This is a genomic window from Streptomyces aculeolatus (assembly GCF_020400605.1).
In the GTDB taxonomy this organism is placed as follows: Bacteria; Actinomycetota; Actinomycetes; order Streptomycetales; family Streptomycetaceae; genus Streptomyces; species Streptomyces aculeolatus.
On record NZ_JAINRD010000026.1, the window covers coordinates 1 to 115,343 of the forward strand.

At 74.2% G+C, this 115,343-nt stretch carries 89 protein-coding genes and 1 pseudogene; 40 read left to right on the forward strand and 50 right to left on the reverse strand.

Annotated features, from left to right (window positions below; genetic code table 11):
* Positions 1 to 128: 128 nt before the first annotated feature.
* Positions 129 to 923 (reverse strand): metal-dependent hydrolase, encoded by a 795-nt coding sequence (locus tag LG396_RS32240; protein WP_037741789.1) that lies wholly within the window; start codon positions 921 to 923, stop codon positions 129 to 131.
* Between the two features lie 147 nt (positions 924 to 1,070).
* On the opposite strand from LG396_RS32240, the gene LG396_RS32245 reads away from it, so the two are divergent.
* Positions 1,071 to 3,596 (forward strand): DEAD/DEAH box helicase, encoded by a 2,526-nt coding sequence (locus LG396_RS32245; protein WP_225797474.1) that lies wholly within the window; start codon positions 1,071 to 1,073, stop codon positions 3,594 to 3,596.
* A gap of 74 nt (positions 3,597 to 3,670) precedes the next feature.
* On the opposite strand, the gene LG396_RS32250 is transcribed toward LG396_RS32245, so the two are convergent.
* Positions 3,671 to 4,666: a DUF6397 family protein gene (locus tag LG396_RS32250; protein ID WP_225797475.1), complete on the reverse strand. Its 996-nt coding sequence runs from the start codon at positions 4,664 to 4,666 to the stop codon at positions 3,671 to 3,673.
* Between the two features lie 107 nt (positions 4,667 to 4,773).
* Between LG396_RS32250 and LG396_RS32255 the strand changes: the two genes are divergently transcribed.
* Positions 4,774 to 5,202, forward strand: coding sequence for a PPOX class F420-dependent oxidoreductase (locus tag LG396_RS32255; protein ID WP_018836251.1), 429 nt, complete (start codon positions 4,774 to 4,776; stop codon positions 5,200 to 5,202).
* 37 nt (positions 5,203 to 5,239) lie between these two features.
* Here the strand turns inward: LG396_RS32255 and LG396_RS32260 are convergent, their stop codons facing one another.
* The 7 genes from LG396_RS32260 to LG396_RS32290 all read right to left on the reverse strand — a co-directional run bounded on the left by LG396_RS32260 (position 5,240) and on the right by LG396_RS32290 (position 12,278).
* On the reverse strand, positions 5,240 to 5,854 hold the full coding sequence (locus LG396_RS32260) for a GTP-binding protein (protein WP_018836250.1): 615 nt from the start codon (positions 5,852 to 5,854) through the stop codon (positions 5,240 to 5,242).
* A complete protein-coding gene (locus tag LG396_RS32265) occupies positions 5,835 to 6,254 on the reverse strand; it encodes a DUF742 domain-containing protein (RefSeq protein WP_026276229.1) in 420 nt (139 codons plus the stop codon). The genes LG396_RS32260 and LG396_RS32265 overlap by 20 nt, the downstream gene beginning before the upstream one ends.
* An 18-nt stretch (positions 6,255 to 6,272) precedes the next feature.
* Positions 6,273 to 6,710 (reverse strand): roadblock/LC7 domain-containing protein, encoded by a 438-nt coding sequence (locus LG396_RS32270; RefSeq protein WP_018836248.1) that lies wholly within the window; start codon positions 6,708 to 6,710, stop codon positions 6,273 to 6,275.
* Positions 6,707 to 9,793, reverse strand: coding sequence for a sensor histidine kinase (locus tag LG396_RS32275; protein ID WP_372483604.1), 3,087 nt, complete (start codon positions 9,791 to 9,793; stop codon positions 6,707 to 6,709). The genes LG396_RS32270 and LG396_RS32275 overlap by 4 nt, the downstream gene beginning before the upstream one ends.
* A 79-nt stretch (positions 9,794 to 9,872) precedes the next feature.
* Positions 9,873 to 10,652, reverse strand: a complete 780-nt coding sequence (locus tag LG396_RS32280; RefSeq protein WP_225797477.1) for an MHYT domain-containing protein — start codon at positions 10,650 to 10,652, stop codon at positions 9,873 to 9,875.
* 176 nt (positions 10,653 to 10,828) lie between these two features.
* Positions 10,829 to 11,011 (reverse strand): tail-anchor membrane protein, encoded by a 183-nt coding sequence (locus tag LG396_RS32285; protein ID WP_027746601.1) that lies wholly within the window; start codon positions 11,009 to 11,011, stop codon positions 10,829 to 10,831.
* A 214-nt stretch (positions 11,012 to 11,225) separates the two neighbouring features.
* A complete protein-coding gene (locus tag LG396_RS32290) occupies positions 11,226 to 12,278 on the reverse strand; it encodes a fatty acid desaturase family protein (protein ID WP_100298222.1) in 1,053 nt (350 codons plus the stop codon).
* A gap of 241 nt (positions 12,279 to 12,519) precedes the next feature.
* Between LG396_RS32290 and LG396_RS32295 the strand changes: the two genes are divergently transcribed.
* Entirely contained in the window at positions 12,520 to 15,405 is a 2,886-nt protein-coding gene (locus tag LG396_RS32295; RefSeq protein ID WP_225797478.1) for an SCO1167/SCO6262 family helicase, read from the forward strand.
* Positions 15,402 to 16,715, forward strand: a complete 1,314-nt coding sequence (locus LG396_RS32300; RefSeq protein ID WP_225797479.1) for an SWIM zinc finger family protein — start codon at positions 15,402 to 15,404, stop codon at positions 16,713 to 16,715. The genes LG396_RS32295 and LG396_RS32300 overlap by 4 nt, the downstream gene beginning before the upstream one ends.
* 87 nt (positions 16,716 to 16,802) lie before the next feature.
* On the opposite strand, the gene LG396_RS32305 is transcribed toward LG396_RS32300, so the two are convergent.
* A complete protein-coding gene (locus LG396_RS32305; RefSeq protein ID WP_225797480.1) occupies positions 16,803 to 17,966 on the reverse strand; it encodes a citrate synthase/methylcitrate synthase in 1,164 nt (387 codons plus the stop codon).
* 95 nt (positions 17,967 to 18,061) lie between these two features.
* On the opposite strand from LG396_RS32305, the gene LG396_RS32310 reads away from it, so the two are divergent.
* From LG396_RS32310 to LG396_RS32325, 4 genes are all read left to right on the forward strand, one after another.
* Complete coding sequence (locus tag LG396_RS32310) at positions 18,062 to 19,297, forward strand: citrate/2-methylcitrate synthase (RefSeq protein ID WP_225797481.1); 1,236 nt, start codon at positions 18,062 to 18,064, stop codon at positions 19,295 to 19,297.
* Between the two features lie 133 nt (positions 19,298 to 19,430).
* Complete coding sequence (locus tag LG396_RS32315) at positions 19,431 to 20,225, forward strand: basic amino acid ABC transporter substrate-binding protein (RefSeq protein WP_037741824.1); 795 nt, start codon at positions 19,431 to 19,433, stop codon at positions 20,223 to 20,225.
* Complete coding sequence (locus tag LG396_RS32320) at positions 20,222 to 21,049, forward strand: amino acid ABC transporter permease (protein WP_051642431.1); 828 nt, start codon at positions 20,222 to 20,224, stop codon at positions 21,047 to 21,049. Before LG396_RS32315 ends, LG396_RS32320 begins: the two co-directional genes overlap by 4 nt.
* Before the next feature lie 5 nt (positions 21,050 to 21,054).
* Positions 21,055 to 21,846, forward strand: coding sequence for an amino acid ABC transporter ATP-binding protein (locus tag LG396_RS32325; protein WP_130456712.1), 792 nt, complete (start codon positions 21,055 to 21,057; stop codon positions 21,844 to 21,846).
* Between the two features lie 132 nt (positions 21,847 to 21,978).
* Here LG396_RS32325 and LG396_RS32330 read toward each other — a convergent pair whose 3' ends face one another.
* From LG396_RS32330 to xylA, 3 genes are all read right to left on the reverse strand, one after another.
* Complete coding sequence (locus tag LG396_RS32330; RefSeq protein ID WP_225797482.1) at positions 21,979 to 22,851, reverse strand: CE1 family esterase; 873 nt, start codon at positions 22,849 to 22,851, stop codon at positions 21,979 to 21,981.
* A 45-nt stretch (positions 22,852 to 22,896) separates the two neighbouring features.
* On the reverse strand, positions 22,897 to 23,352 hold the full coding sequence (locus LG396_RS32335) for a hypothetical protein (RefSeq protein ID WP_225797483.1): 456 nt from the start codon (positions 23,350 to 23,352) through the stop codon (positions 22,897 to 22,899).
* A 260-nt stretch (positions 23,353 to 23,612) separates the two neighbouring features.
* Positions 23,613 to 24,776: a xylose isomerase gene (xylA, locus tag LG396_RS32340; protein ID WP_100298229.1), complete on the reverse strand. Its 1,164-nt coding sequence runs from the start codon at positions 24,774 to 24,776 to the stop codon at positions 23,613 to 23,615.
* 102 nt (positions 24,777 to 24,878) lie between these two features.
* Here xylA and xylB point away from each other — a divergent pair, with 102 nt between their 5' ends.
* On the forward strand, positions 24,879 to 26,300 hold the full coding sequence (gene xylB / locus LG396_RS32345; RefSeq protein ID WP_037741837.1) for a xylulokinase: 1,422 nt from the start codon (positions 24,879 to 24,881) through the stop codon (positions 26,298 to 26,300).
* Positions 26,301 to 26,433: 133 nt separating this feature from the next.
* On the opposite strand, the gene LG396_RS32350 is transcribed toward xylB, so the two are convergent.
* The 4 genes from LG396_RS32350 to LG396_RS32365 form a co-directional block, all read right to left on the reverse strand.
* Positions 26,434 to 27,225, reverse strand: coding sequence for a DeoR/GlpR family DNA-binding transcription regulator (locus LG396_RS32350; protein WP_018842991.1), 792 nt, complete (start codon positions 27,223 to 27,225; stop codon positions 26,434 to 26,436).
* A gap of 59 nt (positions 27,226 to 27,284) precedes the next feature.
* Entirely contained in the window at positions 27,285 to 28,322 is a 1,038-nt protein-coding gene (pdxA, locus tag LG396_RS32355; protein ID WP_018836230.1) for a 4-hydroxythreonine-4-phosphate dehydrogenase PdxA, read from the reverse strand.
* A gap of 167 nt (positions 28,323 to 28,489) precedes the next feature.
* Positions 28,490 to 29,839 (reverse strand): four-carbon acid sugar kinase family protein, encoded by a 1,350-nt coding sequence (locus LG396_RS32360; protein WP_225797484.1) that lies wholly within the window; start codon positions 29,837 to 29,839, stop codon positions 28,490 to 28,492.
* Positions 29,836 to 31,329: a GntP family permease gene (locus LG396_RS32365; protein ID WP_225797485.1), complete on the reverse strand. Its 1,494-nt coding sequence runs from the start codon at positions 31,327 to 31,329 to the stop codon at positions 29,836 to 29,838. The genes LG396_RS32360 and LG396_RS32365 overlap by 4 nt, the downstream gene beginning before the upstream one ends.
* A 240-nt stretch (positions 31,330 to 31,569) precedes the next feature.
* Between LG396_RS32365 and LG396_RS32370 the strand changes: the two genes are divergently transcribed.
* The 5 genes from LG396_RS32370 to LG396_RS32390 all read left to right on the forward strand — a co-directional run bounded on the left by LG396_RS32370 (position 31,570) and on the right by LG396_RS32390 (position 36,836).
* The gene (locus LG396_RS32370; protein ID WP_225797486.1) at positions 31,570 to 32,868 is read left to right on the forward strand and encodes an ROK family protein; all 1,299 of its coding nucleotides are present in this window, start codon (positions 31,570 to 31,572) and stop codon (positions 32,866 to 32,868) included.
* A 164-nt stretch (positions 32,869 to 33,032) separates the two neighbouring features.
* Positions 33,033 to 33,620, forward strand: coding sequence for an N-acetylmuramoyl-L-alanine amidase (locus LG396_RS32375; protein ID WP_018836226.1), 588 nt, complete (start codon positions 33,033 to 33,035; stop codon positions 33,618 to 33,620).
* 161 nt (positions 33,621 to 33,781) lie between these two features.
* Positions 33,782 to 34,963: a mandelate racemase/muconate lactonizing enzyme family protein gene (locus tag LG396_RS32380; protein ID WP_130455386.1), complete on the forward strand. Its 1,182-nt coding sequence runs from the start codon at positions 33,782 to 33,784 to the stop codon at positions 34,961 to 34,963.
* 134 nt (positions 34,964 to 35,097) lie between these two features.
* Complete coding sequence (locus tag LG396_RS32385; protein ID WP_225797487.1) at positions 35,098 to 36,012, forward strand: dihydrodipicolinate synthase family protein; 915 nt, start codon at positions 35,098 to 35,100, stop codon at positions 36,010 to 36,012.
* Positions 36,009 to 36,836 (forward strand): SDR family NAD(P)-dependent oxidoreductase, encoded by an 828-nt coding sequence (locus LG396_RS32390; protein ID WP_225797488.1) that lies wholly within the window; start codon positions 36,009 to 36,011, stop codon positions 36,834 to 36,836. The genes LG396_RS32385 and LG396_RS32390 overlap by 4 nt, the downstream gene beginning before the upstream one ends.
* Positions 36,837 to 37,055: 219 nt before the next feature.
* Here the strand turns inward: LG396_RS32390 and LG396_RS32395 are convergent, their stop codons facing one another.
* The 4 genes from LG396_RS32395 to LG396_RS32410 all read right to left on the reverse strand — a co-directional run bounded on the left by LG396_RS32395 (position 37,056) and on the right by LG396_RS32410 (position 46,577).
* A complete protein-coding gene (locus LG396_RS32395; protein WP_225797489.1) occupies positions 37,056 to 39,665 on the reverse strand; it encodes a glycoside hydrolase family 2 TIM barrel-domain containing protein in 2,610 nt (869 codons plus the stop codon).
* Between the two features lie 158 nt (positions 39,666 to 39,823).
* Positions 39,824 to 42,718 carry a glycoside hydrolase family 97 N-terminal domain-containing protein gene (locus tag LG396_RS32400; protein WP_225797490.1) on the reverse strand — a complete coding sequence of 965 codons (2,895 nt, stop codon included), beginning with the start codon at positions 42,716 to 42,718 and terminating at the stop codon, positions 39,824 to 39,826.
* Positions 42,715 to 43,947: a glycoside hydrolase family 16 protein gene (locus tag LG396_RS32405; RefSeq protein ID WP_225797491.1), complete on the reverse strand. Its 1,233-nt coding sequence runs from the start codon at positions 43,945 to 43,947 to the stop codon at positions 42,715 to 42,717. Before LG396_RS32405 ends, LG396_RS32400 begins: the two co-directional genes overlap by 4 nt.
* Positions 43,948 to 43,979: 32 nt before the next feature.
* The gene (locus LG396_RS32410; protein WP_225797492.1) at positions 43,980 to 46,577 is read right to left on the reverse strand and encodes a glycoside hydrolase family protein; all 2,598 of its coding nucleotides are present in this window, start codon (positions 46,575 to 46,577) and stop codon (positions 43,980 to 43,982) included.
* A 216-nt stretch (positions 46,578 to 46,793) separates the two neighbouring features.
* Here LG396_RS32410 and LG396_RS32415 point away from each other — a divergent pair, with 216 nt between their 5' ends.
* From LG396_RS32415 to LG396_RS32435, 5 genes are read left to right on the forward strand one after another with little or no spacing between them, the layout of a single operon-like run.
* Entirely contained in the window at positions 46,794 to 47,690 is an 897-nt protein-coding gene (locus tag LG396_RS32415) for an IclR family transcriptional regulator (RefSeq protein ID WP_225797493.1), read from the forward strand.
* Positions 47,687 to 48,640: a carbohydrate ABC transporter permease gene (locus tag LG396_RS32420; protein WP_225797494.1), complete on the forward strand. Its 954-nt coding sequence runs from the start codon at positions 47,687 to 47,689 to the stop codon at positions 48,638 to 48,640. The genes LG396_RS32415 and LG396_RS32420 overlap by 4 nt, the downstream gene beginning before the upstream one ends.
* The gene (locus LG396_RS32425) at positions 48,637 to 49,572 is read left to right on the forward strand and encodes a carbohydrate ABC transporter permease (RefSeq protein WP_225797495.1); all 936 of its coding nucleotides are present in this window, start codon (positions 48,637 to 48,639) and stop codon (positions 49,570 to 49,572) included. Before LG396_RS32420 ends, LG396_RS32425 begins: the two co-directional genes overlap by 4 nt.
* Before the next feature lie 60 nt (positions 49,573 to 49,632).
* Positions 49,633 to 50,946, forward strand: coding sequence for an extracellular solute-binding protein (locus LG396_RS32430; protein ID WP_225797496.1), 1,314 nt, complete (start codon positions 49,633 to 49,635; stop codon positions 50,944 to 50,946).
* Positions 50,947 to 50,948: 2 nt separating this feature from the next.
* On the forward strand, positions 50,949 to 53,417 hold the full coding sequence (locus LG396_RS32435) for a glycoside hydrolase family 31 family protein (protein ID WP_225797497.1): 2,469 nt from the start codon (positions 50,949 to 50,951) through the stop codon (positions 53,415 to 53,417).
* Positions 53,418 to 53,561: 144 nt separating this feature from the next.
* Here the strand turns inward: LG396_RS32435 and LG396_RS32440 are convergent, their stop codons facing one another.
* The 8 genes from LG396_RS32440 to LG396_RS32475 form a co-directional block, all read right to left on the reverse strand.
* The gene (locus LG396_RS32440; protein ID WP_018836212.1) at positions 53,562 to 54,362 is read right to left on the reverse strand and encodes an IclR family transcriptional regulator; all 801 of its coding nucleotides are present in this window, start codon (positions 54,360 to 54,362) and stop codon (positions 53,562 to 53,564) included.
* 105 nt (positions 54,363 to 54,467) lie between these two features.
* Complete coding sequence (locus LG396_RS32445) at positions 54,468 to 55,529, reverse strand: LacI family DNA-binding transcriptional regulator (RefSeq protein WP_037741879.1); 1,062 nt, start codon at positions 55,527 to 55,529, stop codon at positions 54,468 to 54,470.
* Positions 55,526 to 56,551: an ROK family protein gene (locus tag LG396_RS32450; RefSeq protein ID WP_225797498.1), complete on the reverse strand. Its 1,026-nt coding sequence runs from the start codon at positions 56,549 to 56,551 to the stop codon at positions 55,526 to 55,528. The genes LG396_RS32445 and LG396_RS32450 overlap by 4 nt, the downstream gene beginning before the upstream one ends.
* Positions 56,548 to 58,260, reverse strand: a complete 1,713-nt coding sequence (locus LG396_RS32455) for a class I mannose-6-phosphate isomerase (RefSeq protein ID WP_225797499.1) — start codon at positions 58,258 to 58,260, stop codon at positions 56,548 to 56,550. The genes LG396_RS32450 and LG396_RS32455 overlap by 4 nt, the downstream gene beginning before the upstream one ends.
* Positions 58,261 to 58,281: 21 nt before the next feature.
* The gene (locus tag LG396_RS32460; protein ID WP_225797500.1) at positions 58,282 to 61,536 is read right to left on the reverse strand and encodes a glycoside hydrolase family 38 N-terminal domain-containing protein; all 3,255 of its coding nucleotides are present in this window, start codon (positions 61,534 to 61,536) and stop codon (positions 58,282 to 58,284) included.
* 103 nt (positions 61,537 to 61,639) lie between these two features.
* Positions 61,640 to 62,452 carry a carbohydrate ABC transporter permease gene (locus tag LG396_RS32465; RefSeq protein WP_018836207.1) on the reverse strand — a complete coding sequence of 271 codons (813 nt, stop codon included), beginning with the start codon at positions 62,450 to 62,452 and terminating at the stop codon, positions 61,640 to 61,642.
* A gap of 14 nt (positions 62,453 to 62,466) precedes the next feature.
* On the reverse strand, positions 62,467 to 63,435 hold the full coding sequence (locus tag LG396_RS32470; protein WP_037741890.1) for a carbohydrate ABC transporter permease: 969 nt from the start codon (positions 63,433 to 63,435) through the stop codon (positions 62,467 to 62,469).
* The gene (locus tag LG396_RS32475; RefSeq protein WP_037741892.1) at positions 63,432 to 64,781 is read right to left on the reverse strand and encodes an ABC transporter substrate-binding protein; all 1,350 of its coding nucleotides are present in this window, start codon (positions 64,779 to 64,781) and stop codon (positions 63,432 to 63,434) included. The genes LG396_RS32470 and LG396_RS32475 overlap by 4 nt, the downstream gene beginning before the upstream one ends.
* 299 nt (positions 64,782 to 65,080) lie before the next feature.
* Between LG396_RS32475 and LG396_RS32480 the strand changes: the two genes are divergently transcribed.
* Positions 65,081 to 66,283: an anhydro-N-acetylmuramic acid kinase gene (locus LG396_RS32480; RefSeq protein ID WP_225797501.1), complete on the forward strand. Its 1,203-nt coding sequence runs from the start codon at positions 65,081 to 65,083 to the stop codon at positions 66,281 to 66,283.
* 174 nt (positions 66,284 to 66,457) lie between these two features.
* Here the strand turns inward: LG396_RS32480 and LG396_RS32485 are convergent, their stop codons facing one another.
* Together LG396_RS32485 and LG396_RS32490 are read right to left on the reverse strand one after the other, a co-directional pair.
* Positions 66,458 to 67,129 carry an ABC transporter gene (locus LG396_RS32485; RefSeq protein ID WP_225797502.1) on the reverse strand — a complete coding sequence of 224 codons (672 nt, stop codon included), beginning with the start codon at positions 67,127 to 67,129 and terminating at the stop codon, positions 66,458 to 66,460.
* Complete coding sequence (locus LG396_RS32490; RefSeq protein WP_225797503.1) at positions 67,126 to 67,974, reverse strand: ATP-binding cassette domain-containing protein; 849 nt, start codon at positions 67,972 to 67,974, stop codon at positions 67,126 to 67,128. The genes LG396_RS32485 and LG396_RS32490 overlap by 4 nt, the downstream gene beginning before the upstream one ends.
* A 135-nt stretch (positions 67,975 to 68,109) precedes the next feature.
* On the opposite strand from LG396_RS32490, the gene LG396_RS32495 reads away from it, so the two are divergent.
* Together LG396_RS32495 and LG396_RS32500 are read left to right on the forward strand one after the other, a co-directional pair.
* Positions 68,110 to 68,913 carry an SAM-dependent methyltransferase gene (locus LG396_RS32495; protein ID WP_037741904.1) on the forward strand — a complete coding sequence of 268 codons (804 nt, stop codon included), beginning with the start codon at positions 68,110 to 68,112 and terminating at the stop codon, positions 68,911 to 68,913.
* Positions 68,914 to 68,918: 5 nt separating this feature from the next.
* The gene (locus LG396_RS32500) at positions 68,919 to 69,653 is read left to right on the forward strand and encodes a haloacid dehalogenase type II (RefSeq protein ID WP_225797504.1); all 735 of its coding nucleotides are present in this window, start codon (positions 68,919 to 68,921) and stop codon (positions 69,651 to 69,653) included.
* Between the two features lie 37 nt (positions 69,654 to 69,690).
* On the opposite strand, the gene LG396_RS32505 is transcribed toward LG396_RS32500, so the two are convergent.
* Genes LG396_RS32505 through LG396_RS32525 form a run of 5 tightly spaced genes read right to left on the reverse strand, consistent with a single transcriptional unit; the run spans position 69,691 to position 75,003 of the window.
* A complete protein-coding gene (locus LG396_RS32505; RefSeq protein WP_225797505.1) occupies positions 69,691 to 70,392 on the reverse strand; it encodes an ABC transporter ATP-binding protein in 702 nt (233 codons plus the stop codon).
* The gene (locus LG396_RS32510) at positions 70,382 to 71,506 is read right to left on the reverse strand and encodes an ABC transporter ATP-binding protein (protein ID WP_225797506.1); all 1,125 of its coding nucleotides are present in this window, start codon (positions 71,504 to 71,506) and stop codon (positions 70,382 to 70,384) included. Before LG396_RS32510 ends, LG396_RS32505 begins: the two co-directional genes overlap by 11 nt.
* Positions 71,503 to 72,420, reverse strand: coding sequence for an ABC transporter permease (locus tag LG396_RS32515; RefSeq protein WP_037741914.1), 918 nt, complete (start codon positions 72,418 to 72,420; stop codon positions 71,503 to 71,505). Before LG396_RS32515 ends, LG396_RS32510 begins: the two co-directional genes overlap by 4 nt.
* On the reverse strand, positions 72,413 to 73,378 hold the full coding sequence (locus LG396_RS32520) for an ABC transporter permease (RefSeq protein WP_186543187.1): 966 nt from the start codon (positions 73,376 to 73,378) through the stop codon (positions 72,413 to 72,415). The genes LG396_RS32515 and LG396_RS32520 overlap by 8 nt, the downstream gene beginning before the upstream one ends.
* A gap of 20 nt (positions 73,379 to 73,398) precedes the next feature.
* Positions 73,399 to 75,003: an ABC transporter substrate-binding protein gene (locus LG396_RS32525; RefSeq protein WP_225797507.1), complete on the reverse strand. Its 1,605-nt coding sequence runs from the start codon at positions 75,001 to 75,003 to the stop codon at positions 73,399 to 73,401.
* A gap of 259 nt (positions 75,004 to 75,262) precedes the next feature.
* Between LG396_RS32525 and LG396_RS32530 the strand changes: the two genes are divergently transcribed.
* Complete coding sequence (locus LG396_RS32530; RefSeq protein ID WP_225797508.1) at positions 75,263 to 76,276, forward strand: LCP family protein; 1,014 nt, start codon at positions 75,263 to 75,265, stop codon at positions 76,274 to 76,276.
* An 89-nt stretch (positions 76,277 to 76,365) separates the two neighbouring features.
* On the opposite strand, the gene LG396_RS32535 is transcribed toward LG396_RS32530, so the two are convergent.
* From LG396_RS32535 to LG396_RS32560, 6 genes are all read right to left on the reverse strand, one after another.
* Positions 76,366 to 78,357, reverse strand: a complete 1,992-nt coding sequence (locus tag LG396_RS32535; RefSeq protein ID WP_225797509.1) for an N-acetylmuramoyl-L-alanine amidase — start codon at positions 78,355 to 78,357, stop codon at positions 76,366 to 76,368.
* Positions 78,358 to 78,596: 239 nt separating this feature from the next.
* Positions 78,597 to 79,625, reverse strand: a complete 1,029-nt coding sequence (locus LG396_RS32540; protein ID WP_225797510.1) for an ABC transporter permease — start codon at positions 79,623 to 79,625, stop codon at positions 78,597 to 78,599.
* Between the two features lie 115 nt (positions 79,626 to 79,740).
* Positions 79,741 to 80,706, reverse strand: coding sequence for an ABC transporter permease (locus tag LG396_RS32545; RefSeq protein WP_018836190.1), 966 nt, complete (start codon positions 80,704 to 80,706; stop codon positions 79,741 to 79,743).
* Positions 80,699 to 82,510 (reverse strand): sugar ABC transporter ATP-binding protein, encoded by a 1,812-nt coding sequence (locus LG396_RS32550; RefSeq protein ID WP_225797511.1) that lies wholly within the window; start codon positions 82,508 to 82,510, stop codon positions 80,699 to 80,701. Before LG396_RS32550 ends, LG396_RS32545 begins: the two co-directional genes overlap by 8 nt.
* Before the next feature lie 5 nt (positions 82,511 to 82,515).
* Positions 82,516 to 83,607 (reverse strand): ABC transporter substrate-binding protein, encoded by a 1,092-nt coding sequence (locus tag LG396_RS32555; RefSeq protein ID WP_018836188.1) that lies wholly within the window; start codon positions 83,605 to 83,607, stop codon positions 82,516 to 82,518.
* A gap of 249 nt (positions 83,608 to 83,856) precedes the next feature.
* Positions 83,857 to 84,888, reverse strand: a complete 1,032-nt coding sequence (locus LG396_RS32560; protein ID WP_225797512.1) for a LacI family DNA-binding transcriptional regulator — start codon at positions 84,886 to 84,888, stop codon at positions 83,857 to 83,859.
* 231 nt (positions 84,889 to 85,119) lie between these two features.
* Between LG396_RS32560 and LG396_RS32565 the strand changes: the two genes are divergently transcribed.
* The 5 genes and pseudogenes from LG396_RS32565 (at position 85,120) to LG396_RS32585 (ending at position 93,764) form a co-directional block, all read left to right on the forward strand.
* On the forward strand, positions 85,120 to 87,702 hold the full coding sequence (locus tag LG396_RS32565) for a PA14 domain-containing protein (protein WP_225797513.1): 2,583 nt from the start codon (positions 85,120 to 85,122) through the stop codon (positions 87,700 to 87,702).
* Positions 87,703 to 87,876: 174 nt separating this feature from the next.
* Positions 87,877 to 90,306, forward strand: a complete 2,430-nt coding sequence (locus LG396_RS32570; protein WP_225797514.1) for an RICIN domain-containing protein — start codon at positions 87,877 to 87,879, stop codon at positions 90,304 to 90,306.
* Between the two features lie 94 nt (positions 90,307 to 90,400).
* A complete protein-coding gene (locus LG396_RS32575) occupies positions 90,401 to 91,357 on the forward strand; it encodes a pirin family protein (RefSeq protein WP_225797515.1) in 957 nt (318 codons plus the stop codon).
* Positions 91,358 to 91,664: 307 nt separating this feature from the next.
* A pseudogene (locus tag LG396_RS32580) lies at positions 91,665 to 92,802 on the forward strand (molybdopterin-dependent oxidoreductase); the annotation flags it as partial.
* A 221-nt stretch (positions 92,803 to 93,023) separates the two neighbouring features.
* Positions 93,024 to 93,764 (forward strand): class I SAM-dependent methyltransferase, encoded by a 741-nt coding sequence (locus LG396_RS32585; protein WP_225797516.1) that lies wholly within the window; start codon positions 93,024 to 93,026, stop codon positions 93,762 to 93,764.
* A gap of 115 nt (positions 93,765 to 93,879) precedes the next feature.
* Here the strand turns inward: LG396_RS32585 and LG396_RS32590 are convergent, their stop codons facing one another.
* The 3 genes from LG396_RS32590 to LG396_RS32600 form a co-directional block, all read right to left on the reverse strand.
* A complete protein-coding gene (locus LG396_RS32590; protein ID WP_225797517.1) occupies positions 93,880 to 97,947 on the reverse strand; it encodes a discoidin domain-containing protein in 4,068 nt (1,355 codons plus the stop codon).
* Between the two features lie 341 nt (positions 97,948 to 98,288).
* Positions 98,289 to 99,059 (reverse strand): hypothetical protein, encoded by a 771-nt coding sequence (locus LG396_RS32595; protein ID WP_225797518.1) that lies wholly within the window; start codon positions 99,057 to 99,059, stop codon positions 98,289 to 98,291.
* A gap of 117 nt (positions 99,060 to 99,176) precedes the next feature.
* Entirely contained in the window at positions 99,177 to 100,115 is a 939-nt protein-coding gene (locus LG396_RS32600; protein WP_100298270.1) for an ADP-ribosylglycohydrolase family protein, read from the reverse strand.
* 142 nt (positions 100,116 to 100,257) lie between these two features.
* On the opposite strand from LG396_RS32600, the gene LG396_RS32605 reads away from it, so the two are divergent.
* Together LG396_RS32605 and LG396_RS32610 are read left to right on the forward strand one after the other, a co-directional pair.
* Positions 100,258 to 100,962 carry a helix-turn-helix domain-containing protein gene (locus LG396_RS32605; RefSeq protein WP_225797519.1) on the forward strand — a complete coding sequence of 235 codons (705 nt, stop codon included), beginning with the start codon at positions 100,258 to 100,260 and terminating at the stop codon, positions 100,960 to 100,962.
* A gap of 69 nt (positions 100,963 to 101,031) precedes the next feature.
* A complete protein-coding gene (locus LG396_RS32610) occupies positions 101,032 to 101,583 on the forward strand; it encodes a dihydrofolate reductase family protein (protein WP_225797520.1) in 552 nt (183 codons plus the stop codon).
* A 22-nt stretch (positions 101,584 to 101,605) separates the two neighbouring features.
* On the opposite strand, the gene LG396_RS32615 is transcribed toward LG396_RS32610, so the two are convergent.
* Positions 101,606 to 103,153: an MFS transporter gene (locus tag LG396_RS32615; RefSeq protein WP_225797521.1), complete on the reverse strand. Its 1,548-nt coding sequence runs from the start codon at positions 103,151 to 103,153 to the stop codon at positions 101,606 to 101,608.
* 191 nt (positions 103,154 to 103,344) lie between these two features.
* On the opposite strand from LG396_RS32615, the gene LG396_RS32620 reads away from it, so the two are divergent.
* On the forward strand, positions 103,345 to 103,803 hold the full coding sequence (locus tag LG396_RS32620; protein ID WP_225797532.1) for a universal stress protein: 459 nt from the start codon (positions 103,345 to 103,347) through the stop codon (positions 103,801 to 103,803).
* A gap of 73 nt (positions 103,804 to 103,876) precedes the next feature.
* Positions 103,877 to 104,098, forward strand: a complete 222-nt coding sequence (locus LG396_RS32625; protein ID WP_018843029.1) for a dodecin — start codon at positions 103,877 to 103,879, stop codon at positions 104,096 to 104,098.
* Positions 104,099 to 104,116: 18 nt separating this feature from the next.
* Here LG396_RS32625 and LG396_RS32630 read toward each other — a convergent pair whose 3' ends face one another.
* Positions 104,117 to 104,986: an Fpg/Nei family DNA glycosylase gene (locus tag LG396_RS32630; protein ID WP_037741969.1), complete on the reverse strand. Its 870-nt coding sequence runs from the start codon at positions 104,984 to 104,986 to the stop codon at positions 104,117 to 104,119.
* Positions 104,987 to 105,014: 28 nt separating this feature from the next.
* Between LG396_RS32630 and LG396_RS32635 the strand changes: the two genes are divergently transcribed.
* Complete coding sequence (locus LG396_RS32635) at positions 105,015 to 105,695, forward strand: helix-turn-helix transcriptional regulator (protein ID WP_037741971.1); 681 nt, start codon at positions 105,015 to 105,017, stop codon at positions 105,693 to 105,695.
* Positions 105,696 to 105,758: 63 nt separating this feature from the next.
* On the opposite strand, the gene LG396_RS32640 is transcribed toward LG396_RS32635, so the two are convergent.
* Both LG396_RS32640 and LG396_RS32645 read right to left on the reverse strand, forming a co-directional pair.
* Complete coding sequence (locus tag LG396_RS32640) at positions 105,759 to 106,151, reverse strand: VOC family protein (protein ID WP_186543166.1); 393 nt, start codon at positions 106,149 to 106,151, stop codon at positions 105,759 to 105,761.
* A gap of 54 nt (positions 106,152 to 106,205) precedes the next feature.
* The gene (locus LG396_RS32645; RefSeq protein ID WP_225797522.1) at positions 106,206 to 107,171 is read right to left on the reverse strand and encodes an NAD(P)/FAD-dependent oxidoreductase; all 966 of its coding nucleotides are present in this window, start codon (positions 107,169 to 107,171) and stop codon (positions 106,206 to 106,208) included.
* A gap of 47 nt (positions 107,172 to 107,218) precedes the next feature.
* Between LG396_RS32645 and LG396_RS32650 the strand changes: the two genes are divergently transcribed.
* The 4 genes from LG396_RS32650 (at position 107,219) to LG396_RS32665 (ending at position 110,768) form a co-directional block, all read left to right on the forward strand.
* Entirely contained in the window at positions 107,219 to 107,716 is a 498-nt protein-coding gene (locus LG396_RS32650) for a MerR family transcriptional regulator (RefSeq protein ID WP_225797523.1), read from the forward strand.
* A gap of 171 nt (positions 107,717 to 107,887) precedes the next feature.
* Positions 107,888 to 109,045, forward strand: coding sequence for an NAD(P) transhydrogenase subunit alpha (locus LG396_RS32655; protein ID WP_037741975.1), 1,158 nt, complete (start codon positions 107,888 to 107,890; stop codon positions 109,043 to 109,045).
* Entirely contained in the window at positions 109,042 to 109,359 is a 318-nt protein-coding gene (locus tag LG396_RS32660; protein ID WP_018836167.1) for an NAD(P) transhydrogenase subunit alpha part 2, read from the forward strand. Before LG396_RS32655 ends, LG396_RS32660 begins: the two co-directional genes overlap by 4 nt.
* On the forward strand, positions 109,356 to 110,768 hold the full coding sequence (locus LG396_RS32665; RefSeq protein WP_225797524.1) for an NAD(P)(+) transhydrogenase (Re/Si-specific) subunit beta: 1,413 nt from the start codon (positions 109,356 to 109,358) through the stop codon (positions 110,766 to 110,768). The genes LG396_RS32660 and LG396_RS32665 overlap by 4 nt, the downstream gene beginning before the upstream one ends.
* 31 nt (positions 110,769 to 110,799) lie before the next feature.
* Here LG396_RS32665 and LG396_RS32670 read toward each other — a convergent pair whose 3' ends face one another.
* A complete protein-coding gene (locus LG396_RS32670) occupies positions 110,800 to 110,988 on the reverse strand; it encodes a hypothetical protein (protein ID WP_018836165.1) in 189 nt (62 codons plus the stop codon).
* 283 nt (positions 110,989 to 111,271) lie between these two features.
* On the opposite strand from LG396_RS32670, the gene LG396_RS32675 reads away from it, so the two are divergent.
* The 3 genes from LG396_RS32675 to LG396_RS32685 all read left to right on the forward strand — a co-directional run bounded on the left by LG396_RS32675 (position 111,272) and on the right by LG396_RS32685 (position 115,298).
* A complete protein-coding gene (locus tag LG396_RS32675; RefSeq protein WP_225797525.1) occupies positions 111,272 to 112,249 on the forward strand; it encodes a DUF3048 domain-containing protein in 978 nt (325 codons plus the stop codon).
* A 98-nt stretch (positions 112,250 to 112,347) separates the two neighbouring features.
* Positions 112,348 to 112,947, forward strand: coding sequence for a TetR/AcrR family transcriptional regulator (locus LG396_RS32680; protein ID WP_018836163.1), 600 nt, complete (start codon positions 112,348 to 112,350; stop codon positions 112,945 to 112,947).
* A 107-nt stretch (positions 112,948 to 113,054) separates the two neighbouring features.
* Positions 113,055 to 115,298, forward strand: coding sequence for an MMPL family transporter (locus LG396_RS32685; RefSeq protein WP_037741979.1), 2,244 nt, complete (start codon positions 113,055 to 113,057; stop codon positions 115,296 to 115,298).
* The last annotated feature ends 45 nt before the right edge of the window (positions 115,299 to 115,343 follow it).

The window sequence follows — 115,343 nt, forward strand, 5'->3', positions numbered from 1 at the left end:
GGCGCCCCCCCGGGGGGGGGGGGCGGGGCCCGGGGGGGGGGGGCGGGGGCGCCCGGCCCGGGGCCGGGCCCCCCGCCCCTCGTTCGCGCCCCGGCCGGGACCCTTCCGTGACCCCGGCCGGGGCGTCGTCAGCCGATGATGCCCATCGCGGTGAGCCCGCCGGCGGTGCCGGCCAGCATGAAGACCGGCATCAGTATTTTCAGCTCGATCCAGCTGCCGGCGCGAAAGCGCATGAAGCCGGGCGGGCCGATCGGGTACCAGCGCCGGCGACCCACCGGGATCGGCCACAGGACGGGGCAGCCGGAGACGGTGAGGGCGTCGCCGAGGTCGTGGACGAGGGCGCCGAGGACGATGGGCAGGCCCAGCCACAGGTACTCCTGGCCGGGGTCGGTGAAGAGCCAGTCGGAGCCGTTGCCCGGCTTGTCGAGAACGGCGGCGAGGATCCAGGCGCTGGTGGCGCCGAGCAGCCACACCAGCACGTCGCTGGAGACCCGGGCGGCCCGCCACAGCAGTCCCTCGATGGCCAGCACCATGTGGACGAAGAGGATCCCGAGGACCGCCCACCGGCCGCCGAGCACCGCGAGCGCGGAGAACCCGGCGCCGACCAGCACCGCCCACAGCCAGGTGTGCGTCAGGGTGCGGTGGCCGCCGGAGCGGCGGGGGTCGCCGCGCTTCTTCGTCGCCTTGTAGACACTGGCGGAGAGCTTGTCGATGACCTCGCACAGCATGCGGGACAGCGGGCCGAAGGCGCGGGAGATGGTCGCGGACTTGTGGTCGAGGTCGGGTGCGAGGGCCGCGCCCGCGCAGATGAGGGCGCCGACGACGAGCACCGGCCAGGGCATCTCGTGGCCCGCGGCGGTGGCCGCGGCGCCCACCCCCAGCCACGCCGCCGCCCCCGAAAGCGAGTGCGCTGGACCCATCATGAACGCTCCCCCACCCCTCGTCCGCCCGTGTGGTGAACGGCCGTTGGCCCCACCCGTTCCGTCCGTCGGCGGCACAGCCTAGCGCGGGTGATCTTCACACGTGCCGGGGGTTCACACTTCGGGGGCGGCGGAGGGCAGTATGGACGGGTGACCCTCATCGATCAGATTCCGCCCACCGCCGACCCCGACGACCTCTTCGAGGCGTTCTCCTCCTGGACCGAGGAGCGGGGCATCTCCCTCTATCCGGCGCAGGAAGAAGCTCTGATCGAGGTCGTCTCCGGCTCGAACGTCATCCTGTCCACCCCCACCGGCTCCGGGAAGTCGCTGGTCGCGGCAGGCGCGCACTTCGCGGCCCTGGCCCGGGACGAGGTCTCGTTCTACACCGCGCCCATCAAGGCCCTGGTGTCGGAGAAGTTCTTCGACCTGTGCAAGATCTTCGGCACGGAGAACGTCGGCATGCTCACCGGCGACGCCTCCGTCAACGCCGACGCACCCGTCATCTGCTGCACCGCCGAGGTGCTGGCGTCCATCGCGCTGCGCGACGGGAAGGACGCCGACATCGGCCAGGTGGTGATGGACGAGTTCCACTTCTACGCCGAGCCGGACCGCGGCTGGGCCTGGCAGATCCCGCTGCTGGAGCTGCCGCAGGCGCAGTTCGTGCTGATGTCCGCGACGCTCGGCGACGTCTCCCGCTTCGAGGAGGACCTGACCCGGCGCACCGGCAAGTCCACCGCGGTGGTCCGCTCGGCGACCAGGCCGGTCCCGCTGTCGTACGCGTACCGCACCACACCGCTCACCGAGACGCTGACGGAGCTGCTGGAGAACCGGCAGGCGCCGGTGTACATCGTGCACTTCACCCAGGCGCAGGCGGTGGAGCGGGCGCAGGCGCTGATGAGCATCAACATGTCCACCCGCGCCGAGAAGGACGAGATCGCCGCCCTCATCGGCAACTTCCGCTTCACCACCCGGTTCGGCCAGCAGCTCTCCCGCTACGTGCGGCACGGCATCGGCGTCCACCACGCCGGGATGCTGCCCAAGTACCGGCGGCTGGTGGAGAAGCTGGCGCAGGCGGGGCTGCTGAAGGTCATCTGCGGAACCGACACCCTCGGCGTCGGCGTCAACGTCCCGATCCGCACGGTGCTGTTCACCGCGCTGACCAAGTACGACGGCAGCCGCGTGCGCACCCTGCGGGCCCGCGAGTTCCACCAGATCGCCGGGCGCGCCGGCCGGGCCGGCTTCGACACCTCCGGGCTGGTGGTGGCGCAGGCGCCGGAGCACGTGGTGGAGAACGAGAAGGCGCTCGCCAAGGCCGGCGACGATCCGAAGAAGCGCCGCAAGGTCGTCCGCAAGAAGCCGCCCGAGGGCTTCGTCAACTGGTCGCAGAACACCTTCGAGAAGCTCATCGCCGCCGATCCGGAACCGCTCACCTCCCGCTTCCGCGTCACCCACGCCATGCTGCTGTCGGTCATCGCCCGTCCGGGCAACGCTTTCACCGCCATGCGCCGGCTGCTGGAGGACAACCACGAGTCGCGCAGGAAGCAGCTCCGGCACATCCGCCGCGCCATCGCGATCTACCGCTCCCTCCTCGACGGCGGCGTGGTGGAGCAGCTCGACGAGCCGGACGCGCAGGGCCGCATCGTGCGTCTGACCGTCGACCTGCAGCAGGACTTCGCCCTCCAGCAGCCGCTGTCCACCTTCGCGCTGGCCGCCTTCGACCTCCTCGACCCCGAGTCCCCGTCCTACGCGCTCGACATGGTCTCCGTGGTGGAGTCCACCCTCGACGACCCCCGGCAGATCCTCGCCGCCCAGCAGAACAAGGCGCGCGGCGAGGCGGTCGCGGAGATGAAGGCGGACGGCGTCGAGTACGAGGAGCGGATGGAGCGGCTGATGGACGTCGGCTACCCCAAGCCGCTGGAGGAGCTGCTGTCCCACGCCTACGGCCTGTACCGCAAGAGCCACCCGTGGGTCGGCGACCACCCCCTCTCCCCCAAGTCGGTCATCCGGGACATGTACGAACGGGCGATGACCTTCAGCGAGTTCGTCTCCCTCTACGAACTGGCCCGCACCGAGGGCATCGTGCTGCGCTACCTCGCCAGCGCGTACAAGGCGCTGGACCACACCGTGCCGGACGAGCGGAAGTCCGAGGACTTCGAGGACATCGTCGCCTGGCTCGGCGAGATGGTCCGCCAGGTCGACTCCAGCCTGCTGGACGAGTGGGAGCAGCTGGCCAATCCGGCGGAGGAGACCGCCGAGCAGGCCATGGAGCACGCCGACCAGGTCCGCCCGGTGACGGCCAACGCCCGCGCCTTCCGGGTCCTCGTGCGCAACGCGCTCTTCCGCCGGGTGGAGCTGGCGGCGCTCGACGACGCGGACGGACTGGGCGCGCTGGACGAGGAGTCCGGCTGGGACGCGGAGCGCTGGGGCGAGGCCCTGGACGCGTACTGGGAGGAGTACGAGGACATCGGCACCGGTCCCGACGCCCGCGGGCCGCGGCTGCTGCGGATCGAGGAGGACCCGCAGCACGCGCTCTGGCGCGTCCGCCAGACCTTCGCCGACCCGGAGGGCGACCACGACTGGGGCATCTCCGCCGAGGTGGACCTGACGGCCTCCGATGCCGAGGGCCGCGCCGTCCTCCGCGTCACCGGCGTCGGCCCCCTGAGCGCGTCCGGCTGAGCGGGCAGCCGGGCTGGGCGGGCAAACCGGCCGGCGGGCGGTGCGGCTGAGCCGGTCGTCGGGCCATGCCGCCGTCAGCGCGGCAGGCCCGTACGCCGACGGCGGCCCCGGCGCAGCCAGTTGAGGCTGCCGCGCCGCGATCGGGTCCCTCCCGCCGGGCGCGCCGGCGGAGCGCCGCCGGGCGGCGGCGCCGGAGCCGTGAGCAGGGCCGCAGGAACCGGGAGCGGGGTCGCGTACTCGGAGCGCGCCGCCTGGAGCTCCACGGCCAGGCCCAGCCGGAAGCCCAGTGCTTCCGCGTCGGACTCCGCCAGCAGCACGCCCTCCACCACCCGGCGGGCCGACTCGCTGCCCCCGAGGGCCGGCGCGACCAGCTCCGCCCGGTGCTCCACGACGCGCGCCCGCTCACCGGCGTCGGGCACCTCCTCCGCCAGCGCCGCGTCGCTCAGCACCGCCGCATACGCGCCCGCCCGCTCCCACGGGTCCACCCGCTCCGCGAGAAGCTGCTCCACCCGCCGCTGCCGCCAGCCGCGGGCCCGCACGTCCGTCCCCTCGGCCAGCTCCACCCGCATCGCGGGCGGCAGCGGGCCGCGCAGCAGCCCCGGCTCGCGGTCCCCGAACTGCTCCACCTCCGTGGCGAGATAGAGCCATACCACGACGCGATACCGGTTCACATAGAACCGGGCAGGCGCGAAGCACCCCGCGCGCGCCAGCCGGGTGAAGCGGACGGGCGAGACGCCCAGCTCCTCCGCCCCCGCGACCGTCCCCACCAGCCGCAGCCGCTCACGCAGCGCAGCCGACGCGCCCGCCCCGGCGCTCCCGGCACCGGCCTCCGCGTCCTCCGCGCGCAGCCGCGCCACCTCGGCCCGCGCCACCCTGCGCCGCCCGCCGGCCCGCTGCGGCGGCTCCGTCAGCACCAGCCCGAGCTGCACAGCCAGCTCCAACTCCCGCGGCAGCAGCCCCAGCTCCGCCGCCGCCCGGCCGAACGGCAGCGGCTCCGCCCGCTCGCCGGCCGCGCCCGCCGTCCGCGCACCTGTCCGCGCACCCGTGCCCGCATCGGTCCGTACCACCATGGCCGTCTCCCCCGTCGTCGCTCGAAGAGCCCCATCTCGATTACTCTCAGTGACGACCTTAGCGCGTCGCTCCCCGCCCCGCCTCCCCCTGTGGATAACGTGCTCCCATGGGCGAGAAGATGACCGACGAAGAGTGGCGCACCTTCGTCTCCGCAGGCACCCGCACCGGCAAGCTGGCCACCGTCCGCGCCGACGGCAGCCCCCACCTGGCTCCCATCTGGTTCGTGCTCGACGGCGACGAGTTCGTCTTCAACACCGGCGAGAACACCGTCAAGGGCCGCAACCTCGCACGCGACGGCCGCGCCACCCTGTGCGTCGACGACGAGCGCATGCCCTACTCGTTCGCCGTGCTGTCGGGCCGCGCCCGGCTCAGCGACGACCTGGACGCGATGCGCCACTGGGCCACGGTCATCGCCTCCCGCTACGTCGGGAAGGACCTCGCCGAGACCTACGGCGCGCGCAACGCCGTCCGGGGCGAACTCCTCGTCCGCGTCGCCATCGAGAAGGTGGTCTCCGAGGCCCGCGTCGCCGAGTGACGCCCGCCGCCCGGCCGGGCCCGCGGCGGTGCCGCGCTCACCCCACCGGCTCGGTGCCGACCGGGTCGAGCAGCCGGGCCGTATGCACCCGACCCGCGTACTCGACCAGCCTGATCAGCACCTCCTTCCCCGAGTCGCGGTCGCGGGCGTCGCACAGCACGACGGGGGTGCCCTGGTCGAGGTCGAGCGCGCGGGCGACCTCGTGGGCGCCGTAACTGCGCGACTCGGGAAAGCAGTTCACGGCGACGATGAACGGGATGCTGCGGTGCTCGAAGTAGTCCACCGCGGGGAAGCAGTCCTGCAGCCTGCGCGTGTCGGCCAGCACCACCGCGCCCAGCGCGCCGGTGGCCAGCTCGTCCCAGAGGAACCAGAAGCGGTCCTGACCGGGCGTGCCGAACAGGTAGACCGCGAGCCCGGCGCGGATCGTGATCCTGCCGAAGTCCATCGCCACGGTGGTCGTGGTCTTCTCGTCCACACCGCCCGTGTCGTCGACGGCGGTGCCGACCTCGCTCAACTGCTCCTCGGTGCGCAGCGGACGGATCTCGCTGACGGAGCCGACCAGAGTGGTCTTGCCCACCCCGAAGCCGCCGGCGATGAGGATCTTCAGCGCCAGCGCGTCGTCGACCCTGCGGTCAGAGGGCGCGGAGTCCATCGATCACTTCTCTCAGGATCTTCTCGTCGGGAAGCTGCGCCGGCGGTACGGGCCTGCTGACCCGTACGCAGCCGAGTTCGACCAGGTCGCCGAGGAGTACCCGTACCACCCCTACCGGCAGATCGGTCTCCGCCGCCAGTTCCGCGACGGACTGGGTCTCGATCCGGCAGAGGTCGACGAGCGCCCGGTGCTCGGGTCCGAACGCCTCGGCCTCCTTCCCCGCCGCCTCGAGCGCCTCTTCCTCCAGGTCGATGAGCGCGATGAGGTCGAACCGTACCGTGGTCGTCACCGGCCGGGTCCGGCCGCCGGTCATCGCGTAAGGGCGGACCAGCGGGCCGGCCTCGGCGTCGTACCAGTGACTGCCGTGGTGCGGAGGGGTGCCACTCATATCTTCAGTCATAACGTGTCACCGCCTTGCTCAGCCCGGATTCCGCGGCTTCGCTGCGGCCGTTCGCGGAGCGGTGTATAGGTGTTCGCCCACCCGTGTGACCAGGCGGGCCATCTCGTACGCGACGAGGCCCATGTCCGCGGTCGCGGCGCTGAGGACGGCAAGACAGGAGCCGTCCCCGGCCGCGGCCACGAAGAGGAAGCCGTCGTCCATCTCGACCATGGTCTGCCGTACGCCGCCGGCGCGGAAGTGCCGCCCGGCGCCCTTGGCGAGACTGTGGAAGCCGGACGCGACCGCCGCCAGGTGCTCGGCGTCCTCGCGCGAGAGGGTCCTGGAGTGGCCGACCGCGAGGCCGTCACCGGAGAGCACCACGGCGTGGTGCACGTCGGCGACGCGCCTGACGAGGTCGTCCAGCAGCCAGTCGAGTCCTCCGGATCTCTTCGTGTGCACGGTGTCCGGCTCGATCATGAGCGGTCTCCTTCCCTCGGCGTGTGCGCGGTCTCGTCCGGCTCCCGGCGCTCGCCACCGGGTTCACCGCCGTGCGGGCGGCCCGCGGGGAGGCCGCCCCCGCGTAACCAGCCGCTGCGGTACGCGGCCATGCGTGCGCGCGCCTCCTCCGGCGTGCGCTCCCGCGGTGCGGGGATGCCCGCGGCACCGGGGCGGCGCGCTGCGGTGTCCCCGCTGCCGGTGTCCGCGCCGCCGTCCGCGCGGCCCGGGGCGTCCGTGCCGCCGTCGGCGGAATCCGGCTCCAGCCTCAACTGCGGTGCCATGCTCGCCTGCCGTACGCGCCTGGGCAGCTCCGTGACGTCCCCGGGCGACTGGACGGCAGCCGCCTCCTGCCCGGCGCGCCCGGCGTACGCCCCGGTCCGGCCGCCGGCCCCGCCGCCGCCCGCCTCCTCGTCCGGGACCGCCGCGCGGCCGTCCGGGCCGTCGGCCCCGTCCAGTCCTTCAGCGCCTTCCAGCCCGTCCGCGCCGTCCGCCGGGTCCGCGCCGAGCCGGGCCCGCAGCAGGACCACGTCCTCCCGCGACGCCAGCACCGGCCGCTCCCCCACCGGCCCGACGGCCGGTCGCCCCGGCCCGGGCCCGGTGCTCCACGGCCCCGGCAGCGCCCGCCCGGCCCGCCGCTCCGGCAGCCCGTTCTCCGTGACCCGCGCCCCCTTCAGTGCGCCGTGGGCGCCGCGCGCACCGGAGCCGCCCCCGTCCGCGCCGGTGCGCGCCGGCGCCCCGGCCCGGCCCGGCGGCAGCCCCGGAACCTTCGCCCCGCCCGGCAGCCCGGCAACCGGCCCGCCGGGGAACGGCCGCGCCGCCCCGCCCCGCGTCCCGGCCCCCGGGTCCAACGCCCCCTCCACCGCCGCCTCCAGCAGCGCGGTGGGCAGCAGCACCACCACCGTCGTCCCCCCGTACGCCGAATCCCGCAGGCTGACCTGGATCCCGTGCCGCGCCGCCAGCCGGCTCACGACGAAGAGCCCCAGCCGGTCGCTGTCGAAGAGGTCCAGCGCCTCCGACTGCCGGATCCGCAGGTTCGCGGCCGCCAGCGCCTCCTTGCCCATGCCGAGGCCGCGGTCCTCGACCTCGATCGCATAGCCGTTGCCGACCTGCTCGCCGTACACCCGCACCTTGGTGTGCGGCGGCGAGAACTGCGCGGCGTTCTCGACCAGTTCCGCCAGCAGATGCGTCAGGTCGGCCACGGCCGCGCCCACCACGGCCACGTCCGACAGCGCCCGCACCTCCACGCGCGCGTAGTCCTCCACCTCCGAGACGGCGGCCCGCACCACGCTCTGCAGCGGCACCGGCATCCGCCAGGCCCGGCCGGGAGCCGCGCCGGAGAGGATGATCAGGCTCTCGGCGTGCCGCCGCATGCGGGTGGTGAGGTGGTCGAGCCGGAAGAGGTCGTCCAGTTCCTCGGGGTCCTCGGCGCGCCGCTCCATGCTGTCCAGCAGGGCGAGTTGGCGGTGGACGAGGACCTGGCTGCGGCGGGCGAGGTTGACGAACACCCCGGAGATGCCGCTGGCCAGCTCGGCCCGTTCGACGGCGGCGCGCAGCGCCGCCCGGTGCACGGTGGTCAGTGCCTCGCCGACCTGCGCCATCTCGTCGTCGCCGGGGTCGCCCCTGGGCGCCTCGCCGGCGATGTCGATCTCCTGTCCGGCGCGCAGCCTGCGCATGGCGTGCGGCAGCTTGCGGCGGGCGAGTTCGAGCGCGGAGTTGCGCAGACCGACGAGTTCGACGATCAGCCCGCGGCCTATCCGTACGGAGATGAGGAGCGCCGCGGCCACGGCCGCCAGGCCCAGGATCGCCGCCGCGCCGGAGGGGGTGAGCACGCCGTCGGCGAAGGGGTCGGTGGCCGCGGCGGCCGCGGCGTGCTCCCGGCCGACCTCGCGGATGGCTCCGGCCACGTCCTCGTACGGGCCGTCCCACGCCTGCGCGGGGGCGGCGGCGACGGCGGCGGTGCCGGAGTCCGCGGCGGCCACGGCCTCCTCCAGCTCGCCGAGTTCGCGGTACGCCTCGCTCGTGCTCGCCTGCCGCCAGACCTCCGCCTCGCCGCCACCGAGGTCGGCGGCGGAGCCCTGCTCCAGGATCGCGCGGGCGGACGCCGCGTCGGCGAAGGCGCGGTGGTGCGCGGCGCTGAGGGAGCCGCGGAGCTGCCCCGCGGCCAGCAGGGCGTCCTCGCGGGCGAGCATCTCGCCGGCCCGGCCGAACTCCAGCAGCACCCGGGCCTCGGACGCCGCCTCGGCGCCCTGGATCCCCGTCAGCGCGCCGGAGACGTCGAAGGCGCGGCCGACGGCCGCGGTGTACTCCTCGTACGTCCGCGACCATCCCGTCGTACGCGCCTCGACCTCGGTGCGCAGCCGGCGCAGCGACTCCGTGCCCGAGACGAACCCGTCGAGCCGCCGGGTGACGTCCCGGGGCAGGTCGGCGCCCTCGGCGACGGTGTGGCCGCCGTCGAGCCGCAGCCGGTCGACGGCCCGGTCGGTGCGGACGGTCGCCGCGCCGTAGGCGCCGCGGCGGTCGTCGCCGGGCCCTGCGAGATATCCGGCGGCGGCGCGCCGTTCGTCCTGGAGGGCCGCGACGGCGGCGGCGAGCGGCTGCCGCACCTCGGTCTCGACCTGTTCGATCTGGCGGAGCCGGGAGACGTCCTGCGCGGTGCCGACGGTGGCGTGGCCCCACAGCGCGATCAGGGAGACGACCGGCACGGTCAGCAGGCAGATGACCCTCGCGCGCACGGTACGGGGCCCGAACCTCCGGCGCCGCCCGCGATGGCCGGACGCCGGCGTGCTCTGTGCCTCCCCCGTGCCCGAACCGCCGGATCTCCCCTGCTCCCCGGCGCTCTCCGCACCCGGCGCGCCCGATCCGTCAGGCCCGTCCGGCCCGTCCGGCAGGTGCGTGCGCTCCCAGGCGCTCGGCCCCGGTGGCGGCGCGGGCTCGTCGGCGGGCGGCCCCGCGTGCGCCCGTCTGCCGCGTAACGGCGCGGGCACGGGTCCTGGCACCGGCGGCACCGCCCCGCCCGCCGTACCGGACGGGCCGCTCGGCGGGTTGCTGTCCGGGGTTCGCATGGCCACCTCATATCGGTTTGCGGGGACCGGCCCGCCCCGCGGGGTCCGTCCGGCCGGTGTGCGGGCGCGGCGCGGCCTGCTAGGCCGCGCCGGGCGCTCGGGTCAGGCTCTGGGCGGAGACGGTGGCGGCGCGTTCCGCGGCGCTCGGCGTGAGCGCGATGAACGCCGAGGTGAGGAAGAGGTACGAGCCGAGTCCCACGGTCAGTGGGAAGATGAACTGCGTGGCGGTGGCCCCGGCCAGGGCCTCGGGCGAGGGTGTGACGGTCACGGACACGGCCGCCATCCCGGTGTAGTGCATGCTCGTGATCGCCGCCCCCATGCAGAGGGAGGCGAGGCCCACGGCGAGCGGGGAGCGGATGTTGAGCGCGGCCCACAGCGCGGCGGTGGCCGTGGCCACCGCGATCAGGATGGAGAGTGCGACTGCCGGGAGGTCGTAGGCGATCGACCCGTGCAGGCGTACGGCGGTCATCCCGATGTAGTGCATCGCGGCCACGCCGAGACCGGTGGCGAGGCCGGCGATCAGCATCGAGACGCCGCGGGCGCGTTCGGAGCCGAGCGCGAAGGCGCCGGCTCCGGCGACGGCCATGGCGACCACGAGGCTGAGGACGGTGCGGGGGATGTCGTAGCGGATCTCGGTGCCGCTGACGCTGAAGCCCAGCATGGCGATGAAGTGCATCGTCCAGATGCCGGTCCCGATGGCGGACGCGCCGGTGAGGAGCCAGTTGCGCCGGGAGCGGGCGGTGGGGGCCGCCAGCGCCTGGTCGGTGCAGCGCAGCCCGAGCGCGGCGCCGAAGCACGCCATCGCGTACGAGAGGACGGGTGTCAGCCACCCGTAGGCTGCGTGGTCGAGGTGTCCCATGTCTCAGGGACGCTAGTCCGGTTGGGGGCGCACGACCGGGGCGCATGCCAAACCTGACTGAATTTGACAGAGTCATGCCCTCGACCGATCAGGCAGCACCTAAAGAGGCACATCCCTGTCACATTGGTGGTGACATGTGCCTCGCGGTCGCGTGCCTCCGCAAAGGGGGCGCACGCTCAGCGGCCGAGTTCCTTGCGGGTCACCCTCTTGAGCCTGCGGCGCTGCCCGGGGTCGAGCGCCAGGTACGCGGCCACCGGCACACCGACTATCACCAGCACGGCGATCCAGAACGAGGTCAACCACCACAGCAGCAAGCCGACCGCCACCCCGCCGGCCGCGACTTTCCCTCGATTCGACATCTTCCTGCCTCCTACAGCGGCGGCACACCGCCCTCGACTGGGGAACGGCTGCGCCGCTCCCCCGGTTCCTTTATCCCATGACCGGAGCCGGAGGGCGTCATACATGTGGATGAGGGACCCATTACGGGACGGGCGTCCTTTACGGGACGCGAGGGGCGCACCCGCTCACGGGACGGCGGGGGTGCGCCCGGCCGCGGGCGGCGGCAGCGCGCCCCTACGGGGCGGCAGGGGTGCGCAGCGGCTCGCCGACCTCGTGCATGTGCTCCAGCGCCAGCCGGTACGACTCGACGGCGCTGGTCTGCGCGTACGGCAGCCCGAGCGAAGCGCAGTGCGCGCGCACCAGCGGCTGGACACGGCGCAGGTGGGGGCGGGGCATGTTGGGGAAGAGGTGGTGCTCGATCTGGTAGTTCAGGCCGCCCATCAGCCAGTCGGTGACGGCGCCGCCGCGCACGTTGCGGGAGGTGAGCACCTGGCGGCGCAGGTGGCCCCAGTCGTCGTCGCCGGCCTCGGGCATCTCCATGCCCTTGTGGTTGGGCGCGAAGCACATCCCCAGGTGCAGGCCGAAGACCGCGTGCTGCACCAGCGCGAAGACCACCGCCTTGCCGGGCGACATGGCGGTCAGCAGCAGGGTCGCGTAGCCGATCACGTGGGCGCCGAGGAGGACCGCTTCGAGGCGGCGCTCGCCCGGGTCCTGCCGGCGCAGGTCCTGCCAGCTGGAGACCTTCAGCGCAATGCCCTCCAGGAGCAGCATCGGGAAGAACAGGGCGGCCTGGTGGCGGGTGAGCCAGCGGGCGAAGCCCTCGCGCTGCGCGGCCTGGCGCTGGGTCCACACCAGCGCGCCGACGCCGACGTCCGGGTCCTTGTCCACGTGGTTGGGGTTGGCGTGGTGGCGGTTGTGCTTGTCGGTCCACCAGTGGTAGCTCATGCCGATCAGCAGGTTGCCGTGGAAGAGCCCGAGCGCCCGGTTGGCCTTGCGGGTCCCGGCTATCTGCGCGTGACCGGAGTCGTGCCCGATGAAGGCGGTACGGGTGGTGAAGACCGCGGCCGGCACCGCGAGGAAGAGGGTCCACCAGGTGTTGCCCAGGAGGTGGATGCCGACGCCGGTGGCGGCCAGCGCCAGCAGCGTGATCGCGATGCTGAACCCGTACCAGCCGCGCCGCCGGCGCAGCAGCCCGGCGGCCTTCACCTCCCGCAGCAGCGGCGTGAACTCCGAACTCCTGGCGGTGGCCGACCCCTTGGCGGTCGGCGTGACAGCGGCCTGCGGCATGGCGCCTCCGGTCTCTCGGTGCGAGGACCTCGACGCTACGGAACCGGACAGCTCGGCGCGGTGACGTCAGCACCCGGACCACCCGGGTGCAATCCACCCGGCACAAGGTAGTGCCAGATACACCCCCCGCCACCCCGCACGCGGAAAAGTGAAGTTGATCACTCCCCCTCGGCGTCCGGTTCGGCACCGTCTGAGGTACCCTCGACCGCCCGGTAGTCAAACTTGAGGAGTGCGTCCGTACGTGACCGCCCTTCCCCCGCTCTCCCACTGCGCCGCCCTGTTCCTCCCCGCCGAACCCGCCCGTGCGGGCCGGATGGCCTTCTGGCTCCCGACCTCGGACGACGCCCCCGCCGCCGGGCCGCCCGACCACTCCCGCGGCACCCCCGCGGAACTGACCGTCGCCGACCCCGGCGGCGGCGTCCGGGACGTGCCGGCGCTGCTGCTGCCCGCCGCGGACGCCGTGCCCGTGCTCACCCGCGCGCGAGCGGCGCACGCCGCCGGCGCGCACGGCGTGCACCCCGCCGCCGTCTTCTGGGGCACCGCCGCGCTGCTGGCGCTGCGCCTCGCCGCGCGCGGCAAGCTGCTGCCCGGGCTGAGCACGGGCGCCTACGACGCCTGGCGCTGCGGCCCGCTGGGCGAGGACGACGTACGGCAGCTGCGCGAGCTGGCCGCGGCGATGCCGCCGGCGGCCCATGCCGCGCCGCAGCCGGCGGACGGCGGCCCGGAGGAGCCGGCCCGCGCCGGCGCCCCGGACGGCCGCCGCCCCGGCGTGCTCCTCCCCGACCCCGAGCACCTGCTGCGCACCTTCCTCGACGCCGTCGCCGACGGCCTGCCCCGCTCCCCCGCCGCCGTCCTCGCCACCGGCGGCCGGGCCTTCGCCGCACCCGAGCCGGAGCACGTCCCGGAGCAGCGCGCCTGGGCCGACGACGTCGCCGCCGGGCACGACGCGGGCGTACGCGTCTCGCTGCGCGTCGACATGGACACCACCGGCGACCGCCCGGCCTTCCGCGCCGTCGTCCAGCTGCACGGCACCGCGGACCCCACCCTCCTCGCCGACGCCGCCGACGTCTGGGCCGGCACGGCGGCGCACTTCGGCCCCGGCGCCCGGATGCAGGCCCTGCTCACCCTGCGCCGCGCCGCCCACGCCTGGGACGCGCTCTCCCCGCTGCTGTCGGCCGCCGTGCCCGACGCCGTCGACCTGGGCGACGACGACCTCGCCGCGCTCCTCGGCCCCGGCGCCCGCGACCTGGCCGCGGCCGGCGTCGAGATCCACTGGCCCCGTGACCTGACCCGCCACCTCACCGCCCGCGCCGTCGTCGGCCCCGCCGACGACCCGGACGGCCGCCGCCCCGGCCCGTCCTACCTGTCGGCCGACGCCCTCGTCGCGTTCGGCTGGCGCTACGCGGTCGGCGACGTGGAGCTGACCCGCGCCGAGCTGGACCGGCTGGCCGAGGCCGCCCGCCCGGTGGTGCGGCTGCGCGACCGCTGGGTGCTGGTCGACCCCGAGTCCGTACGCCGCGCGCTGGACCGCAAGGACGCCGACCTGACCCCCGTCGACGCCCTCGGCGCCGCGCTCACCGGCGAGATCGACGACCCGGCCGTGCCGGGCGGGCGCGTCGAGGTCGCGGCGAGCGGCTGGCTCGACACGCTGCGCAAGCGCATCGCGGACCCCGAGGAGCAGAGCGAGCCGACCGCCCCTCCCGCGGCCCTCGCCGCGACCCTGCGCGACTACCAGCTGCGCGGACTCGGGTGGCTGCGCCGCATGACCTCCCTCGGCCTCGGCGGCTGCCTCGCGGACGACATGGGCCTGGGCAAGACCATCACGCTCATCTCGCTGCACCTCGACCGGCAGGAGTACGACGAGACCGCGGGCCCGACGCTGGTGGTCTGCCCCGCCTCGCTGCTGGGCAACTGGCAGCGGGAGATCGAGCGCTTCGCGCCCGGCACGCCGGTGCGCCGCTTCCACGGCGGCGGCCGGTCGCTGGAAGCGCTGGCGGACGGCGAGTTCGTGCTCACGACGTACGGGACGATGCGGCTCGACGCCGAGCGGCTGGCGGCGGCGGGCTGGTCGCTCGTCGTCGCCGACGAGGCGCAGCACGTCAAGAACCCCTTCTCCGCGACCGCCAGGGCGCTGCGCACCATCCCCTCCAAGGCGCGCGTCGCACTGACCGGCACGCCGGTGGAGAACAACCTCTCCGAGCTGTGGGCGATCCTCGACTGGACCACCCCCGGACTGCTGGGCCCGCTGCGGCGGTTCCGTACGCGCTACGCGGACGCCGCCGAATCCGGCGCGCACACCGACGCCGAGCGGCTGGCCCGCCTCGTCCGCCCCTTCCTGCTGCGCCGCCGCAAGTCCGACCCGGGCATCGCGCCGGAGCTGCCCCGCAAGACCGAGACGGACCGGGCGGTGGCGCTGACCGCGGAACAGGCCGGGCTGTACGAGGCGGTGGTGCGCGAGACGCTCGCGGCGATCGCCGAGGCGGACGCCATGGCCAGGCGCGGGCTGATCCTCAAGCTGATGACCGCGCTGAAGCAGATCTGCAACCACCCCGCGCAGTATCTGAAGGAGGACAGTCCGCGCATCCCCGGCCGCTCGGGGAAGCTCGAACTCCTCGACGAGCTGCTCGAGGTGATCCTCGCCGAGGACGGCAGCGCGCTGGTCTTCACGCAGTACGTGCAGATGGCCCGGCTGCTCCAGGCGCACCTCGCGGCGCGCGGCGTCCCGGCCCAACTGCTGCACGGCGGCACGCCGGTGCCGGAGCGCGAGGAGCTGGTACGGCGCTTCCAGGACGGCGAGGTGCCGGTCTTCCTGCTCTCGCTGAAGGCCGCCGGCACCGGCCTGAACCTCACCCGCGCCGGCCACGTCGTGCACTACGACCGCTGGTGGAACCCCGCCGTCGAGGCGCAGGCCACCGACCGCGCGTACCGCATCGGGCAGACGCAGCCCGTGCAGGTCCACAGGCTGATCGCCGAGGGCACGATCGAGGACCGCATCGCGCGGATGCTCCAGCACAAGCAGGGCCTCGCGGACGCCGTCCTCGGCGGCGGCGAGGCGGCGATCACCGAACTGTCCGACGAGCAACTGGCGGAGCTGGTCCGGCTGGCCGGGCCGCGAGGGGGCGAGTGATGACCGAGCAGGAGGAGATGACCTTCGAGGCGCTGCCGCCGAGCCAGGGCCGCGGGTTCGCGCACACGTGGTGGGGGCGGGCCTGGCAGAAGGCGCTGGAGGACACCGTGCTGGACGCCACGCTGCTGCGCCGCGGACGCAAGCACGCGCGCGCGGGCGCGGTGGGCGCGGTCGCGGTGCGGCCGGGGCGGCTCACGGCGCGGGTGCTGGGCGCGGACCGCACGCCGTACCGCACGGACGTGCTCGTGCAGCAGCTCGACGACGCCGACTGGGAGCGGCTGCTCGACACGATCGCCGACCGCGCGGGGCACATCGCGGCGCTGCTGGACCGGGACATGCCGCCGGAGCTGGACGAGGACGCGGCGGCGGCGGGGGTGTCGCTGCTGCCCGGGATCGGTGACCTGCAGCCGGAGTGCGGCTGCGGGGAGTGGGACCACTGCGAGCACACGGCGGCGCTGAGCTACCTGGTGGCGCGGCTGCTGGACGCGGATCCGTTCGTACTGCTGCTGATGCGCGGGCGGGGCGAGTCGAGGCTGCTGGCGGACCTCCAGGAGCGGAGCGCGTCACGGGGTTCCGCGGCGGACGCGGACTCCGCGGAGAGGCCGGGCGTACGCGCCGAGGAGGCGTACGCGAGGGCGGCGTCGCTGCCGCCGCTGCCCCCTCCGCCGGGCCCCGTCTCCGAGCCGGGTACGCCCCCGGTGCTCACCGGCGGCGCGGATCCGGCACCGGGGCTGGACGTGGCGGCGCTGGAGTACCTGGTGGCGGACACGGCGGTACGGGCCCGCAGGCTGCTGGCCGACGCCCTGGCGCCGGACCACGCGCGGGCGCCGCTGCCGCGGGAGCTGACGGTGTCGCAGGACGCGGTGCGGATGGCGGCGTCGGCGTCGGCGGTGGGGCCGCCGGGGCCGGGCGGCGGTCCGTATGCGGACGGGGGCGGCGTGGCGGCGCGGATCGCCGTGCGGCTGGCCCGGGGCAGCGGACGGGACCGGGGCGGGATGGAGCGTGCGGTACGGGCCTGGCGCGACGGCGGCGCCGCGGGCCTCGCGGTGCTGGAGGAGGACTGGACCCCGGACCCGGCGGCGCTGGCCCGCGCCACCGACCAGCTGGCCGCCGCCTGGGAGCCGGGTACCCGGCCCGACCTCCGCGCGACGGGCACCCGCTGGACGGCGGTGGGCAAGGGCGCCCAGCTCCGCTACGGCCCCGACGGCCGCTGGTGGCCGTACCGCAAGGAGGGCACCACCTGGACCCCGGCGGGCCCTTCGGCCCCGGACCCGGCGTCGGCGCTGGCCACGGTCCTGGAGGACGCCTGACCCGGGATTCCGGGGTGCCGCCCTCGCCGCAGGCGGGCCCCGCCGCCGCCTGCGGCGTGCGGCCCGCACGGGCGCGGGGCCCGGTGTTCAGGCCGCCCGCGGGATCGGCTGCGGTGGGGGCGGGCCCACGTAGCGCGCCGCGGGGCGGATGATCTTCGAGTCCTCCGCCTGCTCCAGGACGTTCGCGCTCCAGCCCACCACCCGCGCCGACGCGAACGTCGGCGTGAACATCTCCCGCGGCAGCCCGCACTGCTCCATCACCACGCCCGCGTAGAACTCCACGTTCGTGTGCAGCTCCCGCCCCGGCTTCAGCTCCGCGAGTATCTCCACCACCCGCCGCTCCACCTCGACCGCGAACTCCGCCAGCGGCCCCCCGAACGACTCCGCGAACCCGCGCAGCAGCCGCGAACGCGGGTCCTCCGTGCGGTAGACGGCGTGGCCGAAGCCCATGATCCGCTCGCCCGCCAGCACCCGTTCGCGGATCCACGGGTCGATGCGGTCCGGCGTACCGATCGCGTCGAGCGCGTCCAGCGCCCGGCTCGGCGCCCCGCCGTGCAGCGGCCCGGACAGCGCGCCGACCGCGCCGACGAGGCACGCCGCCAGGTCCGCGCCGGTGGAGGCGATCGTGCGGGCGGTGAACGTCGAGGCGTTGAAGCCGTGGTCGACGGTGGAGATCAGGTACGCCTCTATCGCCCGTGCGCGGGCGGGGTCGGGCTCCTCGCCGGTGAGCATGTACAGGTAGTTCGCGGCGTACGGCAGGTCGTCACGCGGCTCGACGGGCTCCTGCCCCTGCCCGATGCGGTGCAGCGCCGTCAGCAGCGTGGGCACCATCGCGCACGCCGCGAGCGCGTTCTCGCGGCGCTGCGCCGGCGTCAGGTCGTACAGCGGCCGGAAGTCGGCCGCCGCCCCGGCCTGGGAGAGCGCGGTGCGCAGCCCCGCGAGGGGGCCCGCGAGCAGGGACGAGCGGGCGATGCCCGGCAGCGCGTCGCGCAGGGCGGGCGGCAGGTGGCGCAGCGCGGCGGTGCGCGCGGTGAACGCGGCGCGCTGGGCGGCGTCCGGCAGTCCGCCCTCGAACATCAGGTGCCAGACGTCCTCGAAGGTGCGCTCGCGGGCGAGGTCCACCGCGGAGTACTGGCGGTAGTGGTAGAAGCCCTCGCGTCCGCGTACGTCGCCCAGCCGGGTCTCGGTGACGACGACGCCGCTGAGCCCCCGCGGGGCGGGGGCCGGGGCGTCGGCCCTGGTTGTGGCCATGCCGGTCTTCCTCTCTCCTGTCTTGATTCGACTGTCCACCCTTGATTCAATGGCTGTCAATCTTGATCGGATCAACCTCGACGGCCGGGGAGACGATGGACGAGCTGACCACGCGCGAGGCCGCCGAGCGGCTGGGCGTGAAGCCGGAGACCCTCTACGCCTACGTCAGCCGCGGCCTGCTGAGCAGCCGCAGGGCGCCCGGCGGCCGCGGCAGCCGGTTCGACGCCCGCGAGGTCGACGCGCTCGCCCGCCGCCACCGCCGCCCCCACGCCCCCGTCGCCGCGGCGGAGGACGGCGGGGCCCCGGCCGGCACCCCGGTCCGTACGGGCATCACGCTCATCGAGCGGGACCGGTACTTCTTCCGCGGCGTCGACGCCACCGCACTGGCCGCCGCGTACGGCTACGAGGAGGTCGCCGACTGGCTGTGGACCGGCCGCCTCACCCCCGGCATCCGCTTCACCGCGCCGCCCGAGCTGCTGGCCGCCGCCACCGCCGCGGTCGCCGCGCTCCCCGCCCACGCCGGCCCTGTCGACCGGCTGCGCGCCGCCGCGGTCGCCGCCGCGGCGGCCGACCCGCTGCGCTTCGACCTCGCCGACGACGCGGTCCGCGCCACCGCCCGCGGCCTGGTCGCCACCATGGCCACCGCGCTCCCCCTGGCCGGCGGCGCGCACGGCGCGGACGCCCCCGTGGCGCACCGGCTGTGGGCGCGGCTGACGGCGCTGCCGCCCGACACCGGCTCGGTACGGTGCCTGGACACCGCGCTCACCCTGCTCATCGACCACGACCTGGCGGCGTCCACGTTCGCCACCCGCGTCGCCGCGTCCGCCCGCGCGCACCCGTACGCCGTCGTCACCACCGGCCTCGGCGCCCTCGACGGCCCGCTGCACGGCGCCGCGAGCGGCCTCGCGCACCGGATGCTCGCCGAGGCGCTGGCGCGCGGCAGCGCCGCCGCCGTGGTCTCCGACCACCTGCGCGCGGGCCGCCGCGTCCCGGGCCTGGGGCACCGGCTGTACCCGGGCGAGGATCCGCGCGCCGAGACGCTGTTCGGGCTGCTGGACGGGATCCCGCGGGCCGCCCCGGCGCTGGCCGCCGCCCGCGAGGTCGCCGAGATCACGGCGCGGCACGTATCCGTACGGCCGAACGTCGATCTGGCGCTGGCCGTGCTGTCGGTGGCGGCCGACATGCCGGCGGAGGCGGGCGAGACGGTGTTCGCGGTGGCGCGCACCGCCGGCTGGGTCGCGCACGCGCTGGAGGAGTACGCCGAGCGCCCCCTGCGCATGCGTCCGAGCGGCCGCTACACCGGTCCGCCCCCCGCACAACCCCTCCCATAGGGAGCGTTACGGATCATGTGCGCGCCTCCGTTACACGCTCGCAATGACCGGGGCGGCGACACGCGCGTAGACCGGTGGCAGGATGCGGAATCCCAGCAGCACAAATCCAGCGCCGACCTGCCCAGGAGGCATCGTGTCGTACCGCCCCCCGCTGCCGCTCATAGCCATCGGCGCGGCGGCCGTGCTCCTCGCCGGGTGCAGCAGCACCGAGAAGTCCGGGCAGAGCGGCGAGGTGTCGCTCGTCAAGAGCGGCAAGCTCCTCAACTGCACCGGACTGCCGTACGAGCCCTTCGAGTACCAGGACAAGAAGAGCGGTGACATCGTCGGCTTCGACATCGAGCTGATCGACCTCGTCGCCGAGGAGCTGGACGTCAAGCAGGAAGTCATCGACACGCCCTTCGAAGGCATCGAGTCCGGCGCGGTGTTCGCCTCCAACAAGTGCGACCTGTCCGCGGCCGGCATGACCATCACGGAAGAGCGGAAGAAGAAGTTCGCCTTCTCCGACCCCTACTTCGACGCCACCCAGGCGCTGGCGGTGAAGAAGGGCTCCGGCATCGATTCGCTGGAGGCGCTGAAGGGCAAGCGGATCGGCGCGCAGATGGACACCACGGGCCAGCTGTACGCGCAGGAGAACGCCGACGGCGTCGAGATCAAGGACTACGAGGACCTCGGGCTGCAGTTGCAGGCGCTGGAGGGCGGGCAGATCCCGGCCGCGATCAACGACAACGGCGTGCTCTACGACTGGGTGAAGGACCGCCCGGACTTCGAGGTCTCCACCGAGTTCGACACCGGCGAGCAGTACGGCATCGGCGTCGGCAAGGACAACGAGGAACTGCTGAAGGTGATCGACGACGTCCTCGCCAAGGCGAAGGACGACGGCACCTACGACAAGATCTACCAGAAGTGGTTCGGCGAGGCGCCCAAGTGAAAGAGCCCGCCAATATCCCCGCCGGCACATCCGCCGGCCGGTCCCTGACGCGGCGCCAGCGGGCGAAGCTGGTACGCGGCGCGCAGTACGGCGTGCTGCTCGCCGCGGCCGCCGCGGTGGGCCTGCTCGCCGACTGGGGCGAGGTCAAGGACGCGTTCTTCAACCTCGACGTCGCCGGCGACCAGTTCCCGGACGTCATCACCACCGCGCTCGTCAACACGGTCACGTACACGGCGCTCGGCTTCGCCTTCGGGCTGGCGCTCGGGCTGCTGCTGGCGCTGATGAAGCTGTCGTCGGTGGCGCCGAACCGGTGGCTGGCGACGGCGTACATCGAACTCTTCCGCGGCGTGCCCGCGCTGCTGGTGTTCATCGCCCTCGGCTACGGCGTGCCGCTGGCCTTCCAGGTGAACATCAACCTGCTGGTCACCACGATGCTCGCCCTCGGCCTGGTCGGCGCCGCGTACATGGCGGAGACCATCCGCGCGGGCATCCAGGCCGTACCGAAGGGGCAGGTGGAGGCGGCCCGGTCGCTGGGCATGTCGCAGACGCGGGCGATGATCACCATCGTGATCCCGCAGGCGTTCCGGATCGTGCTGCCGCCGCTGACGAACGAGCTGATCCTGCTCACCAAGGACTCCTCGCTCGTCTACGTGCTGGGGCTGACGGTGGACGAGCAGGAGCTGACGAAGTTCGGGCGCGACGCGCTCAACGACAACCTGAGCCTGACGCCCATCCTCGTCGCGGGGCTGTGCTACCTCATCATCACCATCCCCCTCGGGCACCTCGTCCGGCGGCTAGAGGCGAAGGCGGCGAAGGCCAGGTGACGACGTTGGACAAGGCCGCGGGCAAGGCGGCCCCGGAAGGGCCGGCCATCAGCGTCGAGGGGCTGCACAAGTCCTTCGGCGACCTGGAGGTGCTCGGCGGCATCGACCTGACCGTCGCGCGCGGCGAGGTGGTGTGCGTCATCGGGCCCTCCGGCTCCGGCAAGTCGACGCTGCTGCGCTGCGTGAACATGCTGGAGGAGCCGAGTGCCGGGCGGATCTCCGTGGCCGGCGCCGAGGTCACCGACCCGGACGTGGACATCGACCGGGTGCGGCGCCGGATCGGCATGGTCTTCCAGTCGTTCAACCTCTTCCCGCACCTGACGGCGCTGGACAACCTCACCATCGCGCAGCGGCGGGTGCTCCGCCGCAGCAGGGCGGAGGCGGAGGTGGTGGCGCGGGCCAACCTGGTGCGGGTGGGGCTCACGGACAAGGAGAAGTCGTATCCGGCGCAGTTGTCCGGCGGGCAGCAGCAACGGGTGGCGATCGCACGGGCCTTGTCGATGGAGCCGGAGCTGATGCTCTTCGACGAGCCGACCTCGGCGCTCGACCCGGAGCTGGTCGGGGACGTGCTGGCGGTGATGCGGCAGCTCGCGGACGAGGGCATGACGATGCTGGTGGTCACGCACGAGATGAGCTTCGCGCGGGAGGTGGCGGACCGGGTGGTGTTCATGGACGAGGGCGCCATCGTGGAGCAGGGGGCGCCGGAGCAGGTGATCGGCAACCCGCAGCACCGGCGGACGCGGACGTTCCTGGCACGGGTGCTGGACCCGGCGGCGGCGGAGGTCGGGGAGCTGTAGGGGCTGCGGCGGGCGGTTTCCGGGCGCTGCCCGGGGGCTGCGCTGCCGGGGCGCCGGGGTGCCGTCCGTTCCGCTGCGCCTCAGTGCGCGGTTTCGGTGCGCGGTTTCAGTGCGCAGCCTCAGTGCGCAGCCTCAGTGCGCGGTCTGGTCGCCGCCGAACTCCTCGAAGAAGCGGCGTACCGCCGCCGAGGCGTCGTACGCGTCGCTGCCCGTGCCGCTGACGTGCCCGCCGAGCAGCGGGTCGGAGGTGCCCGGCCAGGCGTGGCCGAGGGGCGTGACGGCGACGAGGCGTACGGGGTCGCGCCCCGCGGCGTCGCGGTGGCGGAACTCCGTGACGCCGGGCGCGGGTTCGGTCCGTACGGGCTCCGCCGCGCAGCCGGCGGCCTCCGCCCAGCGGGCGACGGCGTCCGGCACGGGCTCGTCCCAGCGGGGGCCGGCCCCTCCGCGGTACGGGTTGGTGTCGTCGCGCAGGCCGTGGACGGCGAGCAGCGGCGGGGCGGTGTCGTCCGGGCCGCCCGGGCGGCGGACGCCGCCGACGCAGGCCACGGACGCGAGGCGGTCGCCGAAGGCGACGGCGGCGTGGCTCGCGAGCCGGGCGCCGCCGGAGAAGCCGGCCAGGTGGCGGCGGGCGGGGTCGAGGGCGAGCATGCCGTCGAGGGTATCGAGCAGCGCGCGGAGGAAGGCGACGTCGTCGACGTCGGCGGCCTCGTCCCGTATCCGCTCCTCCCCTGCCAGCGGCACGCCGGGCAGCGACCAGGCCCAGCCGCCCTGGTAGGGCAGTGCGCCCTGGGGCGCGGCCACGGCGTACCCGCGGGCGGCCAGCTCGCCCAGGCCGCTGCCGCGCAGTTGGGCGGCGGGGCCGAGGCCGCTGGGGTGCAGGTCGACGACGAGGGGCGCGGGGCCTCCGGCGGGTTCGGGGCGGAGCAGGAGGAAGCGCCTGCGGTGCCCGCGAAACGTCAACTCGTGCCGCTCGGCACGCCGTACGGTGTCCGCCCGCGTCGTCATGGTGATCGATCCTACGGCGGTGCCGGGCACAGGTCCGGCGGCGCCCTAGGAGACCCCGTCCGGCAGCAGCCCGGGGGGAATGTCCTCCGGGTCGATGCCGTTGGGCAGGTCGTCGAGGTCGAGGCCGCTGGGCAGCAGCTCCGTCGGGATGTCCTCGGGGTTCAGGCCGCTGGGCAGGTCCTCGGGGTCCAGGCCGCTGGGCAGCAGCTCGGTCGGGATGTCCTCGGGGATCTTGAGGTCGTCGGGTCCGGCCGAAGGGCTCCTGCTCGGCGGCGGCGTGCAGGCGCACGGCGCGTCCTTGTCGTCGTCGCCGCCGCTGACGAGCGCGTACGTCAGACCGACGCCGCCGGCGAGGACGACGACCGCCCCTGCCACCGCCAGCCACCGCTTGTTGCTGTTCCTGACCGGGGGCGGCGGGGGTGGTGCGGGCCAGTGCTGAGTGCTGCCGGCCGGGGGCGTGTGGTCCGGCGGCGGGGCGTCTGCGGGCGGCGGGTAGCTCATGGCCCCAGCTTCGCCCGCGGCGGCGGCGGAAGGGATGGCTCCGCCGGGCTCGTGACAGGGTTGCGACACTCCGCCGCCGGTCAGAGGGCTGGGCGGCCGCGTACGGGAGGGGTTCAGAGTCCCGTACGCGGCCGCTGCCTCCGGGCACTGCCGCCGGATGGGGTGGCGGGCTCCGTACGGCCGGCCGTGGCGCCGTGGCCCGGGCGTTGTCGGAGGGGCCGCCTACCCTTGGGCGGGTGCGCGGGGGTGTGGGGTGGGCCTCAGACGCCCAGCAGGTGGTCCATCGCCAGTTGGTCCAGGTGCTCGAACGCCATGCCGCGCTGCGCCGCCGCCTCCGGGTCGAAGTCCTCGTACGCGCCGCGGTCCGCGAGCAGGCCGGCGAGGCCGGAGTCGTCCGCGGTGGGCTGCGCCAGCTCGTCCAGGCGCGAGGCGCGCAGCGCCTCCTGGACCGCGGGGTCGGCGCGGAACGCGGCGGCGCGCTCCTTGAGGATGAGGTAGTTGCGCATGCAGCCCGCGGCCGACGCCCACACACCTTCCTTGTCCTCGGTGCGCGGCGGCTTGAAGTCGAAGGTCTTCGGGCCCGCGTAGCCGGCCGTCTCCAGCAGGTCCACCAGCCAGAACGCGGCCCGCACGTCTCCGGCGCCGAAGCGCAGGTCCTGGTCGTACTTGATGCCGTTCTGGCCGTTGAGGTCGATGTGGAACAGCTTGCCGGCCCACAGCGCCTGGGCGATGCCGTGCGGGAAGTTGAGCCCGGCCATCTGCTCGTGACCGACCTCGGGGTTGACGCCGTACAGCTCGGGGCGCTCCAGCCGCTCGATGAAGGCCAGCACGTGGCCGACGGTGGGCAGCAGGATGTCGCCGCGCGGCTCGTTGGGCTTGGGCTCGATGGCGAACCTGAGGTCGTAGCCCTGGCCGGTGATGTACTCGCCGAGGAGGTCGAACGCCTCCTTCATCCGGTCGAGCGCGACACGCACGTCCTTGGCGGCGCCGGACTCGGCACCCTCCCGGCCGCCCCAGGCGACGTAGACGCGGGCGCCCAGCTCCACCGCCAGGTCGATGTTGCGGATCGTCTTGCGCAGCGCGTAGCGGCGGACGTCGCGGTCGTTGGCGGTGAAGGCGCCGTCCTTGAAGACGGGGTGGGTGAAGAGGTTCGTGGTGGCCGCGGGGACGGTCATCCCGGTGGCGTCGAGCGCCTGCCGGAAGCGCTTGACGTGCGACTCGCGCTCCGTCTCGGAGGCACCGAAGGGGATCAGGTCGTCGTCGTGGAACGTGACGCCGTACGCGCCCAGCTCGGCCAGCCGGCGGACGCTCTCGACCGGGTCGAGCGGCGCGCGGGTCGCCTCGCCGAAGGGGTCGCGCCCCTGCCAGCCGACGGTCCACAGGCCGAAGCTGAACTTGTCCTCGGGGGTCGGGGTATACGACATGACGGCTCCTTCGGCGGATCTATTTCGTAAGGCCGCTTTACAAAATAGGATGCCGACCGGGTCGGAGGGAAGAGCCGGCCCACGAGTCGCGGAGGACACAGCATGGGGCCCCTCGTCATCGGCGTCGACAGCTCGACGCAGTCCACCAAGGCGCTGGTCGTCGACAGCGAGACCGGGCAGGTGGTGGCACACGGCCAGGCCGCGCACGCCGTCAGCACCGGCGGCCGGCGGGAGAGCGATCCGGAGCAGTGGTGGGAGGCGCTCGGCGCCGCGCTGGCCGCGTGCGGCGAGCCGGCGCGCGAGGCCGCGGCCATCGCCGTCGGCGCACAGCAGCACGGGCTGGTGACGCTGGACGCCGGCGGGCGTCCGGTACGTCCCGCGCTGCTCTGGAACGACGTGCGCTCCGCCGCGCAGCGCGACCGGCTGGTCACCGAGCTGGGCGGACCGAAGGGCTGGGCGGAGCGCACCGGCAGCGTGCCGGTCGCCTCCTTCACCGTCACCAAGTGGGCCTGGCTCACCGAGCAGGAGCCGGACTCCGCCGCCGCCACCGCCGCCGTCCGGCTGCCGCACGACTACCTCACCGAGCGGCTCACCGGCGAGGCCGTCACCGACCGCGGCGATGCCTCGGGCACCGGCTGGTGGGACGCCGCGACGGAGTCGTACGACACCGCGACGCTGGAGCACGTCGGCCTCTCCCCCGACCTGCTGCCGCGCGTGCTGCGGCCCGGCACGGCGGCCGGCACCGTGCGCGGCGACGACCTGCCCGTACCGCGCGGCGCGCTCGTCGCGCCCGGCACCGGCGACAACATGGCCGCCGCCCTGGGGCTGGGCCTGGCCGCCGGGCAGCCGGTACTCAGCCTCGGTACCTCCGGCACGGTCTACGCCGTCTCCGGGCACCGCCCCGCCGACCCGACCGGCACCGTCGCCGGCTTCGCCGATGCGCGCGGCGACTGGCTGCCGCTGGCCTGCACCCTCAACTGCACCCAGGCCGTGGACCGGATCGCCGCCCTGCTCGGCCGCTACCGCGAGGAGGTGCGGCCCGGCGGCACGGCCGTCGTGCTGCCGTTCCTCGACGGCGAGCGCACCCCCGACCTGCCGCACGCCTCGGGCATCGTCCACGGGCTGCGCCACGACACCACCCCGGGGCAGGTGCTCCAGGCCGCGTACGACGGCGCGGTGCACGCCCTGCTGACGGCGCTCGCGGAGGTCTCCGGGCCGGACGCCGACCCCGATGCGCCGCTGCTGCTCATCGGCGGCGGGGCGCAGGGCGCGGCGTGGCGCGAGACGGTGCGGCGGCTGTCCGGGCGGGCGGTGCAGGTGCCGCGGGCGCAGGAGCTGGTGGCGCTCGGCGCGGCGGCGCAGGCGGCGGGGCTGCTGCTGGAGGAAGACCCGGCGGCGGTGGCCCGGCGGTGGTCCACGGCGGAGGGGCGCACGTACGAGCCGTTGGAGCGGGACGACGCGACGCTGGAGCGGATCGGCGCCGTCCTGGCGGACGCGGGCACGCTGCTGCGCCGGGCGGGCTGAGGCCCGTACGGGCCGGACTGCGGCGGGCCGGCGCGCGTACGGGCCGGCGCGGGGCGGCGGGCCGGGGGCCGTCTCCGCGCGCCGGCCGGCGCCCGCGCCGCCGCGGTCTGCTCCGGCCGCCGGCCGGGGCGGTTCAGCCCGCGCGGACGAGCGTCACGCCCGCCGCCGCGCAGCGTGCGTCCAGGTCCGCCGGTGCCTCGGCGTCGGTCACCAGCGTCCAGCCCCGGGCCAGCCGGGTCCAGGCCGGTGCGTCGTCGACGGCCAGCTTCGTCGCGTCGGCGAGGACCACGACGCGGTGCGCCCGGCTCGCGACGCGCTCCTTGACCGCCGTCTCCTCCAGGGTCGGCTCGCCCACGCCGCGCTCCGGGTCGACCGCGTCCGCGCCGAGGAACGCCACCGAGAACGACAGCCGGTCCAGCGCCAGGTCGGTGAGCGGGCCGACCAGGCCGTGGCTGAGGGGACGCACGCTGCCGCCGAGCATCACCACGTCGATGTCCGGTGCCCCGGCGAGCAGTTGCGCCGTCTCCAGGCCGCGGGTGACCACGACGCTGCCGCCCGCGTGCGCGTCGGCGTCCAGCAACTGGCGGGCGAGCGCCGCGCACGTGGTGCCCGCGTCGACGAACACCGCGCCGCTCGCCGGCACCAGCGCGAGCGCCGACTCCGCGATCGCGGCCTTCGCGTGCAGCCGCACCAGCGCGCTCTCCCCCACCGGGCGCTCGGGGAACGCCTCCGGCACCACCGCGCCGCCGTAGGTACGCGTCACCCTGCCGCCCTCGGTCAGCCTGCCGAGGTCGCGCCGCACCGTCGACGGGGACACGGCGAGCGCCGCGGCCAGCTCCTCCACCTGCGTGGTGCCTTCGCGGAGCAGCCTCAGCAGGGCTTCGTGCCGCTCGCGCGTACCGCGGCGCGCCGTCGGGTGGGCCACACGTGCCTCCGTCTGTCGTGTCCGCCCGCCGCGGCGGATCCCGCGGCGGGCGGGTTGGGTCAGCCGTACGTCCGGCGGATCCGCTCCGCGAACGGGCTGTAGTCCACGCCCGCGAGATACGCCGAGAGCATTGTGCCGTGATCGGCGCGGCCGGTGCCCGCGATATCGAACGCCGTGCCGTGGTCGACGGACGTGCGCAGGATCGGCAGCCCGACGGTCACGGAGATGGTGCCGTCGAAGTCGTAGGTCTTGGCGGGGATGTGGCCCTGGTCGTGGAAGTGGGACAGCACGCCGTCGTAGCGCCCGACCAGGCCCTGGTGGAACACCGAGTCCGCGGGGACGGGGCCGCTCACGTCCAGGCCCTCGGCGCGGGCCGCCTCGACGGCGGGGGCGATGTGGACGATCTCCTCGTCGCCGAACGCGCCGTTCTCGCCGCCGTGCGGGTTGATCGCGGCGACGGCCAGGCGGGGCGCCTCGGTGCCGAAGACCTGGAGCGCGGTGACGGCCTCGCGGATCGACTTGCCGACGCGCTCCGCCGTGATCTGGTCGAGCGCGGTGCGCAGCGCGACGTGCCGGGTGGTGAAGAAGATGCGCAGGTGGTGGCCCTCGGCCGCGGTGTTGCGCACGACGAACATGGTGTCCTGGCGGGTCACTCCGGTCAGCTCGCCGAGCATCTCGGTGTGGCCGAGGTGCTTGGACCCGGCCTTCCAGATGGCCTCCTTGTTGATGGGGCCTGTGACGATCCCGGAGACCTTGCCGTCGAGGGCGGCGCGGGTGGCGACCTCGATGGCGGTGACGGCGGCGCGGCCCGCGCGGGCGTCGACCTTGCCCCACTCCGGTACGTCCGCGCCGAGTTCGCCGGTGTCGTAGACGTCGATGACGCCGGGGCCCGCGGGCTCGGCGTCGAAGCCGCTCACCGTGCGCACCTCGGTGTCCAGGCCGGCGGCGCGGGCGCCGCGGCGCAGCGCCTCGGCGTCGCCGACGGCGATGCCGTGGTGCCCGGTCTGCCCGGCGACCTCGGCGAGGGTGCGCGCCGTGATCTCCGGGCCGATCCCGACGGGGTCGCCGAGGGTGACGGCGAGGACGGGGCGGGTCATCGGTGGTTCCTCCTCGTGGTGCGGCGGCGCGGTGCGCTCGCCGTCCGGTGGGGTGCGACCGGCCCGAACTCCTCGGACCGGTGGGCGTTCACGGGGTCTCGGTGTTCTCGGTGTTGACGGTATTGATGTCGTTCATGGCGTTCATGGCGTTCTCGGTGTTCATGGCGTCAACGTCTTCCGGCGGCCGGAACGTGCCGCCTGGCGGCGGCCGCCGCGCGGCGCAGGTGGGCGACGCAGGCCACGGTGGTGTCGGCGCCGCCGATCAGGCCGCCCTTGGTGACCACCGGCAGCCCGGCCCAGTCGCCGCCGACGAAGCTGCCGGCGACCGCCAGCGGCTCCAGCTCCTCCTCGACGTCGAGCCCGGCCGCGCCCAGCGCGGCGAAGAGGGCGGCCGAGACGTCGCCGCCGGTGGCGAAGAGGCCGTCGACGGGCTGCCGTTCGAGGGCGGTACGGACCGTGCGCGCCAGCTCCGCGGGCAACCGCGCCGCGTCCGCGGGATCGAGCGCGACGACGTCGGCCTCCTCCAGCACGGTGGCGAGCAGCACGACCTCGCCGGGGCCGGCGGCGGCCAGCTCCGCCACCAGCGCCTCGGCGGTGGCGTCGGGTTCGGGGACGGGGGAGCCGGGTGCGGTGACGGGGCGTACGACGCGCACCGGCTCGGCGGCGCGCAGCCGGGCGAGCTGGGTGCGGGTCAGCTCGGTCGCCGAACCGGAGACGGCGAGCACCGGGGCGCCGGCCGCACGGCCGGTGATGCCGAGGGCGCGCGCCAGCGCCACCGAGCCGGGCCCGGAGTCGACGCCGGCCCACACGATCTCGTCGCCCCCGGCGGCGACGGCCGCCGCGGCCGTGCGCTCCAGGTGCTCGACGGTCAGCGCGTCGGCGACGACGACCTCGGCGCCCTCGGCGAGCACCTTGTCCAGGTGGGCCTGGAGCGTCCCGGCCTCGGCGGTGACCACCGACAGCGGCACGCGGGCGATCCGCAGGTCCGCCTGGCGCCGCAGCAGCTCCGCGATGTCCGAGGTGGGCACGGGCGAACGCGGGTCGCGGGCCAGCTCGGTCTCCTCCAGCCGGACGCCGTCGAGCAGTTGGGTGCCCTGCACGGTGTGCCTGCGCGCCTCCGGGTGGGCCGGTGCGCACAGGGCCACGGCCCGCCTGCCGGAGGCCGCGCGCACGGCCTCCAGCAGGGCCTCGGTGGAGGCTCCGACGTTGCCGCGGAGGGTGGAGTCGACACGGTTGCTGACCAGCTCGGCCGGCCAGCCGGCCCGTACCGCACCGGCCACCCGGCGCGCCGCCTCGGCGGGCGCGCAGTGCCGGCTGTCGGTGCTGACCACCACCGCGTCGAACCGCTCGGCGAGGCCGGCGAGGACGTCCGGTCCCTGGTCGGCGCCGACCGTCACGGCACGCAGCCCGGCCCGGGCGAAGCCCGCCGCCGTGGCGTTCGCGCCCGTCAGATCGTCGGCGGCCACCAGCACGGCCGCCCGCCGGCCGCCCGGACGCATACCCGCCGGCCCGCTCATATGAACGTGCTCGCGACGAGCAGCAGCGGCAGCGAGCCGAGCCACACGGCGGTGGTGATGCCCGACCAGCCGCGGATGGCCGCGATCCCGTCGAGGCCGGTGAAGCGGGTGACGACCCAGAAGTAGGAGTCGTTGAAGTAGCTGAAGACCATCGAGCCGGCGCAGCAGGCCAGCGCGGCGAGCAGCGCGGAGATCCCGAGGCCGTCGACGAGCGGTGCCGTGACGGACGCGGCGGTGATCATCGCCACCGTGCCGGAGCCCTGGGCGACGCGCACCAGCGAGGCTATGAGGAACGGCACCAGCACGCCCGGCAGGCTCCAGGACGAGATCGCCTCCGCCAGTTCGTCGCCCACGCCGGTGTCGCGCAGGACCTGGCCGAGCGCACCGCCCGCGCCGGTGATGAGGATGATGAGTCCGGCGGACGCGGCGGCCTCGGAGAGCCAGCCCCCGACCTGGGTGCGGGTCGTCCAGCGGGGCAGCAGCACGTAGACCGCGAGCACGATGCCGATCAGGAGCGCGACGACGGGGCTGCCGATGAAGGCCAGCGCCTTCGGCAGGGCCGAGGGCACGTAGTCGTCGGAGCCGACCGCGTCCTGGCGGTTCTGGTCGATGGCGGAGGCCACCGTGTTGGCGACGATGAGCAGCAGCGGCACCAGCAGCGGCAGGACCGCGAGGCCGGGGGTCATCCGGTGGGGCTTGGCGCCGGGCGGCGGGGTGCCGAGGGCGGCGGCCGGGTCGGGCTCCGGCTCCGGGTCTGCGGTGTCGTCGGCCTTGGACAGGTCCGCCGGCGCTCCCGCGGAGCCCGAGCCGCCGGCGACGCCCGCGGGGACCGCGGTCTTGCCGTAGACGGCCTCGCGGACCTCGTCGGAGATCTCGCTCTCCAGCTTCGGCCCCATCCAGCGCGCGTACCCGATCACGATGGGCAGCAGCACCACGGAGAAGGCCAGCCCCGCCAGCACCAGCGCGCCCAGCTCGGCGCCGAGGATGCCGGCCACGCCCAGCGGGCCGGGCGTCGGCGGCACCAGGTGGTGGGTGAGGGTCATGCCGCAGCCCAGCGCGAGCGCCAGCGTCACGTAGCCGGCGCGCTTGACGCGGGCGATGGAGCGGGCGAGCGGGTTCATGATCACGTAGCCGGAGTCGCAGAACACCGGGATCGAGACGACCGCGCCGGTAGTGCCCATCGCCCACGGCTCCCGGCCCTTGCCGAAGGCCCTGACGAACATCCTGGCCAGCGCGTCCGCGGCGCCGGAGACCTCAAGGATCTTGCCCAGGCCCACGCCCAGGCCGATCACGATGCCGATGGACCCGAGCGTCGACCCGAAGCCGGCGGTGATCGAATCGAGGATTTCCGTGGCGGGCGCACCCGCGACGAAGCCGGTCACCAGTGAGGCGACCAGAAGTGCGACGAAGGCGTCGAGCCTGGTACGCAGCACGATGACGATGATCGTGGCGATACCTAGCACGAGCGCCGCCAAGAGCTGAAGATCCACGCCGATCTCCTCCGACTTTGCTGTGGACGTCCGTTCGGACAGGCACATCATGCATGCGCAACCTGCGCGAAACAAGCAGTCCAACCAAGATTTTCTGCGCAGTCCGCGCAACTAGCCGTTTCGGGCCTGTCCCACATGCTCCGGTACCGGGCCGCCAGGCCGTAGGGTCGTCGTGCCCGAGCCCCACGTGACGGTCATCACCGCCGCTCACCGCCCGTTCACGCCACGAAGGAGACGCCCGTGTCGGCGCCCTCGCCCCGCACGCAGCAGGCGCTGCGGCAGCGGAACCTGTCCCTGGCCCTGCGCGCCGTGGCAGCCGGGGGCCCCCTGTCGCGCGCGGCCGTGGCGGCGCGGATCGGGATGACGCGGGCGGGGGTCGCGGCCGTCGTGGACGAGCTGCTGCGGGCGGGGCTGCTGGTGGAGCTGGGTCCCGGGCGCCCGGGCACGGTGGGCCGGCCCGGCAGCGCGCTGGCGCTCAACGACCGCGGGCCCTGCGGGCTCGGCGCCGAGATCGGCGTGGACCACCTCGCGGTCTGCGCGGTGGACCTGAGCGGTCGGGTACGGGCCCGGGTCGCCGCCGACGCCGCCAACCGCGACCACCCGCCGGGCCCGGTCCTGGAGCGGCTCGCCGGGCTGATCGAGCAGGTCGTGACCGAGGTACGGGGCGAGGGCCTGACGCCGACCGGGCTGACGGTGGCCGTCCCGGGCCTGATCGCACGGGACGAGTCGACGGTCGTACGGGCCCCCAACCTCGGCTGGCAGGGCGTCGACCTCGGCCCGCTGCTCCCGTCCGCCCCGCCGGCCCGCGTGGGCAACGAGGCGAACCTCGGCGCCCTGGCGGAGCAGCGCCTGGAGGGGGGTGCGGCGGAGCGCCCCGGCGATGACGGCGGGCCGGGCGCCGGCCCCGCGGACCGGCCGGACGCGGCGGTCGCGGACGGGAGCGGCCGCTCCCCCGGGCCCGGGCGGAACTTCCTGCACGTCTCCGCCCAGATCGGCATCGGTGCCGCCGTCGTCACGGACGGCGAACTGCTGCGCGGGGCACACGGGTTCGCCGGGGAGCTGGGCCACGTGCCCGTACGCCCGCAGGGGCGGCCGTGCGCCTGCGGCGGGCGCGGGTGCCTGGAGCAGTACGCCGGCGAGGAGGCCGTCCTGCGCGCTTCGGGCATCGACCCGGCGCGCGCCCGCGCCGAACACCCCGGCCCCGGCGGGCGGATCGCCATGCTCGCCGCCCGCGCCGCCGACGGCGACGCCCGGGTGCGGGCGGCGCTGCGCGAGGCCGGCGGCGCGCTGGGAGTCGCGCTCGCCGGCGCCGTGAACATCCTCGACCCGGAGGCCGTCGTGCTGGCCGGCGCCCTCGCCGGCCTCGCCCCCTGGGTGGTGCCCGCGGTCGAACGCGAGCTGGGCCGCCGCGTCGCCGACCCGGCCCGTACCGTACGGCTGACCGTCTCGGCGCTCGGCGCCGAGGGGCCGCTGCTCGGGGCGGCGCTGAGCGAGGTCGACGCCGTGATGGAGGCGCCGGGCGCCGTCGCCGCCGGCTGAACCCCGCCCGCCGCCCGCCCTCTTCGCCCGGCACCTCCCCGACCACCGCCTTTGGTGCGCCCATTGGCATATCCGGCCATGTCTTGGCAGCGGCGTGACGTGTCCTCATGATGGATGCCGGACTGTCATGTACGCGCAAATGTCCCTCCGCTGTCAGGAGCCCCATGGACTTCGCGAACCTCCCCCGCAGGCGGCTGATCCAGGGCGCCGCCGCCACCGCCGCGGCCGCCGGCCTCGGCGGGCTGGCCGCCACTCCCGCGCAGGCGGCGCAGTACCCCCCGACGCACTGGATACCGGCCAGCTCGTCCAACTACACGGTCTCCAGCCGGCCGTCCTCGTACCCGCTGGACTTCGTGGTCGTGCACGTGACCCAGGAGTACTTCCAGGACGCCGTCGACATCTTCCAGAACCCGGCCCGCGCCGTCTCCTCGCACTACCTCATCGCCTCGGCGGACGGCTACATCGCCCAGCTCGTCCGGGAGAAGGACATCGCCTGGCACGCCGGCAACTGGAACTACAACACCCGCAGCATCGGCATCGAGCACGAGGGCTGGGTGGACAAGCCGTCCTGGTTCACGGACGTGATGTACCAGCGGTCCGCGCAACTGACCGCCGCGATCTGCGACCGCTACGGCATCCCGCGCACCCGCGACCACGTCATCGGCCACAACGAGGTCCCCGGCGCCACCCACACCGACCCCGGCCCCAACTGGAACTGGACGAAGTACATGCGGCTGGTCCGGGCCGCCTGACGCGCGGCGCCGGGTCCACGAGCACCCGGTGGGCGGCTCAGGGGTGTTGCCGCCCACCGGGTCCCCCTTCCCGTAAAGGTCAATGCACTTCTTGCATATCGCTTGCATGATGTGGGAATCTGCCATCGCCTGAGCCCGTTGCCGAAGCAGGGATGGTGAGCATGGCCCGCATCGCCGATGTCCGCGTCTACGCACTCAAGTTGCCGCACGACGAGGCGTACCTGGGGCGGCTCGACGACGGCAGCGACCTCACCGAGGACCGCGGGTACGTGGTGCGCGCACCCTGGCGCAGCCTCTACTCCGCCCGCTTCGAGACGCTGCTCGTCCACGTCACCGCCGACGACGGCAGCGCGGGCTGGGGCGAGGCGCTGGCACCGGTCGGCCCCGAGGTGGCGGGACACGCCGTCGCCGCACTGCTGCGCCCCGCGCTGCTCGGCGCCCCCGCCGGCGCCGTCCGCCCCGCCTGGCACCGGCTGCGCGACCTGATGCGCGAGCGCGGCCATCTGACGGGGCACCAGGCCGACGCGCTCGCCGCCGTCGACATCGCCCTGTGGGACCTCGCGGGCCGCCGCGCCGGGCTGCCCGTCGCCGAGCTGCTGGGGGGCGCGTTCCGCACCGTGCAGCCCGCCTACGTCTCCGGGCTCCCCCGCGACACCGACGCGGAACGCGCGAAGCTCGCCGCCGAGTGGGCCGGGCGCGGCGCGTACCGGATCAAGCTGCACCTCGGCCGCGGCGTCGACGCCGACCTCGCGACCGTGGACGCGGTGCTCGCCGCCGACGAGCGGCTGCGCGTCGCCGTCGACGCGCACTGGGCGTACGCCCCCGCGGACGCCGCCCGGCTGGGCCGCGAACTCCAGCGCCGCGGCCGGGTGCTGTTCCTGGAGGCGCCGCTGGCGCCCGAGGACGTCGAGGGCCACCGCGACCTGCAGCGGCGCCTCGACCTCCCGGTCGCCGTCGGCGAAGCCCTGCGCAACCGCTACGAGTTCGCCCACTGGCTCGGCCGCCGCGCCCTGGCCCTGGCCCAGCCCGACGCCGGCCGCACCGGCCTGACCGAAGCCCTCGCCATCGCCGAGCTGGCCGCCGCCCACCACGTACCCGTCGCCCCGCACCACTCCACGGGCCTCGGCGTCGCCACCGCCGCCGGACTGCACTTCGCCGCCGCGGTCGCCGACATGCCGTACTTCGAGTACCAGCCCACCACCTGGCAGGTCGCGAGCCGCATCCTGCGCACCCCGCTCGCCGGCGGCCCGGACGCCGGCATCCCGCTGCCCGCCGGCCCCGGCCTGGGCGTGGAGGTGGACGCGGAGTTCGTCGTCCGGCACGCGCAGGAGATCACCGGGTGAGGGATGCGGAGGCCGGAGAGTCCGGCCGCCGCGCCGCAGCCCCCGCCCCGCACACCGCACCCAGAACCGCCCGCCCGCAGCGCGGCCGCACCGCAAGGCCGCGCTGCGGGCCGGGCGAACGAAAGGACCCCAGCATGAGCCGGCCCGTACGCGGTCTCGTCCCCGTCCTCGCGACCCCCTTCCACCCGGACGGGAGCCTCGATCGCCCCTCGCTGCGCCGGCTCACCGCCTTCCAGCTGCGCGCCGGTGCCGACGGGGTGGCGGTCTTCGGCATGGCCAGCGAGGGCTTCGCGCTCACCGCCGCGGACCGGGACGCGGTCCTCGCGGACGTCACCGACGTGGTCGCCGGCGCCGTGCCGGTGGTGGCCGGGGTCAGCCCGACGAGCCTGGCGACGGCGCTGGAGCAGTGCGGGCAGGCCGTCGCGGGCGGCGCGGACGCGCTGATGGTGCTGCCGCCGTACCTCGCGAAGCCCGGCGTGCCGCAACTCGTCGACTTCTACGGCGCGCTCGGCGAGCGCGCCGGGGCGCCCGTCATGGTGCAGGACGCCGCGGCGACGACGGGGGTGGCGATGCCGGTGGCCCTGCTCACGGAGTTCGGCAAGCTCGAAGGGGTGGACTCGGTCAAGGTCGAGTCGGCGCCGACCGTGCCGAAGATCGCGGAGACGGTCGCGGCGGCTCCGGCCGGGTTCGACGTGCTGGGCGGGCAGAACGCCTTCTTCCTGCTGGAGGAGCTGGCCGCGGGCGCGGTGGGGACGATGCCGGCGTGCGAGTTCACCGACATGCTGCGGCCGGTCCTGGACGCGTGGGGAGCGGGGCGGGCGGACGAGGCGCACGGGGCGTACGAGCGGCTGCTGCCGCTGATCCGGTTCGGCATGCAGGCGGGGTTCGCCTGGGCGGTGCACAAGGAGGTGCTGGTACGGCGCGGGGTCATCGGTTCCGCGGCGGTGCGGCTGCCGGCGAAGGGGCTGACGGAGGCGCTGCGGGGGCAGTTGGACGGGATCCTGGAGCGGCTGGCGCTGCCGCCGGTTGCGGCGGACGGGGCGCGATGAGCGGGGCGGGCGGGGTCGGGGACGAAGGCGCGGGGGCGGGGGCTGACGCGGGGCGGTACGCGCCCGGAGGCGGCGCCGGGACGGGGCCGGAGCGGCACGCGCAGGCGTCCCGCGGGGTGCTCGTCGTCGGGGGCGACTCGGCGATCGGGCGTGCGGTGGCGGACGCGTTCGCGGCAGCCGGCGACCGGGTCGCCGGCTGCGGGCTGGCGGACTGCGCGCACCCGTCGTACACCGCGTACACCACCGCCGACTGCGCGGAACCGGAAGGCGCCGCCCACTGCGTGCGATCCGCGGCGGAGGCGCTGGGACGGCTGGACGTCGTGGTGCTGGCCGCGGCGGCGCAGCCGGTGGCGCGGGCCGCGGAGACCACGCAGGCGCAGTGGCGGCTGGCCCAGTCCGCCACGCTGGACACGGCGTTCTACGTCGCGCGCGCGGCGCTCCCCCGGCTCCCGCCGGGCTCGGCGGTCGTCGCCGTCACCTCGGTGAACGCCTTCCTCGCCGCTCCCGGCCTGCCCGCCTACGCGGCGGCGAAGGCCGGCGTCGAGGGCCTCGTCCGCCAACTCGCCCTCGACTACGGCCCGCGCGGCGTCCGCGTCAACGCGGTGGCGCCCGGCATGATCGGCACCCCGCCGCTGGCGCGCGTCGCCGAGGGCTACCCCCTGGGCCGTACCGGCACCCCGCCGGAGGTCGCGGCCGCCGTGCACTTCCTGGCCTCTCCCGGAGCGTCGTTCATCACGGGCGCGGTGCTGCCGGTGGACGGCGGCCTCAGCATCTCCTCGCCGGCCGCCTGGCTCCGCCCGGATCTGCGGGAGCGCTTCCTGTAGCCGGGATCCCGCCTGCGCGTCGCCCGCTCCGGGCCCCGGACCTCCCCCGGCGGGGATCGCCGCGCGGCACCGCACCGCTGCCGAAGCGTTCGCGGATCGCGTGCTCGTATGCCGAGGAGGAGTCCCGTGGTACGGGGATGCGCCCCGCATACAGGCACCCGCGCGCCCCGGCCCGTCCCCTCCGGGCACGGGCCGGGACACCGCAACGGGTCTCCCCGCTCAGCCCGTCGACACCTCCGTCCACTCCGACCACGCGCTCGTCCCGTCGCCGCGGACGCTGCGGACCCGTACCCGGATGTCCGTCCCCGCCGGCAGTTCCTCGATGCGGCTGAAGCCGCGGAGCCGGGTGGTCCACGAGCGGACCGGCTCGCCCGCGGCGTCCGTGACCTCCAGCTCGTACGCCTCGTCGGCCGCGACGCCCCGCCACTGGAAGACCGCGCCGCCGGCGACCGGCTCCAGCGACTGCGCGTCCGGCGGCAGCGCGCCGGCACCGGCCCGCGGCGTCACCTCCGTCCACGCCGAGGCCGTCTCGCCCGCCCCGCTCACCGCCACCACACGCACCCGGTGCGACGCGCCGTCCGCCAGCCCGGTGACGTCGCCGTGGTCGTCCTTGTGGACCACCGCCGTACGCACCGTCCCGCCGGCCGCCGCCTGCGCCTCGACGCGGTACGAGTCGGCGCCGGCGACGTGCGTGAACGCGGCGCGGACCGCGCCGGCCGCCGCCACCGTCTGCGTGACCTCCGGTGCCGCCGGCGCCGCCAGGTCCCGGTCGGCGACCGCGACTTCGTACCCCTGCGGGTCGAGGAGCCCGACTTGCTCGGTGACCGCCCCCGCGGCACCGCCGTCCCACGCCACCGGCCGGGTGAGCGCCTCGTCCCCGGGGCTGACCCGCGGCAGCGGGATGCTGCGCTGCGCCACCGTCGAGCCGTCCGCCGCAAGGGTCTTCCACCTGAGCCGGTATCCGCGCAGGATGTGGCTGGGCAGCTCACCGGCCGCACGCGGGGTGACGGTGATCTCGCTGCCGCCGTCCGCCGCCGCGAGGTCCAGTCCGGCCACGGGGGCGTACGCGGCCCGCATCTGGTCGTAGTTGCGCTTCAGCCCGCCCCAGTCGGTCTGCACGCCCCAGCCGCGCAACTGGTTGGGCGAGGTGCCGGAGTAGCGGCTGCGGTAGTCGTCGAAGGTCCAGCGGGACACGCCGATGACCCATGGCAGGGCGGAGAGCTGTGCCGGGATGGCGGCGTCGCTCTTCGACGCGAACTCCACGCTCTCCCGGTCCGGCGTGAAGGTGTACCCGTCGGCGCTGAACTCGCTGACGAACACCGGCTTGTCCGGGAAGTGCCCGCGCAGCTCCCGCACCCGGTCGGTGAAGCCGCCGTACATGTTCACGGAGAGGAAGTCGGCGTACTGCAGTGCCTCGTCCTCGGGGCCTTCGATGCCGCTGAAGGTGTTGCTGACGTACGTCAGCGGACGGGAGTCGTCCAGTTCCGCACGGGTGTAGTCGATCATCGACTTGACGAAGTGCCGCCCCGTCTCCGTGTTCCCGGCGATCTCGTTGGCGACCGACCAGGCGACGATCGAGGCGTGGTTGGCGTCCCGCCGCACCATCTCGCGCAGTTCCGGCCGCCAGCGCCCGGGGTCGAGCGAGGCGTCCTTGCCCCACACGGAGATCTCGCCGATGTTCAGCATGCCGACCTCGTCGAGATAGTCGAGCAGTTCGGGCGACTGCGGCACGTGGTGGATGCGGGTCATGGTGGCGCCCGCCTCCTTCATCCGGTCGATCTCGGCGCGTACGACGGACATCGGCTCGGTGGCGCCGTGCACCCGGTCCCCGGGCACCCGGTTGAACCCGGCGGTGCGCACCCGCTCGCCGTTGAGCAGCAGCCCGTCGGGCACGATGTCGATCCTGCGGAAGCCGAACCGGTCCGAGACGGCGTAGCCGGCGCGGCCCTGCCGGCTCAGCGCGACGGTGGCGCGGTACAGGCGGGGGTCGTCGGTCGACCACAGTCCGTACGAGCCGCGCGGCAGCCGGGCCGCCAGTTCCACCGTCCGCGTCCCTCCGGCCGGTACGGTGACGTCCCGGCCGCGCAGGACGCCCGCGGGCAGCGGCCGGCCGCGGGTGTCGGTGAGTGCGCCGTCGACGCGCACCGTGCGCTCGGTGTCACCGGCGTTGGAGACGGTGACCTCGGTGGTCACGGCCGCGGTGCCGGCGTCGAGGTCGGGCTCGGCGACGACGTGCTGCCGCTCGATGCGCACCGCCGGGTCGACGGTGAGCGTGACGGGGCGGGAGATGCCGCCCCAGGGCCAGGTGGCGCCGACGGCGTAGTCGTTGTTCGCCCGCACCGTCAGGGTGTTGGGGGTGCCGTCGCGCTTCAGCAGGTCGCCGACCTCGTACTCGAAGGGCGTGTAGCCGCCGACGTGGGTGCCGAGTTCCCGGCCGTTGAGGGTGACGGTGGCGGTGTAGTTGACGGCCTCGAAGCGCAGCCGGGCGACCTCGCCGGAGCGCAGCCGCGGGGTGTCGAACGTGCGCCGGTACCAGGCGTCGCCCTGGTGCTCGGCGTACGCGTCGTGCTGGTCCCAGTTGCCGGGAACGGGCATCGCGTCCCAGTCGGCGGGGTCGGCGGCCGGGTCGGTGGTGAAGCGCCAGGTGCCGCCGAGGTCGGTGGTGCGCTGCCCGGCGGTCGTCTGGTGGCCGGGCCCCCCGGCGTCGGCGGCGGGCAGGCCGGCGGCCGTGTTCGCGGGGCCCCGCTCGTCGGCCGCCGCGGACAGGGCGGTGGCGGTGATCGCCCCGCAGAGCGCGGCGGCAAGGGCGGCGCGCAGGAGTCTGCGCATGAGTGGGATTCCTTTCCGTGGTGCGGTTCTGTCTCACGGACTGCGGGTGGGCGTCGAGGATTGCGGAGGTGTTCTGCGCCATGCGGTTGGAGCAGCCGAAGGCCGCGCGTGCGTGACGCGGTGCACCCCGCGGCCGGTCGGCCGGCCCGCTGCGCGGTTCAGTCGACCCGGATGAACCGGACGGCGTCGGCGCGGGTGAAACCCGCCCCCGCGGTGAGCCGTACGGCCAGCGCGCCGGCGTCCGGCCGGTGGCGGCCGAGGGCGACCCAGGTGCCGCCCGCCGCCCGCTGGTCCACCCCGGTGGTCCGCTCCCCCACCGCGTACGACGCCGCCGCGGTGGAGTTCTCGTGCGCGGGCACGTACGCGGCCACCTCGTACAGGCCGTCCGGCAGTTCCGCGCGCCAGACGGCGGTGTCCCCGGCGGTGCCGGTGTAGCGCGTCCGGCCGCCGTCCCAGCCCGTGACGCTGCTGCCCAGCCAGCGGCCGTTCTCCGTGTGCCCGGCGGCGCCGTCGTCGACCACGGTCACGGCGGCGGGGTCGACGAGCCTCGCGGTGTGCACCGCCGAGACGTCGTCGCCCGCGACGATGCGGTACTCCAGGTCCACCAGCCCTTCCTCGAACGGCCCGACGGTGGCGCGGTGGCGTACGCCGTCGAAGTCGGCGTCCGTACGGCTCCACTCCGCATCCCCCTCCCGCCGCCACTCGACGTACGACGAGGTGGCGGTGGCGTGGATCCACGAGAGCGTCAGCGCGTGGCCCGCGTCGGATTCGACATGCGAGAGCCCGGGCGGCGGCAGCACGACTTCGGCCGGGTCGACGAGGAGCCGCCGGGCGTGCTCACGCGGCACGTCCACGGCGTCGTAGCGGGCGCGCGTGACGACCTCGTACGAGTGCAGCGCGGCGTCGGACGGCGGGGTGGCCCGCCAGGTGGCGGTCAGGGTGCGGCCCGGGGGCAGGGTGCGGGCCCGGGTGGGTCCTTCGGGTGCGGAGAGCCGCCAGCCGTCCGGGACCACCGCGTCGACGACGACGTTCCGGGCCGGGGCGTCCGGTGGCGCGGTGAAGCCGGCGGTGACCCGGACGGACCGGCCGGGCGCGGCGAGGACGCCACCGGGGTCGGCGGTGAGCCGCGCGTCGGTGGGGCCGCGACCGCAGGTCGTGCGCCCCGGCTCCGCGGGGCAGACGCGCGCGGCGAAGCCGCCGTCGGCCGCGAGCGGCACGGTCAGCCGGTCGCCGCGGGTGACGGTGCGCCGCTCGACGGCGATGCCGTCGCGCCCGCCGTCGGGGTCCGCGTCCCGGAACACCTCCAGCAGGTGCCGGCCCGGCGGCAGCATCCCGAGCCGGAAGTCCGCGGTCTGCGCCCGGTTTCCCGCCGTGATCCCGCCGAGGTACCAGGCGGCCCCGCTGCGCCGCGCGAGCACCGCCCGCTCGCCCGGCTCGCCGTCGAGCAGCCGCGTCTCGTCCCACACCGCGGGCACCGAGGCGAGCAGGTCCGCCGCCTCCGGGTGCCGGGCGTACGACTCGGGGCTGTCGGCGAAGTGCTGCACCCCCGACTCGTACAGCACGGCCAGCGCCAGTTCGTGCGCGTCGCTCGTGCGCCGGTCCGCGGTGGAGAAGGTGACCGGGGTGTAGTCCATCGTGCCCACGGCGTTGCGGGTGAAGGGATACGTGGCGTTCACGTCGGGGCCGATGCGCTTCGGGTCGATCTTGTACAGCTCGGCGCCCGCGACCGCCTCCACCGTCAGCACGTGCGGCCAGGTGCGCTCGATGCCCCGCGGCAGCGTGGCGCCGTGGAAGTTGACCAGGAGCCGCAGCCGCGCGGTGTCGGCCAGCACGGCGTCGTACCAGGCCAGCCGCTCCTGGCTGTCGGAGTCCATGAAGTCGAGCTTCACGCCGCTGATGCCCCAGGACTTCCACAGCGGGAGTTTCGCGTCGCGCTGCTCCTGCGTCTCCAGGTCGCTCCAGCGGCTCCACAGCCACACGCCGACGCCGCGGGCGCGGGCGTACGCGACGAGTTCGGGCACCCACGCGGCGTCCCAGCCCTCGTCGACGAGCACGTACTCCCAGCCCTGCCGGACCGCGAGGTCGACGTACTCCTTCTGGGCGGCGAGGCTGTGCGGGCTGGCGGAGTCCGACCACCAGGACCAGGCGGCGGCGCCCGGCTCGATCCACGAGGTGTCGGCGACGCGCGAGGGCGGGGCGAGGTCCTGCACGAGATCGGACCCGACGATGCCGGCGAGGTCGCCGACGACCGCGACGCGCCAGGGGGTGGCAAGCGGTCCCGGCGCGGTCTCGCCGCCGCCGTCGGGGAGGGTGACGGCGAAGGCGCCGTCGCGGCGGGTGAGCCGGGTGGCGCCGTAGCGGCCGTCCGCGTCGGCCTCGGTGACGAGTGCGTACGTGCCGGGCGCGGTGCGGAACAGCGGCGGGTAGGCGTACGCGCCGTCCGGCACGTCGGCGACCGCCGCCTCGAACGGCCGCTGCGCGTACGTCACCCCGTACGGCGCGAGCCACGCGGTGGCGTCGGGCGGCGGCGCGAAGGCGGACGCCTCGGCCGTGACGGTGACGGGGCCTTCGTGCGGCAGCACGTAGCGGTAGGCGATGCCGTCGTCGTCGGCGCGGACGACGAGCGCCATCCGGCCGCCGGCCGCGTTCTCGAACCGGAAGGTGTGCTCGACCGCGTCGGCGCGGTGGCGCAGTCGCTTGCCGACGACGGTGTCGTAGCGCTCGGCGACCCGGCGGCTGCCGGTGCCCACGAGGGTGAGGCCGCGGGTGAAGTCGCCGTGGGCGGTGGTGATCCCGACGGGTGCGGGCCGCAGCACCGTGTGCCCGTCGTGGCTCACGGACAGCCGCAGGGCGCCGTCGTCGAGCCGCTCCAGCGTGGCGCCGACCCGGCCGCCGGGGGCGGTGGCCGTCCAGCGGCCGGCCGCCGGGGACGGCCCCGTCCCGGCGGGGCCCGCGGGCGCAGCGGGCACGGCGGGAGCCGGCGCCGCCGGGACGAGGAGCACGAGCGCGAGGAGCGCGGCGAGCGCCGTCAGCGGCGCGGCTGCCGGCCTCATCGGCGTACGAACTTCACCGCGTCGGCGTGCGCGCAGCCCGTCCCACTCGCGGTGAGCGAGACCGAGGCGCTCTCGCCCGCCTGGTAGGACTGCGTGCCCAGCGAGACCCAGCCGGGGCTGCCGGAGCGCTCGTCGAGGGTCCGGGTGGTGACGGCGCCCGCGTTGTCCAGGGCCACCTTCGCGGCGGGGTCGCCGCCGGTGGCGGAGACGGACTTGCGGATGAACGCCTCGTACGTGCCGGCCGCCCGCAGCCGGGGTCGCCATGTCGCCTCGGCGCCGGCCGCGCAGCCGTAGGAGACGGGCGAGTCCTTGGTCCAGCCGGTGAGGGCGCTGGGCTGCCAAGTGCCGGTGGTGGAGTAGCCGTAGGCGGCGGCGCCGTCGTTGTCGACGTAGTAGTCGCGCTGCCAGTAGCGGACGTAGTCGAAGGAGGCGGCCGAGGGGAGCTTGCCGGCGTCGGGCAGCGCGCCGGTGGCGATGCTGGTGAGCCAGACGGCGGTGTAGTCGTGCATCCACTGGCCGGGGGTGTACGGGGCCGTGTACTTCAGGCTGCCGTCGATGTAGAACTTCGCGCCGCTCTCGGACCAGTCGATGCCGTAGGTGTGCCACTGCCTGAGGTCGAGACCGGTGTCGTAGGTTCCGGAGCCGTAGGTGACCGGGCCGTGGACGCCGCTGCCCACCCAGCCGTGCACGGTGTGGTAGGTCTTCGTGGGGCTCACGGAGTCGGTCTCGAAGCCGTCGATCTCGGTGCGTTGCTCGGGTGGGTAGGTGGTGCTGCCGTCGCCTGCCTGGAGCCAGAAGGCGGTGTGCCAGCCGGCGCCGTCGTTGATCTTGGCGCGGGTCTCGTAGTAGCCGTAGCGCAGGTGCTTCTTGGAGATGACGCCGCCGCCGGTGAACTGCTTGCCGGCGTGGTCCTCCTTCTTCAGCGCGATGTGCAGGGCGCCGTCGGACTGGGTGACGTTCTGCGGGCGCTGGGCGCTGTTGGCCTTCACGTCGGTGCGGAAGTTCCACTTGGCGGTGTCGACGGCCGAGCCGCCGAACTCGTCGCCGAAGACCTGGGTCCAGCCCGCCCCGGGCGGCCCCGCGGCGGGCGCCCGGGGCGGGGCCGCGGCGGCGGCCGGTGCGGGCGGGGCGGGCGGGGCCGCCGCGGCGGCGGGCAGCGGGGCGACGGCGAGCAGGGGCAGGGCGGTGGCGGCGGCGAGCGCCGCCGCGAGGGGGGTGGCGCGGGGCATGGGACGTCCTTCCGGTCGCGTCGGCGTTGGGGCTACTCGGCGAGGTCGAGCGCGACGACCGCGATGCCGTGGGGCTTCAGCGCCACGGTGAAGCGCGGTGCGTCGGCGGCGGTGAGGCGGCCGGAGACGGCTCGGATGCCGGTGATGGTGCGCGGCCCGTCCGGGTGCGCCAGCGCCGGGTCCGCGGTCACGGTGGTGGTCAGCGGCCGGGCGCTGCTGTTCAGCACCAGCGCGAAGAGCCGGCCGCCGTCGGTGGCGAGCGCGCCGAGGGTCTCGGCGTGCGGGGTGTCGGCGGTGAGCAGCCGCGGCGGGATGCGCAGGGTGGCGGGGGTGCCGTGGACACGGCCGGGGGCGAAGCCGTAGGTGAGCTGGCCGCCGACCTTGGGTGTGAAGTAGCCGCGGGGGAAGCTGATCCGGTCGCCGGTGCGGGTGCGTACCTCTTCCAGCAGGTAGTCGAGGATCCAGCCGATCTGCCACCAGGCGTGGTGGGGGAAGGAGCCGATGCCGTTGTCGAAGCGCACCCAGTAGTACGAGTGCACGCCCGGCTCCTCGGCGACGAAGGCGTCCCGGCCGAGGGCGGCGGCGCGGGCCATGTCGCGGAAGAGGGGGTCGCCGGTCAGGCGGTGGATGCGCAGGTAGGTGCCGGCGAAGCTGGAGAGCAGGATGGGGCCGTTGCCGGGGGCGCTGTCGTTCTGCTCCTTCTGCAGGCCGAGTTGGGTGAGCTGCCACGCCTCGTAGGTGGCGCCGGCCCGGATGCGGGGCTCGGTCGACGGGGCGGGGTGGGTGTAGATCCAGGTGGTGTGGAGGCGGGCGACCTCGACGGCGGCGTCGCGGTAGCGGCGCTCGCCGGTGGCGTCGGCGAGGTCGAGCAGCCCCTGGATGCCCTGGGAGAGGGACAGGTCCATGCGGAAGCCGGAGTCGCCGGTGGAGCCGAGGTAGCGGGCGCGTTCGACGGCGTGCGCGACGTACCAGTCGGCGCCGCGCACGGCGCCGTCGAGGTAGCGCCGGTCGCCGAGCGCGTGGTGGGCCACGAGGAGGCCGTACCAGGTGGGGCGCAGGTCCTCGGTCAGATGGGGGTAGGTGACCGCGTACGGCGGCTCCTTGTCGGTGGCGACGACCCACGAGCCGTCGGGCTTCTGGCCGTCGGCGAGGTGGTCGGCGGCGAGCCGGATGCGGCCTTCCAGCTCGGCGTCGCCGGGCCGGAAGAGCAGGATGTGCGCGAGGTCGGTGATGACGTAGTACGCGGTGGCCAGCGGCTCGACGTAGTCGGCGATGTCGGCGTCGGGGTTGCCCTCCTCGACGAAGCGGTCCGACTTGAACAGGTAGTACTGGCCCTTGAGCGCGCCCTGGTAGCGGCCGGCGGCGGTCTGCTGCTGGGCGAGCTTGAAGTCGCGCACGTACGGCAGCCGCTCGCGCTCCAGCAGTTCGTCGGAGGTGGCGGCGGCCAGGCCCCACATGGCGCCGATGTCGGAGTTCTTCATCGCGTCGTTCTCGGCGCCCTGGACGAAGCCGTTGTACTTCTGGGCGCCGATGGCGGTGCCCTCGTACTCGTCGGTGAGCCACTGGGAGAGCACGGGGTCGGCGATGTAGGTGGCCTGGATGCGGGCGAGGCGCTCGGTCAGGGCGTGCTTGTTGGCGGCGAGTTCGAGGTAGCGGCCGAAGCCGTAGACGTCGGTGGCGGCGTGCCGCAGCGCCTCGAACCAGTCGGTGTCGGTGAGGGTGAAGCGGAAGTCGAGGACCCGCTCGTCGCCGGCGGTGCAGCGGGAGTCGGCGCGGCCGAGGATGGGCCGGGCGAGGTGCGGGGTGAGCCGGCCGGCGCGGTCGCGGGTGGACAGGGCCAGGCGTACGTCGCGGTGGGTGACGCGGTCGGCCGCGTACGGGTCGCGGGCCATGCCGGGTTCGGCGACGGCGGCGAGGGTGAGCCCTTCCGTGGTGCTGACGACCGGGGCGAGGGTGGTGGCGAGGTCGTCGTAGAAGAGGTGCGGCACGGCGGGCAGGCCGTGGCCGTACTCGGCGGCCATGCGCAGGTCGGGGTTGGTCTCGTGGCCGTACCAGCCGCCGGGGACGCAGCCGAAGGCGAGGTCCTGCTCGGGCAGGGCGCACAGCGTGGGGGTGCGCAGGCTGACCCAGCCGTCCCGGGCGGCGGTCCAGGTGAGGGTGACGCGTACGTCGTGGGGGTGGCGGCCGTCGATGCGCCAGCGGGCTTCGAGGGTGCCGAGGGGGTGGGTGTGGCGGAAGACGACTGCCTTGTTCCGGGAGGTGCCCTCGGCGGCGGCTTCGGCGGGGAGGAAGGTGTGGTGGGTGCCGGCCTCCTCGCGGCGGACCTGCTCGGCGTCGGGCGGCTCCGCGCCGTCGTGGTGGGTGAGGCCGTACTCGCCGAGGGCGCCCGGGAGTTCGCGCCAGCCGCGGCGGGTGCGGACGCGGACCCGGACGGCGCCCCAGCCGGCGTCGGTGCGGCCCCAGGTGAGGCGGACGCGGTCGCCGTCCAGGTGCAGGGTGTCCGGGCCGGCGGCGCGGTCTCCGGCGGTGCCGTCGGCGGGGGACGCGGCGGCGGCAACCGCGCCTGCCTGGGCCGACGTTGCCACGGCGGTGACCCCCGCGGCCTTCACGAAGCTCCGGCGGCTGGGCATCGATGACACGCTCCCACATTGCAACTGACATCCGTAATGCAGGAAGAGTGTCCACATGCTGCACGGTCGTCAACCCCCGCCGCACGAGAAAACCGGGCGTCATCTCCGCTCCCGATCCGTGCCGTTGCTGCAGAAGCACGGCCACAAGGGTTGACGCCGTCGCAATATGTGGGCAACGATCCCGCATGTTGCAAATAAGATTCACTGGAGTCGCGGATGGCATCGGATCAGGGCAACAACCAGAGCGTGGAGCGTGCGGTGGCCGTGCTCGCGGTCTTCCAGAACGGCCACCCGGAGCTGCGGGTCTCGGACGTCGTACGCATCACCGGCCTCGGCACCTCGACCACCTCCCGGCTGCTGGCCACGCTGGAGTCCCTCGACTACGTCGAACGTGACTCCGTCAGCGGGCTGTACCGCCTCGGCACCGCCCCCATCACCCTCGGCGGCGTCGCCGTCAACCACCACCCCGTCCACCGCGAGGCGCGCCAGCTCGCCCAGGAGCTCGCCGCCCGCCTCGGCCTCGGCGCCAACGTCGCCATCCGGCACGGCGCCGCGCTGTTCTACCTGCTCAACTTCGAGGGCAGACTGGCCCCGAGGTCCACCGTGCTCACCGGCCAGCGCAAGCCGCTGCACGCCACCGGGCTCGGCAAGTGCCTGCTGCTGGGCCTGGCTCCGCAGCGCCGCCGCGACCTGCTGCCCGAGGCCGGACTGACGGCCTTCACCCAGGCCACCCTCACCTCGCACGCCGCGCTCGACGCCGAGTTGGAGGCCGTCGCCCGCCGCGGCTACGCCACCGAGGTCGAGGAGTTGGCGCACGGCCGCTCGTGCGTGGCCGCGCCGGTCCGGGACCGCTCCGGCCACATCGTCGCCGCCATCTCCATCTCCGGGCCGCTGTCCACCGTCGCGCTCGACCGGCGCGAGGAGGAGTTGTCCCGCGCCGCCGTCGAGGCCGCCGACTCGGTGAGCGTCGGCCTCGGCTACGTCGGCCCGCGCGCCGCACCGCCCGCCCAGACCGGCCACGCAGACGGGAACGGGAACGGCCCGGGAGAGGCGGACGGCCGGGGCCGGGGCCGGCAGGGCCACCCGCGCGCACCCGAGGGGAGCCGGCCGTGACGCCCCCGTCCGCCTCCCCGAAGCAGGCGGCCCCGGTGCCGGCCCCCGCCCGCAGGGCGTCGAAGCACGAGGGGCAGCGGCTGTCGAACGGCGCCTTCGCCTTCCTCCTCACCGTGCCGGGCCTGGCGCTCTTCGCGGCGATCGTGTTCTACCCGCTCGTCGCCTCCCTCGTCACCGGCTTCTTCGACCAGGATCTGCGGCTGCCGGGGCGTACGTTCGTCGGCCTGGACAACTACGCCGACGTGCTCGACCGCGACTTCTGGCCGGTGCTGGAGAACACGCTCGTGTTCACCGTCGGGGCCACCGCGGCGCCGTTCGCCGTCGGCTTCGCGCTCGCGCTGGCGCTGAACACCGGGCTCAAGGGCAGCGGGTTCCTGCGCGGCCTGTTCCTCTTCCCCTGGGTGATCCCCGGGGTCGTGGTGTCCTTCCTCTGGATGTGGATCTTCAATGCGAACTACGGGGTCCTCAACGGGGCGTTGCTGGAGCTGGGCTTCATCGACGAGAGCGTCTCGTGGCTCGGCGAGCCGACGACGGCGATGGTCGCGGTGATCGTCACCAAGACCTGGGCGAGCTTCCCGTGGATGATGGTCATGATGCTGGCCGGTCTGCAGACCGTGCCGCGCGAACTGCACGAGGCCGCGGCCGTGGACGGGGCGGGGGCCGTGCGCCGGTTCCGCGCCGTCACCTGGCCGGGGGTGCGGGGCGTCGCGGCGATCGTGATCCTGCTGGAGTTCATCTGGAACTTCCAGCACTTCGACACCATCTACGTCCTCACCGGCGGCGGCCCCGCCGGTGCCACGGAGACCTTCGCGGTCGCCGTCTACCAGGACGCCTTCAAGGGCTTCGACCTCGGCCACGCGGCCGCGCTCGGCGGGTTGTGGATGCTGCTGCTCCTGGTGCTCGTCGGCGTGTACCTCAGGGCCTCCGAGCGGGAGGACAAGCACTCGTGACCACCGCCCAGGCCACCGCCGCCGGCGGCGCCTCCCCCGAGGCCGCGCCCGCCGGCGCCGGCCGGGCGGCCGGGCGCCGCCCGGCCGCCCGGCCGCGCCGCCGCCCCGACCAGGTCCGCTCGTCCGTCGCCGCGTGGGCCGCGGTCGGCGTCATCGGGCTCTTCGGCCTGCTGCCGATGTACTGGATGCTGGTCACCGCGCTCAGCCCGCCGGGGCAGGCGTTCCGCTTCCCGCCGCGGTTCTTCCCGACCGAGATCACGTTCGCGCACTTCCGGGCCTTCACGGAGAACGACAAGCTCTTCGACTACATGGTCAACAGCGTGATCGTCGCCGGCCTCACCGCGCTGCTGAGCGTCGTGGTCTCGACGTACATGGGCTACTCGTTCTCCAAGTTCCGCTACCGCGGCCGCAGGTCGCTGATGAACTTCGTGCTCGCCTCGCAGATGTTCCCGCAGGCGCTGCTGCTGATCACGCTGTACGCGGTGTTCCGCCAGTTCGACCTGCTCGGCACGTACACGGCGCTGATCCTGTCCTTCACCACGTTCACGATGCCGCTGTGCGTGTGGATGCTGAAGGGCATCTTCGACACGGTCCCGGACGCGCTGCTGGAGGCCGCCGCCATCGACGGGGCGTCCCGGTGGCGCACCCTGCACAGCATCGTCGCGCCGCTGGCGGCGCCCGGGATGATCGCGGCCGGGCTGTTCGCGTTCGTCCGCGGCTGGAACGACTTCATCTTCGCGCTGACGCTCTCCGGCGACGACACGATGACGCTGCCGCCGGGCCTGGTGAACACGTACCTCGGCGAGTTCCAGACGGCCTGGCCGGCGCTGATGGCGGCGTCGCTGATCGTCTCGGTGCCGGTGGTCGCCGCGTTCATGTTCCTGCAGCGGTACCTCGTCGGAGGGCTGACCGCCGGAGCCGTCAAGAGCTGACCGGCGCCGCCGCGCCCGGTCCCGTACCCCGCCACGCTTCCCAACCTCCAAGGAGTCGGCATGTCCCGCCACGCACTACCCCGTCACGCACTGCCACGCCGCGACACCCTCAGGCTGCTGGGCCTGGGCACCCTGGGGCTCGCCGTCCCCGGCGCCCTGGCCGCCTGCGCCCCCTCCGGGGGCGGCTCGGGCGACGGCGGCGACGCCGACGCGAAAAAGTTCGGCTTCACCTCCTGGGCGCTGAACGAGGAGGCGAGCAAGCCGGTCGTGGAGGGGATCATCTCGGACTGGGAGAAGGCCGGGAAGGTGGAGGTGTCCACGACGGAGTATCCGTACAACGAGTATCTGAAGCAGCTGACGCTGAAGCTGAGCGGCGGGGAGATCAGCGGCGCGGTGCAGTTGGACATCGCGTGGCTGGCGGCGGTGGCGCAGATGGGTTCGCTGCTGGACCTGGGGGACGCGGCGGCCGGGGCGGGCTACACGGACGTGGCGCTGGCGAGCGGGCAGTACGAGGGGGTGCAGTACGGGCTGCCGTGGACGACGGGCTCCATCGGGCTGATCGGCAACCAGCGGCTGCTGGACGAGGCGGGGATACGCCGGCTGCCGGGCACGGTCGCGGAGTTCGAGGACGCGCTGCGGGCGCTGAAGGACCTGGGCGGCGGTGTGACGCCGTACGCGGCGGCGACGAAGGTGGAGCAGCTGAAGGACATCTTCCCGTGGATGCAGACCTTCGGCTGCCCGATAATCGAGGACGGCGAGGTGGCGATCGGCGACGACGCGTCGGTGGACGCGGTGGAGTGGTTCAAGAAGCTCTACGACGAGAAGCTGATCGCCAAGGCGGTGGACAGGTTCGACGCCCGCGCCCTGTTCGCGCAGGGGAAGGTGGGCTTCTACGACGACGCGCTGGTCGGCAAGGGCGCGACGCTGGCGGAGGCGTCGGACGAGTCGCTGGCGGAGGCGATGGTGGCGGTGCCGCGCCCGGTGCTGAAGAAGGGCGACGACCCGCAGGCGCTGCTGTGGGGGCATGTCATCGTGGTGACGAAGGGCGAGGGGTCGTCGGCGGCGACGGACTTCGCCGTGCACACCACCTCCGACCGGGCCACGGTCGTCGACTACTTCGGGAAGCTGGCGCTGCCGCCGACGACGTCGGAGGGGCTCGCGGCCCCGGAGGTGGCGTCGGACGAGTTCACCACCGAGTGGACGGAGAAGATCACCGCGACGGCGACGCCCGGGCCGTTCTGGACGTACGCGAACAACGCGCAGATCGAGGAGGCGGTGGCCAAGCAGGTGCAGGCGGTGCTGGTCGGCGACTCCTCGGCGAAGGACGCGATGAGGACGGCCGGTGACGACGTCGCCCGCCTGATCGAGGAGTGAGCGTGCTCAGAGGTGTCAGAGCGCGCGCGGTGCGCCGTACGCTGCTGCCGGCGCTGCCGCTCGCGCTGCTCCCGGCGCTGCTGCCGCCCGCGCAGGCGGCGCAGCCGGCGCCCGCGGAGCGGGGGGCCGGGGTCCCGGGGGTGGCGGGTTCCGCGGGGAGCCCGGCGGGGTACCGCGTCTCCGACCGGGGGCGGGACCTGGTCGTCACGGGCGGGACGTACCGGATGACGATCGCGAAGGACGGCTTCCGCTACGGCTTCGAGCGGCGCGACGGCACGGCCGTGGCGCCGCCGCACGCCGCGTCCGGGCTGCGGGTGAAGAGCCCGGGGGACGCGGAGTTCGCGGACGCGGAGTCGGCCCGGCTCGTCTCGGCGGGCCGGTCGGCAGCGGTGCTGGACGTGCGGCTCGCCGACGGCGGTTCGGTGCGCGTCGTGCTGCGTCCGCAGGCCCGCTCGGTGGGCGTGGCGGTGACGGGGGTGCCCGCGTCGAGCACCGTCGACCTGCGCACGGGGCACGTCGGCCCGGCGTACGGGCTCGGCGACCACGGCTCGTTCGGGGACGGCCGGCCTGAGACCGGCACGCCGTGCAGCGGCAAGGTGGAGGCGCGCCCGCGGGCGGAGCTGACGGGGCTGGTCCTGGACAACGTGACCAACCAGGGCTCCTGCAAGCGTTTCGTCTCCACCTTCGCGGTCTTTCCCCGGCAGAGCTTCGCCGAAGTGCTGTTCGCCAAGGGGCAGAAGCGCGTCGGGCTGACGGAGGCCGAGAACCGGCTGGGGGTGGCGGGCGCCGACGGCGTCGACGGGCTGCACTACTTCCTCGGCACGGACGTCGAGCAGCTCTACGCCGACTACCGGCGTGCCCGGCACGCCGCCGGCTACGCGGACGTGCGGCCGCGGCCGCAGATGTTCGAACTGGGCTGGGAGGCGTACGGGGCACTGGGCTGGAACACGTACCAGTCGTCGGTGGAGACCACGGTGCGGGACTTCCTCGACCGCGGCTACCCGCTGGGCTGGGGTGTGGTCGGCTCCGGCTTCTGGCCGGGAGAGCGCGGCAACCCGGCGGAGGGCACCACCAACTCCTTCGGGATGTGGGACGACACCGCCGAGGAGGGCCGCGACGACGGTTTGCCCAACCCCCGCTACCCGGACCCGGAGGCGCTGAAGCGGCTCTTCGCGAGCAATGACGTGGCACTCCTCCTCGGCGCGCGCAACAACTTCAAGGCCGGGCGGGACGACGGGGGCAACCACAACCCGGTCACCGACGCCGGCTTCATGGAGGAGGCCCGCAGCCGCGGCTATCTGCTCGCCGACGCGGACGGCGAGCCGGTGAAGGTCACCAGGGCGCAGTTCCCCTCCGGCGCGTCGTACGTGCTGGACGGCCGGAATCCGGAGGCCGTGGACTGGTACGTGGCGCAGACCCGCAAGTGGGGCGTGGACGGCTGGAAGGAGGACACCATGCTCTACACCCCCGACCTGTGGCGCGACGGCAACTGGAACGCGCTGCTGAAGGCGCTGCACGACGCCGGGGACGCGGTGATGGTGCGCAACACGGCCTATTCGCTGCCCGGTGACTGGGCCCGGATCAACGACACGATCTACGGCACCGGCGCGGTGTACCACGAGGACCCGGACCGGATGCCGGTGAACCTGCTGAACATCGCCGCAAGCGGCCACGGCAACCTCTACCCGGACTTCGTCGGCGGCACCCCGGGCAAGGCGGAGCCGACCGACCCGGCCTACCGCGCGTACTTCGCCCGCAACGTGCAGTTCAACGCGCTCACCCCGGTGCTCGGCTTCGGCCAGGGGCCGTGGCAGTTCGGGGACGACATCGCCGCGGACGCCAAGAAGCTGGCGCTGTGGCACGACTCCCTGCACCCGTACATCTACGACGCGGTCCTCGACGGCCACGCCTCCGGCTTTCCGTACGCGATGACGCCGCTGCACCTGGCGTACCCGGCCGACGAGCGGACGTACGGGCTGGTCGACGAGTCGACCAGGCGGTACGAGTGGATGCTCGGCGAGTCGCTGCTCGCCGCGCCGGTGTGGGGGTCGGACTTCGCGACGGCGACCGGGCGGGACGTGTACCTGCCGGCCGGGACGTGGATCGACGTCAACACCGGTGAGCGGCACGAGGGCCCGGTGACGCTCACGGACCACGAGGTGGCCCGGGGCGACGTGCCGGCGTTCGTGGGCGGGAAGGGCGTGCTGGTGCGCCGCGTGGAGGCGGGCTCGTCGGACCGGCTCCGGGCGCAGGTATTCCCGGTGACGCGGGGTTCGGTGTACAGCTACGGTGACGGGAAGCGCACGTCCCGGATCGTGAACGCGAACGCCGGCTGGTCCGCGAAGTCGCTGAAGGTGCTGGACACGACCGCCTCCCGCGCGGTCGACTTCTCCGTGGACCCCGTCACCGGTGCGGTCGGGTTCCCGCTGCGCGCGGGCCACGACTACCGGCTGGTGGGCGGGAGGGCGTAAGCCTTTCCGGGTGAAGCGGGCGGTCGTCGCCGTCGAGGGTTCGGCCGACGCCCGCCGGAGCCCGGTCCCGGGGACCGCAACCCCGGGACCGGGCTCACTCGCGGCCGGCGGGGGCGCGGAACGGGCGTGCGGCGCCGGGCGGGTTCAGAGCGCGGCTGGGTGGGCGTGGGCGAGAAAGCCGAGGCCGGTGGAGATCTGGTCGGCGTACTCGACGGTCCTGGCGGCGAGCGTGTCCTGGCGGGCCGCCAGGTCCATGGCGGACAGCGAGCCGGAGACGGACAGCGCGGCGACGACCGCGCCGGAGCGGTCGCGTACGGGCGCGGCGAGGCAGGCGCGGCCGAAGGCCAGTTCCTCGACCTCGGTGGCGTAGCCGCGGGCGCGGGTCTCCGCGAGCGCGTCGAGGAGCCCGGCCAGGCCGGTGATGGTCTTGCGGGTGTACGCGGGGTAGTCCGGGCCCATGACGTCGCGGACCTCGTCCTCCGCGAGGCCGGAGAGCAGCGCCTTGCCCATGGCGGTGGCGTGCAGCGGCGCCGAGCGGCCGGTGAGGGTGAAGGTCCGCGGCGCGAGGGGGCCTTCGAAGTGGCAGAGGTAGAACATGCGGTCGCCGTGGCGTTCCGCGACGTTGGCGCCGAGGCCGAGTTCGTGGGCGAGGTTCTGGGCGACCTGGCGGCCGGCGCGGTGGACGGCGGACTGGTTGAGGGCGACGCCGGCCAGTTCGACGACCTTGGGGCCGATGCGGTGCAGGCCGCTGCGCTCGTCGCGGACGAGGTAGCCGAGCGACTCCAGGGCGGCCACCAGCCGGGAGACGGTGGACTGGCCGAGGCCGCTGAGCTCGACCAGCTCGGCGATGCGGCGCTCCGGCTGTTCGTCGGTGAAGTACGACAGCAGCGACAGGGCGCGCTCCACGCTCTGCGTGCCCGACGCGGTGCCTCCCGTTGCCGCCATCGCGACCTCCGTTTCCGGTCCCGGCCCCCGTTCCCCTGACGGGAAGATGGCTCATCCAGATAGCGGATGTTACATGGGTGCGGGGGGCCGGGTGCGCGGAACCCGTTACGGGTCGGGGGTGCCGTAGGCGACGAGGGTCGTCGGGACCACGGTCCGGCGCTCCGGCGGCGCCGGCACGGTGCCCGTGCCGGGTCCGGCGCCGGTGCGTTCGCCGAGGCGGGCGAGGAGCAGGCGCCCGGCCTCGCGGCCGAGTTCGTCGGTGTCGTAGGCGACGAGGGTGAGCGGCAGGCCGAGCGTGTCGGCCATCTCGAAGTCGTCGAAGCCGGCGAGCGCGGTGGCGGTGCCGGCCTCGCGGATGGCACGGAAGGCGCCGATGGTGTTGCGGTTGTTGGAGCAGAACAGCGCGGTCGGCGGCAAGGGCAGGGCCAGCAGTCCGGCGGCGGCGCGGGCGGCCTCCGCGGTCTGCTGCTGGCCCTGCCGTATGTACGTGTCGTCGGCGGGCAGCCCGGCGGCGGCGAGGGCGTCGGCGTAGCCGCGGAGTCGTTCGGTGCCGGTGTAGACGGCGGGCGGGGAGCCGAGGAAGCCGATGCGGCGGTGTCCGGCGGCGAGGAGGCGCTCGGTGGCCGCGCGGGCGCCGCCGTAGTCGTCGACGAGGACGTGGTCGGCGGCGAACCCCACGGGCGGCCGGCTGGCCAGCACCACGGGCACGCCCTCGGCCGCGGCGGCGGCCAGGTGCCGCTGGTCGCGGCCGGCGGGGACGGCGACGATGCCGTCGACGCGGCGGGCGACGAGGTCCTCGACGAGGCTGCGTTCGGTGCCGGGGTCCTGGCCGGTGTTGCCGATGACGGCCTTCAGGCCGTGCTGGGCGACGACGGCGTCGACTCCGAGGGCGAGGCGGGAGTAGAAGGGGTTGGCGAGGTTGGTGACGACGAGGCCGACGAGCCCGGTGCCGCTGCCGAGGCGGAGGCTGCGGGCGACCTCGTTACGCCGGTAGCCGAGTTCGGCGACGGCGGCGCGGACGCGGGCGGCGGTGGCGGGCAGCACCTTGGGGTCGTCGCGCAGGACGCGGGAGACGGTCATGGCGCTGACGGCGGCGCGCTCGGCGACGTCCCGCAGCGTGGGCTGCGCGTCCCGCGGGGCGGCGCCGCCGGCGGGCCCGGGCGTCACCCGGCACCCCCGGCGGCAGCGGCGGCGCCGATGAGCCCGGCGTCCTCGCCGAGCTGGGCCCGCAGCAGCCGGCGTGAGCCGGGAGGTGTGTCGGCGGGGTCCTGTGGGGCTGAACGGGGCCCGGCCGGGAGCGGCCGGTCGCCGGCCGGGGGCCAGCCGGCTGCGGCGAGGGCGGTGGCCAGGGGTGGTGCGACCAGGTCCCAGGACTCCGCCATCGACCCGCCGACGACCAGGGCCGTGGCGCGGAACGCCGCGAGCCGCGGGCCCAGTTCAGCGCCGAGCGCGCCGAACGCGGCGTCGAGCACGCGGCGCGCCCGCTCCTCCCCCGCCCGCGCCCGCTCCGCGATCTCGCGCACGTCGACGGCGACGTCCGCGCCGGCCGCCGCGATCGCGCCGGCCGGCCGGCCTCCGGAGCCGGCTCCCCCGGCTCCCGGCCCGCCGCCGGTGCCCGCGGCGGCGCCGTAGCGGGCGAGGATCGCCCGGCGCGAGACCACATCCTCCAGCGGCCGGCCGTCGATCCGGGCCAGGTCCATCCGCCCCTCCGGCGGCAGTCCCGGGCCCGTCGTGTGCAGCTCGCCGTCCGCGAGGAACGCCGAGCCGACGCCCGTGCCCAGGGTGATGCCGACAGCGCGGGTGTGGCCGCGGGCGGCGCCCGCGGCCCACTCCCCGGCGAGGAAGGCGTGCGCGTCGTTGCGGAAGGCGACGCCCGACGGGCTCCCCGGCAACCCGTCGAGCAGCGACGCCCGCACGTCCACCCCGTACAGCGACTCGAACTTGCCGACGTCCGCGAAGAGCGCGACGCCCGACTCGTAGTCGAAGGGACCGGGCAGCGCCACTCCCCACCGCGCGCCCGCCGGCGGCCCCGGCAGGGCGCGCGCGCAGCGCAGGACCGCGCCGAGGATGTCCTCGGCGCGGGCCTGCGCGTCCAGCGGACGCCGCACGCGGGTGGCCACGGCGGCGGTCCGCGGGGAGACCAGCGCGGCGGTGACGTGCGTGCCGCCGATCTCCAGGACGGGGATCAACGCTCGGCGGCCTTCCTGACGAGGGCCTTGACGACCCGCACCGGCCCGCCGCCCGCGGTGGCCGCCAGCCGGTAGCCGCCGACCGCGGCGGGCACGGTGAGCGTCTCGGCGTACGACAGCTCGTGGGTGTCGCCGGCCGCGGTGTGCACGGTGACGCCCGCTCCCTCGGCCACGTTGAGGACGTGGAAGCGGCCCTCGGTGTCGTCGTCGGCCTCGGCGCCTTCGTCCAGGGTGTACCTCCTGACTTCGTAGAACATCTCGTCGAGCGCGCCGAGGAGTTCCTCGCGCCACCCCGGTCCCGCGCGCAGTTCGCGCGGTTCCTGCACCAGTTCCCGGGCCACGGCCTCGCCGCGGCGGTCGGTGCCGAGGTTCGCCAGCCCGTGCTCGTACGGCATGGGCCGCGGCTTGCCGTCGGCGCCGGGCCGCAGCCAGTCGTAGAAGCGGAGGCTGTAGAGGTACGGGGTGGCGCTGATCTCCAGGACGAGGTTGCCGGCGCCGCTGGCGTGCGGCGTGCCGGCGGGGATCATGAAGAGCTGCCCCCGCTCCCCGGGGAAGGCCAGCACGTGGTCCTCGGGGTCCATGGGCACCGCGTCGTCGATCGCCCTCTCGATCTCCTTCCGGAACCTCCCGGTGTCGGCGTCCTCGCGCAGCCCGAGGTACACCTTGGTCTCGGCGCTGCCGAGGGTCATGTAGTACGTCTCGTGCTGGGTGTACGACCAGCCGAACCGCTCGCGCATGTAGGCGTCGCGCGGATGGCAGTGCAGCGACAGGTCGCCGCCGTCGACGGTGTCGAGGTAGTCGAAGCGGATCGGGAACGAGGTGCCGAAGCGCGCGTGCACCTCGGCGCCGAGCACGTCCTCGGGGGCCAGGACGCACATGAGCTGGAACGGCACTTCGGCCTGCGCGTCCGGTCCGGTGCCGATCAGGATGCCGGCCTCGGGGGCGATCAGCTCGTAGCCGAGCGCGGTGTTGGGCGCGTCGGGGGCGAAGCCCAGCTCGCGCTGGGCCCAGTGGCCGCCCCAGGGGGTGGAGTTGAAGTAGGGCCGGGTGCGTACGGGCCGGCGGGCCAGCGCGGCGAGGGTGCCGCGCAGGCCGGCGCCGTCGAGGTGAACGGGGTGGTCGGGGTCCTGGACGTCGAGCCAGCCGTCGATGCGGCGGGCCAGTGCGTCGCGGTGGCGGTCGAGCATGGGCCAGTCGACGTAGAACAGCCGCCGGTGGGCGGGTGCTTCGCCGGGCAGGCCGAGGTTGGCGCCGGTGGTGCCGGCGTTGACGGCGGCCTCGGCGTAGCGCTTGGGCACGTCGGCGTACCAGAGCAGGTCGTGCGGTACGACGGCGGCGCCGGGGCCGTAGACCAGTACCAGCCCGGTGTCGGGGCGGGTGGTCTCGGGCGGGGTGTCGAAGAGGTCGTCGAGGGGGTTCTCGGCGAGCTTGCAGTAGTGCGGGTCGGCGGTGTCCTCGGGCCGCTCGGTGCGGCGCCTTATCTCGTCGGGCGGCGCGTAGTGGCGCCGTACGTCGAGGAGGGTCACGGCGGTGCCGCGGGCGGTCAGCTCGCGCCGGAGCCGGCCGGCGAGGGCGTCCCAGTCCGCGGACGGGGGTCCCTCGACGGCCACTACCGCCGGGCCGTGGGGGAGTTGTGCCGCCACGGCCTGCCAGCCGGTGGTGAGGACGGCCGGCGGGGCGGGTGCGTAGCGCGGGTCGAGCCGGTACACGCAGTCTCCTTCGGGTGTGGTTCAGCGGCGCCGGAAGAGCACCGCGGTCGTGCCGAGGGCGGGGAGGTCGACGGTGACCTCCCCGTCCCGTACCGGCAGGTCGTCTCCCGGGCGGCCGAGGTAGTCGGCGAGCCCGGCCCCGGTGACGGGGAAGAGGGCGCGTACGGGGCAGGCGACGGGCTCCTCGGCGAAGGACTGCAGCCGCAGCAGCACCGCGCCCTCGCCGGCCTCGCCGCCGGGCGTGGCCGCGCCGACGAGCCGCACCCGCGGGTCGCCGATGTCGGCGAACGCCAGCCCGTCGGCGGCCTCGGGGCCTTTGTCCTGCGGGGCGCGGGCCCGTACGGCGTGCAGCGGGCGGCTGAGTCCGGCGGCGGTGCGGGCGCCGAGCGCGCCGTGCGGGGCGGCGTCGTCCCGGCCGCAGGCCAGGCTGTAGCGGAAGGTGAACTCGAAGCCCTGCTCGCTGGGGAAGTTGGTGTCCCACAGGTTGTTGTGGATCCAGGAGAAGACGGTGGCGGGCTCGTCGTGGCCCATCGTCTTGGGGAACGGCGCGTACGGCAGCGCGATGTTGCCGAACTGTACCAGCGGCGCGTCCTGGGTGGCCCAGGCGACCGCGAGCCCGTCCTCGGCGAGCGTCACCCAGCGGCGTACGGCCCGCATGTGCTGCGCGGAGCCGGGGATGACGGGCAGGCCGGTGCCGGTGGCGCCGCCGGTGGCCTCCATGCGCACGGTGGGCGCCTCGAAGGCGAAGGGGAACGCGAAGTAGGCGCTCTCCTTGCCGAGGGTGGCGTCCTTGTCGACGCGGTTGTCGATGTCGAGGCGGGCGGCGCCGTGCGGCAGCGTGAGCGTCGTACGCACCCGGTTGGCGCCGGCGGGGCGGGTCTCGTAGGTGAGGGTCTCGCCGGTGGCGGTGGACGTGCGCGCGATGAGCGCGGCGGGCGGGGCGACGGAGCGGTTGCCGAGGTGCTCCAGGCGCTCGGAGCCGGTGGTGCGGCTGGAGTTGTGGTTGAAGCCGCCGGCGGTGGTGTAGCTGTCGTGGATGTAGGCGTTGAAGCCGGCGGCCGCACCTGCGTCGCCGCTGCGGACGAGTTCGCGGCCGGTGGCCTTGTCGACGACGGAGGCGATGCAGGCGCGGGCGAGGTCGACGCGCACCGCGAGGTGCTCGTTCTCCAGCAGCGTGGGGTCGGCCTGCGCGTGCGCGGCGGCGGCTGTCTCGGCGGGGTCCTCCTGTTCGGTGCCGCCGGTGGGGTTCCAGCCGGTGGCGGCCTTCAGGACGGCGCCCTCGCCGTCCGCAGCGCCGTCGCCGGCGCCGCCGGGGACGACGTCGAGGCGCACGGACCCGGCGGCGGGCACGTCGGCGACGCACACCAGCAGGAACCGGCCGGCGTCCCGGTGGTCGTCGTTGACCTGCGCCTGCTCCTCGTGCCGCAGCCGCTCGCCGGTGCGGGCGTCGCGGACGGCGACGCGCTCCTCCAGCGGCACGCTGCTCTCCGGCAGGAAGATCCGCACGACGTCGGTGCGGGCCCAGGAGCAGGTGTTGACGACGTGGTACGACACGGCGTCGGGTGCGCTCGCGAGGCGCTGGCCGAGGCGGGCGCGGGCCCGGTCGAGCAGGGAGTTGCCGTCGTCGTACGCGCGCAGCGCCTGCCCGTACTTCCAGTGCCACTGCTCCTCGCCGCTGTGGCCGCCGTGGTCGCCGTGGGTCCAGGGGTCGCCGGCGCCCCAGGTGTGCTCGTCGAAGAGGGACACCGCCTCGTAGACGGGGGCCGCGTCGCGGCTGTCGTCGGCGGCGCCGGAGGCGCCGAGGATGCCGGCGAAGGTGCCGAGGGTCTGCGCCTCGGCGACGGTGGCCTGCGCGGTGCGGGCCAGGGACAGCGGGCGGGCGCCGGAGCCGACGCCGTCGACCCACCAGTCGGTCCAGTCGCCCTCGAAGGTGCGGATCTCGTCGCCGAGGCGGGCCTCGGCGTCGGTGAAGAAGTCCTCGTTGCGGGAGAGCCGGAGCTGCGGGTAGGCCCAGGTCTCGTTCCAGCGGCGGACGGTGTCGGCGATGATCCGCCGGGGCGGCGCGTTGTCGCCGAACTTGCCCTGGACGCGCAGGTGCAGGATGTCCCACGGGTACGGCTCGCGCTTGACGTCGGCCTGGTCCATGGCCCAGCCGAAGATGCCGCCGCGGTACGGGTACGGGTTGCTGGCCAGCGACGTCAGGTACGCGGGCAGCAGGTCGTCGACGCTGCCGTAGTCGGTGTCGAAGCCGAGCAGCGGGCCCTCCATGTAGGCCAGGCCGTGCGGGGTGTCGGTGACCCAGACGAGGATGCTGTTGCCGCTGGGGGCGCGCCACCGGAAGAGCCGGGGCAGCTTCTCGCCGCCGACGAGGTGGGGCACGGACCGGCCGGCCCAGTTGTGCGCCACGGAGAGGTACTTGACGCCCGCGGCGGCGAGCGCGTCGACGAGGCCGACGACGGCGCCGGGCACGTCGGTCTGCATCGCGGAGGTGAACTCCACGCCGTGCTCGTCGCGCACCTCGTGGGCGAGCCGCAGCAGTTCGTGGAGTTCGTCGGTGGAGCAGGTCTCGGTGTGCAGGTTGAAGGGCATCGCGGTCAGCTCGATCCGGCCCTCGCGTACGCGCCGGACGAACTCGTCGACCTGCTCGGCGGGCCGGGCGTCGGCCCACTGCCGGAACGACCACAGGGACTCCACGCACCAGCGGAACCGGGACTCGGCCGGCCAGTCGTCGGTGGCGCGGGTCAGCTCCAGGCAGGAGTCGAGGAACGACAGGTGCTCGGCGAGGACGCGGCCCTGGGGGTCGGTGTAGCCGATGTCGAGGTGGGAGTGGTGGACGAGGTGGAGGGTCCACTGCCGCTGCGGGGTGAGGGTCAGCTCGATGCCGTCGTCCGCCCCGCCGCCGCCGCCGGCGTCGGCGTCGGCGGCCAGGCCGACGGTGACGCGGGTGGCGGTGTCGACGGCGGGCAGCAGCAGGCGTACGGACCCGCCGGGGCCCGGCTCCGGCACGGCGGGCAGCGCCGTGCCGGCTTCGGTGCGTACGACGAAGGCGGCGGAGGGGTCGGCGGCCAGGCCGGCGGGCAGGGCGCCGCCGGTGGCCTCGACGCGCAGGCTCTGCAGCAGCCCCCCGCCGTCGGCGTGCTTGAGCAGCGGCTCCTGGGTCAGGCGCAGGGCGGTGCCGGCGAGGCTGCCTTCGGCGGTGACGACGCTGCTGCGCAGGCTGTCGCGGATGCGGTCGTTGTCCCAGTCGGTGGTCTTGACGAGGGCCCGAGTGGTCATGCGGTGGTCTCCGTACTCTCCCGCGGCGGTGCGGGCGGTGAAGCGGGCGGGTTCGTGGGCCGGGCAGGGGTCGGCGGGCGGATGGGGTCGGCGGGCGGTCGGGTCAGCGGGCGGACGCGGTGATGCCGCGCAGGAACAGGCCGCGGAACACCAGGAAGACGAGCAGCGTGGGCAGCGAGACGATGAACGCGCCGGCGAGGACCACCGGTGGCCCGGCGGTGCTGTACGCCTGGGTGAGGGAGTTGAGGGCGGCCATCACCGGCTGGACCTCGGGACTGCGGCTGAGCGTGATGCCGAACAGCAGGTCGTTCCAGACGGCGGTGAACTGGAAGATGAAGGCGGCGCCGAGGCCGGAGCGCATCAGCGGCACGTGGATGCGCCAGAAGATGCGGCGCATGGACGCCCCGTCGAGCATCGCGGCCTCGGTGATCTCCGGCGGCATCGTCGTCATCTGGTTGCGGATGAGGAAGAAGGCGAAGGGGATGGCCCAGGCGGCGTAGACGAGCATCAGGCCCAGGCGGGTGTCGTAGAGGTTGGCGTCGGCGTACATGCCGAACAGCGGGGCCAGGAACATCTGCAGCGGGAAGAGCGTCCCGGAGAAGATCACCCAGAACCACAGGGCGGGCCGGGGTATCGGCAGCACGATGACGGCGAACGCGGCCATCGCCGCGACCACCACGGCCACGCCGCCGCACACCACGGCGTACAGCATGGAGCTGGCGAAGCCGTCGCCGATGCCGGCGTCGGTCCACGCGGCCTTGACGTTGTCGAAGAAGGCGAAGCCCTGCGGGGTCCAGTCGACCGAGCCGGTGAACTCCTCGGGCGGGGTCAGCGAGTTCACGATCAGGATGTAGAGCGGCAGCAGCCAGAGCAGCACGCAGCCGGCAACGAAGAGGTTGCGCATGTGGCGTCCCATGTCGGTGTCTCCTCTCAGTCCTTGGCACCGGGCATCTGGCGGCGCAGATAGAGCCACGAGGAAGCGACGACGATCACGGAGAGCACGAGCGCGACGGCGGATCCGTACCCGACGTGGAAGAGGCGGAACGCCTCGCGGTACATGGTCAGCGCGAGCGTCTCGGAGCTGCGCGAGGGACCGCCCTGGGTGAGGACCCAGATCATGTCGAACGCCTTGAGGCTGTTGACGATGGCCATGCCGACGACCACGACCGTCACGGCGCGCAGCTGCGGCAGGGTGATGTGGCGGAACATCCGCCAGCCGGTGGCGCCGTCCAGTTCGGCGGCCTCGATCGTCTCCCGGGGGATGGCGCGCAGGCCGATGGCGAAGAGGACGACGTTCAGGCCGGTGGCCTGCCAGGTGCTGGCGACGATCATCGAGATGGTGTTCTGCGGCCACTCCAGCAGCCAGCCCTGCGCCCACGAGTCGAGGCCGATGCCGCGCAGCACCTGGTTGACCGCGCCGTCCGTGGTGAGCATGAAACGCCACAGCGAGGCGGTGGCGGCGCCGGAGATCGCGAACGGCAGCACGATGACGAGCTGGGCGAGTCCGCCGAAGCGGCGCATCCGGTGGGTGGCCACCGCGATGGCGAGGCCGGCCACGACGGGCAGCAGCAGGGTGCCGGCGACCCACATGAAGGTGTTGAGCAGCGAGCGGCCGAAGATCGGGTCCTCGGCGAGCCGCGTGTAGTTGTCGATGCCGGTGAAGCTGCTGGTGAAGCCGTTGTCCTCGAAGAAGCTGCCGTAGATGCTGCGGAGGAAGGGGTAGACGAGCAGGACGCCGACGAGCGCGAGCGCGGGCAGCGCCCAGGGGATGCCGGCGAACGGGCCGCCCATGCGGCCGGTGGACGTGCCTCTGGAGGCCTGGTGCGGGCTGCGGACGGGTATGCGGCGGCGTACGCGTACGGGCTTGGCGGCTTCCGCCGTGCCCACGGTGTCGGTCATGACTTCTCCGCCTCCCGCCACACCTTCCACGCCTCGTCGGCACGCTCCTGCATGGTCCGCAGCCCGCTGCGGTACGAGTGCGGTTCGATGAGCATGCCCGCGAGGTCGTCCACGGTGGACTCGACCAGTTCGGGCGGGCCCTGTTCCCAGAAGCGGTTGAGCAGCCACAGGTCCTCGGACTGGCGGGTGACGCCATCGATGACCGCGTTGGCGGGCTTGACCATCGGGTTGGGGCTGCCGTCGGAGAGACCGTGTGCGAACGCGGTGGCGACCTCGGGGTGCAGCCAGCCGCCGGCGGCCTTCAACGCCTCTTCCCGGTCCGGGCCCTTGACGGTGACGGCGAAGGCGCTCGACTCGAAGATCACGCAGGGGCGGGCCGCCGGGTCGGCCATGGGCAGGACGAAGGCGTCGACGGTCTTGCCGGGCTTGGCGCCGGCACCGGCGAAGACGCCGCCCAGCCAGGTGCCGCAGGCGACCATCCCGATGTCGCCGTGGACGACCGCGGCGGCGGCGTTGTTGTGGTCCACGTCCATGCTGGTGAACCAGTTCTTGTCGAAGAAGCCGGCGATCGTGCGCAGCGCCCGTTCGGCGCGCGGGTCCGTGTAGCGCTCGCGCCCGTTCATCAGGTCGTCGTAGAACTGCGGGTCCTGACGGCTCAGGATCTCCTGGAACCAGATGAACGCGGGCCAGCGGCCGGCCGTGGTGCCGTGCAGCGGGGTGATGCCGTTGTCCTTCAGCCGGGTGCAGGCGGTGAGGAAGTCGTCCCAGGTCTCGGGCTTCTTGAGGCGGTGCTCGGCGAATACCTCGGGGTTGTAGAAGATCACCCAGTAGGCGAGGTTCATCGGCAGCCCGTAGACGCGGCCGCCGTAGGTGAACGCCTCGCGCAGCGAGGGGTCGACCCAGCCCTGGGACTCGGCGGACTCCCACTGCTCGGACAGGTCCTCGATGCCGCCGGTGCGTGCGAGGTCGCGCAGCCGGTAGCCGGACCAGTACTTGAGCAGATCGGGGGTCTTGTTCGTGCGGAGCGAGGACTTGACGATCTGCTCGAAGGACTCGAGGGACGGGATGACCTCGGGGACGAGCTGCAGGCCGGCGGTGGCCTTGAGCGCCTTGCCTGCGGCCTGGAGCGGAGCCTCCCAGGTGGCGTTGTCGCCGTGGATGGCGACCTTGCCGGGTCCTTGTCCCGCGGCGCTGCCGCAGGCGGTGGCCAGTCCGCCGGCGGCGGTGGCGACCGCGCCGGCCGCGGAGACGCGGAGCAGGGTACGGCGGTCGACGTGCTGCGTGCGGGGGGTGGTCGTGCCGGGGTCGGTGGTTGGCGGGGGGATCGGCGGATGACGACCTGACATCGGGCGGCTCCCTGGGTCACGCTCGTGTTATCGTTAACACGCGGTGGAGAGAGCTTGACGGTCGACGACCGCCGACGTCAATGGCCTCGCAGTGAAATTTCAGAAGATGGCCTGACAACTCAGGCCGCGCTTTTGCTTGCGGCAGAATGCCCGAAATGTATAGTTCTGGCCCAGCGGGGTCGCAGGCCCGTCGCCGCGCCTCTGCGCAAGGACGGCACCCGGCCGCCGGGCCTGCGACCTCGACACCACCCGGCCCGAGCCGCCGTCCCCCCGGCGAACGCGCCGACGACAATGGCCCGATGACCCACCCGCACCCCGCCCCCGCGCTCACCGTCGTCGGCCTGCTCAGCGGCACCTCGTACGACGCCGTGGACGCCGCCGTCTGCGACCTGCGCCTGGCCGGCGAAGAACTCCTCCTGCACCCCCGCGGCCTGCACAGCGCCCCCTTCCCCGACGAGCTGCGCCGCGCCGTCGCCGCCTGCCTGCCCCCGGCGCGGACGACGATGGCGGAGGTCTGCCGGCTCGACACCGAACTGGGCCGGTTCTTCGGCCGGGTGGCCGCCGAGGCGGTCGACGCCGTGGCGGGCGGCCGCGCCGACCTCGTCGTCTCGCACGGGCAGACCGTCTACCACTGGGTCGAGGGCCGGCAGGCCCGCGGCACCCTCCAGCTCGGCGGCGCCGCCTGGATCGCCGAGGCCACCGGGCTGCCGGTCGTCTCCGACGTCCGCACCCGCGACATCGCCCGCGGCGGCCAGGGCGCCCCGCTCGCCTCCACCCTCGACGCGCTGCTGCTGCTCGGCGAGGGACCCGGCCCGCGGCGCGGGGCGCTGAACCTCGGCGGCATCGCCAACATCACGGTCCGCGGCGGCTCCGGCGGGATCGTCGCGTACGACCTGGGGCCGGCCAACGCGCTCATCGACGCGGCGGTGGCCGACGGCACGGGTGGCGCCGAGACGATGGACACCGACGGCGCGCGGGCGCGGCGCGGCACCGTGGACCGGGAGCTGCTGCGCCGGCTGCTGGCCGAGCCGTACTACGCGCTGGCCGCGCCCAAGTCGACGGGCAAGGAGCTGTTCCACGGGGTGTATCTGCGCGAGCAGGTGGCGGCCGCGGGCGGCCGCCCGGAGCTGGACGACCTGGTCGCCACCGTCACGGAGCTGACCGCGGAGCTGGTCGCGGCGGCGTGCCGGGATTACGGGGTCGAGGAACTGGTCGTCTCCGGCGGCGGGGTGCGCAACCCGGCGCTGCTGGCGCGGCTCGCGGAGCTGTGCGCTCCGGCGCGGGTGTCGCCGATCGAGGAGCACGGGCTGTCGTCGCAGGGCAAGGAGGGGTATCTCTTCGCGCTGCTGGGCTTTCTGACGGTGTGCGGGCTGCCGGCGTCGGTCCCGTCGGCGACGGGCGCGCGCGAGGCGGCGCTGCTGGGGTCGATCACGCCGGGGGCGCGGCCGCTGCGGCTGCCGGAGCCGGCGGCGCAGGCGCCGGTGCGGCTGCGGGTGGTGTGACGCCCGGGGCGCAGTCGGTACGGGCCGTGCCCCGGCGGCAGGGCGGGCCGCGCCGGGCCGCGGGCGCGCTGCCGGGTACGTCGGCAGTCGAAGGGGCGCCCCCGGAGGGCTACCCCCGCAGCACGGCGGACCGGGCGCGATCGGGCGGCAGGCTCGCGGCGTTCGGCGCCGCGATCAGCGCCGGGCGCTGAGCGCCGCGGCCAGTGCCGCCGTCGCCGCGGCGGCCAGGGCCGCGCCGGTCAGCGGCAGCAGCGGCAGCGGCACCTCCGCCGCGCGGGAGCCGGTGACCAGGCCGGTCACGGCGGCGTTGGCCGGGGAGCCCGCCGCCACCAGCACCGCCCCCGCGCCGGCGAGCGTCGCCGGCACCGCCCAGGCCCGGCTGCGCAGCAGCGGCCGGTTGCACAGCGCACCCACCGCCGTGCCCAGCAGCGCGCACGTCAGCGTCGCCAGCAGGCCCGCGCCCGTCGCCGCCGCCACCGGGACGGCGGTGTCAGCGGCCCGGTCCGAGCCGTGCGCGTCGCTGATGAGCACGACGACCGCCACGCCGGCCGCGCCCAGGGCGCACGCCGCCGCGAACGCCGCGGCCAGGCTTGCCAGATGGGCCCGCGCCGGGCCGCCGGCCGCGGCCAGGCAGGCCCGCGCGGCGGGCGGCTCCACACCGGTGCACACCCGCACCAGCCAGGCCGCGACCGGCAGCACCGCCGCCGCGGCCACGCCGAGCGAGTCCAGCACCGCCTGCCCCGGCTGGACGCCGACGGCCAGTGCGGCCGCGTACACCAGCAGCGGCGGCAGCCAGCGGTGCGACCTGGCGAGCAGGGCGAGTTGGTAGCGCACGAGCGCGGTCACGGCGCCGGGTCCCCGTCGGGCGGGTACGCCACGGGGTGCACGCCGCGGATGTGCCAGCCGGGGCGGGCGTCGAGCAGGGCGCGCAGCAGCGCGTCGGAGTGCGCCGCGGACACGGTCAGCCGGCAGCCGCCGCCGGGCAGTTCCTCGTGCAGCGGCGCTCCGGGCAGCCCGCCGGGAACCGGGGAGCCGGGCTCTCCGACCGCTTCGACCACCACCGCGGGCCCGCCGCCCGCGGGCCCGGCGGCGACCCGTCCGCCGCCGACGCGGTAGGCGGCGCGCGGCACGTCCGCCAGCCGCCGCGGGTCGTGGTCGACGAAGACCACCGCCCCGCCGGCGGCCAGCCGCTCCCCCACCGCCGCGTCCAGCTCGGCGCGCGCCCGCGCGTCCAGCCCGGTCCACGCCTCGTCGAGCACCAGCAGCTCCGGCTCGGCGAGCAGCGCCTGCGCCACCGCGACCTTCTGGCTGCCGCCCTTCGACAGCTCGTCCAGCGGCGTGCGCGCCGACTCCCCCGCCCCGAACCGCTCCAGCCACCGCTCTGCCCGCCGCCGTGCCTCCGCCCCGCGCAGCCCGTGCACCCGGCCCAGGTGCGTCAGATAGCCGAGGGCGGTCAGCGGCAGCGCGGCGGGGAAGCGCTCCGGCACGTACGCCGTGCGCGCGGGGCGGTCGGTGACGCGGCCGGCGCTGGGCAGGTCGATGCCCGCGAGCAGCCGCAGCAGCGTCGACTTGCCGCCGCCGTTGGCGCCTTCGACGCGTACGAGCCCGCCCGCAGGCACCCGCAGGTCGACTCCGCGCAGCACCCAGGGCCCGCGTCTGCCGTAGCGGCGCCCGACCGCGTCCAGCCTCATGGCCCGGATGATCTCACGGCGGTATCCACCCGGCGAGCGCCCCGGACCGCGGCCGGGTGGCCGGATCGCTTACGGTGCACGGGCAGTTGGTCTATTTTTTGTGGCTTCAGCGCGACTGGTGGCGGGAGAGTTCTGATGGGGGACACGGATGGCGGCGGGAGAGCGCCGGTGATCGACACCACCGTGCCGCAGTCGGCCCGGATCTGGAACTTCTGGCTGGGCGGCAGCGACAACTACCGCGTCGACCGGCTGGCGGGCGAGGCGTACGTACGGCTCTCGCCCGCGATCGTCGACATCGCCCGCGCGTCGCGCGCCTTCCTCACCCGCTCCCTGCGCTACCTCGCGGTCGAGGCCGGAATACGCCAGTTCCTCGACGTCGGCACCGGCCTGCCGACGGCCCAGAACACGCACGAAGTGGCGCAGGGCATACACCCGTCGGCGCGGGTCGTCTACGTCGACAACGACCCGATGGTCCTCGCGCACGCCCGCGCCCTGCTGGTCTCCCGGCCCACCGGGGTGTGCGACTACGTGAACGCCGACGTGCACGAGCCGGACACGGTGCTGGCGGGCGCGACGAAGACGCTGGACCTCGACGAGCCGGTGGGGCTGATCCTCAGCGGGATCGTGGGGCACGTCGCTGACTACGAGGAGGCGCGCGCGATCGTCGCCCGCCTGGTCGGCGCGCTGCCGGCCGGCAGCCACCTGGTGCTCAGCGACGGTACGGGCGTGGTGCACCGCGAGGCCCGGCGGGCGCAGGACGCGTACAACAGGAGCGGCGCGGTGCCGTATGTGCTGCGCACGCCGGAGGAGATCGAAGGGTTCTTCACGGGCCTGGAGCTGGTCGGGCCCGGTGTCGTGTCATGCTCCCGCTGGCGGCCCGAGGGCGGCGGGGAGCCGGAGCCGGTCGACCAGTTCGGCGGCGTGGGACGGAAGGGGTGAGCCGGATGGCGGCGGAGGAGTTCGATCCGGGGGCGGTACGGGCCGTCGCGTTCGACATCTTCGGCACCACCGTGGACTGGCGCACGGGCGTCGCGGAGCAGGTGGCGCACCTGGCGCGGCGCCGCGGGGTGGAGCTGGACGGCGCCGCCTTCGCCGACGAGTGGCGGGGGATGTACCTGCCGTCGATGGGCCGGGTCAACGGCGGCGAGCGGGAGTGGGCGTATCTCGACGTGCTGCACCGCGAGTCGCTGGACGAGCTGCTCGAACGCCACGGTGTGGCCGCCGCCTTCGACGACGGTGCCCGCGGCGAGCTGGTGCGCGCCTGGCACCGGCTGCCCGCGTGGGACGACGCGGCCGCGGGCCTCGCGCGGCTGAGCGGCCGGTACGTGGTGGCGGCGCTGTCCAACGGCGGCTTCGCGCTGCTGACCCGGCTGGTGAAGGCGGCGGGGCTGCCGTTCGACTGCATCCTCTCCGCCGAGCTGGCGCAGCGCTACAAGCCGGACCCGGCGCCGTATCTGACGGCCGCTCGGCTGCTTGACGTCGCGCCCGGCGAGCTGCTGATGGTGGCCTGCCACGGCTGGGACCTGGCGGGCGCGCGCGGCGCGGGGCTGCGGACGGCGTTCGTGGACCGCCCGCTGGAGAAGGGACCGGCGGGCGGGGCGGACCGCGCGGCGGACGTGCCCGCAGACGTGGCGGCGGCGGACTTCGCGGACCTGGCCGACCGGTTGGGCTGTCCGTGACGGTGCCCTCACGCGCCGTCCATCCGTACGAAAGCAATCAGCCACTCGGCGCGGGCTTCGCCTCCGGGGCCAGTTCGTCCCAGGCGACGGTGCGGTCGCACCAGCGCTCCAGCAGTGTGCGGTCGTGGCCCACGGCCAGCAGCGCGGCGCCGGAGGCGCGGCGGTAGTCCTCGACGGCCGCGACGAGCGCCGCGGTGGTGGAGGCGTCGAGCATCGCCGTCATCTCGTCGCACACCAGGATCCGGGGGCGCAGCGCCAGCGCGCGGGCGAGGCACGCCCGTTGGAGCTGGCCGTCGCTGACCTCGTGGGGGCGGCGGGCCAGCAGGTCGGGGGTGAGGCCGACGAGCGCGGCCAGTTCCCCGGTGCGGTCCTGCGCCTCGGCGCGGCGGCCGGTGGCGCGCAGCGGCTCGCCGATCAGGGCGGACAGCGTCAGCCGCGGGTCGGCGGCGAGGCGGGGCTGCTGGAAGACGACGCCGAAGGCGGTGCGCTGCTCGCGGGGTGCCCGGTGGCGCCAGCCGCGTACGGGCTCGCCGTCGAGCAGCACCTCGCCGGCGTCCGGCCGGTGCAGCAGGGCGGCGACGCGGGCGAGGGTGGACTTGCCGCAGCCGCTGGGGCCCAGCAGCCCGGTGGCCTCGCCGGGGGCGAGGGTGAGGGAGACGCCGCGGACGACGGGGACGCGGCGGTCGTATCCGGCGGTGATCGCGCGGAGCCGGAGCGGGGGCGGGCTGTCAGCGGGCATCGACGGACTCCGGTCGCTGGGGCGGACCCGGCTTGTCGGTCCGCTGCGTCGGCACCTGCTTCTCCCCCGCGTCCGCCGGCCCGTGCCGCCGGTGCGGCTCGTGCGGCGGTGCGGTTCCGGCGGGCACCGGGTGGTGGCACGCGACCCCCGAGGCCAGTGCCGGCACCGCCGCGCAGGCGTCGGTGGCGTGGGCGCACCGCGGGGCGAACGCGCAGCCCGGCGGCAGCGCGCCCAGCTCCGGCGGCAGGCCGGGGATGGGGGTGAAGCCGCGCTCCGGGAGGGCGTCGAGGAGGCCGCGGGCGTACGGGTGCCGGGGGCCGGGGGCGCCGAAGAAGGCGTCGGCGGCGGCGAGTTCGACGATCCGCCCGGCGTACATCACCGCCACCCGGTCCGCGATCCGCTCCGCGGCGGCCAGGTCGTGGGTGATCATCAGCAGCCCGTGCCCGTCGTCGACCTGGCGGCGCAGTTCGTCGACGGTGCGCTCGACGAGGTCGCGGTCGAGCCCGGTGGTCGGCTCGTCGGCCAGCAGCAGCGGCGGGCCGCCGACGAGCGCGAGGGCGGTGGCGGCGCGCTGGGCGAGGCCGCCGGACAGCTCGTGCGGGTAGCGGTCGAGGTGGTCGGCGGGGAACGCGGCGCGCGCCGCGGCCTCTTCCGCGGCGGCGCGCAGCGCGGCCTTGCCGCGGGTGCCGGTCAGCTCCCGGGCGACCTCCTGGAGCTGGGAGCGCACGGTCCTTACGGGCGTCAGGTGGGCGGCCGGGGACTGCGGGATGAGGCCGACACGGCGGCCGCGTACCCGGCGGGCCAGCTCCGCCTCCGCGGCGCCGAGCAGTTCCAGTTCGCCGAGGTGCGCGGTGCCCGCGGTCTCGGCGTTCTCGGGCAGCAGCCCGAGGAGCGCCGAGGCCAGTACGGACTTGCCGCAGCCGCTCTCGCCGACCAGGGCGACGCACTCGCCGGGGGCCAGCGCGAGGGAGACGTCGGTGACGGCGGCAACGTACCGGCCGCGGCGCATCCGGAAGCGGACCGACATGCGGTCGAGGGTCAGCAGCGGCGCGGCGCCGGTGCCGGCGTCGGCGGTGCCGTCCGTGCGCTCGGGGTTCTGCGTCCGGTCCGTCACAGCGTCAGCTCCGATCGGCGGCGCGGATTCAGCCGCTCCCGCCACGCGCCGGCGAGACCGGCGACGGCGAGGGTCGGGATGATGATGAACAGACCGGGGAAGAGGGTGGGCCACCAGTCCCCCGCGAGCAGCGCGCCGCGCGCGCCCTGCACCATCGCGCCCAGGCTCGCCTGGTGCGGCGGCAGCCCGAGGCCGAGGAACGACAGCGCCGACTCGTGCCAGATGGCGTGCGGCACCATGAGCACCGCCGCGAGGCCCGCCTGCGGCAGCACCCCGGGGACGAGGTGGCGGACGGCGACGCGGGTGCGCGAGGCGCCGCCGGAGACGGCCGCGTCCACGAACGGCCGGCCGCGCAGCGACAGCACCTCGGCGCGCACGATGCGGCACGTCGACACCCAGTGCGTCAGCCCCACGGAGGCGACGACCGGCCACACCCCGGGCTGGAACAGGGCGACGATGAAGATGCCGAGCAGCAGGTGCGGCACGGAGGCGAAGACGTCCACCAGCCGCATCACGGCCCGGTCGACGTGTCCGCCGAGCGCACCGGCCAGCGCGCCGACGGCGGTGCCGACGACGGTGGCGACGAGCGCGGCGACCACGCCGACGAGCAGCGAGACGCGCAGCCCGTAGACGCAGCGCAGCAGCACGTCGCGGCCGACGTCGTCGGTGCCGAAGAGGTGGGAGAGGGACGGCGGGGCCAGCTTGTTGCCGATGTCGACGGCCTGCTGGTCGAGCTGGACCAGCGGCGGCACGACGAGCACCGCGAGGACGGCCAGCGCGACGACCGCGGCGGAGGTGCGGACGCGCAGCGTGCGCACCGACTTGCGGCCGGTGCCGCGGGTGCGCCAGCGGGTCGCGTCCTGCGGCCCGTCGGGCGCGCCCGGCTTCGCCGCCGCCTGTGGTGTCTCAGCCATCGAAGCCCACTCTCGGGTCGGCGAGCCCGTACAGCAGGTCGGACAGCAGGTTGCCGAGGAGCACCGCCGCGGTCGCCAGCACGGTCAGCGCGGCGAGCAGCGGGAAGTCGACGGACGTGGCGGCCTCGACGGTGGCCGCGGCGATCCCCGGCCAGCTGAAGACGGTCTCGATGAGCAGTGCGCCGGTGATCAGCTCCGGCACCCGGGTGCCGATGAGCGTGAGCACGGGCAGCAGCCCGGAGCGCAGCGCGTGCCCCAGCAGGACGGTGCGTTCGGCAAGCCCGCGGGAGCGGGCGCCGCGTACGGGGTCCTCGTCCAGGGCGTCGCCGACGCCCTGGCGGACGTAGAGCACGAACCACGGCATCTGCGAGACGGCGAGCACCGACGCGGGCAGCAGCACGTGCTCGGCGACCTGCCCGAAGCTGACGACGTCCGTGCCGGTGTCGGTCAGCCCGCCGGCCGGCAGCGCGTCGAGCTGGAGCGCGAACAGCCAGACGGCGAGCAGCCCGAGCCAGAACGGCGGCGCCGCCTCCAGGGCGTACGCGACGGAGGTGACGGCCCGGTCGAGCAGCCCGCCGCGGCGGCGGGCGGCGAGGACGCCGAGCAGCGTGCCGGCCACGATGGCGACGGCGAACGCGACCGCGCACAGCAGCACCGTCCAGCCGATGCGCTCGCCGATGACGTCGGCGACGGGCTGGCGCATGCTGGTCGACTCGCCGAGGTCGCCGGTGACGACGCCGGTCAGCCAGTCCCACCAGCGGGTGACGAACGGGTCGTCGGCGCCGAGGCTGTCGCGGAGCTGGTCCAGCGCCTCCTGGGAGGCGCTGAACCCGGCGGTGCCCGCGTACGCCTTCACCGGGTCGAACGGCGAGGCGGCGGCGATGGCGAACACCCCGAAGGTGACGGCCAGCAGGACGGGGACGGCGTACAGCAGCCGCCGCCCGGCCATCCGCGCCATCGGGGCAAGCGGCAGCCCGGTCACGGCGCGGGCTGCCAGCTCTCGACGTTCCACCAGGGCCCGCTGCCGAAGCCGTGCTCGTGCGGCTCGACCTGGGTGGTCAGGCCGCGCCAGGTGTCGGCGACGACGTAGATGTGGTCGATGTGGGTGAGGAAGATGTAGCCCGGGTTCTCCGTGAGTTCCTGCTGCACCTTGTCGTACGCCCGCTTGCGCTCGGCCTTGTCGCCGGACTCCCGGCCCTCGGCGAGGGCGGTGTCGACGTCCGGGTTCTCGTACGAGGCCATGTTGTTGAAGCCCTGCCCGGCCAGCTCGGAGTTGAGCATCGGGTAGAGGTCGAAGTCGGGGTCGGCTGGGCTGCCGCCGCCGGCGAGCACGGCGTCCTCGCCCATCCGCGGCTCGATGACCTCCCAGGTGCCGCTCTCCACCTTGGCCTCGATGCCGACCTTCTTGGCGTCGCCGGCGAAGGCGAGGGCGTGCTCCTGGCGGAGCTTGTCGCCGGAGGGGTAGTAGAGGGTGAACGAGGCGCGCTGCCCGTCCTTCTCGCGGATGCCGCCGTCGCCCGCGCGCCAGCCGGCGTCGTCGAGGATCTTCTCGGCCCTCGCGGTGTCGTAGGGGCGCTCGGTGCCCTGGGCGAACCACTCGCTGTCGGTGGGCACGGGCCCGTAGGCGGCCTTGCCGCGGCCCTCCAGCAGCTTGTCGACCATGGCGTCGCGGTCGACGGCCACGTCCAGCGCCCGGCGGATGGCGAGGTCGCCGGTGACGGGGTTGTCCGTGGGCAGGGTGACCGCGCGGTGGTCGAAGGTGGTGGCGGCGACGGTCTGCTTGTCGTCGTCCTCGGCGAAGGTCTTGGCGAGGTTCGGCGGCAGGATGGCGCCGTCGAGGTCGCCGGAGCGCAGCCGGGTGGCGCGGATGTCGTCGTCGGCGATGACCGCCATCGTCAGCTTCGCGACCTTCGGCTTGCCGCCCCAGTAGCCGGGGTTGGCGGAGAAGGTGAGCTTCTCGCCCTTGCGCCAGTTGTCCAGGACGTACGGGCCGGTGCCGATCGGCTCGGTGTTGAACGGGCCGGTGTTGACGTCGCCCTTGCCGGCGGCGTGCTCCGGCGCGATGGGCAGCACGGTGCGCTCGGCGAAGGCGGCGTAGGGGTACTTCAGCCGGAAGACGACGGTGTCGTCGCCCTCGGCCTCGACGCTGTCGACGGCCTCCAGGTCGCCCTTGGAGGGGTTGTTGGTGCCGGGGTCGAGGATGGTCTCGTAGGTGAAGACCACGTCGGCGGCGGTGAAGGGCTCGCCGTCGCTGAACGTCACGCCGTCGCGCAGCTTGTACGTGTAGGTGGTGCCGTCGTCGGTGATCTCGGGCAGCGCGCGGGCGAGGGCGGGGCGCAGCTCCATGTCGGCGGTGCGGGCGAGGAGGCCGTCGAAGAGCTTGGAGTTGCCGTCCTTGCCGTAGCCGAGGAGCGGGCTGAGGGTGTCGGGTTCGGTGGAGACGCCGATGACGGCGGTGGCGCCGTCGCCGCCGGAGCCGCCGGAGTCGTCGTCGGCGTCCGGGTTCGAGCAGGCGGCGGCTCCCGCGAGCACCGCCGCTGCCGCCGTGACCGAGACCGCTGCGCGTATGCCGCGGACTGACATGCCCACTCCCCTGTTGAAGGCCGACTGTTATTGCGAACCGTTCGCAATTAGAACCCATGATCGGTGTGCGGCGCAATGAGGAGTCCACTTCGCGGGCACCCGGCGGGCGCACCGTCCGCCGAGGTCAGCGGCGGGCGCGCCGCCCCGTTCCTTGCGTCGACCGGGTGGCCCGGGGTGGGACACGGCTGCCTTTACGGATATTACGGGGCATTTCGGCCCGTAGCATCCGGTGTCCCGCACCCCACCGGGAAGGAACCCCATGGCGCTCCCCCCGCTGTCCCGCACCCTCGCCGCCGGCGCCTGCCTGGCCGTACTCGCCGGCTCCGGCTACGGCTGGGCACTCGCCGCCGCGCCGCCGCCGAGCCCCGCGGGCACCAACGTGCTCGTCGTCGGCAGCGACTCGCGCGCCGGGCTGACCCGGGAGGAGAAGGACCGGTGGCACGCGGGCGGTGAGGCCTGCCGCTGCGCGGACGTGGTCATGGTCGTGCACCTGTCCGCCGACGGGCGGCGCGCGAGCGTCGTCAGCCTCCCCCGCGACTCCTACGTGCCGTTCGCCCCGCACGACGACGGCGAAGGACCCGCCGCGCACTCCGGAAAGATCAACGCCGCCCTCCAGCACGGTGGCCCCGACCTGCTGATGCGCACGGTGGAGCGCGCCACCGGGCTGGAGGTCGACCACTATCTGCAGGCGCGCTTCAAGGGGTTCGTCCAGGCGGTCGACGCACTGGGCGGCGCACCGGTGTGCACGAAGGAGCCGATGCGCGACGAGAACTCCGGCATCGACCTGGCGCCCGGGAAGCACCACCTGGACGGCGGCCGGGCCCTGCAGTACGTCCGCACCCGGCACAGCGGCCACGGCGACATCGACCGGGTACGCCGCCAGCAGCGGCTGGTCGCCGGGATCACCGGGCGGCAGCTGGCCGCGGGCACGCTGGAGGACCCGCGGAAGCTGCACGCGCTCGTCGGCGAGGTCGCCCGCGGGCTGCGCCCGGGACCGCGGACGGGTGTGGCGGACATGCTGGCGCTGGCCTGGCAGGCGCGCCGGCTGCGGCTCGCGGACGTGGAGTTCGCGACCGTGCCGCTGGCGAGCATCAGCCACCCCGCGGGCGAGTGGGGCTCGGCGGTGAAGTGGAACGAGGCGCGGGCGCGCACCATGTTCCGGCGGCTGGCCGCGGACCGCAGGCTCGCGCCCGCCGACGACGGGCGCGGCCCGCGCGGCGGCTTCGACTGGACGGGCCGGGTCGCCCCCGGCGACCGCATGGACTGCGACTGACGCGCGCGGACGCGCTCCGCGCGGGCACGCCCGCGCACGCAAGCGGCGCCGCCGGGCATGGGACCGGCGGCGCCGCGGTGCGGGACGGGTCAGAGGACCCGGCGCACGTTCACGTCATCGGCCTTGACGAAGCCGATGCGGTGCCCGATCTGGATGATGTGGTACTTCGTCTTGCCCCGGACCACCGTGCGGTCACCCGGTGCGGAGCCGTCGAAGGTCACCGCGCGGTAGTACTCGCCGGGGACCGTGCCGCCGTAGGAGTACGCCTGGCCGGCCTTGAACTCGTACGGGTGCGCCGAGATCGGCTGGTACGGGATCTCCGGCGGGTACGCCGCCTCCTCGGGGTAGGCCCGGCCGTAGACCGGCACCGACTCCATGCCCGCCTTGGGCGTGACGATCTTCCCGCCGGTGAACTCGGCGACCGGCGCGCCCGCGGGGTTGCGGAACCAGCCCTTCAGCCCGTGGTACCAGACCGCCACCCAGTCGCCCCTGCGCTCGGCGACCGCGTACCGCTGCCCGGCCGAGGCCCGGCTGCCGATGTCCGAGACGTGCATGTCGGACGCCCGGCCGTCGGGGTGCAGGCCGATGTCGGAGAGCAACGGGGAGTCCGCGTCGGGCTGCGAGTGCAGGATCACCGACGACGACGGCGACAGCGGGCACGGCTCCCCGGGGTCGGAGCCCGGCTCGTAGCTGCAGCCGGTGAACTGCGGCTTGTTGTCCTCGAAGTCCGGCTTGATCAGCACCATCGACTTCGAGATCCCGCCCGGGCTGCGCAGCGGCGCCTCCAGCAGCTCGAAGTAGCGCTCCCAGTCCCAGTACGGGCCCGGGTCCCAGTGCATGCCGGGGATGTTCGGCGTGGTCGTGCCGGGCACGTTGTCGTGGCCGATGACGTGCGTGCGGTCCAGCGGGATGTCGTACTTGGCCGCCAGGTAGCGCACCAGCGTCGCCGAGCTGCGCATCATCGCCTCGGTGTACCAGGTGCCCTGGTCCTTGGCGAAGCCCTCGTGCTCCAGGCCGATGGACTTGGCGTTGATGTTCCAGTTGCCGGCCTGCCAGGCGACGTCCTTGTGCTTGACGTGCTGGGCGATGTGGCCGTCGGAACTGCGCAGCGTGTACTGCCAGCTGGCGGCGCGGGTCGGGTCCTGGACCATGTTGATGACACCGGGGTAGCGGCCCTCGGTGTCGTGGATGACGATGTATTCGATCTTCTGGTCGCGCGGCCGGTTCGCCTTGTCGTGGTTGACGTACGCCCCGGGGTCGTCCGGGTTCGTCTGCCGGTACGTCGCCGGGATCCACTCGCAGCCGAGCCCCTTCGGGCACTCCACGTCCTCGGCCGCCAGCCGGGGCAGGCCGAGTTCGCCGAGCCACCGCTGCTGCGGGGCCACGGACGGGTCGCCGGCGAGCCGGACGGCCTGGCCGTCGTCGGTGGTGCGGGCGGCGCCGTCGCGGATGGTCGCGTACACCTCGTCGGCGAACGTCGCCGCGTCCTGCTCGTACGCGGCGCCCGCGTACTTCGCGACCGCGCCGTACCAGTCGGCGGGGTCCGCGGAGGCCGGCGCGCCCAGGTCCTCCTGGTACGCGGCCAGCAGCGCGGCGCCGCCGGCGATGTTCTCGGCGGGCTTCGCGCGCAGCGTCGCCGCGTCGGTGCCGGTCAGCTCGGCGGCCCGGTACAGCGTGGTGAGGGCCGGGCCGAACTCCTCGTCGCCGACGGGCCTTTCGGTGTCGCCGCGGGGGTCCTCCGCGGTGCCGCCGTGGTGGTCCTCGGCGAGCACGGTGGGCGCGTCGGTCAGGTGCATGGGGCCGTAGCCGGCGTCGGTGCTCGGCTCACCGGCGTGGGTGTCCCAGCGGGACTCCAGGTACGACACGCCGAGCAGCACGCTCTCCGGCACGCCGTACTCGCCGGCCGCGGCGGCGTACGCCGCCTGCCGGGTCGCGGGCGCCGCCGCGTCCCCGCCGCCGTCGGCGGCGGCCGGGAGGGACGCCGAGGTCAGCGGCAGGAGCAGGCCGGCGGCGACGGCGGCCGTCGCCCAGGGTCGTCTTCGCAGGTTCACCCGCGGGCGGGTGGCTGGGGTGGGAGGCAACGGGACTCCTCAGGGGGTCGGGACGAGGACGTGCGCGTGCGGTGCGTATCAGGGGTACCGACTCGGCCGTGTACCCGTCAATCCCTCCCAGGGGCACGAAAGTTGCACGTCAGCCCGGCTGCCGCCCAACTGCGCGGCGGCACTGGTCCAGACCGATGTCGGCGGCCGGCCGCGGCTTCGCACCGCGACCGGCCGCCGTACGGCCGCCGGGCCAACCCGCCCGGTCGCCCGGCGGCCGGTCAGGGCACCCGGCGGCGCCGGGCGAGCCAGGTCTGCGCGATGACGACGACCACCAGGAAGCCGCCGCTGACGACCTGCTGGTAGGCGGAGTCGAGCGAGCCGATCTGGTTGATGACGTTCTGGATGACCTTCAGCAGCAGCACGCCGACCAGCGAGCCGCCGACGAAGCCCATGCCGCCGGAGAGCAGCGTGCCGCCGATGACGACGGCGGCGATCGCCTCCAACTCCATGCCGTAGCCGAGGATGGTCACGCCGGAGTCGAGCCAGGCGGCGTTCAGCGCGCCGGCGAAGCCGGCGAGCAGCCCGTTGAGGGTGTAGACCAGGGTCTTGGTACGGGCCACGGGCGCGCCCATCAGCGCCGCGGCGTCCTCGTTGCCGCCGACGGCGTAGACGTGCTGGCCGAAGCGGGTGCGGCGCAGCAGGATGCCGCCGGCGACGAAGAGCGCGGCGGTGATCCACACCGGGACGCCGATGCCGAGCAGCTTGCCCTGGCCGAGGTCGGCGAAGAGCGAGCCCTCGGCGACGAGGTAGGTGTCGGCGCCCTCGTCGGTGACCGACAGCATCACGCCGCGGGCGCCGAGCATGGCGGCGAGCGTGACGATGAACGGCGCGAGCCGCAGCCGGGCGATGAGCAGGCCGTTGACCAGTCCGATGAGTCCGCAGACGGCGAGCGGCAGGAGCAGTGCCACCACCGTGCCGTGCCGCGAGCCCCAGGCGGCGAGCACGCCGCCGAGGACGAACACCGAGCCGACGGACAGGTCGATGCCGCCGGTGACGATGACGAAGGTCATGCCGAGGGCGACGATGGCGAGGAAGGCGGAGGAGACCGCCATGTTCTCGATGTTGCCGGTGGTGGCGAAGGAGTCGAAGGACAGCGAGGCGACGGCGGCGATGGCGACCAGCGCGACCAGCGCGCCGTGCTGCTGCGCGAGCGCGCTCAGCCGCTCGCCGCGCCCGGAGCCGGCCGGTTCGGCCGCGTCGTACGCCGCGAGCCGGTCGGCGGGAGTCTCGTCTTTCACGACGGTCACCGCTTCCCCCTCTCCCGCGCCGTCTGCTCGCCGCAGCGGCCTGCCGCCGTCCGCCCGCCGTGCGCGACCACCGCGCCAGTCCGCCTGCGCGCACGGGTCCCGTCCCGCAGAAGCATCACCGCTTCCCCCTCTCCCGCGCGGCGTAGACCGCGAGGATGATCACCACGGCCTGGGCGATCTGCGTCCACGACGGCTCCAGGTCGTGCTTGATCAGCGTGGCCGTCAGCAGCTGGATCAGCACCGCGCCGGCCACCGTGCCGCCGATGCGGACCCGGCCGCCGGTCAGCGGCGTGCCGCCGACGACGACGGCGGTGATGGCGGACAGCTCCATCAGGTTGCCCAGCGAGGTGGGGTCGCTGGCGGACAGCCGGGCGGTGGCCAGGAAGCCGGCGACCGCGGCGAGTACGCCGCAGACGACGTACACCACGATCAGCACCCGCCGCACCGGCAGCCCCGCGAGCTTCGCCGCGGGGCGGCTGTCGCCGATGGCGAGCAGTTGGCGGCCGAAGGTGGTGCGGCGGACGACGAAGGCGACGACGAGCGCGAGCGCCGCCGCGATCAGCACCACGTACGGCACGCCGGCGAACTCGCCGGAGCCGAGGGTGGCCATGCCCGGGTCGCGGATGTCCTCCAGCTGCGGCAGCAGCACCAGCGCCAGGCCCCGGGCGCCGACCATCAGCGCGAGGGTGGCGACGATGGGCTGGACCCCGATGAACGCGATGAGCGAGCCGTTCACCAGCCCGACCGCCGCGCCGCCGACGACCGCCACGATCAGCGCGATCCACGGCCCGTACCCCATGTACAGCGCGACGAGCGACGTGGACAGGGCCATCACGGAGCCGACCGACAGGTCGACCCCCTCGCTGCCGATGGCCAGCGCCATGCCGAGCGCGACGATGACGACGGGGGCGACCTGGACGGCCTGGGTGCGGAAGTTCTCGGCGGACAGGAAGTGGGGGGTGAAGGCGATGTTGACGAGCAGCAGGAGGGCGACGCCGAGGTAGACGCCGTACTCCTGGAGCCAGCGCAGCACCCGCTCGCGGTCGGCGGGCAGCGCGCGGCGCAGCGTGAGGTCAGCCATGGCCGGCCGCCTTTGCACCGGCCGCGCCGGGCGCCGGGGCCGGGGCCGTGCCCGGTTCCGCGGCGGCCGCGATGGCCTCCATGAGTCTGTCCTCGGTGACGTCGTCGCCGGTCAGCTCGCCGACGACGGCGCCGTCCCTGAGCACCACCACGCGGTCGGACCCCTCGATCAGCTCCTCCACGTCGGAGGAGATCAGCAGCACGCCGAGGCCGTCCTCGGCGAGTTCGTCGACGAGCTTCTGCACCTCGGCCTTGGCGCCGACGTCGATGCCGCGCGTCGGCTCGTCCAGCAGCAGCACCTTGGGCTGCATGGCGAGCCAGCGGGCCAGCAGCACCTTCTGCTGGTTGCCGCCGGACAGCTCGCCGACCTTCTGGTGCGGGCTCGCGGCCTTGATGCGCAGCCTGCTGACGAACGTCTCGACGACGGCGTCGATACGGGCCTCGGAGACCAGCCCGTAGCGGGACATGCGCGGCAGCGCGGCCAGCGCGATGTTCTCGCGGACCGACAGGCCGGGCACGATGCCCTCCGACTTGCGGTCCTCCGGCAGCAGGCTGATGCCGGCGCGGATCGCGGCGGGCGTGGATCCGGTGCGTACGGGCGCGCCCGCGACCGTGACGCGGCCGGCGCCGAGCGGGAGGGCGCCGGCGATGGCCTTGGCGGTCTCGGTGCGCCCCGAGCCCAGGAGCCCGCCGAGGCCGACGACCTCGCCGGGGCGGACCTCCAGCGAGACGTCGTGCAACTCGTGCCGGCGCGTGAGGCCCTCGGCGCGCAGCACCGGCTCCTCTCCGGTGCCGTGGTCTCCCGTGAACTTCGTCAGGCCCTCGGCGCGCACCTCGCCCATCTCCCGGCCGAGCATGAGGGAGACCAGCCGGAGCCGGTCGAGCCCGGCGAGCGGGCCGGTGTGCACGAGGCGGCCGTCGCGGAGCACGGTGACGGCGTCGCAGACGGCGTACAGCTCGTCGAGGCGGTGGCTGACGTAGACGACGGCGACGCCGTCGGCGCGCAGCCGGCCGATGACGCCGAAGAGCGTCTCGACCTCGCGGGGTTCGAGGGAGGAGGTGGGCTCGTCCATGACGACGACGTCGGTGCGGCCGGCCGCGGAGACGGCGCGCGCCAGGGCGACCATCTGCTGGGCGCCGACGCCGAGTTCGGCGAGCGGGCGGCGGACGTCGACGCGCACGCCGTAGTCGAGGAGCATCCGCTCGGACTCGCGGTGCATGCGGCCGAAGTCGATGAGGCCGCCGCGGCGGCGCGGCTCGCGGCCGAGGAGGAGGTTGCGGGCCACGCTCATCAGGGGGATGAGGTTGACCTCTTGGTAGATGGTCGAGATGCCGGCCTGCTGGGCGGCGAGCGGGGTCGCGAAGGACGCCGGCTCGCCGCGGTAGGACAGCTCCCCCTCGTCGGGCCGGTAGACGCCGGTGAGGACCTTGATGAGGGTGGACTTCCCGGCGCCGTTCTCGCCGACGAGGGCGTGCACCTCGCCGGCGCGGGCGGTGAAGTCGACGCCGTCGAGGGCGAGGACGCCGGGGAAGCGCTTGGTCAGGCCGCGTACGGACAGGACGGCGGGGCGCTGCTCCGCGCCGTCCCGGCCGTCCTCGCCGGCCCGGCCGTCCTTGCCGATCCGGACGTCCTTGCCGATCCGGACGCCGTCGTCGGCCTCGCGGTCCCGGGCGCCCGGTACCGCGTCACCGGGCCCGCCGTCGCGTACGTCCCGGGCGTCCGCCGGGGGCGGGCCGGCGGGCCGGGCGGGCCCGCCGGGCCCGTCCGGTCCGTGCCGCTCGGGCGGCTCGTTCGCTGCGGCCATCGGCGTCAGAACGCCTTGCCGAGGTCGGCCTCGGCGTTGTCGGCGGTGTACTCGCTGTCCTCGATCACGATGTCCTGGCCGACCTCCTCGCCCTTGGTGAAGGCGTCGAGGGTCTCGAAGGCCAGCGGGCCGAAGCGCGGGTTGGACTCGATGACGGCGTCGATCCAGCCGTCGACGATGCCCTGCACGGCGTTGCGGGTGCCGTCGATGGTGACGATCTTGACCGCGCCGGGCTCCTTGCCCGCGCCCTTGAGCGCGTTGACGGCGCCGAGGCCCATCTCGTCGTTCTCGGCGTAGATCCCGGTGATCTCCGGGTTGGACTGGATGAGCTGCTCGGTGACCTGCTGGCCCTTCTCGCGGGCGAACTCGCCGGTCTGCTCGAAGACCACCTTCAGGTCCGGCGCCTTCTCGGCGATGCGGTCCTTGAAGCCCTTGGTGCGCTCGGTCGTGACGTTGTTGCCGGGCGTGCCCAGCAGGATGGCGATCTCGCCCTTGCCGCCGGTGGCCTCGATCATCTTGTCGGCGGCCCGCTTGCCCTGCTCGGTGAAGTCGGAGCCGATGAAGCTCACGTAGTCCTTGCAGGGCTCGGCGTTGATCTTCCGGTCGATGGTGACGATCGGGATCTTCTTGTCCGCCGCGGACTTCAGCACCGGGTCCCAGCCGTCGGAGTTCAGCGGGGCGATGACCAGCAGGTCGGCGCCCTTGGCGATGAGGTCCTGGACGTCGCTGATCTGCTTGGAGAACTGCGACTGGGCGTTGGCGGCGAGCAGTTCGACGCCGCGCTCCTCGGCCTCGGCCTTGATGGAGGCGGTCTCGGCGATACGGAACGGGTTGGCTTCCTTCTCGGACTGCGAGAAGCCGACGGTGGCGCCGGCGAGGTCGATCTCCTCGGCGCCGTAGTCGCCGATCACGCAGGTCGGGCCCGAGCCCCCGGAGACCTTCTGCTCGCTGCCCTTGGCCTCCTCGGAGCCGGCCGCGGCGCCGGTGCTCCCCTCGTCGTCGTCCTCGGACTTGGCGCAGCCGGCCGCGAGCGCGAGGCTCGCGCTGAGCGCGACGGCGAGGAGTGTTCTGGCGGCGGTGCGGGCGTGCGGCTTCATGGTGATACCCCAATTCGGGCGGTGGAGTACGAGGGCCGGGCCGCGCGGGACCCGAGGAATTCAGGGGATGTTTTACATCGTTGGAAGGGCGCTGTAAACACCTCCCGCAGCACGGATTTGTCCGGCGAAGATCGCCACGGCCCTTGCCCCGTACGGGAGTTGACGATCCGTCACGGCGGTGCCGGGCAGGCCGGAGCACCCGCCGGAAGGCCGGTCCTGGCGGGTGCTCGGCGGGTGCTCGGCGGCGGGTCAGCCGGTCGCGCGACCGCGCGTGCTCTCCCGCTCCACCAGCGCGAACGCGGGATACATCTCCTGCGACTCGGGCACGCTGCCGTCCCCGTGGGCGGCGTCCAGGCGCTTGACCACCGACTCCACCGCGAGCCTGGCGATGGCCCGCTTGTCCGGCGCGATGGTGGTCAGCGTGACGGCCCCGTAGCGGCTCTCGGTGATGTCGTCGAAGCCGACGACCGCCACGTCCTCCGGCACCCGCAGCCCGCGCTCGGACAGCACCCGCATCGCGCCGACGGCGATCAGGTCGTTGTACGCGAAGACCGCGTCCGGCCGCTGGCCGGAGTCCAGCAGGCCCGCCATGGCCGCCGCGCCGTCCGCCCGCTCCCAGCCCTCGTTGTACGCCACCAGCGCCTCGTCGACGGGCACGCCGCGGTCCGCCAACTCCGCCCGCCAGCCGAGAAGTCGCAGGTGGGCGGGTTGGTGGGCGCGGTCCTCGCGGGCGCCGAGGAAGGCGATGCGGCGCCGGCCGAGGTCCAGCAGATGGCCGACCGCCTGCCGCGCGGCGGCGATGTTGTCGATGGCGATGTGGTCGTACGGCAGGTCGTAGCGGCGCTCACCGAGCAGCACGAGCGGGCTCTCCTCGCCCCGGCCGCGCAGGTCGTCGGTCTCCAGCTCCAGCGGGCTGAGGATCAGCCCGTCCATCACCCGCGCCCGGAAGCCCTGGGTGACCAGCAGCTCCAGCTCCCGCCGGCCCTGGGTGTGGTCGAGCAGGACGGTGAAGTCGTGCCGCGCGGCCTCGTCGATGACGTGGCCCGCCAGCTCGGCGAAGTACGGGTTGCCCAGCTCGGGCACGGCGAGCGCGATGATGCCCGTACGGCCTTTGCGCAGGTGGCGGGCGGTGAGGTTGGGGCGGTAGCCGAGCTCGTCGATGGCCTGCTGGACCCGCGCCCGCATCGCCGGCGTGACGTGCGGATAGTTGTTGACCACGTTCGAGACGGTCTTCACCGACACGCCCGCCCGCTCGGCCACATCCTTCAGGCTGACTCTCACCGCGTTCCTCCTACGCCGTTTGGTCATGCACTGGACACAACGCAGGAGGCGTGCTGTCATGCCAACTGCCCTTGTTTCCAACGTTATACAAGACGCCCGGGGGCAAAGGGCAGACCCAGCACCCGCATTCTCCGACTTCCGGAGGTACCCGTGCACCCCTCCCTCAGACGCGTACGACGGCGACTACTCCGCTGGCCGACGCCCATTCTCGCGGCACTCGCCCTGACCCTGGTGCCCGCAGGTCCGGGCTTCCCGGCCGCGGGCGCCGACCGCCCGGCCGCCGCCGAGGCCGCCGGCTCCCGTGCGGCCGCGGACGTCAACGGCCTCAAGGGCGAGTACTACACCCACAGCGCCCCCGGCGCCTTCGACTTCGACCAGCTGAAGGCCACCGCCTTCGACCCGTCGCTGGACTTCAACGACCTGGAGCCGCGGCTTGCCGCCCGCGCCGGCCAGGCCGACAACGTCAGCGTCCGCTGGACCGGCGGGATCACCCCCGAGACCTCCGGCGCGCACACCTTCCACGTCAGCGCGGACAACGGCTTCCGCCTCTGGGTGGACGGCGAGATCGTCATCGACCACTGGGTCGACGACTGGGACAACGAGCAGACCTCGCAGCCCGTGACCCTGGAGGCGGGCCGCACGTACGACATCAAGGTGGAGTACTTCGAGCACCACGGCGGCTCCAACTTCCACCTGCGCTGGAGCGAGCCGGGCGCCGAGAAGAAGCCCGTGCCCCAGTCCGCGTTCTCGCTCCCCGAGGACTTCGACTACTCCGGGCCGACCGAGGTCAGGGTGCAGCCCGACGGCCGCACGCTGACCATGGACTTCGCCCAACCGCTCGCCGCTCCCCCGGCGGCGTTCGACGAACACCTGGAGACCGTCATCGGCGGCGCCGACTGGCCGCGCTCCGCCGCGAAGCTCGACGCCGACGACCCGAATCGGCTGATCGTCCCGCTCGACGAGCCCGTCGTCGGCCAGGGCGGCTCCGCCGACGTGCGCTACGACGGCGAGGGCGGTCTGACCGGCGCGGACGGCGCCGACGTCGGCGAGTTCTGGACCTCGGGCGCCAACGACTCGGAGTACCAGCTGCGTACGAAGTGGGCCGACGACGTCGACCCCGACGCCCCGCTCCCCGAGTACCCGCGCCCGCAGCTCACCCGCGAGGACTGGCAGAGCCTCAACGGCACCTGGCAGTTCGCCGGAGCCACGGAGGGCGAGAGCCCGCCGTTCGGCCGCACGCTGGACGAGAAGATCGTCGTGCCGTACCCGGTCGAGTCCGAGCTGTCCCGCGTCCAGCGGCACGAGGAGCGCATGTGGTACAAGCGCACCTTCACCGTGCCGCGTGACTGGCGCGTCGGCCAGCGCGGCGAGCGGCTCCAGCTCAACTTCGACGCGGTCGACTGGAAGGCCGACGTCTGGCTCAACGGCAAGCAGGTCGCGTCCCACAAGGGCGGCTACGACCGGTTCAGCGCCGACGTCACCCAGGCCCTGCGCGGCGGCGGCAAGCAGGAGCTGATCGTCGGGGTCTACGACCCGACCGACTCCGCCGACGGCGAGAACCCGCCGATGGGCAAGCAGCGGCTCTCCCCCAGCGGCATCTGGTACACCTCCTCCTCCGGCATCTGGCAGTCCGTGTGGATGGAGCCGGTGCCCACCGACCGCGCCGAGGACCTGAAGATCACCCCCGACGTGGCCGGCGAGCGGACCGCGGTCGAGGTCGAGGGCGTACGCGCCGGGGTACCGGTCACCGCGACCGCGTACGACGGCGACCGCGAGGTCGGCACCGCCACCGGCCGGACCGGCGAGGCGCTGACCGTGCCCGTACCCGAGCCCCGGCTCTGGTCGCCTGACGACCCGTTCCTGTACGACCTGAAGGTGACCGTCGGCCGCGGACCGGCGGCCGACGGGGTGGCCGGCTACTTCGGCATGCGCACCGTGGGCGTCGAGACGGTCGACGGGCAGCGGCGGATGGTGCTCAACGGCGAGCCGGTGTTCTCCATGGCCACCCTCGACCAGGGCTTCTGGCCCGAGGGCATCCACACCGCGCCGACCGACGAGGCACTCAGGTACGACCTCGAAGCGCACAAGGAGATGGGCTTCAACTCGGTGCGCAAGCACATCAAGGTCGAGCCCGACCGGTGGTTCTACCACGCCGACAAGCTGGGCCTGCTGGTGTGGCAGGACATGCCGTCGATGTACACCAAGACGCCCTCGGACAGCTCCCGCACGCAGTTCGAGCACGAGCTCAAGGAGATGATCGAGCAGCACGACAGCCACCCGTCGGTGGTCATGTGGGTGACGTTCAACGAGGGCTGGGGCCAGTACGACCAGGCCCGTATCGCCGACTACGCCAAGGAGCTGGACCCGACGCGGCTGGTCAACAACATGAGCGGCCACAACTGCTGCGGCGCGGTCGACGGCGGCAACGGCGACATCTCCGACGCGCACGGCTACCCGAGCGCGCAACTGCCCCAGCCCGACGGCAGCCGCGCCCTGGTCAGCGGCGAGTACGGCGGCCTCGGGCTGGCCATCCCGGGCAACGCCTGGCCGGTGCGGCACACCTACGTGGGCGTGGACCGCGAGGCGTACACCGAGGAGTATCTGATCAAGCTGGCCGAAATCGAGCGGTTCGCCGCCTGCAACGGCAGCAGCGGCGCCGTCTACACCCAGATCACGGATGTGGAGGGCGAGCTGAACGGACTGCTCACCTACGACCGCGAGGTCGTCAAGCCGGATGTGGAACGCATCCGGGCCGCCCATGAGGCGCTCATCCAGGGAGCCGCGGACGGCGCCCTCACCTGCGACGCCTCCTGACGCACCGCCCGTCCCCGCACGCCCCGGCCGCGGCACCCGCCGCGGCCGGGGCCGGGGGCGGCCCCGCGCGCCCGGCGGACCCGCCGGGCACCGCGCCCGAGCACCACCCCCGGCACCAGGCACCAGGCACCCTCCCCTCTTCCTCCAAGGACTCCAGGCACCCAGGGACCCGACATGCCTCCACCGCTGAACCGCCGCCACTTCCTGCACGCCTCCGCCGCCGGCGCCTCCGCGCTCGCCCTCGGCGCCACCGCACTCCCGGCCCACGCGTACGGGCCCGCCGCCGGCCGGCCGCCGCGCACCCCGTACGCCGCCGCCGCGTTCGGCAAGCTGCCGCTCGGCAGCGTCACCCCGCGCGGCTGGCTCGCCGGGCAGCTCGGCACGCTCCTCGGGGGGCTCTTCGGCCGCTACGACCGGATCTCCCACTTCCTCGACTTCGACGCCTCCGGCTGGGTCCACCCCGACCGCGCCGGCTGGGAGGAGGTCACGTACTGGCTGCGCGGCTACGTCTCGCTCGCCGCGCTCACCGGCGACGCCGAGGCGCAGGCGACCGCCCGCCGCTGGATCGACGCCATCCTGGCCACCGGGCAGCCCGACGGCTTCTTCGGGCCCGCCCGGCTGCGCACGGCCCTGAACGGCGGCCCCGACTTCTGGCCGTACCTGCCGCTGCTCCAGGCGCTGCGCAGCCACGAGGAGTCCACCGGCGACGAGCGGATCGTGCCGTTCGTGCTGCCGTTCCTGCGCTTCATGAACGCGCAGGGCAAGGGCGCGTTCGACTCCAGCTGGGTGTCCAAGCGGTGGGGCGACGGCATCGACATCGCGTACTGGATGCACGCCCGCACCGGCGAGGACTTCCTGCTGGAGCTGACCGACAAGATGCACGAGTGGGGCGGGAACTGGGTCGACAACTTCCCGGACCTGCACAACGTCAACGTCGCCCAGGGCTTCCGGGAGCCCGCGCAGTACGCGCTGCGCGCCGGCGACGCCGGTCTCACCCGCGCGACGTACCGCGGCTACGAGCGGATCCTCGCGGAGTACGGGCAGTTCCCCGGCGGCGGCTTCGCCGGGGACGAGAACGCCAGGCCCGGCTTCGGCGACCCCCGGCAGGCCTTCGAGACCTGCGGCATCGTCGAGTTCATGGCCAGCCACGAGCTGCTGACCCGGATCACCGGCGACGCGCTGTGGGCCGACCGCTGCGAAGAGCTGGCGTTCAACCTGCTGCCCGCCGCCACCGACCCGGCGGGCCGCGGCGTGCACTACGCGACGAGCGCCAACTCGATCGACCTGGACGACGTGCGCAAGAACGACGGCCAGTTCCAGAACGGCTTCGCGATGCAGTCGTTCCAGCCGGGCGTCGACCAGTACCGCTGCTGCCCGCACAACTACGGCATGGGCTGGCCGTACTTCACCGAGGAGCTGTGGCTGAGCACACCCGACGGCGGCCTCGCGGCGGCGATGTACGCGCCGTGCGAAGTCCGTACGCGGGTCGGCGGCACCGACGTGACGATCACCGAGGAGACCGACTACCCGTTCACCGAGACCGTGACCCTGCGGGTCACCGCCGCGCGCCGGGTGCCGTTCACGCTGCGGCTGCGCGTGCCCGGCTGGTGCGACGCACCCGAGGTGACGGTCAACGGGAAGCCGGTGGCGGCGGCGCCCGGGCCCGGCTTCGCCCGGGTGCAGCGGAGCTGGGGCAGCGGCGACACCGTCGTGCTGCGGCTGCCGCAGCGCACGTCCGTGCGGGTGTGGGAGGCCAACGGCGGCGCGGTGAGCGTCGACCGGGGGCCGCTGACGTACTCGCTGCGCATCGGCGAGTCGTACGAGCGGATCGGCGGCAGCGACGACTTCCCGCACTTCGCGGTGCACGCCACCACTCCGTGGAACTACGCCCTGGCGCCCGACGCCGCCGACGGGCTGCAGTTCCACCGCGACGACGGCCCGCTGACCGGCGACCCGTTCACCCACGAGCACACCCCGGTGCGCATCACCGCCCCGGCGCGCAGACTGCCGGAGTGGGTCGCCGACCGGCAGCGCGTCGTGGCGCCGCTGCAGCAGAGCCCGGCCCGCAGTGCGGCGGAGCAGGAGACGGTGACCCTGGTCCCGATGGGCGCGGCCCGGCTGCGGATCACGGCGTTCCCGACGGCGGACCCGGACGGCACGCCGTGGACGCCGGAGCCGCCGTACCACCGGGTGCAGAACAAGAACAGCGGCAAGGTGCTCGCGGTGGACCGGATGTCGCTGGCAGACGGCGGCAGGGTCCACCAGTTCGACAACTCCGGCACGTCCGACCACTCCTGGCAGCTGCTGGAGCGGGACGGCGGGCTGCTGGTGATCCGCAACGGCCACAGCGGCAAGGTCCTCGCCGTCGACGGCGGCTCGACGGCGAACAGCGCGCCCGTCGTGCAGTACGAGGACGACGGCGCGCCGGACCACCTGTGGCGGATCGTGCCCGACGCGGACGGCTGGTTCCGCATCCGCAACGAGCACAGCGGCAAGGTGCTCGGCGTGGACGGCATGTCGACGGCGAACAGCGCGCAGGTCGTCCAGTACGACGACAACGGCACGGCCGACCACCTGTGGCGGCTGGTCGAGGCACCGGCCTGACGGCACCGGGCCGGCCCGGCCGCGCCGACGGCGCGGGCGGCACGGCGGCCGGGTCGCACCCGGACACCGGCCGCCCGCGCGTAGCGTGGCGATCATGAGCAATCTCGACATGAGGCCCCCCGTCGCGGCGTGCGGCGGGCGGGCGGACGTGACGGCGGAGCCGGTGCGCGAGGTGCTTGAGGCGCGCCGCATGCCGCTGGGCGAGAGCACGGTCGTACGGCGGCTGCTGCCGAACCTCGGCCGCCGGATGGTCGGCGCCTGGTGCTTCGTCGACCACTACGGCCCCGACGACATCGCCGACCAGCCGGGGATGCAGGTGCCGCCGCACCCGCACACCGGGCTGCAGACCGTCAGCTGGCTGCACGAGGGCGAGGTCCTGCACCGGGACAGTCTCGGCAGCCTGCGGACGGTACGGCCGCGGGAGCTGGGGCTGATGACGGCGGGGCGGGCCATCGCCCACTCGGAGGAGTCGCCGCGCGGCCATGCGCGGCTGCTCCACGGCGCGCAGTTGTGGGTCGCGCTCCCCGACGCGCACCGCGCCACCGCCCCCGCCTTCGAGCACCACACCGCGCTGCCGCAGGTGTCCGGCGGTGGCGGCCTGTCGGCGACGGTGGTGCTCGGCGAGCTGGCCGGAGCGGTCTCGCCGGGGACGGCGTACACGCCGATCGTCGGCGCCGACGTCACCCTGGCGGCGGGCACCCGGGCGCGGCTGCCGGTGGAGCCGGACTTCGAGTACGCGGCGCTGACGATGTCCGGCGAGGCGGAGGTCGACGGGCTGCGGCTGGCGCCGGATTCCATGGTGTACCTGGGCTGCGGCCGTACGGAGCTGCCGCTGCGCGCCGACGTGGACAGCTCGCTGATGCTGCTGGGCGGGGAGCCGTTCGCGGAGCGGATCGTGATGTGGTGGAACTTCGTGGGCCGCCACCACGACGAGATCGACCGGGCCCGTCAGGACTGGATGACCGGCACCCGCTTCGGCGAGGTGCACGGCTACGGCGGCCCCCGGCTGGAGGCGCCGCCACTGCCGCCGGCGCCGCTCAAGCCGCGCTGAGGCCGGGGGTGTTCACCCGCCGCCGTGCCTGGCGGCGCCGGCGGCGGGGCACGTCATGGGCCCCGCTGCCGGGGGAACAACGGGGCCCGAACAGAAGACTACGGGTCAGTAGCGTTCTTGCGAAGCGGGTCGGCTTCCTCAGGGCACAATCCGGCCACCTGCGGCAATGCCTGTTCAGGCAGTGGGCGGCCGGTACGCGCCGGGACACGGGCACCGGACCACGTAGCGAACCGGGACCAAGGGTCCCAACCTGCACAAGACCCCCTTCCCGGCATCGACTGCCCGCACCGCGGAGGACCGACAGCCCGTGAGCGCCCACGACGACGCGGAACCGACCCCGCAGGGCCCCGTCGGCCCCGTACCCGGCGGGGTGCCGCGATCCCGCCCGTACCGCCACCCGGCGGCCGGCTGGGGCGCCGCGCGCAGCGTCGCCGAGGTGCTGCTGGAGCAGCGCTCGCTGGTGGAGGGGCGTACGCGCCGTCAAACGGATGAACCACGAGGACGGCGGGTTCGACTGCCCCGGGTGTGCCTGGCCCGACGACTTCAAGGGCCTGCACCTCGACATCTGCGAGAACGGCATCAAGCACGTCACCTGGGAGATGACCCCCAAGCGGGTGGGCCGGGAGTTCTTCGCCGCGCACTCGGTGGCCGAGCTGTCCGGGTGGACCGACCACTCCCTGGAGGACCAGGGGCGGCTCACGGAACCCATGGCGTACGACCCGGACACCGACCGCTACGTGCCGGTCGGCTGGAACGACGCGTTCGAGACCGTCGGCCGCGCCCTGCGGGAGCTGGACGACCCGGGCGGCGCCGCGTTCTACACCTCCGGCCGGCTCGGCAACGAGGCCACCTTCCTCTACCAGCTCATGGCCCGCGAGCTGGGCACCAACAACCTGCCGGACTGCTCCAACATGTGCCACGAGGCGAGCGGCCGGGCGCTGACCGCGTCGCTGGGCACCGGCAAGGGGACCGTCGACCTGAAGGACTGGGAGGCCGCCGACGCGCTCTTCCTCTTCGGTGTCAACGCCGCCTCCAACGCCCCCAGGATGCTCACCCCGCTCGCCGCGGCGCACCGCCGCGGGGCGCGGATCGTGCACGTCAACCCGCTGATCGAGGCCGCCGCGACGCGCACCATCGTGCCGCACGAGCTGCGGGACATGGCCCTGTTCAAGGCCACCCGCACCGGCGACCTCAACCTCCAGGTGCGCATCGGCGGCGACATGGCGCTGCTGCGCGGCATGGCCAAGGCGGTGCTGGAGCGCTCGGCGGCCGACCCGCGGGCGCTGGACCGGGAGTTCGTCGAGCGCTACACGGCGGGTTTCGAGGAGTACCGGGCCGTCTGCGAGGCCACGCCGTGGGAGGAGATCGAGCGGCAGTCGAGCGTCGGCCGGGCGGACATCCGGCAGGCAGCCAGGATCTACAGCGAGGCCGACCGCAGCATCCTACTCGTCCGACGACCGCTACCGCGGCATCGAGAACCTGCGCACCCTGGTCTTCATGAACCGCGCCGACATGCGCGAGCGCGGCATCGGCGCGCTCGCGGCGGCGGCCCAGGGTTCGTCCGGCGGATCGTGAGCCGGGCCCGGGCCGCGCCGGACCGGGGCGGGGGCCGGCCGGTGCCCTTGCCGTGTTGACCGCCCCCGGCAGGCAGTGCTGGAGTCGGCACGTGGACAGCATCCCCGCCAACCGGCGGCTCTGGAACCGGATCAGCAGCGCCTACCAGCACGAGCACGACCCGCAGATCGGCGCCGCACCCCGGCTGTGGGGCATGTACTCCGTCCCCGACGCGCAACTGCACGCCCTGGGCGACGTCACCGGCAAGCGCGTCCTCGAACTCGGCTGCGGCGCCGGCCAGTGGTCCAGGGCGCTCGCCGCCGAGGGCGCCGACGTGGTCGGGCTCGACCTGTCCGAGGCCCAACTCGCCGCAGCGGCCCGTGCGATGGGCGCGGCCCGCTACCCGCTGGTGCAGGGCGCCGCCGAACGGCTCCCCTTCGCCGCCGACAGCTTCGACCTGGTGTTCTGCGACTTCGGCGGGCTCAGCTGGGCGCCCCCGCACCTGGCCGTGCCGCAGGCCGCACGCGTCCTGCGCCGAGGCGGCCGCCTGGTGTTCAACGTCGCCAGCCCGTGGTTCGAAGCGTGCTACGACGAAGCCGCCGACCGCGTGACCACGACGCTGCAGAAGGACTACTTCGGGCTGAACGCCATCGCCGAGGACGACGGCGCGACCAGCTACCAGCTCACCTACGGCGACTGGGTCAGGGTCCTGCGCGGCGCGGGTCTCGTCATCGACGACCTCGTCGAACCGCGGCCCGGGCCCGGAACACCCAACGGCTACAACGAGACGGACCCGCCCGACTGGGCGCACCGCTGGCCGGCGGAGCTGCTCTGGGTGACCCGCAAACCGTAGTTTCCGCCGCACCGGGACGCGGAGGCGTCCCCTCGCCGGACGGGCCCCGGTGGACGACGACGCCCCGGCCGGGCGTCGAACTCCGGCCGGGGCGCCTGCCCGAAGGGGTCGCCGGTCACTCGATGTCGATGGTGAACGTGGACGTGGTGTTCTTGATGTCCTGCGCGTTGTCCCTCATGGTCAGGTTGCGGAACGTGACCTCGCCGACCGCCGGGCCCTGGCCGGCCTCGGGCATCTCGTTCGCCCACAGGCCGAAGCCGGACTTGGCGTCGTAGGCGTCACCGCTCTTGCGGGCGCCGCTGATGGAGATGTCGGTGAGGACCGTGTCCTTGATCGGGAACTGCGGCTGGCCCCCCACGTAGTTGGTCTGGAACATGATCCCGGAGTACGTCGGGTCGATGATGTCGACGTTGTTGATCCGGATGCCCTGGAAGACCTTCGAGGCGGAGAAGAGCCAGATGCCGGGGAAGGTCTGCGCGCCCCAGAAGTGTCCGCCGCAGCGTTCGATGGTGATGTTCTCCAGGGTCGTCGGCTCGGTGCCGAAGCCGTTCATCGGATAGCCGAAGTCCAGCGAGCTGACGGTGACTCCGGAGTAGACGAGGGTGTCGGCGATGCGGATGTTGCGGAAGGTGTTGTCGTACCCGCCGTAGACGGCGATGCCCGCGGCCCGCCAGGTGAGCAGCGACGTCAGGTTCTCGTAGACGTTGCTGTGCATGTCGGCGCCGCCCGCGTCGATGGCGGAGAAGAGCGCGAAGCTGTCGTCGCCGGTGGCGCGGGACTCGTTGTTGACCACGTGGGCGCCGGTGCTGCCGTTGGTCATGTTGACGGCGTCCGCGAAGGAATTGCGGATGCGGGAGTTCTCGATGGTGATGTCGTCGGTGTTCGCGCCCCAGTAGAGGCACACCATGTGCTCGTTCCAGATGTCGTCGATCGTGATGTCGGAAACGTTCTGGAAGTCGAAGACCTTGCCGGGGCCGTCGATGCGGCTGGTGTAGTTGCCGAAGTAGGCGAAGCCGCGGAAGGCGGAGCCCGCCGCCGCCTGCTCGGCGCGGAAGCCGACGTCGGTGTTCTGCTGGCCGGCCGGCGCGTGGAAGCGGGTGTACCAGGGGCCGGCGCCGACGACCTGCACGGACTTGCCGTACACCTGGAACTTGCTCGACGTCTGGTAGTCGCCGGGCGGCAGGTAGACGCCCTTGAGCTGTCCTGTGGTGTCCATCCGGACGCGGTCCAGGGCGTTCTGCACGTCCTGGTGGGTGACGCCGTCGGGCACGGTGTACGAGGCCGGGTCGGGGTTCGCCTGCGGCGCGACCTGCTCCAGGCTGACGAAGTCGATGGCGTAGCGGGAGGTGTTGGCCGCATCCTTCTGGAGCCGGATCCGGCTGCCGGCGGGCACGGTCTCGTCGAGCATCAGGTTCGCCTCGTCGTAGATGTGCCGCGCCGGGCCCGACCCGGGGTCGTTGCCCGGAGCGGCCTCGGCGCCGTAGAGCCAGGCGTACTTCGAGGTGAGGCTGATGGCCTTGTGAAAGGTGCCGTCGACGTAGACGTTCAGGGTGGCGTCGATGCCGCCGCCGCCCGGCGCGTCGGGGATGGAGAACCGCGTGACCAGGGTGTTCGTGCTGGCCCTGGTGGTGAACTCGACGGACTCGCCGGTCTGGTCGAGGGTCACCGCGCGCCGTCCGGACGCCTCGCCGGCGACGTCGCCGATGGTGCGGTTGGGGCCGACGACCTGCGCGCCGCCGGCGACGGCGCCGTCCTCGGCCTCGTACATGTCGTACGGCATGTCCGCGCCGCGGCCGACGAACAGCGACTCGGTGCTGGTGTTGTTCTCGCGCTTGACCGGCACCTCGTTGGCGTCGGCGGCGATCTCCACCGCGACGGTGTACGAGCCGTTGGCGGCCGTCCACGTGCCGAGGTCGACGGGGGCGGTGGTGGCGCCGGCGGCGATGGCGCCGTTGTGCGCGCCGTTCAGCGTGGTGACCGTACCGCCGGAGGAGTTGCGGAGCGTGAGGGTGACCGGGTGGCTGCCGCTCGCGGAGGCCTGGGTGCCCTGGTTCTTCAGCGCCACGGCGAAGCGGACGCTCTCCCCGCCGGTCGGGGAGCTGGGCGTCCGGGTCACCGAGGCGGCGACGAGGTCGCTGCTCTGCACGGGCGAGACGGTGAGCGCCGTGGGCGCGGTGTACTCGTTGTTGCCCTCGTCCTGTTCGACGACGGTGTCGTCGGGGTCGGCGACGGCGGAGAGTTCGTACTCGCCGGCGTCGTGCGCGCCGGTGTCCGCGGTCACGGTCTGCGTGGCGCCCGGGGCCAGCGCGCCGACGTCGGCGGTGCCGGCGGGCTCGCCGCCGACCAGGAAGCCGACGCCGGTGGCCGCCGCGGGCTCCTCGCCGGCGTTGTGCACGGTCGCGGAGAGCGCGACCGGGTCGGTCTCGTCTGGGTCGGCGGGGGTGTGGGTGATGCCGGTGACCTCCAGGTCGGGGTTGGGCGCGGCGGTGCCGAGGACCTGGAGTTCGCCGACCTGGCCCGCGGGGGCGCCGGTGTTGGCGGTGAACGACAGCCGGAGGGCGGCGACGCGGCCGCTCACGGGGACGGTGACGCTGTTGCCCGTGGCGGGGTCGAAGGCGTACTGCGCGCCGGCCTTGAGGGAGGTGAAGGAGTCGCCGTCCTGCTCGCGGCCGAGGACGGAGAAGGTCTGGGTGCGCGGGCCCCAGATCGCGTCCGGGTTGAGCTGGACGACGACGGCGCTGACGTCGGCGTTGGCGCCGAGTTCGACGGTGAGGGTGTTGGGGTAGCTGCCGCCCGCGCCCTCCCAGTAGGTGGCGCGGTCGCCGTCGTTGGCGTTGGCCGCCACGAAGCTGTGCACGGTGGAGGAGGCGGTGATCGGCTTGCCCGCGGCGAGGTCGGGGTCGGCGGCGGCCGCGGTCGCGGCGGCGGTGCCGGGGGCGGGCGCGGCGAGCGCCTCGGCGGCGGCGGTGGCGGCCGGGCGGGCCGCGGCGGTCACCTTGTTGCTGTCCGGCGACTGGTTGTCCGCGCCGTCGCGGGCACGGACGCGGTACGTGACGGACTCGCCGGGCGCCGGGGTGTCGACGTACGCGGTGGTGTCGGCGGCGACGCCGGTGCGCAGCACGCCGTCCGCGTAGACGTCGTAGCCGGAGACGTCGTCGGAGCCGTCGGCGGGCGGCTGCCAGTCGAGCTGGACGCGGCCGTCGGGCAGCGCGGTGCGGGTCAGGTCCCGGGGGGTGCCGGGCGGCTGGGTGTCGCCCTCGGCCGGGCCGTAGACCTCCAGCTCGGCCAGCCGGGCGCTGCCGGTGCCGGCGGTGAAGAGGACGCGTACGTGGCGGGTGACCGCGGTGTCGAACGACAGGGTCGCGCTGTGGTCGCCGGCGGCGCCGAAGGCGATGTCGCGGGCGGCGGTCAGGTCGGTGAACTCCCGGCCGTCCGTGCTGCCCTGGAGCTTGAGGTTCTGCACGCGCGCGGAGCCGCCCTCGGGCACCTTGAGCACGGCGCGGTCGATGCCGACGGAGGCGCCGAGGTCGGCCCGTAGCCACTGGTCGCGCTTGCTCTTCCGGCTCTGCCAGAAGCTGTCGCGGTCGCCGTCGCCGGCCCGGGCGGCGGTCTGGTCGCCGGTGTGGCTGCTGGCTTCGAGGGGGCGGCCGGCGGCGAGGTTGCGGTCGGTCCCGGCGGCAGTGTGCACGACGAGTTCGGCGAGCCGTGCCGGGCGGTCGGCGGTGGCGCCGGCGAACTGCACGCGCACGTACCGGGTCAGGGAGGCGGGGAAGCCGACGGTGACGGTGTTGTCGGCGGCGGGGCGGAACGCGCGGGCGCCCTCGGCGGACAGGGTGTGGAAGCTGGTGCCGTCGGCACTGCCCTGCACGGCGAGGGTCTGCTTGCGCGCGGCGGCGTCCGCGGGCAGCTTGAGCACGACCTCGTCGACCCGCGCTTGGCGGCCGAGGTCGGTCTGCACCCACTGCGGGCCCGTGCCCCGGCTCTGCCAGTACGTGTCCTGGTCGCCGTCCGTGACCTCCGCCGCCGCGTGCCGCGGCGCGGCGCTGCTGGCGGCGGCGGGCCGGCCGGCGGCGGCGTCGGAGCCGGCCGCCGCGACGGCGGGGAGCGCGGGCAGGCCGAAGAGCAGCAGTCCGGTGGCGACGGCGGCGACAGTGGGCCGATGTCTCGAGCGGTGCTTTCTCATGGGTCGTCCAACCTGTGTGAGTTGGCTAATTGCGCTGAGATATCGAAGAATTGCAGAACGATCATGGTAAGTCCACGGCCCGAACACCCGCGCTTCTCCGGCGTTCCCAGAGGTCGAGCCGACTTGCGTGCCCATGACAGACGACCAAGCGACCCCGGGCTTACGCAACTTGGCAGCTTGCGGACCCGCGCCACATCTGCGCCCCCTCGACCACGCGGGGTGGCCGCGCCGCACTCAACGCAAGCAACTTACATTTCTGGCCCACTTCTTGCGTAAAACGAGCGGTGCCCCCGGCGGGCAACTCCCGCCGGGGGCACCGCTGTCGCGGACAGCCGCCGCGGTCAGGACCGCAGGCGCACGGTCGCGGTGGGCAGCACGACCTGACCGGTGACGAACTCGCTCCACAGCCCGAACTCCAGCCGGTCGCCGGGCCGCGCGCCGGTCTCGACGAAGCCGACGGTACGGCCGCGGTGTTCGCGTGTCGCGCCGAACGAGAGCTGGAAGCGCGTGGTGCCCGCACGCTCCCCGGGCGGCACCGGACCGGGCGGCACGATCTCGTCGGCCGCCCACCGGTAGTCGCCGCGGTACGGGTCCCGTACCCGCTCGAAGGTCTGCTCGAGGATCGAGGCGGTGCCGGGAATGACCACCAGTACCCCGGGCGTGCCGTCGACGCGCGTGTTGACCACGGCCACGTCGTGCTCCGAGCCGTCCGGCCAGCTGCCGAGACCCTCGCCGACCAGGGAGCCGGGCGGACAGGCGGCCACGCCGTCCGCTTCGACCACGGCGCGGGCACAGGTCGGGAAGGACTCGGGACGGAAGCTGACGGAGCGGTCGAAGAGGAAGACGAAGCGGCGGGCGCCCGCGGGCACCTCCCCCTCGGCGGCGCGGCTGCGCCGGTCGAAGGCGACGGTCACGCTCCGCCCGGGGCCGCGGGTCGCGGTGACGTCCAGGGTGTCGACGTTGTCGGTGCCCTCCACGTCCGGTTCGTACGGGCGCTGCGGCCCGCCGGGCGCGGGGTCGGGCGGGGCCGCGGGTGAGGCGGCGTGCGCGGGCGGGGTCAGCGCTGCCGCGCCGGCGAGGACAGCGGCAAGGGCCGCGGCGAGACGTCTCAAGGGGTCCCCCTCAGGGAGCTCGGTGGGTCGTTCGCGGCCTGCATCGAAGCACCGGTCCCCGAAAGCGGGCATAAACGCGCCGCCCCGACCTTCCGCCGGCCGACCGCCGCGGACGCGTCAGGCCGCGGCAGCGGCCAGGCGGTGCGCGAGATCGGTCAGGTCGGCCTGCCGCAGCACCCGTTCGCCGAACCCCGGCAGGGGGACGTGCAGAATCTCGGTCCACCGGGCGGGTATCGCGTCCAGCCCGTGGTACGCGCCCGCGAGTCCGCCGGTGACCGCGGCGACGGTGTCCGTGTCGCCGCCCAGGTCGATCGCCGCGCGAACGGCGTCCTCGAAGCTCGCCGTGGTGCGCAGGGCCCAGACCGCCGACCCCAGGCAGGGCCAGACGGCGCCGTTGAACTCGGTTGCCCGGTCGGGATGCCAGTCGGCGGCGAGGACCGTCGCGTACCGCTCGCGGTGGTCGGGATGCACGTGGTCCAGAACCTCCGGGAGGGCGCCGAGGAGGTCGGCGCCGGCCATGCCGAGGCGGACGAGTTCGTGGAACACGGCGGTGCCCTCCCAGGCGGCGCGGTCGCCGTGTGTGAGGGCAGCGATGCGCCGGGCGGCATCCATCGTGGCCGACCGGCCGGCGCGGGCGAAGTGGACCGCGGACGTCGACGCCCTCATCAGGGAGCCGTTGCCGGCCGCTCGCCGGTTGACCTCGAAGTGGGTCGCGGCGGCCCGGTCCCACGGCATGCCGTTCGTCAGCACGTCCTCGGTCTGCAGGCCGATGTCCTTCGGGCCGGCCGCCGCCCACCGCTGGAAGCGGGCGAAGATGTCCGGCAAGTCCGGTCCGCCGCGCTCCAGTAGCGACTCCCCGACGAGAACGGCCATCTGCGTGTCGTCCGTTGCCTCCCCCGGATCCCAGCCGCCGCCCCCGCACATCTCGGCACCGCCCCCCGGCTCCGGGAACCGGGCGGTGAACGCACCCGCGGGACCGAACTCGAAGGGGGCTCCCAGCGCGTCGCCCACCGCCGAGCCGACGACCGTCGCGAGGGCCCGCTCCATGCGCTCCATCCGCGCAGGCTACCGGCGCCGCACGGCGGCCGCGCGGGCCTTTCCCCGTCCTGCCGGGCCGCGGGACGTTGTCAGCGGCCCGTGCCAGACTGCACACCGTGGGCGTCGCCCGAACGGGCGTCCGCTGCCGCAAGGGGGCGCGATGGGTCTGGAGATCGAGGGGCGGGCGTCGGACTCGCCGTACGTGTCGTACGTCTGGAGCAGCCGCAGCGACGGCGTCGACCGGATGACGGCGGTCGCGTCGACCGGCTGCGGCCTGGTGTTCTGGGAGTCGCCCGACGGGTTCTTCGCCTCGGTCGCGGGCCCCGAGTCGCGGGCGGGCACGGCGCCGGTGCCCGAGGAGTCCGCGTTCTTCGGCATCAGCTTCGCGCTGGGCACCTCGCTGACGCACCTGCCGGCGCCCCGGCTCGTCGACAACGGGGTGGACATACCCGACGCGACGCGCAGGTCGTTCTGGCTGAAGGGCTCCCACTGGCCGGTGCCGGGGCCGGACGACGCCGAGGCGCTCGCCGAGCGGCTGGTGCGCGCCGGGGTCCTCGTCCGCGACCCGCTCGTCGCCGACGTGATGCGCGGCGGCACGCCGGACGTCTCCGCGCGCACCGTGCAGCGGCGCTTCCAGGCCGCGACCGGGTTCACGCACGGCGCCGCCCGGCAGATCGAACGGGCGCGGCACGCCGCGGTCCTGCTCCGCGGGGGCGCGGCGGCCGGCGACGTCGTACACCGCCTCGGCTACTACGACGAGCCCCATCTGGCCCGCGCACTCACCCGCTTCATCGGCAGGACCGCCGGGCAGTTGCGGGACGAGCAGGGGTTCGCGGAGCCGCTGTCGCTTCTGTACAAGACCTGACGCGCGGCGGCGACTAACGTCCCCGACGGATTGCAGCACTTCCGCCGACACCCGCTTCAGGAGCACATCGTGAGAAAGATCATCGCCAGCCTGTTCATCTCCCTCGACGGCGTCGTGGAGGAGCCGGACCAGTGGCACATGTCCTACTTCGACGACGAGATGGGCGAGGCGGTGGGCGCGCTGATGTCCGACACCATGCTCTACGGCCGCACCACCTACGACGGCTTCGCGGAGGCGTGGCCGCAGCGGGAGGGGACCGACGACGAGGACGCCGGGTTCGCGAAGATCCTCGGCGACGCCCGCAAGATCGTGGTCACCCACCGCGACGCCGACTGGTCCTGGCGCAACACCGAGAAGCTCCAGGGCGACCTGGTCAGCGGCGTGACCGAGCTCAAGAAGGAGTCCGGGGGGTTCGTCTCCATCGGCGGCTCGATCTCCGTGATCCGCCAACTGCTCGAACACGGGCTGCTGGACGAGTTGCACCTGCTGGTCCACCCGATCGCGGTGCGCAGGGGCGAGCGGCTCTTCGACGAGGACGACACCAGGATCCCGCTGAAGCTGCTCTCCACGAAGGCGTTCGGCTCCGGCGTGCTGCACCTCGTCTACGGCCCGGCCGACTAGGGACTGCCCTTGTCCCGGCGGATCAGGGGCGTTCCGGTTCCTCGGCAGCGTCGGCGGCCGGGTCCTCGACCAGCGACTGCAGGGGCGGGCCCGCCACCGCGCAGTGCACGTGGCACGGCGGCTCCGGCGCCCCCGCCGCGGGCGCCTTCACCGAGCGGATCGTCAGCCAGGACAGCACGGCCCCGCCGGCGAGCAGCCCGGCGCAGATGAGCAGGGCGATGCGGAAGCCGTCGCCGAACGCCCCGGGGTTGCGGTAGTCGTCGCCGGAGAGCCCGGCGGCCAGCGGCAGCGCGGCGACGGCCAGCAGGCCGGCGGCGCGGGCCACCGCGTTGTTGACGCCGGAGGCGATGCCGGAGTGCCGGTCCGCCACCGCGCCGAGGACGGTGGCGGTGAGCGGGGCGACGGTCGTCGCCAGGCCGAAGCCGAAGAGCACGACGCCGGGCAGCACGTCCCGTACGTACGAGACGTCGTCGCCGGGGCCGCCGATGCGCAGCATCAGCAGCAGCCCGCCGGCGCAGATCGCCGGGCCGACGGTCATCGGGATGCGCGGCCCGATGCGCTCCGACAGCTTCCCGGACCGCTCCGAGAGCGCCAGCATGATGAGCGTCACCGGCAGCAGCGCGGAGCCCGCGGCGAGCGGCGAGTAGCCGGCGGAGATCTGCAGGTCCAGCACGAGGAAGAAGGTCACGCCGCCGAGGGCCGCGTAGACGACGAACGTCACCAGGTTCGCCGCGGTGAACTGGCGGGAGCCGAAGATCCCCGTGGGCAGCATCGGGTGGCTGCCGCGCCGCTGGACGACCACGAACGCCGCCAGCGCCGCCACCCCCGCGGCGCTGGTCGCGGCCAGCAGCACCGCGGAGACGCCCTTCTCCGGCGCGGCGATCAGGGCGTACGTCACGCCGGCCAGGCCCAGCGCGCCGAGCGCGGCGCCGGTCCAGTCGAAGCGCCCCGTGGCCGTCTCGTCGCGGCTCTCGGGCACGTGCCGGGCGGCGACGGCCACCACGACGGCGGCCAGCGGCACGTTGATGGCGAACACCCACCGCCAGCTCGCCGCGTCCACCAGCCAGCCGCCGAGCAGCGGGCCGAGCGCGCCGGCGATGCCGGCGAGGCCCGACCAGACGCCGATCGCGCGGGCCCGGTCCTCGGGCGCGAAGGACGCCTGGATGAGGGCGAGGGAGCCGGGCGTCAGCAGCGCGCCGCCGATGCCCTGGAGGGTGCGGGCGGCGATGAGGATGCCCACGTTCGGCGCCAGCGCGCACAGCAGCGACGCGACCGCGAACCACACCGTGCCGAAGACGAACAGCCGGCGGCGGCCGTAGCGGTCGCCGAGGGCGCCGCCGAGGAGGATGAGCGCGGCGAGGGTGAGGGTGTAGCCGTTGACGGTCCACTGCAGGCCGCCGAGGGAGGCGCCGAGGTCGTCGCCGATGGTGGGCAGCGCGACGTTGACGACGGTGGCGTCCAGGAAGGTGATGCCGGAGCCGATCACGACGGCGGTCAGCAGCCAGCGCCCGGCCGGCTCCGCGAGCCGCAGGGCCGCCGGTGCGCCGGCGGGCGGGTGGGATTCCGTCATACGCGCAGTCAATCGCACCGCGCGGCCGGGCGCACCGCACCGGGCGGTGCCCGCCGCCCGGCGCGTCGGGTAGCGTCCGGACGGTGAGCGAAGCCAGCGCCGAGGACAACCTCGGAGACGGACCGGCGGGCAGGCCGGCGGACAGGCCGGACGACGCGGCCGGGGACCGGCCGGACGACCGCCCCGGGGAGCTGCCCGCGAACACCTCCGGTTTCGAACGGGGCACGGACGGCCCCAAGGTGATCCTCGCGGGTGTCGACGGCTCGGAGACCTCCTGGCGCGCCGCCGCCTACGCCGCCGGCCTGGCCCGGCGGCAGGGCTCGCTGCTCGCGGTGGTGTACGTGCAGCCGACGCTCGCCGCCGCGGCGGCGCTCGGCGCCCCGGTGGCGGACGCCACGGCGGAGGTGGCGGAGGAGCTGGTCGCGGAGATCCGGCGGTCGGTGGAGCAGCTGCGCGGGATTTTCGACGTGCGCTGGGAGTTCCACACCCTGCACGGCGACGCGTACGGGGGCCTGGTGCAGGCGGCGCAGGAGCTGAAGGCGGACGCGGTGATCGTCGGGGCGTCGGAGCAGGCGGGGCACCGGTTCGTCGGCTCGGTGGCGGTACGGCTGGTCAAGGCGGGCCGCTGGCCGGTGACGGTGGTGCCGTAGCGCCTCGGGGCAGGCACCGTGCCGCGGGCCCGCCCGTGTCGCGCCCCGGGCGGGTGTGCGGCACGGTGGGTTCATGAGCGATCACACGTACCGCGTCACCGAGATCGTCGGCTCCTCCTCCGTCGGCGTCGACGACGCCGTCCGCAACGGCGTCGCCCGCGCCGCACAGACGCTGCGGAACCTCGACTGGTTCGAGGTCACACAGGTGCGCGGGCAGCTGGAGGACGGCGCCGTCGCGCACTGGCAGGTGGGCCTGAAGGTGGGCTTCCGGCTGGAGGACGCCGGCGGGGCCTGAAAGCCGCCGCGGCCGCGGTCACTTCAGCAGCCGGGACATCCTCCGGTCCGCCAGCGGCTTGCCGCCGGTCTGGCAGGTGGGGCAGTACTGGAGTGCCGAGTCGGCGAACGAGACCTCGCGGATCGTGTCGCCGCAGACCGGGCACTTCTCCCCGGCCCGCCCGTGCACCCGCAGCCCGCTCTTCTTCTCCGCCTTCAACCGCCCGGCGGCCACCCCGCGGGAGCGTTCCACGGCCCCGCGCAGGGTGTCGCCCACGGCCGCGTAGAGCACGGCGGTCTCCTCGTCGGTGAGGTTGGCGGCGAGCTTGTACGGGGACAGCTTCGCGACGTGCAGGATCTCGTCCGAGTACGCGTTGCCGATGCCCGCGATCGTCGACTGGTCGCGCAGCACACCCTTGATCTGCCGCCGCTCCCTCGCCAGCAGCTCGCCGAACGCCTCCGCCGTGAACGCCGCGTCCAGCGGGTCGGGCCCCAGCCTCGCGACGCCGGGCACCTCCTGCGGATCCCGTACGCAGTACACCGCGAGGCGCTTCTGCGTGCCCGCCTCGGTGAGGTCGAAGCCCGCGTCCTCCGGCTCGGCCAGCCGCACCCGCAGGGCCAGCGGCCCCTTGCCCGGGCGCGGCGGCGCCGCCGGCAGCTTGTCCTTCCACTGCAGCCAGCCGGCGCGGGCCAGGTGGATCACCAGGTGCAGCTCGTCGGCGACCGTGAGGTCCAGGAACTTGCCGTGCCGCCCGACGGCGGTGACCTCGGCGCCCTCCAGCGCCGTGACCGGCGGGTCGTACGTCTTGAGCACGCTGATCGCGACCGGCTGCACCCGGGCGATGTGCCGCCCCACCAGGTGCTCGGTCAGGAATCCGCTGAGCGCTTCGACTTCGGGAAGCTCGGGCATGTCCTCCAGTCTGCGGCATCCTGGAGCGATGTACGAGGAGAGGCCCGCGCTGCTCGGGGGTGCCGTCGTCTGGCGCCGCCGGGACGTCCGCCCGGGCCCGTACCGGGTGCTGCCGGACGGCGGCACGGACGTGATCCTCACGCCCCGCGGGCTCCTCGTCGCCGGCCCCGACACCCGGGCGCACGTCGGCACCGGGGAGGGGGGCGACACGTTCACCGGGCTGCGCTTCGCCCCCGGGCAGGGCCCGGCGGTGCTGGGCGCGCCGGCGCACGAGCTGCGCAACCTGCGGGTGCCGCTGGCGGACCTGTGGGGCGAGCGGCGGGCCCGGCTGGCGGCGGAGCGGGTGGCGGCGGCGGCCGATCCGGGCGCGGCGCTGGAGGCGCTGGCGCGGGCCCGGCTGGCGGACGCCGAGCCGCCGGAGCCGTACGTGCCGGCGGTCGTCGCGGCGCTGGCCGCGGGGCGGCCGGTGGCGGAGGTCGCGGGGGCGGTGGGGCTCGGCGAGCGGCAGCTGCACCGGCGCAGCCTGGCGGTGTTCGGGTACGGACCGAAGACGCTGGCCCGGGTGCTGCGGATGAACCGCGCGCTGGCGCTGGCCCGGGCGGGCACGCCGCCGGCCGTGGTGGCGGCGCTGGCGGGGTACGCGGACCAGGCGCACCTGGCGCGCGAGATGCGGGCGCTGGCCGGGGTGCCGCTGACGGCGCTGCTGTAGCGGCAGCCCGGCCACGGCACCCGTACCCGGCCCCGGAGACGGACCCGCGGCGGGCCCCGGCCGTCAGCCGAGCGGGGCGAAGAGGTCCACGCCGTTGCCGTCCGGGTCGTGCACCTGGGCGTAGCGCTGGCCCCACTCCGCGTCCCAGGGGGCCATGGCGCCCTTGTACCCCGCCTCGGTGAGCATCGCGTACGTCGCGTCCACGTCGGCGGGGCCCTCGCAGCGGAAGGCGAGGCCGATGCGCCCCTCCCCGGTCGGCGGCTCGAAGTCGGGCGCGAAGGACTTGATGGCCTCCTCCGCGTCCCACATCAGCCGCAGCCCGCCGGGCAGCGGCGCCTCGACGTGCGGCTGCCCGTCGGCGTCGGCGGGGATGTCGAGGCCGAGCAGGCGGTAGAAGGCGAGGGTGGCGGCCATGTCGGCGGTCACCATTCCGATGGCGTCGAATCGTGCGGTCATACCCCCGACCCTAGGAACCCGCGGGCGGCGCGTCTTGAACGAATCGGACGCGCCTCACCCGGCCGGCGCAGCAGCGGCCGCGGCCGTCGCCGGGAACGGGTTCGGCAGCCCGTAGTCCTCGCTCAGCAGGTCCTGGTCGGCGGCGGCGCCCGCGACCGTGCCCGCGGCGGCCGCCGCGACGACCGCGGCCACCGGCATCGGGACGGTCGCGCGGTGCGCCATGTCCCCGGCCGCGTACACCCCGGGGACGCTGGTACGCCCGAACTCGTCGACCTCCACGAGGCCGTCCGGCAGCAGCGCGCAGCCCAGCTTCTCCGGCAGCCCGGAGCGCTCGCGCAGCACGCCGCCCGCGAACAGCGCGTCCCGCGGCAGCGGCTCGCCCCCCTCGAAGCAGATCCGCTCCAGCCGCGTCCCGGCGCCCTCCAGCCGGGCGACGGGCTCGCAGCGCACCGCGACGCCGTGCGCGGCGAGCACATCGCGCTGCCCGTCGGGCAGCGGCGCGGCGCCGGTGGCCAGGGCCACGTCCGGGGTGAAGTTGAGGAGGTGCAGGGCGAGGCGTACGTGCCCGGGCCCGGCGCCGAGGACGGCGACGCGGCGGCCGGAGACCTCGAAGCCGTGGCAGTACGGGCAGTGCAGCACCGACCTGCCCCACAGCGGGGCGAGCCCGGGGACGTCGGGCAGCTCGTCGACGACGCCGGTGGCCAGCAGCAGCCGGCGCCCGTCTGTGGCCGCGCCGCCGGCCTGCGTCACCCGGTACGCCCCCTCGGCCGTGCGCCGCACGTCGGCCACCGCGGCGTACCGGACCTCGACCTCGGGGTACGCGGCGAGGTCGGCGCGGGCGACGCGGCGCAGCTCGGCGGGCGTGGTGCCGTCCCGGGTGAGGAAGTTGTGCACGGCGGCGGCGGGTGCGTTGCGGCCCTCGCCGGCGTCGAGCACGAGGGTGCGGCGCCGCGAGCGGCCCAGGGTGAGGGCGGCGGCAAGCCCGGCGGCCCCGCCGCCCACGATGATCACGTCGTACATGGATGTCCTCCCTTGACTCCGCGACCACTCTGCAAGTTAATGTCAACATGAAGTCAAGCGAGTCCATGTCGATCGGCGAGCTGGCCGGGCGCTTCGGCCTCGCCGCCCACGTGCTGCGGCACTGGGAGGCCATGGGCCTGCTCAGCCCTGCCGAGCGCGTCAACGGCCGCCGCCGCTACACCTCCGACCATGTCTCCCGGGTCGCCATGATCATCGGCGGCAAGCGCGGCGGGCTCAGCCTGGAGCAGCTGCGCGAGCTGTTCGCCGCGCAGGGCCCCGGCGACCGGCACACGCTGCTGGAGCGGCACCGGGCGGAGCTGCACGAGCGGATGCGGGAGATCGAGCGGTCGGCGGCGATGATCGACCACGCGCTGGAGTGCGAGGCGCACGACTTCACCCGCTGCCCCCACTTCCAGACCCTCGTGCGCCGGCTCGCGGACGGCGGGACCCTGTCCCCCGGCCCCGCCGGCGCCGGCCCGTCCGCCGGTGCGGGGGCGCAGGACCCGCACGTCCGGGGCGGCCCGTACGGAACAGTTATCCGATAGCGTGCCCGTCCCGGCACCACCACGCACCGCCACCGCACCACCGCCGCACCGCACCACCGCCGCACCGCCCCGCACCGCCACCGCACCGCCCGCCGCCCGAGGTGTCCCCACCGAGGACCACGGGCAGCACCCTGAGGTCGCCCGCAATTCGCCCAAGAGGGAGCGAGAAGCATGGGAGCCCAACCCGTCACCGCGGGGGTCCTGAGGGAGCGCGCGCCGGACGAGCGCCGCGTCGCCCTCACCCCCGAAGTCGTCACCCGTGTGCGCCGGACGGGTGTCGACGTCCTCGTCGAGACCGGCGCGGGCGCGAGCGCCTGGTTCACCGACGCCGACTACGCGGCCGCGGAGGCCGAGGTCATCGGCGCGGACGAGCTGATCCGCCGCGCCGACGTCGTGCTCTGCGTCGCACCGCCCGACCGCGAGACCGCCGCCGCGCTGCGCTCCGGCCAGACGCTCGTCGGCATGCTCGACCCGCTCCGCCAGGCCCCCCTCATCCGCGAGCTGGCCGCCCGGGGGGTGACAGTCGTCAGCCTCGACCTGCTGCCCCGCACGCTCAGCCGGGCCCAGACGATGGACGCCCTGACCTCCCAGGCCAACGTCGCGGGATACAAGGCGGTGCTGCTCGCCGCCGACAACTACGACCGGTACTTTCCGATGCTGACGACGGCGGCGGGCACCTCGAAGCCCGCCGCCGTCCTCGTGCTCGGCGCGGGCGTCGCCGGGCTGCAGGCCATCGCCACCGCCCGCCGGCTCGGCGCGATCGTCACCGCGTACGACGTCCGGCCGGCGGCGCAGGGCGAGATCGAGTCGCTGGGCGCGAAGTTCCTGGAGCTGGAAGGCGTGGCCTCCGCGGCCGGCGAGGGCGGCTACGCGCGCGTGCTCACCGACGAGGAGCAGCAGGCGCAGCTCGACGCGCTGACGGCGGCGGTGCCCCGCTTCGACGTGGTGATCACCACCGCCCGGGTGCCGGGCCGCAAGCCGCCGCTGATGGTCACCGCCGCCGCGCTGGAGCAGATGCGCCCCGGCTCGGTGGTGGTGGACATGGCCGCCAGCGAGCTCGGCGGCAACGTGGAGCTGTCCGAGCCGGACAAGACCGCGGTGCTCGAAGGCGGCGTGACCCTGATCGGCGCCGGGAACCTGCCGTCGGTGATGGCGACGGCCGCCTCCACCGCGTACGCACGCAACATCAGCGCGCTGCTGGCGCACCTGGTGGCCGACGAGGCGGTGCACATCGACCTCGACGACGACATCCAGGCCGGTGTGGTCGTCGCGCACGGCGGCGAGGTCGTCAGCGCCGCGGTCGCCCCGCAGAACGGAGAGAACCGGTGAACCTCGATCTGCTCACCGCCGTCACGATCTTCGTGCTCAGCGTGCTGGTCGGCTTCGAAGTGATCAGCAAGGTGCCGGCGACGCTGCACACGCCGCTGATGTCCGGCGCCAACTCCATCCACGGGATCGTGCTGATCGGCGCGATGCTGGTGACGTCGCTGGCCGACGAGCCGCTGGAGTACGCGCTGGCGTTCGTGGCCGTCGCCTTCGGCGCGATGAACGTCGTCGGCGGGTACGTCGTCACGGACCGGATGCTGCACATGTTCCGCGCCCGGCCGGTGCCGGGCGGCGCCCGGGGAGGTGCGGCGAAGTGAGCGACCTGGAGACCGCCGTACGGTACGTCCTGCTGGCCGCCGCCGCGTGCTTCGTCCTGGGCCTGCGGCTGATGAACTCCCCCGCCACGGCCCGCCGCGGCAACACCCTGTCGGCCGCCGCCATGGCCGTGGCGGTCGCGGCCACCGCGGTGCTGCTGGCCGAGCGCGGCGACATCACCGCGACCGGCTGGCTGGTGCTGCTGTCCGCGACCGTCGTCGGCTCCGGCGCGGGGCTCTATCTGGCCCGTACCGTCGAGATGACGGCGATGCCGCAGCTGGTGAGCCTGTTCAACGCGGTCGGCGGCGGCGCGGCCGCGCTGCTGGCCATCGTCGAGGTGCTCCAGCACGCGCACCCGGAGGACCTCGGCGCGCGCACCACCGTGCCCGGCGGCATCGACATCCTCGTCGGCGCCATCACCTTCTCCGGCTCGCTGATCGCCGCCGGGAAGCTGCAGGGCCTGATCCCGGGCAAGCCGATCGTCCTGCCGGGCACCCGGGCGCTGAACGGCGCGCTCGCCGTGGTCTTCGCCGGCTCCGGCGTCTGGCTCGTGGTGGACCCGGGCAGCATCGCGGCGCTGACGCTGCTGACCCTCGCGGGGCTGGCCTTCGGCGTCACCATGGTGCTGCCGATCGGCGGTGCGGACATGCCCGTCGTCATCTCGCTGCTCAACGCCTTCACCGGCACGGCGGTCGGCATGGCCGGCTTCGTGCTGAACGAGCCGGCGCTGATCATCGCGGGCGCGCTCGTCGGCGCGTCGGGCACGATCCTGACCAAGCTGATGGCAGACGCCATGAACCGCTCGATTCCGGCCATTATCGTCGGCGGCTTCGGCACCGGCGACGACGGTGCCGCCCAGGACACGGACGGGGACGTGCAGGTGCGCCCGGTCTCCGTGGACGACGTGGCGATCCAGCTCGCGTACGCGGGCAAGGTCGTCATCGTGCCGGGGTACGGGCTGGCGGCCGCGCAGGCGCAGCACGAGCTGGGCGACCTGGCGGACCTGCTGGAGGAGCACGGGGTGGAGGTCACGTACGCGATCCACCCGGTGGCGGGCCGGATGCCGGGGCACATGAACGTGCTGCTGGCCGAGGCGAACGTGCCGTATCCGCAGCTCAAGGAGATGGAGGAGGCGAACCCCGAGTTCCCGCAGGCGGACGTGGCGCTGGTGATCGGCGCCAACGACGTCACGAACCCGGCCGCGCGGCGGCCGGGCAACGCGATCTCCGGCATGCCGATCCTGGACGTGGACCGGGCCAAGAGCGTGGTGGTGATCAAGCGGTCGATGGGCCACGGGTACGCGGGCATCGACAACGAGCTGTACACCGCGGAGAACACCGGGATGTTCTTCACCGACGCGAAGAAGGGCCTCGCCGATCTGAAGACGGCGGTCCGGACGTTCGTCGGCTAGTCCCGGAGGTGCGGGGCCAGGCCCGGCCGGATCAGTCGATGCCGCGCAGGATGTGCAGCTCGGCGGTGTCGGCCGGGTCGTCCTCGTACCCCGCGAGCCGGATGGGGGCCGAGCGCGCCCACACGTCCAGGCTGGTCAGCGACTCCTCGCCCGCTCCCGTGCGCGGCTGCGTCCGTGGGGCGGGCTGGGTGCCCTGTTCCGGTGCGGCTTCGGTGGTCAAGGTGCTCTCCTCCGGGTCATGTGAACTGGTCAGCCCTGCCTGGGCGGCGGGTGTCGGCGGCGGATACCCCGGGCTGTTCGGGTGTGCAGTTCGGACGCGGTGGCGCCGGTCTGGTCTCGCGGACGGTCCGAGGGTTTCGGCCCTTCCCCGTGACCGGGGGTGTCCGTTTCCCCAGAGTAACGACTGGAGGCCGGGGACGCCCGGCGTTATCCGGTCGCACGGATCGATTCTAGAATCAGCACAAATAATCAAATAAGAGTTATTACCCTGACGAAGGGACACCATGGTCGCCAGTCGCACAGCCCGCCTTCTGCGTACTCCGGCGGCCCTGCCGGCGGCGCTCCTCCTGCTGCCGCTGCTGCTCACGGGCGGGTGCACCACGGACGACGAGCGCAAGCCTGGAGAAGGGGTGGAGGGCGGCTCGCCGTTCACCGGACTGGCGGGACGCAGCGGCCCCGTCCTGGGCGTGAAGATCGACAACGCCGCGCCCGCACGTCCGCAGACGGGCCTGGAGCGCGCGGACATCGTCTACGTCGAACGGGTGGAAGGCGGGCTCAGCCGGCTGCTCGCGGTGTACGCCTCGCACCGGCCGGGGCAGGTCGGCCCGGTGCGCAGCGCCCGCGAGTCAGACCTCGAACTGCTGGAGCAGTTCGACGGGCCCGCGCTCGCCTTCTCCGGGGCGCAGTCCAAGCTGCTCCCGCTCATCGACGAGGCGCCCCTGTTCCCCGTGTCGCCGAGCGACGCGGGGAACGCCTATCGCCGCGACCCCGCGAAGCCCGCGCCGCACAACCTCTTCGTACGGCCGGAGCAGGCGCTGGCCGCGGCGCCCGACGCGGGCCCCGCGCGGGACATCGGCTTCCGCTTCGGCGCGGCGCCCGGGGGCGGCGAGGCCACCGCCGAGCGGACGGTGCGCTACCCGGCCGCGAGCTTCGGCTTCGCCTGGGACGCGGACGAGAAGCGCTGGCTGGTCTCGTTCGACGGCAGCCCGGCCGCCACCGCGGAGGGCGAGCGGCTGTCCGCGGCCACCGTCGTGGTCCAGCACGTGAAGATCCGCGACTCCGACTTCGACGACAGCTCGGGCAACCCCTCCCCCTTCACCGAGACCGTCGGCTCGGGCAAGGCGGAGGTGCTGCGCGGCGGCAGGTCGTATCCGGCGAAGTGGGAACGTGGATCGGCCGACGAGGGCACGGAGTTCACCGACCCGGACGGCGAGCGGCTGCGCTTCGCCCGCGGCCCGGTCTGGGTCGTCTTCACGGAGTGACGCAAAGCACACCCCCGTTGGCGCGGAGGGGTTCCCGCCGCCGCTAATATTCTTTGAGTACGAAACCGTTTCGTTCCGCTGACTGGGGAGGGGGCCCGATGGTCATGCAGGACACCAGCGCCACCGGGCGCCGGAGCCGGCTGAGCGCCGAGCGCGAGCACGAGCTGTTCGAGGCCGTGCTCGACCATCTGCGCGAAGTCGGCTACGAGGCCCTCACCATGGACGCGGTCGCGGCTCGTACGCGGTCGAGCAAGGCCACCCTCTACCGCCAGTGGCAGTCCAAGCCGCACTTGGTCGCCACGGCGCTCCGGCACAGCAAGCCGGTGAGGACGGCCGGGATCGACACCGGCACGCTGCGCGGCGACCTCGTGCAGTTCGCCGAAGGCGTGTGCAAGAGCGCGGAGAAGGACTCGGCCCTCCTGCGCGCGGTCGCCTTCGCCCAGCAGTCCAACGAGGAACTGCAGCAGGCCATGTGGCAGCTCATGGTCGAACCGGAGCTGGCCGCCTTCCACGACCTGATCGACCGCGCTGTCGGGCGCGGCGAGCTGACCGCGGGAATCCCCGCCGCGGAGTTCGTCCCGCACATGATGCTGGGCGCCGTGCTGGCCCGGCCCCTCATCGACAACGCGCCGGTCACCAGCGAATACCTTGTCCGCTATGTCGACGCAGTGATTCTCCCCGCTCTGCATTTGAACTGACCAGTCGTTCTTTACCACAACGGAATACGGCTCCACCTGGCGTACGCCGCTCTCGTCGTCGGGCTGGTTCAACACAACCCACCGTCGAGATCAGGAGAAACCTGCTCGTGGCCACCTTCCTATACAAACTCGGCCGGCTGGCCTTCCGGAGGCGCCGCATCACGGCGCTGATATGGCTGCTGCTCTTCGGCCTCGCCGGGTTCGGCGCGTCCTCCGCGGGCACCGCGCCCGAGGATGACTTCGCGCTGCCCGGTACCGAGGCACAGCAGGCGTTCGACCTTCTCGAGGAGCGCTTCCCGGGCCAGTCCGCCGACGGCGCGACGGCCCGTATCGTCTTCGAGGCACCCGACGGCCAGAAGATCACCGCCGCCGACAGCCGGGAGGCGGTCGACGGCGTGCTCGACGGCATCGCCGGCAACCAGGTGGAGCAGGTCAGCGACCCGTTCGCGGACAACGCGGGCGTCAGCGAGGACGGCTCCACGGCTTACGCGGTCGTCGACTACAAGGTCACGTCCATGGAGCTGGAGGACGAGACCCGCGATGCCATCACCGACGTGGTGGACAAGGAGCGCGAGGACGGCCTGAACATCCAGGCCGGCGGTGACGCGCTGATGGTCGAGCCCGACATGGGCAACGGCGAGATCATCGGTGTCGGCATCGCGCTGGTCGTGCTCGTGATCACCTTCGGTTCGCTGGTCGCGGCGGGGCTGCCGATCATCACCGCGCTCATCGGCGTCGGCATCGGCATCGCCTCGATCACCGCGCTGGCGAACGTGCTCGACCTGTCCGCCACCACCTCCACGCTGGCGATGATGATCGGCCTGGCGGTCGGCATCGACTACGCCCTGTTCATCGCCTCCCGCTACCGGGCGGAGCTGACGGAGGGCCACTCCCGCGAGGAGGCGGCGGGCCGCGCCGTGGGCACGGCCGGCTCGGCGGTGGTCTTCGCCGGCCTCACCGTGATCATCGCGCTGGCGGGCCTGGCGGTCGTCAACATCCCGATCCTGACGAAGATGGGCATGGCCGCGGCCGGCACGGTCGCGCTAGCGGTGCTCATCGCGCTCACGCTGGTCCCGGCCGCGCTCGGCATCGTGGGCAAGCGGATCTACGGCCGCAAGGTGCGCAAGGCCAACCCGGAGACGGGCGCCCCGAAGGCGTCCGACCACGACGCCAAGCCGAACATGGGCACCCGCTGGGCCCGCCAGGTGCTCAAGCGCCCGGTCCTGGTGCTGGGCGCCGCGATCATCGGGCTCGGCGCGCTGGCCGCGCCGGTGGCCAGCATGGAGCTGGGCCTGCCCGACGAGGGCAGCAGCCCCACGGACACCACGCAGCGCAAGGCGTACGACATGCTGTCCGAGGCGTTCGGTCCGGGCTTCAACGGCCCGGTCACCGGCGTCATCGACGCCACCGAGGCGGAGAACCCGCAGCAGGCCGCCGACGAGGCCGTCGCACGGATCTCCGACGTGGACGGCGTCGTCTCGGTCACCCCCGCCGGGTTCAACGAGGCCGGGGACACCGCGACCGTCATGGTCACCCCGGCCAGCGGGCCGAGCGACACCGACACCGAGAAGGTCGTCCGCGAGATCCGCGACCTGTCGTCGAGCCTCCAGGACGAGACCGGCGCGGACCTGTACCTCACGGGCAGCACCGCGGTGAACATCGACTTCTCCAAGGTGCTCGACGACGCGCTGGTGCCGTACCTGGCACTGGTCGTCGGCCTGGCGTTCGTCCTGCTGATGCTGGTGTTCCGCTCCCTGCTGGTCCCGCTGAAGGCCGCACTGGGCTTCCTGTTCTCCGTGCTGGCCGCGCTCGGCGCCGTCGTCGCGGTGTTCCAGTGGGGCTGGCTGGCCGGGGTCTTCGGGATCGAGGAGACCGGTCCGATCATGTCGATGATGCCGATCTTCCTGATCGGCGTGGTCTTCGGCCTGGCGATGGACTACGAGGTCTTCCTCGTCAGCCGGATGCGCGAGGCGTACGTCCACGGGGAGTCGGCAGGCGACGCCGTGGTCACCGGCTTCCGGTACGGCGCCCGGGTGGTCACCGCGGCCGCGATCATCATGATCAGCGTCTTCGCCGGCTTCATCGGCGCGGGCGACGACATGGTGAAGATGATGGGCTTCGGCCTGGCGGTGGCGGTCCTCTTCGACGCCTTCCTGGTCCGGATGACCATGGTCCCGGCGGTCCTCGCCCTGATCGGCAAGTCCGCCTGGTGGCTGCCGAAGTGGCTGGACAGGATCCTGCCGAACGTCGACGTGGAGGGCGAGAAGCTGTACCGGCAGCTCCATGCGGAGCCGGTGCCGCCGCCGACCGCGGGCGAGGAGCGGGAGCCCCAGCCCACCGGGGTGCGCTGAGGCACGTCCCGCGGTGCGATGGGCACCGCGGGAGGCAATCACCAC

Bases quoted from the DNA above. Each gene is read 5' to 3' on its own strand.
- LG396_RS32240 (WP_037741789.1), bottom strand. From the start codon at position 923: ATGATGGGTCCAGCGCACTCGCTTTCGGGGGCGGCGGCGTGGCTGGGG.
- LG396_RS32250 (WP_225797475.1), bottom strand. From the start codon at position 4,666: ATGGTGGTACGGACCGATGCGGGCACGGGTGCGCGGACAGGTGCGCGG.
- LG396_RS32255 (WP_018836251.1), top strand. From the start codon at position 4,774: ATGGGCGAGAAGATGACCGACGAAGAGTGGCGCACCTTCGTCTCCGCA.
- LG396_RS32260 (WP_018836250.1), bottom strand. From the start codon at position 5,854: ATGGACTCCGCGCCCTCTGACCGCAGGGTCGACGACGCGCTGGCGCTG.
- LG396_RS32265 (WP_026276229.1), bottom strand. From the start codon at position 6,254: ATGACTGAAGATATGAGTGGCACCCCTCCGCACCACGGCAGTCACTGG.
- LG396_RS32270 (WP_018836248.1), bottom strand. From the start codon at position 6,710: ATGATCGAGCCGGACACCGTGCACACGAAGAGATCCGGAGGACTCGAC.
- LG396_RS32275 (WP_372483604.1), bottom strand. From the start codon at position 9,793: ATGCGAACCCCGGACAGCAACCCGCCGAGCGGCCCGTCCGGTACGGCG.
- LG396_RS32280 (WP_225797477.1), bottom strand. From the start codon at position 10,652: ATGGGACACCTCGACCACGCAGCCTACGGGTGGCTGACACCCGTCCTC.
- LG396_RS32285 (WP_027746601.1), bottom strand. From the start codon at position 11,011: ATGTCGAATCGAGGGAAAGTCGCGGCCGGCGGGGTGGCGGTCGGCTTG.
- LG396_RS32290 (WP_100298222.1), bottom strand. From the start codon at position 12,278: ATGCCGCAGGCCGCTGTCACGCCGACCGCCAAGGGGTCGGCCACCGCC.
- LG396_RS32305 (WP_225797480.1), bottom strand. From the start codon at position 17,966: ATGGCCACAACCAGGGCCGACGCCCCGGCCCCCGCCCCGCGGGGGCTC.
- LG396_RS32310 (WP_225797481.1), top strand. From the start codon at position 18,062: ATGGACGAGCTGACCACGCGCGAGGCCGCCGAGCGGCTGGGCGTGAAG.
- LG396_RS32330 (WP_225797482.1), bottom strand. From the start codon at position 22,851: ATGACGACGCGGGCGGACACCGTACGGCGTGCCGAGCGGCACGAGTTG.
- LG396_RS32335 (WP_225797483.1), bottom strand. From the start codon at position 23,352: ATGAGCTACCCGCCGCCCGCAGACGCCCCGCCGCCGGACCACACGCCC.
- xylA (WP_100298229.1), bottom strand. From the start codon at position 24,776: ATGTCGTATACCCCGACCCCCGAGGACAAGTTCAGCTTCGGCCTGTGG.
- xylB (WP_037741837.1), top strand. From the start codon at position 24,879: ATGGGGCCCCTCGTCATCGGCGTCGACAGCTCGACGCAGTCCACCAAG.
- pdxA (WP_018836230.1), bottom strand. From the start codon at position 28,322: ATGACCCGCCCCGTCCTCGCCGTCACCCTCGGCGACCCCGTCGGGATC.
- LG396_RS32360 (WP_225797484.1), bottom strand. From the start codon at position 29,839: ATGAGCGGGCCGGCGGGTATGCGTCCGGGCGGCCGGCGGGCGGCCGTG.
- LG396_RS32375 (WP_018836226.1), top strand. From the start codon at position 33,033: ATGGACTTCGCGAACCTCCCCCGCAGGCGGCTGATCCAGGGCGCCGCC.
- LG396_RS32380 (WP_130455386.1), top strand. From the start codon at position 33,782: ATGGCCCGCATCGCCGATGTCCGCGTCTACGCACTCAAGTTGCCGCAC.
- LG396_RS32385 (WP_225797487.1), top strand. From the start codon at position 35,098: ATGAGCCGGCCCGTACGCGGTCTCGTCCCCGTCCTCGCGACCCCCTTC.
- LG396_RS32390 (WP_225797488.1), top strand. From the start codon at position 36,009: ATGAGCGGGGCGGGCGGGGTCGGGGACGAAGGCGCGGGGGCGGGGGCT.
- LG396_RS32395 (WP_225797489.1), bottom strand. From the start codon at position 39,665: ATGCGCAGACTCCTGCGCGCCGCCCTTGCCGCCGCGCTCTGCGGGGCG.
- LG396_RS32400 (WP_225797490.1), bottom strand. From the start codon at position 42,718: ATGAGGCCGGCAGCCGCGCCGCTGACGGCGCTCGCCGCGCTCCTCGCG.
- LG396_RS32405 (WP_225797491.1), bottom strand. From the start codon at position 43,947: ATGCCCCGCGCCACCCCCCTCGCGGCGGCGCTCGCCGCCGCCACCGCC.
- LG396_RS32410 (WP_225797492.1), bottom strand. From the start codon at position 46,577: ATGCCCAGCCGCCGGAGCTTCGTGAAGGCCGCGGGGGTCACCGCCGTG.
- LG396_RS32415 (WP_225797493.1), top strand. From the start codon at position 46,794: ATGGCATCGGATCAGGGCAACAACCAGAGCGTGGAGCGTGCGGTGGCC.
- LG396_RS32430 (WP_225797496.1), top strand. From the start codon at position 49,633: ATGTCCCGCCACGCACTACCCCGTCACGCACTGCCACGCCGCGACACC.
- LG396_RS32440 (WP_018836212.1), bottom strand. From the start codon at position 54,362: ATGGCGGCAACGGGAGGCACCGCGTCGGGCACGCAGAGCGTGGAGCGC.
- LG396_RS32460 (WP_225797500.1), bottom strand. From the start codon at position 61,536: ATGACCACTCGGGCCCTCGTCAAGACCACCGACTGGGACAACGACCGC.
- LG396_RS32465 (WP_018836207.1), bottom strand. From the start codon at position 62,452: ATGGGACGCCACATGCGCAACCTCTTCGTTGCCGGCTGCGTGCTGCTC.
- LG396_RS32470 (WP_037741890.1), bottom strand. From the start codon at position 63,435: ATGACCGACACCGTGGGCACGGCGGAAGCCGCCAAGCCCGTACGCGTA.
- LG396_RS32475 (WP_037741892.1), bottom strand. From the start codon at position 64,781: ATGTCAGGTCGTCATCCGCCGATCCCCCCGCCAACCACCGACCCCGGC.
- LG396_RS32480 (WP_225797501.1), top strand. From the start codon at position 65,081: ATGACCCACCCGCACCCCGCCCCCGCGCTCACCGTCGTCGGCCTGCTC.
- LG396_RS32490 (WP_225797503.1), bottom strand. From the start codon at position 67,974: ATGAGGCTGGACGCGGTCGGGCGCCGCTACGGCAGACGCGGGCCCTGG.
- LG396_RS32495 (WP_037741904.1), top strand. From the start codon at position 68,110: ATGGGGGACACGGATGGCGGCGGGAGAGCGCCGGTGATCGACACCACC.
- LG396_RS32500 (WP_225797504.1), top strand. From the start codon at position 68,919: ATGGCGGCGGAGGAGTTCGATCCGGGGGCGGTACGGGCCGTCGCGTTC.
- LG396_RS32505 (WP_225797505.1), bottom strand. From the start codon at position 70,392: ATGCCCGCTGACAGCCCGCCCCCGCTCCGGCTCCGCGCGATCACCGCC.
- LG396_RS32515 (WP_037741914.1), bottom strand. From the start codon at position 72,420: ATGGCTGAGACACCACAGGCGGCGGCGAAGCCGGGCGCGCCCGACGGG.
- LG396_RS32520 (WP_186543187.1), bottom strand. From the start codon at position 73,378: ATGGCGCGGATGGCCGGGCGGCGGCTGCTGTACGCCGTCCCCGTCCTG.
- LG396_RS32525 (WP_225797507.1), bottom strand. From the start codon at position 75,003: ATGTCAGTCCGCGGCATACGCGCAGCGGTCTCGGTCACGGCGGCAGCG.
- LG396_RS32530 (WP_225797508.1), top strand. From the start codon at position 75,263: ATGGCGCTCCCCCCGCTGTCCCGCACCCTCGCCGCCGGCGCCTGCCTG.
- LG396_RS32545 (WP_018836190.1), bottom strand. From the start codon at position 80,706: ATGGCTGACCTCACGCTGCGCCGCGCGCTGCCCGCCGACCGCGAGCGG.
- LG396_RS32550 (WP_225797511.1), bottom strand. From the start codon at position 82,510: ATGGCCGCAGCGAACGAGCCGCCCGAGCGGCACGGACCGGACGGGCCC.
- LG396_RS32555 (WP_018836188.1), bottom strand. From the start codon at position 83,607: ATGAAGCCGCACGCCCGCACCGCCGCCAGAACACTCCTCGCCGTCGCG.
- LG396_RS32570 (WP_225797514.1), top strand. From the start codon at position 87,877: ATGCCTCCACCGCTGAACCGCCGCCACTTCCTGCACGCCTCCGCCGCC.
- LG396_RS32575 (WP_225797515.1), top strand. From the start codon at position 90,401: ATGAGCAATCTCGACATGAGGCCCCCCGTCGCGGCGTGCGGCGGGCGG.
- LG396_RS32590 (WP_225797517.1), bottom strand. From the start codon at position 97,947: ATGAGAAAGCACCGCTCGAGACATCGGCCCACTGTCGCCGCCGTCGCC.
- LG396_RS32600 (WP_100298270.1), bottom strand. From the start codon at position 100,115: ATGGAGCGCATGGAGCGGGCCCTCGCGACGGTCGTCGGCTCGGCGGTG.
- LG396_RS32605 (WP_225797519.1), top strand. From the start codon at position 100,258: ATGGGTCTGGAGATCGAGGGGCGGGCGTCGGACTCGCCGTACGTGTCG.
- LG396_RS32615 (WP_225797521.1), bottom strand. From the start codon at position 103,153: ATGACGGAATCCCACCCGCCCGCCGGCGCACCGGCGGCCCTGCGGCTC.
- LG396_RS32625 (WP_018843029.1), top strand. From the start codon at position 103,877: ATGAGCGATCACACGTACCGCGTCACCGAGATCGTCGGCTCCTCCTCC.
- LG396_RS32630 (WP_037741969.1), bottom strand. From the start codon at position 104,986: ATGCCCGAGCTTCCCGAAGTCGAAGCGCTCAGCGGATTCCTGACCGAG.
- LG396_RS32635 (WP_037741971.1), top strand. From the start codon at position 105,015: ATGTACGAGGAGAGGCCCGCGCTGCTCGGGGGTGCCGTCGTCTGGCGC.
- LG396_RS32640 (WP_186543166.1), bottom strand. From the start codon at position 106,151: ATGACCGCACGATTCGACGCCATCGGAATGGTGACCGCCGACATGGCC.
- LG396_RS32645 (WP_225797522.1), bottom strand. From the start codon at position 107,171: ATGTACGACGTGATCATCGTGGGCGGCGGGGCCGCCGGGCTTGCCGCC.
- LG396_RS32650 (WP_225797523.1), top strand. From the start codon at position 107,219: ATGAAGTCAAGCGAGTCCATGTCGATCGGCGAGCTGGCCGGGCGCTTC.
- LG396_RS32655 (WP_037741975.1), top strand. From the start codon at position 107,888: ATGGGAGCCCAACCCGTCACCGCGGGGGTCCTGAGGGAGCGCGCGCCG.
- LG396_RS32675 (WP_225797525.1), top strand. From the start codon at position 111,272: ATGGTCGCCAGTCGCACAGCCCGCCTTCTGCGTACTCCGGCGGCCCTG.
- LG396_RS32680 (WP_018836163.1), top strand. From the start codon at position 112,348: ATGGTCATGCAGGACACCAGCGCCACCGGGCGCCGGAGCCGGCTGAGC.